The organism is Yersinia alsatica, assembly GCF_902170305.1.
Classification (GTDB): Bacteria; Pseudomonadota; Gammaproteobacteria; order Enterobacterales; family Enterobacteriaceae; genus Yersinia; species Yersinia alsatica.
On the sequence record NZ_CABHWW010000009.1, the window covers coordinates 229,114 to 333,228 of the forward strand.

Here is a 104,115-nt window from a genome sequence, read left to right on the forward strand (position 1 = left end):
TCGGCAATACCGGTAATGACACTGGCGGCGGTGTCTACATCCAGTTTACCGGTAGCAAAATAGTCCAGGAAGAACAGCGGTTCAGCACCTTGAACTACCAAGTCATTAACACACATAGCGACTAAATCGATACCGATGGTATCGTGACGTTTCAGGTCCATTGCCAGACGCAGCTTGGTGCCCACGCCATCGGTGCCTGAAACTAAAATAGGTTCACGGTATTTTTGTGGCAGAGCACACAGGGCACCGAACCCGCCCAATCCACCCATTACTTCTGGGCGACGGGTCTGTTTAACCACACCTTTTATGCGATCAACAAGGTCATTGCCGGCATCAATATCTACACCTGCGTCTTTATAGCTGAGAGAGGTTTTGTTGGTCACTGCGAGGTCCCCACGGCGGTTGGCTGTTTGAGCTTTTACCCTTCTTACTTGGAGCCGCAGGGTTGTTGCTGCACACACTCACCCTAATCACTTACTGATGTAAGCTCATTAGGATTCGCGTGCTAGCTGCCTACCTGCAACTTCAATTACTTCGGGTATAGGAAGAAAACGCGACAATTCTAACAGCGCAGGCAAACGTTTGCGAGTAGCTTGTGATATCACCCTGATTTTTAGCTTTCTTGACTTAATAATGATTTTCTATTGATCTGAATCAGGCTATTCATTGTGGCGTTCAAAAAAAAAGGCGGTATAATCTCGCGATTTTTTTGGCCGCCAGTCGCCTAACCAGGAGAAAAATAATGAAGATCGTTGAGGTGAAACACCCACTAGTAAAACATAAACTTGGTTTGATGCGTGAGAATGACATCAGTACGAAGCGTTTTCGCGAGTTGGCGTCTGAAGTAGGAAGTTTGCTGACTTACGTGGCAACCGCCGATTTGGAAACTGAAAAAGTGACCATCGAAGGTTGGAACGGTCCGGTTGAGATTGAACAGATTAAAGGTAAGAAAATTACTGTGGTGCCAATCCTGCGTGCCGGTTTGGGCATGATGGAAGGGGTGCTGGAAAATGTACCAAGTGCGCGTATCAGTGTGGTCGGTGTCTATCGTGATGAAGAGACCTTGAAGCCAGTGCCTTACTTCCAGAAACTGGTGTCAAATATCAATGAGCGGATGGCATTAGTTGTTGACCCAATGTTGGCCACCGGTGGCTCAATGATTGCCACCATCGACTTGCTGAAGAAAGCGGGCTGCCAGAGTATTAAAGTATTGGTATTGGTTGCGGCACCTGAAGGCATCAAGGCTCTCGAAGAGGCGCATCCTGATGTTGAGTTATATACCGCTTCCATCGATCAAGGTTTGAATGAACACGGCTATATCATCCCAGGGTTGGGTGATGCCGGTGATAAGATTTTCGGAACAAAATAAACGATGATAGCCGACTTGATAGTCGGCTTTTTTTTGAATGATTTTCAGCGCAAACTTTTTTAAAGCAACCAACATCATATAACCATCTAATTCTAATTGAGAGGATAGAGATAATGAGCCGTCGCACCATTGGCGTCAGCGAGCGCCCACCGCTGCTCCAGACGATCCCCCTGAGTTTTCAACATTTGTTCGCCATGTTCGGTGCCACAGTTTTAGTTCCTATTCTATTTAAAATCAATCCAGCGACGGTGCTGCTATTTAACGGTATCGGAACCTTGCTTTACCTGTTTATCTGTAAGGGAAAAATCCCTGCTTATCTCGGTTCCAGCTTTGCCTTTATCTCACCGGTATTGCTGTTACTTCCGCTGGGATACGAAGTGGCATTGGGTGGTTTTATCATGTGCGGCGTGCTGTTCTGTCTGGTGGCGCTGATTGTGAAAAAGGCCGGCACCGGTTGGTTAAATGTTCTCTTCCCGCCCGCGGCGATGGGCGCGATTGTGGCTGTTATCGGCCTTGAGCTTGCGGGTGTTGCGGCGGGTATGGCGGGATTGCTGCCTGCTGAAGGCGTGACGGTCGATTCAAATACCATCATTATTTCAATGGTGACGCTGGGCGTGACCATTCTGGGATCGGTGCTGTTCCGTGGTTTCTTTGCCATTATCCCTATTCTGATTGGTGTGCTGGTTGGTTATGCTTTGTCATTCGTGATGGGGGTGGTGGATTTAACCCCAATTCGTGATGCTCACTGGTTTGCGTTACCAACGTTCTATACACCTCGTTTTGAGTGGTTTGCTATTCTGACTATCTTGCCAGCGGCGCTGGTGGTGATTGCCGAGCATATCGGGCATTTGGTGGTAACCGCGAATATTGTCAAAAAGGATTTAATTCGTGACCCAGGCTTACATCGCTCTATGTTTGCCAATGGTATTTCGACGGTTATCTCCGGCTTCTTTGGTTCCACACCGAATACCACTTATGGTGAGAATATCGGCGTTATGGCGATTACCCGTGTTTACAGTACGTGGGTGATTGGCGGCGCGGCGATTCTGGCTATTATGCTGTCGTGTATTGGTAAGCTTGCTGCTGCGATTCAGGCGGTGCCCGTCCCGGTCATGGGCGGTGTTTCACTGCTGCTGTACGGCGTCATTGCCGCTTCAGGTATCCGCGTATTGATTGAGTCAAAAGTTGACTACAACAAAGCACAAAACCTGATCTTAACCTCCGTTATTCTGATCATCGGGGTGAGTGGCGCGAAAGTAAACATTGGCGCGACTGAACTGAAAGGTATGGCGCTGGCAACGGTTGTGGGTATTGGCTTGAGCTTATTGTTCAAAGTGATCAGCTTGATCCGCACTGAAGAAGAGATTATTGACGCACCGGATGAAGAGTCCGCGCTGAAATAAACAGCGATCTGGCCGAGCGCTTATTGTCAGTTCGGCCAGATTTTCGCCTAAGATCAGGTTTTTATGCTGTTGTAATTTTTTGTGGTAAGCTTGCCATGTTTTCCCGCCCGTTTTGTTGGTTGAGGTGCTTCTGAATACGCCGGCACAGCTTTCACTGCCACTCTATCTTCCCGATGATGAAACTTTCGCTAGTTTTTATCCGGGGGAGAACCCGTCCCTATTAGCGGCGATCCAGTCCGCTGTGCATCAGTCTCATGGCAGTTATATCTATTTCTGGTCGCGTGAAGGCGGTGGCCGCAGCCATCTGTTACATGCCGCTTGTGCTGAGTTATCGCAAAAGGGCGAGGCTGTTGGTTATGTCCCACTAGATAAACGTGCCTATTTTGTGCCGGAAGTGCTGGATGGCATGGAGCAACTCGCGCTGGTGTGTATTGATAATATTGAGTGTATTGCCGGTGATGAGCAGTGGGAAATGGCGATATTTAATCTCTATAACCGCATTGTAGAAACTGGTCGTACCCGCTTATTAATTACCGGCGATCGTCCACCACGCCAATTAAATCTCGGCTTGCCGGATCTAGCTTCCCGCCTTGATTGGGGGCAGATCTATAAATTGCAGCCGCTGTCAGATGATGAAAAACTGCAGGCTTTACAATTACGTGCCAAATTGCGTGGTTTTGAACTGCCGGAAGATGTTGGCCGTTTTCTGCTAAAACGCCTGGACCGAGAAATGCGCACCCTATTTACGACGCTCGATCAACTGGATCGCGCTTCTATCACCGCCCAACGTAAGTTGACTATTCCTTTTGTGAAAGAGATCCTGGGGCTTTAATCCCCCTGCGTCCTTGGCGCCGCAGCGGTGTTAGCTGCGCTCACTCACCCGAATCACTGACTTGAGTCAGCTCATCGGGATGAGCTCGCTGGCTGCCTTGCTGCAACCCCAATGACTTTGGGGTGTCCTGCGTTTGTGGCGCCGCAGCGGTGTTAGCTGCGCTCACACACCCGAATCACTGACTTGAGTCAGCTCATCGGGATGAGCTCGCTGACTGCCGCTGTACTCAGTTACTAACCCCGAATCACGGCAAGATCTCCAGCACCTGCTCTGGTGGGCGGCCTATGCGTGCTTTGCCTTGATAAACTACAATCGGGCGCTCGATGAGCTTAGGATTCTCACTCATCGCTTGCAGCAATTGATCCTGTGTCAGTGCCTTATCCGCCAGATTCAGTGTTTTGTAGAGATCTTCTTTGGTGCGCATCAATTGACGGGCATCACTGAAACCTAGCTGTTGCAGTAATTCTTTCAGGGTTGTCACTGAAGGTGGGGTATCTAAATACAATACCACTTGCGGCTTAATGCCATGCTGTTCGAGGAGGGCGAGGGTCTCCCGGCTCTTGGTGCAGCGTGGATTATGATAAATCGTGACCTCTTTCATCGTAACTTTCCTTAAGACTTCTGATATTTGCGGAAGCGCTCATTCAATTGGCGCAACTGGTCAATGCGAGCATCATAGCGAGCTTGTTCTAAACTCCCTAACTTCACTCGTGCGCTGGCATCGCTAAGTAAACCAATGGCTTGCGTCAATTTACCACTTAATGCCAGACTTTCTGCACGAGCTGCCAGTTCTTGGTCGCGTAACCCCATTGCAGCAGCTGCTTGCGCCAGCAGATCCCAACCATTCGGATCATTTGGGTTAGCGAAGGTATAGCGGTTCAGTAACTTAATGGCAGCAGCCGGCTGCCCGCCCTGTACATACGCATTAGCCAGATTCAGCTGTAATACCGGCTGTTCATCTTTTTGTGCTGCGATCGCTTTTTGTAACCGCTCAATAGCTTGCGCCGGTTTGTTTTGCCCCAAATCGATATCTGTCATCAAATCGAGGAACCAAATATTGCCCGGCTGTTGCGCTAACAGTGGTTGTAACTGATTGCGGGCTTCATCATATTTTTTGGCTTGATACCACAAAATAGCCTGGCCATATTTAGCAGCCAGTTGCCCACGAGTGGTGCCTTTACTCAAGGTGTCTAACAGGTCTGGCGTTAGGCTGTTTTCAGTCGAACCATACATGCCAAGAATACGAACCTTGGCGAATAGATAGTCTTGCGACGAGGCAATAGGGTGCGGCTTCATCTGATTGGCACGGTTACGCGCATCGGATAGGCGGCTGTCCGGCAAGGGGTGAGTCAGCAGCATTTCGGGTGGTTTGGAGGCATATCGCGACTGATCGGCCAGTTTTTGCAGGAAGTTTGGCATGGCCTGCGGATCAAACCCTGAACGTTGCAGCACTTGAATACCAATGCGGTCAGCTTCCTGTTCGTTGCCTTGTGTGAAGCTGATGATACCCTGCTGAGCCCCCGCCAGAGTGCCACTCAAGCCCGCCATACCCGCTTGCGGACTGGCCATGGTCAGTAGAATTGAACCTAATACGCCAACCCACGTCAGCGGTGCCATTCGTTGCTGTTCTTCCATGGCTCGCGCCAGATGGCGTTGTGTCACATGGGATATTTCATGGGCTAAGACTGATGCCAGCTCACTTTCATTGTCGGTATAACGGAACAGGGCTGAGTGCAGCACCACATTGCCACCAAAGAACGCAAAGGCGTTGATTTGATCATTATTGACCAGATAGAAGTGAAACGGTGTGCGCACGGAGTAGGCGTTGGCGACCAAACGGTTACCTAACGTATTAATATATTGCGTTAATAGCGGGTCATAAATCAGCGGGGTACTGGCGCGCATTTGGCGGACATAAAAATCCCCCATGGCCTTTTCTTGATCAATACTCAAGGTTGCACCCGCTGAGGTGCCGATATCGGGCAGCAAATCTTGTGTCTGGGTTTCAGCTTTAACAGATACAGATCCGGTGAGCAGTAAACTACTCATTAGCGTGGCGATCACTGTCTTGCTTAACCGACTTGTTTTACATAACCAATATGTCATAAACGAGGTTGCCCCTACTAATGTAATGACAATTAGACTCCGAGATGTGTAAGAGTTCTTCTTCCTTGCTCTGCTCTCCAGTACAATCATCACGAAAGCGAGTTAGATCACAAAAATAGTCATAAATAGGTTAAAGGTTAAGCTCTTCATCCGTTGCTGAAACTCGCAACTATCTTAGTCAGCCTATCGTTATAAAGGAATAGTTATATAAAGGAATGGTGTCTAAGGCAATGACGATAAGATAACGGCCGACGCGTAAAACTTACCTTCGGGTTATGCCTCTGTTTTTCGGGGCGATTAAAGGAACTCATCGATTTGTGGGTTCCTCATGGTACTTAAGGAGCAATTTCGGATGCTAGAGCTGTTGTTACAATGGTATCGTCGGCGTTTTACTGACCCGCAGGTTATCGCGTTACTGGTTATTCTGTTGGCCGGGTTCTGCATTCTCTACTTCTTTAGCGGTATTTTAGCCCCGTTGTTGGCGGCTATTGTACTGGCATATTTGCTGGAGTGGCCGACAGCTCGCTTGCAGCGTGTTGGTTGTTCACGCCCGTGGGCGGCCAGTATCGTATTGGTGGTTTTTGCCAGTATCATGCTGCTGGCAGTATTTGTTGTGGCACCAACAGTGTGGCAACAGGGCAATAATCTGATATCAGATATGCCAAAAATGCTCAATAAATTCAATGCATTTGCTCAGACATTACCTTCACGTTACCCCGCATTGGTGGATGCAGGCATCGTCGATATGATGGCAGAAAACCTGCGCAGCAAGCTGTCCGGTATGGGAGAGTCAGTGGTTAAAATCTCGCTGGCCTCATTAATCGGTTTACTGACCTTGGCAATCTATTTGATTTTGGTGCCATTGATGCTGTTTTTCCTGCTCAAAGATAAAGAGCAGATGCTGAATGCAGTGCGCCGTATTTTACCGCGTAATCGTGGTTTGGCCGGGCAAGTGTGGCTAGAAATGAACCAGCAGATTACTAATTATATTCGCGGAAAAGTGCTGGAAATGGTAGTGGTCGGCATTGCCACGTATTTAGTGTTTTTCGTGATGGGCATGAATTACGCGCTATTACTGGCGGTATTAGTCGGTTTTTCTGTCTTGATTCCTTACATTGGCGCGGTGATTGTCACTATCCCTGTGGTGCTGGTGGCGCTATTCCAATGGGGGGTAGGTGCCGATTTCTGGACTCTTTTTGTCGCCTATCTGGTCGTACAAGGGCTGGACGGCAACTTACTGGTGCCGGTGTTGTTCTCTGAAGCCGTGAACCTGCACCCACTGGTGATTATTCTGTCAGTGATCATTTTTGGCGGTATGTGGGGTTTCTGGGGAGTATTCTTTGCCATCCCATTGGCCACCTTGGTTAAAGCGGTTATTCATGCGTGGCCGGAGGAGTTTATCCCCGACGCCAATTAACTATCCCCTGCGCCCTTGCCGCTGCAGCGGTGTTAGCTGCACTCACTCACCCGAATTACTGACTGGAGTCAGCTCATCGGGATGAGTTCGCTGGCTGCCTTGCTGCAACAGCAATGGCTTTGGGGATATATTGCGCCCTTGTCGCCGTGGCGGTGTTAGTTGCACTCACTCACCCGAATAACTGACTGGAGTCAGCTCATCGGGATGAGTTCGCTGGCTGCCTTGCTGCAACAGCAATGGCTTTGGGGATATATTGCGCCCTTGTCGCCGTGGCGGTGTTAGCTGCACTCACTCACCCGAATCACTGACTGGAGTCAGCTCATCGGGATGAGTTCGCTGGCTGCCTTGCTGCAACAGCAATGGCTTTGGGGATATATTGCGCCCTTGCCACTGTGGCGGTGTTAGCTGCACTCACTCACCCGAATCACTGAATTTAGCCAATAAAAAGAGCGCCTAAGCGCTCTTTTTTGCAATGAAGGATAATGGCGAGTGCATCATAACTTAGGCACTTTGGCGCAAATAATCCATGACGATATCGTGGTGGTTAGTGGTTTTGAAGTTATCAAACACATGCTCCACCTTACCATTTGCATCAATTAAGAAGCTGATACGATGGATTCCGTCGTAGGTTTTACCCATAAAACTTTTCTCACCCCAAACACCAAATTGCTCTGAAACCTGGTGATCTTCGTCAGACAGCAGAGTGAAATTTAGCAATTCCTTTTCGGCGAAACGCGACAGTTTTTCGGGTTTATCGGTGCTAATACCCAGCACTTCGACGCCTGCTTTCTTCAGTTCGTCCATGTTGTCGCGCAGACCGCAGGCCTGAACGGTACAGCCAGGGGTCATGGCTTTAGGATAAAAATAGACTAAGACACGTTGTCCCTGGAAGTCGGCCAAACTAATTTGCTCGCCATCTTGGTCGGGCAAACTAAACTTCGGCGCAATATCACCGGCTTTCAATGGGCTCATTACTAACTCTCCATTCGTGAGTCATGCTGTGGATAGTTCACAACGCTAATACTGCCTTGCGCGTTGAGTTCTGTACATAGCTGATAAAAGGCTTGTTCGATTAATGAACTGTTTTGGCTGGCGGGGCTGTGTGCGCTGATCTGGATATGCAATCGAGGAGGAATGTCTCCTTCAGCCGGTTGTGTCTTGGAAACCAACTCCGCGATATTCATATTGTGGCAATGAAACAGATTGGTAAACCGTTCAATAATATGAGGGGAGTCATTGACTTCAACTTTTACCCATACTGTGGCAGGCATCGCTTTCTGATTTTGGGCATTGGTCCGCTTCATCACAATCAGCAAATCAAGCTCCGCGCCTTTTTGTGGCAAGGTTGATTCCAGTAGGGTAATAGCGTTCCAACTGCCGGAAAGCAGCATTATAAATGTGAACTCCTCACCAAACATGGCCAGCCGGCTATCTTCAATATTACAACCGCAGCTACTGACGTGGCGGGTGATGGTATTCACGATTCCAGGGCGGTCAGCACCGAGTGCGGTAATGACCAGATAATGTTCATCAAGCTGCGGCAAAATCGCTCTTCCTGTCATGCTCTTTGGGGTTACCATGGTAAACATAAAAAAAACCTGCTGCCAAGCGCTTACAACACAGTTGTTTGCTTGCTTTTGGATAGAGGTCAAAAGTACCATGAGGAACTTGTTTAAGTAGGGGGTGGGCAATGTTTACGGGAAGTTCGATGTTTACAGGAAGCATAGTTGCGCTGGTAACGCCGATGGACGACAAAGGTGCTGTCGATCGTGCGAGCCTTAAGAAACTTATCGATTATCATGTAGCCAGTAAAACTGCGGCGATTGTCTCCGTGGGCACGACGGGCGAATCTGCAACGCTGAATCATGACGAACACGTTGATGTGGTCATGCAGACGCTCGAACTGGCCGATGGCCGCATCCCGGTGATTGCCGGAACCGGCGCTAATGCCACCTCCGAAGCAATTTCACTGACCCAACGGTTTAATAATACCGGTGTGGTGGGTTGCCTGACGGTGACGCCATATTATAACCGTCCGATGCAGGAAGGGTTATATCAACACTTTAAAGCGATCGCTGAAAGTACCGATTTGCCACAAATTCTCTATAATGTGCCATCGCGTACCGGTTGCGATATGTTACCGCCGACTATTGCCCGCTTAGCCAAGATTAAAAATATTGTTGCTGTTAAAGAGGCAACAGGGAACTTAAGTCGTGTAAGTCAGATCCAAGTGCTGGTTGATGATGAAGATTTCATCCTGCTCAGTGGTGACGATGCGAGCGGACTGGACTTTATGCAACTGGGCGGCAAAGGTGTTATTTCGGTGACAGCGAACATTGCTGCGCGCGAAATGGCTGAACTTTGTGCATTGGCTGCACAAGGTAACTTTGCAGAAGCACGCCGTTTGAATCAGCGCTTGATGCCGTTGCATCAGCATTTATTTGTAGAAGCAAACCCAATTCCGGTGAAATGGGCCGCGAAGAAACTGGGATTAATGGCAAATGATACTTTGCGTCTGCCAATGACCCCGTTGACCTCTCCGGCTAAACGGATTGTGGAAGACGCGCTGAAAAGCGCAGGTTTGCTGTAACTCTTAGGGAAATTTGATGGCAATATCATTGCAAAAGTCGACGGTGGTAACGGTTGTGGGTGTTTCGCTGGCAATGCTGCTGGCAGGCTGCACCACCGACCAACGCTACAAACGCCAGGTTGGCGGTGACGAGTCTTATCTTGAAGCTCCAGGGCTAAGGCCGCTGAACTCACCGGCAGGGATGATCCTGCCAGTGCAAAATGGTGAGTATGATGTCCGTTCCGTCAACTCTCAAGGCGCTGTGGGTAAACAGTTGGACATCCGTCCTCCGGTACAGCCACTGGCATTGTTAAGCGGTTCTCGCGCTGAAAATGCTAACGATACCAGCAAGCTATTGTTAGAAAATAGCCCGCAAAATCGTAATCTGTGGGCGCAAGTTACCCACGTTCTGCAAGATAAAAACTGGACGATAGCCAGCCGTCAGGATGCCAGCCAAACGCTGACAACCGACTGGATCAAATGGAACCGTGCAGATGAAGACGTTCAGTTTGAAGGCCGTTATCAGATAAGTGTGCAGGAACAAGGTTATCAGTTGGCGCTAGTGGTCAAATCCCTTGCTCTACAGCAAGGTGGGAACCCAGTTACCGGCTATACCGAAATTCAGCGTTACAATGGCGCTATGTTGAATGCCATCGTAGAAGGCTTGGATAAAGTCCGTTCTGATAGCGAAAGCAGCCAGGCATCTCGTCGAGTCGGTCCTTTGGATGTTCAAAGTGGCAGCGATGATACCGGTTTACCACAATTAGTGGTCCGCGCACCTTATGCTGTGCTGTGGGAGCGCCTACCGGCCGCACTTGAAAAAGTGGGCATGAAGGTCACTGACCGTAGCCGTCCGCTGGGCACGATTAACGTTACCGTTAAATCTATGAGCAGCAGTAGCTGGGATGCGTTGGGCGCTAAAGACCCTGAATTGCCAGAAGGTGATTATAAGTTGCAAGTCGGTGACCTTGATAACCGCAGTAGCTTACAGTTCATCGGCCCTAAAGGGCAGACACTAACCCAGTCGCAGAATGATGCACTGGTCGCCGTGTTCCAGGCAGCACTTAGCCAGACAAGTGCTACAAGTACCAAATAAAACCAAAGGGGCTGCGGCCCCTTTATTTATTGAACATTGTCATATCACTGGAGTAATAAGATGCAAAAGCTAGCTGAGTTGTATCGTGGCAAGGCGAAGACCGTCTATACCACCGAAAATCCTGACCTATTGGTATTGGAGTTCCGTAACGATACGTCAGCACTGGATGGTCAGCGCATTGAGCAGTTCGATCGTAAAGGCATGGTAAACAACAAATTTAACCATTTCATTATGGCTAAATTGGAAGAAGCCGGTATTCCTACCCAAATGGAACGTTTGCTGTCAGATACCGAAGTGCTGGTGAAAAAACTGGAAATGATCCCGGTTGAGTGTGTCATCCGTAACCGTGCTGCAGGTTCGTTGGTAAAACGTCTGGGTATCGAAGAAGGTTTGCCGCTGAATCCACCGCTGTTTGATCTGTTTTTGAAAAATGACGCCATGCATGACCCGATGGTCAATGAGTCTTACTGCAAAACCTTTGGCTGGGCAACAGAAGCGCAATTAGCGCGGATGAAAGAACTGAGCTATTTGGCCAATGACGTGCTGAGCAAACTGTTTGATGATGCCGGTTTAATCCTGGTGGACTTCAAGTTGGAATTCGGCCTGTTCAACGGCGAAGTGGTCTTGGGTGATGAGTTCTCACCTGATGGCAGCCGCTTGTGGGATAAGAAAACCTTGAACAAGATGGACAAAGACCGCTACCGTCAAAGTTTGGGTGGTTTGATTGAAGCCTACGAAGAAGTTGCACACCGTATTGGCGTAAAATTAGACTAACCGCGCAATCGATTACGTTTCATTGACGGCACTGTTTTAGGGGAGGGACTCTCGGTCTCTCCTTATCCTTTAGCTCCTTTGCTCATTCCTTGCGGCCTTGGCGAATCATCTGAATCCACCCCTCGGTACCAATCATTTTCGCTTTTAATGGTATTAGCTCCGGAGATTTCCTACGATAATGTGTAAGAAATATATCTGGGAGCATAGCTATGCGTTGGCAAGGTCGTCGCGAAAGTGACAATGTAGAAGACAGACGCGGTAATTCATCTGGCGGTTTCCGGCCGCCAATTGGTGGCAAAGGTGGTTTGGTTATCTTGATTGTGGTGCTGGTGGCGGGCTACTACGGCGTCGACCTGACGCCGCTATTAAATGGCAACGATCCGATGTCACAAAGCCAAACACAGCAAAGTCCACCACGTTCTGTCAGCGCGAAAGATGACCAATATGCCAAATTTACCTCGGTGGTGCTGGCGGATACTGAAGATACCTGGAAACCTATTTTCCAAAAAATGGGCCGAACTTATCAGGAGCCTAAGCTGGTGATGTACCGAGGTGCCACCCACACCGGTTGTGGTACTGGGCAATCCGTTATGGGGCCGTTTTATTGCCCGGCAGACAGTACGGTTTATATCGATCTCTCTTTTTATGAAGATATGAAAAATAAACTGGGCGCGGGCGGTGACTTTGCTCAGGCCTATGTCATTGCTCATGAAGTTGGCCACCATGTACAGCATTTGATGGGAATTGATACCAAAGTGCGCCAACAGCAGCAGGGGGCATCTCAAGCAGAAGCCAATCGCTTATCGGTCAAAATGGAGTTACAGGCTGACTGTTTTGCCGGTGTATGGGGTAAAGCGATGGAAGCGCAGAATGTGCTGGAAGTGGGGGACTTACAACAGGCCTTGAATGCCGCACAGGCCATTGGTGATGACCGGCTACAGCAACAAAGCCAAGGGCGTGTAGTGCCGGACAGTTTTACTCACGGCACCTCGGCACAGCGCTATAGCTGGTTCAAACGTGGCTTCGACAGTGGTGACCCGAATAGCTGCAACACCTTTGCCAGCCGCTAATAGCACTAGAACCTCAAGTAAGCAGGGATTATCATAACACCACTTTTTGCCGGCACATTCGCTGCCGGCATTCTATTGCAAGGCAGGGATAACCATGGCTGCTCTCGACCCAACTTTATTAATTCTCTTGGTGCTGGCTGCACTTGGCATTATCAGCCACAACATGACTGTCACATTAGCTCTTCTGGCACTCATTGCTGTTCGTATCACGCCTCTGAATCAGTTTTTCCCGTGGATAGAAAAATATGGCTTAACCATCGGCATATTGATCCTGACTATTGGCGTAATGACGCCGATTGCCAGTGGGAAAATCAGTGCCAGCGAAGTATTGCACTCCTTTGTACAGTGGAAATCGATACTCGCCATTGTGGTCGGGGTCGCGGTTTCTTGGCTTGGTGGCCGAGGTGTTTCGTTGATGACACACCAACCGTCAGTGGTGGCGGGCTTACTCGTCGGGACGGTATTGGGGGTTGCGCTGTTCCGCGGGGTGCCGGTCGGGCCATTGATTGCCGCCGGGCTGCTCTCGCTGGTGATCGGTAAATCCTAGCGTGAATAATGCGATTATTGCTTGTCAGCCAATTGTTGCCCGCCAATCATTGATGGCGCAGCAGGGAATTCGGCGCTTATTGGTGCTCAGTGGCCGTGCCGATTGGGCACGACAGCAGGCGCTGGCGCTATGTGGGCAATTAGCCGGGGATTGGTTGTGGATTGGCGAGGATCTACCGGCAGGTATTAATGGCATTCGCCCGGCAGCAGCAAAAACCTTGCTTGGTCAAGAGTGGCTTCACGCGGTGTTTGATGCCACCGACGGTTTGAATACTGAAGCACTGGCGGTGCTGGCGGGAACATTGCGAGCGGGCAGTTGGTTGGTGCTGTTAGTGCCGGAATGGCACCGCTGGCCGCATTTGCCCGATCGCGATAGTCTGCGCTGGAGTGAACAAAGTGAGCCAATCATAACGCCCAACTTTATTCAGCATATGCAACGGCAAATTCTGGCTGATTCCGATGCTATTTTATGGCAACAAGGTCAGCCGCTCTCGCTGAGTGCCGGGGATTGCTATCCTGACTGGTTCCCGCCGGAGGGTACGCCAACCACGGAACAGCAACAGATTTTGCAGCGCCTGATGCAGGCAGAGGCGGGTGTCTGGGTGTTGACTGCGGCCCGAGGGCGGGGGAAGTCGGCACTCGCCGGGATGCTGGTGGCATCTTGGCCGGGCAACTGTTGGGTTACCGGTCCGGGGAAAGCGGCCACTCAGGTGTTGAGCCAGCGAGCAGGGGAGCGGGCGCGCTTTTGGGCACCAGATGCGCTATTGGATTACTGCCAGCAACATGATGTCAGTGAGATTGATTGGCTATTGATTGATGAGGCTGCCGCTATCCCGACTGCGCTGTTATCCGCACTCTTGGCCTATTTCCCTCGAGCATTATTAACAACCACGGTACAGGGATATGAGGGCACCGGGCGCGGCTTCTTATTGAAGTTTTGCGCCACTTTGAGTGATTGGCATCATTTAACCCTGTCCGACCCGATTCGCTGGGCCAGCCATGATCCGCTGGAGCGCATTGTGGATGACATTATGTTGTTCAATGATGAGTTGCCAGCAGCTCAATCTCTTGGCGCACAAGTTGATATCATTCCTTGTGAGCAGCGCGCCTGGCTGGATAATCCTGAATTACTGCGGCATTTCTATGGCTTACTCTCCAGCGCGCATTACCGCACCACTCCCCTTGATCTCCGGCGTTTGCTGGATGCGCCGGGAATGCACTTCTCAGTGGCGAAAGCCGCAGATTCAGTTATTGGTGCTTTGTGGCTGGTGGATGAGGGCGGCCTGGATAGCAGCTTAGCTCAGGATGTCTGGGCTGGCAGGCGGCGGCCCAAGGGCAGTTTAGTGGCGCAATCTTTGGCGGCTCACAGTGGTCAATGGCAGGCACCGACCTTGTTATCACGGCGCATTAGCCGCGTGGCAGTCACGCCATCATGGCGGCGCCAAGGTATTGCCCGCCAGATGATTTTCGCCGAGTTGGCACGAGCACAACAGGACCAGCTTGATTTTCTTTCGGTCAGTTTTGGTTATACCGCCGAGTTAGCCGCTTTTTGGCATGCCTGTGGATTTCATCTGGTGCGCATAGGCAGCCACCGAGAGGCCAGTAGCGGCTGTTATGCTGCTATGGCGATATTACCCTTGAGTTGTGCGGGGCATGCGCTCTATGACTCAGCGCGGCAGCAATTAGCGCGCGATTGGTATTGGTTGCAGCAATGGATTGATCTGGACACGCCACTATCGTTGCCACAGTCAGAACCGGTTGATATCACTTTAAATGACGACGACTGGCGCGAACTTACCGGATTTGCTTTTGCTTTCCGCCCATTAGAGGCTAGTTTGCCCGCTTTGCAGCGGCTGCTATTACAGCCTGAACTGTTGCAGACTGAGTTACCTCTTGTCGCATTGCGGCAATATTTACAGCAGGGCATTGCACCAGCAGAGATTGTTAGCCATCTGGGGATTTCAGGTCGCAAGGCATTGATGGCCCAGTGGCGGCAAGAGGCAGCACAGGGGATGGCGGCGGTTGATGTTATTAAAGTGGGGTTGGCGGGCGGATCAGGTTTCGGTTGGTATTGATTCCGGTGATCCGGTTTGGTTATTGAGTATCGGATCTAGTTTCGGTTGATATTGATTCTGGTGATCCGGTTCGGTTGACATAAGATTGGCTGCAACCTCACCTCCGATGCCTCAACCGCCAAAGAGGTCACAAGCGCGTGACCCCTTTGGAATCCCCGTGCTTGCGCACGTATCGCTAGCCCACTTCGTGGGTGGCCCTCGACTCATCGTTTCGCTGACGGACCGCCGTGATTATTGCCTCTTCGAGGCTACCCTTCGGGCCAACGCAAGCGTTGTTCAAAACTGCTCCGCAGTGTTGTCGCATCCATGCTCAAGCACGGCTCGCTCGGCATCCATGCCTCGCGTCCTATCTCCACTCTTCACTCGGCTGCTCAAATGTGCTTTAAAAGATTAAGGTCAACACCATGATTTTGACGTTGAGCGCAATCAGAGATATTGCCGACAAGGATTAAGGGTAGAGTGAGCGGGCATGGACGCCCGCGAAAAGCGCGCTTGAGCATGGATGCGAATCGCGCTGGCTCGTCAGCCCGAAAGACGCGGGAGGTTTACCCGTAGGGCAATATTTCGCGCAAGCCGCAGGTGCAGGAGGGCCGGCTTGCCCTCCTGCTCGGTTGAGGTGGTGGAGAACAGGTGATCACCGAATGAATACCAACCGAAACCAAACTCCATACCCGACAACCGAACCGGATCACCAGAATCAATACCAACCGAAACCAAACTCCATACCCGACAACCGAAACGGATCACCGAAATCAATACCAACCAAACCCAGCCCCCATACTCATGCACTCGGATCATCAATAATTCCCACCAACTCCATCAATAAAACCCAATATCCCTACCAAACCAACAGCGTATAGTCATTTTATCGTTACTTGATGATTAAAGGTCTTCCAATGAGTCAGCAGAATATCGTGGTGCAGCAACCGGCAAAACCAGAGCAATTAATTTTACTGTTTCATGGGGTTGGCGACAGTGCCGCGGGCATGGCGCCGGTCGGGAGCCATTTCGCCCAAGCATTTCCTCAGGCATTGGTGGTCAGTATTGATGCTCCTTTTGCTAGTGGCATGGGCAATGGGCGGCAGTGGTTTTCAGTTCAAGGTATTACCGAAGAGGGCCGTCAGGGGCGGATTGATGACGTGATGGCGCAATTTGTCGCCACAGTGCGTCAATGGCAACAGCAAAGTGGTCTGAATGCACAGCAGACCACACTGGTGGGCTTCTCGCAGGGCACAATTATGTCGCTGGAGAGCGTGAAAGCGCAGCCGCAATTGGCAGGGCGGGTGATCGGGTTCAGTGGGCGTTTTGCCACTTTGCCGCAACAGCCGATAGCCGATGTGGTGATTCATCTGATTCATGGTGAGCAGGATGGTGTTATCCGGGTCGAGCATGCCAAAGCCGCAGTCAGCAGCTTAACGGCATTAGGTCATCAGGTGACGCTGGATTTGGATGCTCATACCGGGCATGGCATTAATCAGCCGATGCTGGAGCGTGCTATTGCCCAACTACGTCGGGATATCGCCGCGAAATAGTTATCTCAAACGAAGGGGAAGCCCCCTTCGTTCAATAGGGTTCGTCACTTACTTACTTTTTCTGGTTTTTATCCGGCCAGTCATCGTCATCATCCCACTGCGCATTATTATCGCGATGCGGGGGTAACTCCGGCTTGTTGCTCAAAAATTTCTTATGATCAAGGCGGCGTAACTCTTTGATTCCATTTAAAATAATACCCGCCAGCAGGATAAGAACAACCCACCAGTAATCTGCTAGCCAATGCATGGTTTAATTCCTATAAATCGTGAAAAAATCATCGGTAAATGGCGGATAAGCCACTCACTGCCTGCCACATCTTGTGACTGCCAAGCTTCCAGCAAAATAGCTGGAGTCAATAAATGTTCCGCCGCTTGCGCCAGAGGCCGATAGCTCAGATGCCAAGGCTCGGCGGCAACACCGCCAGTGTCTTCACTAAAAGGCCGGTAAAAGCCAAACTCGACCATATGAGTATCAAGCCATTGCGTTAGTGGATAAAAATAGCCACCCGCTAGATATTCCCATGGCTCCAGCTGTAATTTTGCCTGTGCTGGTAACAGTGATGGATCGTAAATATCTAAATCGCTGCCCCAGTGATGGCGGCTGGCTCCCGGCAGTGCTGACCAACGTAAAATAGCTTCACAGCGCGCAGCATCATCAAGCTGAGAAACATCGATTGGATGACTGTCTTTATCTAATACTGGTCGCTCACCGCGAAATTTACCATTCCAGATAGCTAATTGGCGGTCAAAATCACGAAAAGTACTGGCTGGTTGTAAATCAAAACCTGCCACTTTAGCTGCCTGCTGCATTGCCAGAAAGGCGTCAACCGCTTGCGGCTGCATCCGGTGGTTACCTGTTAACACCACTAAATGCTCTGTTGAACGCCCGGTAAGCATCTGTGGCGTTATCATGCGATAAGTTGCTCCATGATTCTTTGATACATCCGGCTCAGCAGTTGTAAATCAGCAGCGTGGACGCATTCATTTACTTTATGGATGGTGGCATTGACGGGGCCAAGCTCCACCACCTGTGCCCCCATTAAGGCGATAAAACGGCCATCAGAGGTGCCGCCGGTGGTTAATAACTGCGGTGTTAGTTCGGTGTAATGCTCAACAGCATTAACCACGGCATCAACCAGTGCGCCACGTGCGGTCAGGAACGGTTGGCCGGACAGTACCCACTCCAGAGTGTAATTGAGTTGATGACGTTGCAATAATTCCTCAACTCGCTGCTTAATCATGCTGTCGGTCAGTTCAGTACTGAAGCGGAAATTGAACTGCACATAGAACTCGCCGGGAATCACGTTATTGCTGCCGGTACCGGCATGCAAGTTAGCTATCTGCATACTGGTGGCAGGGAAGAACTCATTGCCTTCATCCCATTGGGTGGCAACCAGTTCATTTAGGGCGGGTATTGCGCGGTGAACCGGGTTATCCGCCAGATGCGGATAAGCTACATGCCCTTGAATACCATGAATATGTAAGTTGGCGGTGATGGAGCCACGGCGGCCATTTTTCACCACATCACCAACGCGCTCGGTACTGGATGGCTCACCGACCAGACAATAATCCAGCCGTTCATTGCGTGCCATCAGGGCATTAACCACTTTTACCGTGCCATTAATCGCTCTGGCTTCTTCATCAGAGGTAATCATAAATGCCAGCCGGCCTTTATGGTCCGGGTGTGCGGCCACAAAGCGCTCAGCGGCGACCACCATTGCGGCCAGCGAACCTTTCATGTCTGCGGCACCACGGCCATACAGCATGCCATCGCGGATGGTAGGTTCAAAAGGCGGGCTGCTCCAGTGGCTTTCATCACCGGTTGGAACCACATCGGTATGACCGGCGAACGCCAGTGTTTCACCTTCACCACGCCAGGCCCAGAAATTGAGAGTGTCGCCAAAATTCATCGGCTCGACAATAAAGCCAATGGCTTCCAGACGCTGAATCATGATCTCCTGACAACCCGCATCATAAGGGCTGAGCGACGGGCGTTTAATCAGTTGTTGAGCCAGTTCGATTACCGGACAGATCATGTTATTGCACCTCAATTGCAGTTTGATTTTGTTGAATAAAATGTTGGTAACTTTCAATGTTGAAGCCCAATAACATCGCGCCATTGGCGGCTTCCAGCAGTGGGCGTTTGATTATCGCTGGCTGCTCTAACATCAGCACTTTGGCCGTTGGCGCATCAGTAATGGCATCTCGCTGAGCTTGCGGTAACTTACGCCAGGTGGTGCCGCGGGTATTGAGCAGCGGCTCCCAGCCCAGTTTATTAATAAAGCCTTGCAGGCGTTCGTCACTCAACCCATCCACACGATAATCGTGAAACTGATAGGCAATGCCTTGTTCTTCCAGCCAGCGGCGGGCCTTTTTTATGGTGTCACAATTTTTAATGCCATAAAGGCGCAATGATGGGGTTGCTGGGTTATCTGACATGGAAAAATAATACCTCGGCTAGAATGGCAAATCAGGCCAGTCACTGAGGTGGCTGGCCGAGCTATTTGTCCATAATGCGGGAAAATGAGGTTTGAATCCAGACAGCTAGCGGCAGATTAACGCGTAAATACGCAACGACTGCCGGAGCCTTTAGCCAATTCGGTCAAGGTCAGCGGCATATTGGCGGATAGCTTTTTGATAAAGGCTGATGTCCTGATGATTTGAGGTTTCAGCCAGCAGTAGCAATAATGCGGCGACCGCCTCTTTGGTTTCACCCAGATTGTACAGAGTCATGGCCCGAAACAAGGTTATCTCTTTCGCTTGCGGAAAACGGGCCAATGCGGCATCAAATGTGTCTAACGACGCCTGATATAACCCCAATGCTCGGTAAGTGCTACCTAGCCCCAGATAAGCTTCCTGTAACTCTTTACCCGCCAGATTATGCTCGATAGCCGCACGATAGAAGGGGACGGCTTGCAACTCTAACCCTTGTACATCATACAGAGAGGCGATTTTAAACAGCAGACTGGCGTTATCAGGGGAGCTGCGCAATAAATCTTGCGCCATTGCCACCGCATCATCATAACGGCCCAGCTCTTTTAGCGAATCAATAGAGTGTTTCATGGTTTTGCTCTGCATTTTACCAATAACGGGTTGTGTCAAAAACGGCATTCACCCCTAACTATCTCAGCACGCTACTCCTGAATGACAAAACAGGCAAATAAAGTCGTACCCACCCAAGTCACTCCTTTGAACCGCCAAATTCCATATCTCTGCGATAGATCTCATTTCCACGATTAGATAGCCTGCTCTCAATTTTGACTGTGCAAAAAATAAGCGTATAATTGGGGTCAATAACTAGAGAGGATGTTATGGTTGAAGTTGAGTTGAGCACATGGAAAGAGTTTATCGATGCTATGCTGCGTAAGGCATAAGCGAATAAACCAGCAGTAAGAATTTTTATCTTTTTGTTGTTTTATCGATACACACCTAGGGGCGAGTTACCGCTCGCAAAAAGGCAGAGACTGTAAAGTTTCTGCCTTTTTTTATACTCTTCGCCCTTGAAACCACAGGGGTGTTAGCTGCGTGCAGTTACTCGAATCACTGACTTGAGTCAGCTCATCGGGATGCGTTTACTTGCTGCCTACCTGCGGCTCCAATAACGTTAAGTCAGCGGCTTACTTTGACTCTTTAGCGCGTGGTGGTCTGCCGGGGAAGCGGCGGCGCACCAAGACAAAGAACAGCGGAACAAAGAAAATCGCCAGCACTGTGGCCGAAATCATTCCCCCCATGACACCGGTACCGACCGCATGTTGGCTGCCTGAACCCGCGCCCTGACTGATTGCCATTGGCAGTACACCAAAGACAAATGCCAGCGAGGTCATCAGAATTGGCCTTAGCCGCTGGCGCGATGCTTCCAGAGTCGCCTCTACCAAATCCTTGCCCTTGTTATTCAACTCACTGGCAAATTCGACAATCAAGATGGCGTTTTTCGCCGACAGCCCAATGATGGTCAGTAACCCAACCTGGAAATAAACATCATTCTCCAGACCGCGCATCCAAGTGGCGGCAACCGCGCCAATCACCCCGAGAGGCACCACCAGCATCACCGAGAATGGAATTGACCAACTCTCATATAGCGCCGCCAGACACAAGAACACTACCAGCAGCGAAATAGCATAAAGGGCAGGGGCTTGGGAGCCAGATAGCCGCTCTTGATAAGACATCCCGGTCCATTCCAGCCCAAAACCGTTAGGCAGCTGTTTGACGAGATCCTCCATCACATTCATCGCGGTACCGGTACTGACTCCCGGTGCGGCCTCGCCGACAATTTCCAGTGCTGAATAGCCGTTGTAGCGCTCTAGCCGTGGCGATCCATATTCCCAGCGTGTGGTCGAAAATGCCGAGAAGGGCACCATGCCGCCGCTACTATTACTCACATACCATTTATTGACGTCTTCCGGCAGCATGCGGGCGGTGGCTTCAGATTGCACATAAACTTTCTTCACCCGACCGCGATCAACAAAATCATTCACGTAAGTCGAGCCCCAGGCGGTTTTAAGCGTGTTGTTAATATCATCCAGTGACACCCCCAAAGCTTGTGCTTTGCGTTGATCAATATCGATCTGCAATTGCGGGCTATCATCCAAGCCATTATGTCGCACTCGCGTTAACGCTGGGTTTTGGGATGCCAGCTGTAACAACTGGTCACGGGCTGCCATTAACTTATCGTGGCCCAAGCCGCCGTGATCTTGTAACTCCATATCGAAACCGGAAGAGCCACCTAAACCTGAAATTGCCGGTGGGCTACTGACTGACACTCTGGCCTCAGCAATTTTATTAAATACTTTGGTGGCCCGTTCGATAATGGCGAAGGACGAATCATTGCTATTCTTTCGCAGATCCCAATCCGTCAGGCGGATAAACAAACGCGCCACGTTCTGGCCATTACCGCCGGGGCCAGAACCCACGGTAGCGAACACTGACAAAACATTATTTTTCTCTTCGGTCAGGAAGTAGTTTTCTACTTTCTCCACCACTTTCAGTGTCTGTTGCTGAGTTGACCCGACGGGAAGCTGCACTTGCGCCATAAAGACACCACGGTCTTCCAATGGTAAGAAAGAGGTCGGTAACTTAAGGAATAACAACGCCAAGCCACCTAATAGCAGTAAATACAGCAAAATATAACGCAAACTGCGGTGTAAAACGTGCGCGACACCCCGCTCGTAACTGCGGGCACTGCGATCAAAGGTGCGGTTAAACCAGCCAAAGAAACCGCGCTTGGCATGATGATGCCCCTGTTCGACGGGTTTGAGCATGGTGGCGCAAAGTGCTGGGGTGAGAATCAACGCCACTAATACCGAGAGCACCATGGCGGACACAATAGTAATAGAGAACTGGCGATAAATAGCCCCAGTAGTCCCTCCGAAGAAAGCCATTGGGATAAATACCGCTGATAGCACCAATGCAATACCGACCAGTGCGCCTTGAATTTGCCCCATGGATTTACGCGTGGCTTCACGTGGGTCAAGCCCCTCCTCGCTCATCACGCGCTCGACGTTTTCCACCACCACGATCGCATCATCAACTAATAGGCCGATGGCTAACACAATGGCGAACATGGTCAGAGTATTGATACTGAATCCGAAGGCCGACAGTATTGCGAAGGTCCCTAATAACACGACCGGCACGGCGATCGTTGGAATCAGTGTCGCGCGGAAGTTCTGTAAGAACAGATACATAACCAGGAAAACCAATAAAATGGCTTCCAATAATGTTTTGACCACATCCTTGATTGAGGCTTTAACAAAGGGGGTGGTTTCATAGGCAATTTTGGCTTCAAGACCGTGCGGGAAGAATGGCGTCAGTTCTGCAATGCGGGCTTTTACTAACTCATCGGTTTGCAGCTCATTGGCCCCTGATGCCAGCTTGATATTCATTCCTGATGCGGCTTGCCCATTAAAGCGGCTCAGATAATCATAATTCTCGGCCCCCATCTCAACTTTTGCCACATCTCCCAGTGTGACCAGTGACCCATCCTGATTAACCCGCAGCGTGATTTCTCGGAACTGTTCTGGTGTCTGTAATTGAGATTGGGCATTAATGGTGGCATTCAGTGCCTGATTATTAACTGAGGGGGTACCGCCCAGTTGGCCGACGGCTATCTGGCTATTTTGTGATTGGATAGCTGTGACAATATCCTGCGTGGTCAGTTGATAATTATTGAGTTTATTGGGATCAAGCCAGATACGCATTGCGTATTGCGAGCCGAAGGCGTCGATGCTGCCCACCCCTTCAATTCGGCTAAGAGGGTCTTGCAAATTACTGGCGACATAGTCGGCAATATCTTGCTTATCCATGCTGCCATCGGTAGAAACAAATGCCACCATCATCAGGGTGTTATCACCCGACTTTGATACAGAAACCCCTTGTTGCTGGACATCTTGCGGCAGTTTTTTAATCGCCGATTGCAGCTGATTTTGAACCTGCTGCATCGCTTCGTTAGGGTCAGTACCTGCCTGGAACGTCAGAGTAATGGTTGCCGTACCGGCACTGCTGCTTTGTGATGACATATACAGCAGGTTATCCAGGCCAGTCATACTTTGCTCTATGACCTGCGTGACGGTATTTTCCAGTGTTTGTGCCGAGGCTCCTGGGTATGAGGCACTGATGCGCACGTTGGGTGGCGCCAGATTAGGGTATTGCTCAACAGGCAGGGTTGAGATTGCCAATGCCCCAGTAAGACACAAAATTATCGCCAAAACCCAAGCAAAAATCGGGCGGTCGATGAAAAAATTTGCCATGCAGTGCCAGCCTCTATAGATAAAGAATTATATACAGCAGAATCTACTGTGCACTTTACGTGGTAATGCTGAAGAAAACGTGAAGAAAATAAGGAGAAGCTGTAAAAAACATCGATATAACCGAGTTAATTTAGGCTGATAGGGGGAAGAATGATAAACAAGTGTTTCTGCTAGCATCAAGTACTGCTTTGGTACTGAAATTGCTGGCAGTTTGCCTGCAACGCCAAACTTTAGGTATAGACTAAGTAAGTCACGACTTAACTGAGGAAAGTATTATGGAACTCAATCCGGTATTTGCCCGTCGTCTCTATCTTTGCTGGTTAATCAGCCGTGGTGATTCGTTGAATGTGCCGCGCATGATGGAACTGACTGGCTGGCCGCGGCGAACATTACAGGATGTTTTAAAAGCGTTGCCCGGTATGGGCATCACTCTGACATTCGTACAGCAGGGCGTGCGCAATAATGCAGGTTTTTACCAGTTAGAGAGCTGGGGGCCACTGAATAAAAAATGGATATACGATAACCACAATTCTATTTTAGCGGCCATTGAGCCATCTAATAGTTCGACTGCCATTAAATAACTGGCCGGGTATTAATATTTTTTATTTTCTAAAAACATGATGGTAGCGGCGACCCGTGACCGGACATTGAGCTTACGTAATAAATTACGGATATGCACTTTTACGGTTTCTTCTGAAATGTGTAACTCGAAAGCCACCTGTTTATTGGACATCCCGCGCGCCACTTCTTGCAAGACATCTAATTCACGCTCGGTTAATTCAGCAAATGGATTAACCTGTTCGTGGCGAGAAGATAAATACTGTGCAACCTCATTACTGAATACTTTCTCACCCTTGGCGGCATGACGGATATTTTCCAGCAATATTTCCGGTTCGCTGTCTTTGAGCAGATACCCATCGGCGCCAGCATCAATCATGGCGTAGACATCACTGCGCGCATCAGAGACGGTCAGAACAATGATTCGCGCATCAATCCCTTCATTGCGCAAGGCTTTCAATGTATCCAGTCCGGTCATTCCCTTCATATTCAAGTCGAGCAGAATGACATCCGGCTGGCATTTGGCCGCTTCGGTAATGGCATCGCTACCGCAGTTGGCTTCAGCAACCACATCAAAGTTGCTATCAAGTTCAAGTAACTGCCTAATACCGCGGCGCATTAGGGGATGATCGTCAACGATCATAATAGTGTGACTTTTGGTCATGATAAGTAATGTCCCTGTAACCGATAGCATTAAATGTCTGGCTGTTAAACGTGGATTATTTGCGGTCATTAATTTGGCTGACCATTTTATCCATCATAGTTAGTTAAACCACGATTAAAGTGTACCGTAGTCTCACTGATTTCCTGTTGTAATTCTCCGCGTAGTATAAAAGGGTTCCCGACAGATCTCTATTTTTTACCCGCGAAAAAGGGAATGATGAGTTTACATTTCCAGCTAAAGTCATTTAACAGCAAGATTTTATCTGAAGAAATAATTACCAAATCTTGGTTTTCTTTTGATAGCTATTCTCATTAAACAAATCGTTATATAAAAAAGGTAATAACGCAAATAGATTTAACAGCGAGAAACTGCGCAAATAACCACTAAATAAATTGATCTTGCTCAATATCACCCCCCGATTAACCCTAAAGAGTAATTATTTTATTACTGATTATTCTGTATTTAATACCTAAACACTGGGGAATTCTTTCTTTCATATAAATAAGAATCATTATCATTAGTTCGATATAAACATTCGGCGATGAATTAATGATCTCTACAGATACACGCGGGCGCGCCAGCAGATGTTAAGGATATCAGTATGACTGATTTATCACGGCGTAAATTGCTGACTGGCTTTTGGCAAACCGGCCAACAACAGCCCTCGGCTATCCGACCGCCCTGGTCGGTCATGGAAGCTGATTTTATTGCCGGTTGTACCCGCTGCCTTGACTGTGTTGCCGCTTGTGAAACTGGCGTATTGGTTGCCGGTAGTGGCGGATTCCCCGAAATAGATTTCCAGCGCGCTGAGTGCAGTTTTTGCCAAGCTTGCGTGCAGGCATGTGAAGCTGACGTTTTTACCTCAACGGTGCTGCCTGCCTGGTCGCTAAAGGTAGCGATATCAGACCGCTGTTTGCCTTTTCACCATATTGAATGCCGCAGTTGTCAGGACAGTTGTGAAACCCGAGCGATTCGATTTCGCCCACGTCTGAACGGCATTGCTCAACCCGAATTAGACCTTCCTGCCTGCACTGGCTGTGGTGCTTGTGTACCCAGTTGCCCGGTACAGGCAGTAACCCTCACCCGGAGTGAAGATGGACGATAAAGAATGGCATGTCTGTGGATTAGTGGTGCAAGCCAAGCCCGCGCGAATTGCGCAGCTCATCGACAGCTTGCTGGCGATTCCGGGAACAGAAATACCCACCAGTGATGCTGCTCTGGGCAAGTTGGTGGTGGTTATGCAGGCAGCGCGCTCAGACGTGCTCCTGAATCATATTGAGTCAGCACGTAATCTGGATGGTGTGCTGGCGGTATCGCTGGTTTATCACCAGCAGGATCAGCAAGGTGAGGAAATGCCATGAAACTCAGTCGCCGGGACTTTATGAAGGCCAATGCCGCAGTTGCTGCGGCAGCCGCAGCCGGATTGACCATACCCACAGTTGCCAAGGCCGTCGTGGGCGAGACAACAAATGCAATAAAATGGGATAAAGCACCTTGCCGATTCTGTGGTACCGGCTGCGGTGTGCTTGTCGGAACACAAAATGGCCGAATTGTTGCATCACAAGGTGACCCGGACTCACCGGTTAACCGTGGCTTGAACTGTGTGAAAGGCTATTTTCTCCCTAAAATCATGTATGGCAAAGACCGTCTGACACAGCCACTGCTGCGCATGAAAGACGGGCAATATGATAAAGAAGGTGATTTCACCCCGATAAGTTGGGAGAAAGCCTTTGATATCATGGAACTGAAATTCAAAAATGCGCTGAAAGAAAAAGGCCCGACCGCCGTGGGGATGTTCGGTTCTGGTCAGTGGACGGTGTGGGAGGGCTATGCGGCATCAAAACTGCTGAAAGCCGGTTTCCGCTCCAACAACCTTGATCCCAATGCTCGTCACTGTATGGCGTCTTCGGTAGTGGGCTTTATGCGAACCTTTGGTATGGATGAGCCAATGGGTTGCTACGATGATATTGAAGAAGCTGATGCTTTCGTGCTCTGGGGCTCCAATATGGCGGAGATGCACCCAATCTTATGGTCACGCATGACCAGCCGCCGCCTGACCAATGACCATGTCAGAATTGCCGTGCTATCTACTTTTGAGCACCGCAGCTTTGAACTGGCAGATAACCCGATCGTCTTTACCCCGCAGACTGATCTGGTGATTATGAATTATATCGCCAATTACATTATTCAAAATAATGCTGTTGATCAGGGTTTCCTTGATCGCCATGTGAATTTCCGCCGTGGCGCTACTGACATCGGCTATGGTTTACGGCCTACCCACCCATTAGAAAAAGCCGCTAAAAATCCGGGCAGCGATGCCTCGGAGCCAATGAGTTTTGATGATTTCAAAGCTTTTGTTGCCGAGTACACGCTAGAGAAAACCGCCCAAATGAGTGGCGTGCCGCAAGACCAACTGGAATCACTGGCCCAGCTGTATGCCGACCCGAAAGTAAAATTGGTTTCCTACTGGACCATGGGCTTTAACCAGCATACTCGTGGGGTGTGGGCCAATAACATGTGCTACAACCTGCACTTGTTAACCGGCAAAATCTCGAAACCCGGTTCCGGGCCTTTCTCGCTGACCGGCCAGCCCTCGGCCTGTGGTACCGCCCGTGAAGTGGGGACTTTCTCTCACCGCTTGCCAGCAGATATGGTGGTCACCAACGAAAAACATCGTCAGATTGCGGAAACCAAATGGCAATTGCCAGCAGGGACTATCCCGGAAAAAGTCGGTTTACATGCGGTTGCGCAAGACCGAGCGCTGAAAGATGGCACGCTCAATGCCTATTGGGTGATGTGCAATAACAATATGCAGGCCGGGCCAAATATCAATGAAGAGCGCATGCCCGGCTGGCGCGACCCACGTAATTTTATCGTAGTTTCCGACCCTTACCCGACGGTCAGCGCACTGGCTGCCGACCTTATCTTGCCGACTGCGATGTGGGTCGAGAAAGAGGGTGCTTATGGCAATGCTGAGCGCCGCACTCAATTCTGGCGTCAGCAAGTGCCTGCGCCGGGTGCCGCCAAATCTGACCTGTGGCAGATAGTGGAGTTTGCTAAACGCTTCAAAGTTGAAGAGGTATGGCCTGCCGAGTTGGTTGCGAAGAAACCGGAATATCGCGGTAAAACACTGTACGACGTGCTGTTTGCCAACAATGTGGTGAGTAAATACCCGCTGAGTGAAATCCCTGCCGACCAACTGAATGACGAAGCGCGCGATTTTGGCTTCTACATCCAGAAAGGGCTATTTGAAGAGTATGCCGACTTTGGCCGCGGTCACGGCCATGATCTGGCGCCTTTCGATGTTTATCATCAAGAGCGCGGCCTGCGCTGGCCAGTCGTCAATGGTAAAGAGACGCTCTGGCGTTACCGCGAAGGTTTTGATCCCTTCGTGCCGAAAGGCGAGGATGTGCGTTTTTATGGCAAACCCGATGGCAAAGCGGTGATATTTGCACTGCCATACGAACCTGCTGCCGAAAGCCCGGATCAAGAATATGACCTGTGGCTCTCCACTGGCCGGGTGTTGGAACATTGGCATACCGGCTCCATGACCCGCCGTGTTCCTGAGCTACATCGTGCTTTCCCTGAGGCGGTGTTATTCATTCATCCGCTGGATGCTCAAGCCCGCGATTTGCGACGCGGCGATAAAGTGAAAGTGATTTCACGCCGTGGCGAAGTGATTTCGCTGGTGGAAACCCGTGGACGTAACCGCCCACCGCAAGGGTTGGTGTATATGCCGTTCTTCGATGCAGCCCAGTTAGTCAATAACCTGACGCTGGATGCCACCGACCCACTCTCCAAAGAAACTGACTTTAAAAAATGTGCAGTGAAATTGGCTCGGGTTGTCGCGTGATGCGGTGTTTTTCAGGAGAAAATAATGAATAACCAGATAGTTAAATCATTAAATCGCCGGATTTTATCTGTGATATCGCTGCTGGCGGTATTGCTGATGGCCGGTGTCGTCAACGCGGCCAGCAATGTCGAGATGGATTTGAGCCAATCGCCTGAAGTCTCTGCTACGGCAGAAGGCAAGGTGAAAATGCCAAAACAGCAACAGCGGATGGCACTCAACTATGTGAATCAGCCGCCGCTCATTCCACACAGTGTGGATGGCTATCAAATCAGTAAAAACACCAACCGCTGCCTGCAATGCCATGGTGTTGAGCATTATCGTGCCACGGGAGCCCCGCGTGTCAGCCCAACTCACTTTATTGACCGCGACGGCAAAGTGTCGAGTGAAGTCTCTCCGCGCCGCTATTTCTGCTTGCAGTGTCATGTGCCACAAACTGATGCTGCGCCGATTGTCGGCAATAGTTTCCAACCAGCCCCTGGCTTTGGTCAATAAGCCTGAGGGTTATTGTGAGAATCAACTATGAACGAGACTAAAAAGCCCGGTGTTATCCGACGTATATGGCAGTGGTGGCGTCGGCCTAGCCGGTTGGCGCTCGGAACATTACTGCTGATTGGCTTTGTCAGTGGCATCATTTTCTGGGGCGGTTTTAATACCGGTATGGAGATGGCGAATACCGAAAAATTCTGTATCAGCTGCCATGAAATGAAAGACAATGTCTATCAGGAATATATGGGAACCATCCACTACAGCAACCGCAGTGGTGTAAAGGCGACTTGCCCCGATTGCCATGTGCCCCATGAATGGGGGCCGAAAATGGTGCGTAAAATCAAGGCCAGTAAAGAGCTGTATGCCAAGGCTTTCGGCTTGATTGACACACCGCAGAAGTTCGAAGCACACCGCCTAACAATGGCTGAAAATGAGTGGGCGCGAATGAAAGCCAATGGCTCACAAGAGTGCAAAAACTGCCATAACTTCGACAACATGGATTTCACCGCGCAAAAAACCGTCGCGGCGAAAATGCACAACACCGCCATAGCCGAAGGTAAAACCTGTATTGATTGCCATAAAGGGATTGCGCATAAGTTGCCGGATATGAAGGATGTGCCGACCGGTTTCTAAAATCCTTCGCCCTTGATGCCGCAGTGGTGTTAGCTGCGCTCACACACCCGAATCACTGACGTGAGTCAGCTCATCGGGATGAGCTCGCTGGCTGCCTTGCTACAACACCAATGGCTGTGGATTTATCCTTGGTTCTTGATGCTGCAGCGGTGTTAGCTGCGCTCACACACCCGAATCAAACGCCCTGTAGACATGATGCCGGCAGGGCGTTTTTTATTGCAATCTTGGGTTGTTCTTCTCATAATGAGACCTGTTAATAGGTCTTTTTGAGGTGATTTATGCCAAGCATAATTTTGACTGACACTAGCGCAAGTGTCAGTGAGTTGAAAAAGAATCCAATGGCAACAGTCAATGCTGGGGCCGGATTCCCTGTTGCGATTCTCAACCGCAATCAGCCCGCCTTCTATTGCGTACCCGCAGAGCTTTATGAGCAAATAATGGATGCTCTTGATGATCATGAGCTAGCCAAGCTAGTTAATAATCGCCGTAACCAAAAGTTATTTGATGCCATTCGCTAATTATTATTAGCCAGATAAAGAAGGCCCTATGTCAGTCAAAATTGAAAATATTCAGAGCCAATTGTTATCTAAAAACTGGTTTAAGTTATACAAATATACCTTTGATTTAAAAACTGATAATGGCACCTTAGTGCAGCAGATTCGTGAAGTGTATGACCGGGGTAACGGCGCAACTATTCTGCTGTATAACCGCCAAAGTGGCACGGTGGTGCTGACCAACCAATTCCGGATGCCAACTTATGTGAATGGTAATCCTGACGGTATGCTGCTGGAAGCTTGCGCTGGCTTACTGGATGACGACTCGCCGGAAGAGTGTATTCGTCGTGAAGCTATGGAAGAGACCGGCTATCAGATTGATAAAGTACAGAAGTTATTTGAAGCTTATATGTCGCCGGGTGGCGTGACCGAAATTGTTCATTTCTTTGCCGCTGAATATCATCCAGATCAGAAAGTCACCGACGATGTTGGTGTGGAGGATGAAGTCATTGAGGTAGTGGAGTTACCCTTTACTGAAGCCATTGCCATGATTGCCGATGGTCGCATTAAAGATGGCAAAACCATCATGCTGCTGCAACATGCCCAAATTCAGCATTGGTTTAACTAGTTTATTCTGATGTCTATTGCCGCCATCTGGGCGGCATTTATTCTCAAATTGTTGATAATCCCCCCTGATTGATAAGCAAATCCTCCTGTTGATACAAAAATGTTATGCAGAGTATGCCCTGCTTCATAGATTGTGATAAATCACTCACTATACTGGTTCTGTTATTGGTCATACCACCTCAAAGCATAAAAGCAAAGGGAACCTACGATGGACGAACAATTGAAACAGAGTGCACTTGATTTTCACCAATATCCAACGCCCGGGAAAATTCAGGTGTCACCAACCAAACCGCTAGCGACTCAACGGGATTTGGCGCTGGCTTATTCTCCCGGTGTTGCTGCTCCGTGTTTAGAAATTGCTGCTGATCCTTTAGCGGCCTATAAATACACGGCACGCGGTAACCTGGTTGCTGTTATTTCTAACGGTACTGCGGTGCTGGGTTTGGGAAATATTGGCGCGTTAGCGGGCAAGCCGGTAATGGAAGGAAAGGGGGTTCTGTTTAAGAAATTCTCCGGCATTGATGTGTTCGATATTGAAGTGGATGAGCACAATCCGGACAAACTGATTGATATTATCGCCTCGTTAGAACCGACTTTTGGCGGCATCAATCTGGAAGATATCAAAGCGCCAGAATGTTTCTATATTGAACAGAAATTGCGTGAGCGCATGAAAATCCCGGTGTTCCATGATGATCAGCATGGCACAGCCATAATCTGTACCGCGGCAGTCCTTAATGGCCTGCGTGTGGTGAAGAAAGAGATCAGCGATGTGAAGCTGGTGGTTTCTGGGGCAGGGGCGGCTTCTATTGCCTGTCTGAACCTGTTGGTCGCCTTGGGATTAAAACAGCACAATATTACCGTCTGTGATTCTAAGGGCGTTATCTATAAAGGCCGTGAAGCCAATATGGAGCAAACCAAAGCCGCTTACGCGATTGAGGATAACGGCCAGCGCACACTGGGCGATGCCATTCCTGACGCTGATATTTTCTTGGGTTGTTCCGGCCCCGGTGTCCTAACGCCAGACATGGTAAAAACCATGGCACCTAGCCCGCTGATTTTGGCGCTGGCAAACCCGGAACCTGAAATCCTGCCGCCATTGGCAAAAGCCGTGCGTCCAGATGCGATTATCTGTACCGGTCGCTCGGATTATCCGAACCAGGTTAACAACGTGCTGTGCTTCCCGTTTATCTTCCGCGGCGCACTGGATGTTGGCGCAACCACTATTAACGAAGAGATGAAACTGGCTTGTGTACACGCCATTGCTGACCTGGCCTTGGCTGAGCAAAGCGATGTGGTGGCATCGGCCTATGGCGAGCAAGATCTTTCCTTCGGCCCTGAATATATTATCCCTAAGCCATTTGACCCGCGCTTGATTGTGAAAATTGCCCCGGCCGTGGCTAAGGCGGCAATGGATTCTGGTGTGGCAACCCGCCCAATCACCGACTTCAGCGCTTATATCGAAAAACTGACGGAGTTCGTCTACAAAACCAATCTATTTATGAAACCGATTTTCTCTCAGGCGAAAAAAGAGATGAAACGGGTGGTATTGGCAGAAGGGGAAGAGGAGCGGGTATTACACGCCACTCAGGAGCTGGTTTCTCAGGGGCTGGCATATCCTATCCTGATTGGTCGCCCAAGTGTGATTGAGACCCGGCTGAAGAAACTGGGCCTGCATATTACTGCCGGAAAAGACTTTGAAGTGGTGAATAACGAGTCTGACCCGCGCTTTAATGAATACTGGCACGAATACTATCAAATCATGAAACGCCGCGGAGTCTCGCAAGAACAGGCGCGTCGTGCGGTGATTGGCAACCCAACCCTGATTGGTTCCATCATGGTGCATCGCGGTGAAGCTGATGCCATGATTTGCGGCACCATCGGGACTTATCATGAGCATTATGATGTGGTTGAGAAAGTGTTTGGCTTCCGTGAAGGGGCACATGTGGCCGGGGCGATGAATGCATTATTGCTGCCAACGGGTAACACCTTTATTGCCGATACCTACGTCAATGATGACCCAACGCCAGAGCAACTGGCCGAGATAACCTTAATGGCAGCCGAAACGGTGCGTCGCTTCGGTATCGAGCCAAAAGTGGCGTTATTATCTCATTCCAGCTTTGGCTCATCAGATTGCCCAGCCGCGCGTAAAATGCGCCGGACATTGGAACTGGTCAATCAGATGGCACCAGAACTGGAAATTGACGGTGAAATGCATGGCGATGCGGCACTGGTTCCAAGCATTCGCCATGATTTGATGCCGGACAGCCCACTGAAAGGGGCAGCTAACATATTGATTATGCCTAATATGGAAGCCGCGCGAATCAGCTACAACTTGTTGCGAGTGACCTCTTCCGAGGGGGTAACAGTCGGTCCGGTATTGATGGGGGTAGCAAAACCTATCCATATTCTGACGCAAATCGCTTCGGTGCGGCGCATTGTGAATATGGTGGCGTTAGCGGTGGTAGAAGCACAAACCGAGCCTCTATAAATATTCTTTACCAATGACGTTGAATATTGGTTTTAGCTGTTGTTAATCAAACCCGCCTGGCGCGGGTTTTTACTTTTCTGGGGCCAATTTAGCGGCCAGCTTTGCTAGCTTGCTGTAACCACTTATCCAGCTCATTAGCGAATTGCTGGCGATCGCGCTGATTTAAGGTGTTGGGGCCGCCGGTCTGAATACCGCTGGCGCGCATGGTATCCATAAAATCACGCATATTAAGGCGCTCGCGAATGGTGTCTGGAGTGTAGCGCTCACCACGGGGATTGAGGGCGATACCGCCTTTCTCAATCACTTCCGCCGCCAGCGGAATATCGGCGGTGATCACCAGATCGTTTTTCTCTACGCGCTGCACTATCTCGTTGTCGGCGACATCAAAGCCAGCAGCCACTTGTAAGGTCCGAATATATTTCGACGGCGGTGTTTTCAATGGCTGGTTCGCCACCAACGTCACCATCATGCCGGTACGATCTACGGCACGGAATAACACCTCTTTAATGACATTCGGACAGGCGTCCGCATCAACCCAAATCTGCATCAGTGTTGTTCTCCTACGGCTAACCAATCTTTTACCGGCAGAAAATCACGGTACAGCGCGGCTTCAGCGCTATCTGGTGCCGGTTGATAGTTATACTCCCAACGCACCAAAGGTGGCAGCGACATCAAAATAGACTCAGTGCGCCCACCGGTTTGTAAGCCAAATAAGGTGCCGCGATCCCATACCAGATTGAATTCCACATAGCGACCACGGCGATAAAGCTGGAACTGACGTTCGTGCTCGCCCCAACTTAGTGCTTTGCGCCGAGCAACTATAGGCAGATAAGCATCGAGGAAGCCATCGCCCACCGCCTGAGTAAAGTTAAAGCAGGTAGCAAAATCAGGGCTATTCAAATCATCAAAGAACAGGCCGCCAATACCTCGCGCCTCATTGCGGTGCTTGATATAAAAATAGTCATCGCACCATTTTTTATAGCGCGGATAGATATCTTCGCCGAATGGCTGACACAATTGCCATGCAGTTTGATGCCAGTGAATGGCATCTTCCTCAAACCCATAGAAAGGGGTCAAATCAAACCCGCCACCAAACCACCATACTGGATCTTCGCCGGGTTTTTCAGCAATAAAGAACCGTACATTGGCATGGCTAGTAGGCAAATAGGGGCTCAGAGGGTGAATGACCAGTGAGACGCCCAGAGCTTGAAAACTGCGCCCAGCTAATTCGGGCCGATGTGCTGTGGCGGATGCCGGTAGTGTGGCACCTGAAACATGTGAAAAGTTGACGCCAGCTTGCTCGAATACCGCCCCGTTGATCAATACCCGACTGCGGCCACCGCCCCCTTCTTCACGAGTCCAGTTTTCCTCGGTGAACTTGGCACGGCCATCAGCCTCGCTCAGCGCAGCACAGATTTTATCCTGCAAATCCAGCAGGTAGGTTTTGATTTGGGCGATATCGGGTAAATTCATGGGCGGGGTTCTGGTTACCTGGAAATTTTCAGGGGCTAAGTATACCTCGATTTGCCCTCATTGTTGTACTCTCCGTGTGGATTAGCGCTGATTGCGGCAGGAGCACGACAAGATTTATCTGGTTCTTCTTAAAGATTATTATGTTCTATCACTGCGAGAAATATCACTTTACTATGGCGTGATATAATATTGCGTAATAGTCAGAATATCCATTTTACTCAAGGGTGCGAACATCCATGGAAATCCGCGTATTTCAGCAAGACGATTTTGAAGAAGTGATTCTGCTGTGGGAGCATTGTGACTTGTTGCGGCCTTGGAATGATCCGGAAATGGATATTGAGCGTAAACTCAATCATGACCCCGAATTGTTTTTAGTCGCTGAAGTCAGCGGAGCCATTGTCGGCTCGGTGATGGGCGGTTATGACGGCCACCGAGGTTCTGCTTATTATCTGGGAGTACATCCCGATTTCCGTGGTCGTGGCTTTGCCAATGCGCTGATCAGCCGTCTGGAAAAGAAACTTATAGCCCGTGGCTGCCCGAAGCTCAATATCATGGTGCGCGAAGACAATGACGCAGTGATCGGCATGTATGAAAAGCTCGATTACGAGACGCAGGATTCAATTATGCTGGGTAAACGGCTGATTGTCGATCAGGAGTATTGAGGGTTATTTAACAATACTAACCAGCTATTAATTTAATTGGGGGGCTTTTTATCCCCCCGTATTTGGGGCAACTTTCCGCCAATTAATATAATGATAATCCTATCCTCATAAATCCAAAAAGTCAGAGGATAGGAGGTCAGCAATTAATTATTTAATCTTGGTTATTTTCTTCACATCAACTTCTACCGAGTTCCAGTCTTTATCAACTTTCCCTTCGATTTGCACTTTATCTTGCGGAGTAATGGTTTGGCCATTCCAACGTTTGTTATCAATATCTACAGTAATGGTGCCGGTGTTATCGCGGAAAGTATAAGTATCGTGGCCTAAGCGTTCAGTGATATTGCCTTGTAGGATGACGTGGGCGTCATCGCGCATGGTTTTGACTTTATCTACTGTGGTATTGCTGGCATTAGGGCCAGAAAATCCGCCTTGAGTTGCCGGCTGAGTCTGTGTCGTTGCCGGGCCATCAAAACCACCCTGCGTGGTATTTGTCGCACTTTGAGCCATAAATGCGGTACCGCATAACATAACCAAGGTGGCAGCTAAGGTGAGTTTCTTCATTTTATTGCTCCTTCAATGAATGAATAATAATATCTAAAACCAGAGGCTTTACCCGCCTCACGTTACCCAATACTAGACCAATATGGAGTTATAACACGCTTAATAGTAAGGTATTAAACCGCGAAATATCCAGATTCTATGAGTATAAATGGGGATAAACCCTATCTTATCAACCCTATTGGCATCTTTTCTGCTGCGCCACTTAAGCCGATTTGGTGCTGCGGTTGCGGGGCTAATGATGAAAGCATTGAGGGTTAGGGCACTTTTTCAGCCGTGCGGACTCCAATCTCTGGTTATCTTTTTTCAACTGTCCCTATCTTGCTTTTGTTGCTGTTATTTTGCAGCAAAGCTTATTGGATGCAGTGGTTTTCTTAAGGAGCGTTAGATGAATATTCGCCCACGGTTTTCTGGGGTGCGCTTGTTATTACTGGGGGCCCCTTTGTTGTTGGCCGGGTGTTCGAGCATGTCCGGTTTTTCTTGGTCAAGTTTATCGCCACTTAATTGGTTCAGCGGCAGCAGCAGTATGCAGGTTACCGATAATGGTGTCGGTGGGATCACCGCCAGTACACCACTGACCGAGAGTGACATTAAAGAAGGTCTGAAAGGCGATTATCGGTTGCGTAGTGGTATGGCGACCAATGATGGCAAGTTGGTATCTTTCTATCAGGCAATGAAGGAAGACCAAATCAAACTGGTTATCTCCGGTCAGCCGAAAGGCACGGTAGAACGAATCGATGTGATGGATAAAAATATTCCTAGCCAATGGGGTGTGACGATAGGCACGCCATTCAGCGAGTTATATAAAAAAGCCTTTGGCGCTTGTCAAATGGGCACTGGCGATGATGCCGCCCAAATAGAATGTGTTGCGCCAAACAGTTCGCATGTTAGCTATTTATTTGATGGCGACTGGCATGGCCCTGAAGGTTTAATGCCATCGGATGACACGCTGCAAAGCTGGAAGGTGAGTAAGATTATTTGGCGTGCTAAAAGCGAATAAATATTATTATCCTTTTGTGACTCCCAATTAAGGCGCAGGTTATTTTTAGCGCCTTAATCATATTATTCTGTTCCTCAACGTCCTATTTCCTTGCTCAATTTTATTTTGCGCTGACGCAAGGTTATTTTTTCGGCTTCAGTTATTATACCCAGCATAACCAATACCGATTTCGAGTAAGGAAGAAACATGACTCAAGTTCAGAGTGGCATTTTGCTGGAGCACTGCCGTTTTGCCATTTTTATGGAAGCAAAAGTGCAAGGCGAATTTGATGCTATTCGTCAGGGGTGCAAAAAATTCTGTCAGGCATTAGAAGAGTTACAGCAAAAATTCCCCAATGAGCATTTGGGGGCGGTTATTGCCTTCGGTTCAGATGTTTGGCATGACTTATCAAATGGTCAGGGCGCAAAAGAGTTAAAGCCTTTTGTCCCTTTGGGTAAAGCACCAATAATAGCACCGGCCACTCAACGTGATTTATTGATTCATATTCAGTCACTGCGCCAGGATATCAACTTTACCTTAGCGCAAGCTGCGGTTGCTGCTTTTGGTGATGCCATTGTGGTTGAAGAAGAGACTCATGGTTTCCGCTGGGTTGAAGAGCGTGATTTTACCGGCTTTATTGACGGCACCGAGAATCCACAAGGTGAAGATCGGCCTGAAGTGGCGGTGATTGCTGAAGGTGAAGAAGATGCCGGTGGCAGCTATATATTAGTTCAGCGCTATGAGCATGATTTGAAAAAATGGAAACGTATCCCCGAACATAAACAAGAGCAAATTGTTGGGCGTACCAAACCGGATAGCCAGGAATTGGCTTCAGATCAGCGCCCGGATACTTCCCATGTTAGCCGCGTTGATCTTAAAGAAGAGGGTAAAGGGTTAAAAATCCTGCGCCAAAGCTTGCCGTATGGGACTGCCAGTGGCAAGCACGGCTTATATTTCATTGCCTATTGCGCGCGCTTACATAATATCGAGCAGCAATTATTGAGCATGTTCGGTTCATTAGATGGCAAACATGACTTGTTGCTCGGCTTCAGTAAGCCAGTCACCGGCAGCTACTATTTTGCGCCGTCACTGACCAAATTATTATCGCTATAATATGCAGGCAGACAGACAGTAAAAAGGCCGGATATCCGGCCTTTCTGTTTTTTGTGCGTCGCCATTATCTTAGTTAAGCAGGATATATAGCATCACGCATTCTGTTTACTACAGTTTGTTTCTGTTCCTTGGTCAGCGCGCGCAGCGGCAGACGTGGATTACCGGCATCAATACCGTGTAATTGCATGGCGGCTTTACCGGCGGCAACACCACCAAATTCGACCAACACCCGAATCAGCGCGATAACTTGATCCATACTGCGTTGAACCGCAGCTTGATTACCCGCGTTGAAATCAGCAATGATCTTTTGGAATAACGGCGCGGCATAGTTATAAGTACTGCCGACGGCACCAATAGCCCCGACTGCCAACCCACCCGGTAAATGTTCATCTACCCCAAATGGAATATCAAATTTGCCGCCACTGACCCGCAGGCAGCGCTGGAACTCATATAAATCCGCATTATTGAATTTAATTCCTGACAGATTTGGGATTTTCGATTCTGCTTTAATCAGAAATTGTTCCATATCCAAATTCACACCGGACATCCCAGAGTGATAGTAATAGAAACCTTTCGATGGAGCCGCAGCGGTAATGGCCTGACAATAGGCGATTAAATCGTCAAGATTACCGGGCTTAAAGAAGCAAGGGCCGATTGCTGAAGTTGCAAAGATATCCAGTGTTTCAGCATGGCGAGACAGGTCGACGGCATCTTTGATGCTCAGTGCGCCAGTATGCAAGGTAATGCTCAGCTTACCTTGCGCCGCTTTTACCCAGCGCTCGGCAATTTTTTTGCGCTCTTCAACCGAGCAATGGATACCTTCGCCGGTTGTGCCACACACATACACCCCTGCGACACCATCATTGACCAGATGCTCAGCAATTTGGTCGATAACGGGATAATTAACTTCACCCAACTCATCAAAGGGAGTGTGCGGAGCGGCAATCAAACCTGTTAACTTTTTCATACGCGTCCTTTATAAATCAGAGAGATGACCCCGGTGGTCACAATAATGTTGAGTAGCATAGCAATCAATATTCGGTCAGTTTTGCGGTTTGGTATTTTTCTTGAGAGCGGTCAGAAATCGCCTGTTCTTGGGGCGAGCATTGCTCGATAGCATCACAGAACCAACCGCAAATATGTTCAATTCGGGTAATCGCGGAGCCGACGGTCACAGCATAAGCACCTGCCGATATTGCCGCAGCGGCGAGGGCTGGCGAATTATAACGCCCCTCGGCAATCACACGACAACCCGCTTGGGATAACTGTTTGACCAGTGCCAAATCCGGTTCGGTCGGCACTGGGGTTTGCGTATAGCCAGATAGCGTGGTGCCAATAAAGTCAATGCCTAATCGATGAGCCAATAAGCCATCTTCAATGCTAGAGGCATCAGCCATTGCCAGGCAGCCGGTTGCTCGCACTCGCTGATAGAGTTCTTCCACGGAAACCGGGCGAGGGCGGCAAGTGACATCAAACGCGATAATGTCGGCACCTGCGGCACTGAGTGCATCGACATCTTCCAGCCAAGGGGTAATTCTGACCTCGGAATCGGGTAGGTCGCGTTTAATAATGCCGATAATAGGTGCATCAGTCACCCGGCGTACCGCGGCTATATTACTAATGCCTTCAACACGTAGGCCAACTGCGCCGCCATCCAGTGCAGCCTTTGCCATTGCCGCCACAATTTCGGGGGTATCCATGGCACTGCCGGGCACCGGTTGGCAAGAAGCGATCAATCCATTTTGGAGCTTGTGGCGAAGATTACTTGTGTTACTCATAGTCAGGTCACTCGCAGTCAGGTTGCACACGGTTTTTTGCTCCGATCTTTATTTTTAAATGAAGTTTTACTCCATTATGTTAGATCTTTTACTTCTAGGGTGCAACTCCAATTGCTTTAGTTATTGCCTTCAAATGGGTTGCTTGGGAGTTTAACTCCAAATTAAAAATAATAATGGAGTTATGACGGGAAAATTGCCATAGTCATTAAATTATTGTCATTTCATTTATAACAAATGCAAGAGGGTTACACCCGATGGGAAAAGTGTTGGCACTGGATATCGGTGGAACAAAAATTGCTGCTGCGGTGGTGACAGAAAGCGGCATGTTGGTTGGCCGTCAGCAGATAGCCACGCCACGAGGTGGCGCTGCGCAGCTGGCTATAGCGCTGGAAACGTTAATCGCGCCTTATCGGCATCTGGTTGATTTTATAGCCGTTGCGTCAACCGGCATTATCAGTGGTGGGCGTCTGACAGCACTGAATCCCGCCAATCTTGGTGGGTTGGCTGATTTCCCGCTGCAAGATTGTGTTCAATCAATTGCCGATTTGCCTTGTGTGCTACTCAACGATGGGCAAGCTGCGGCTTGGGCAGAGTATCAGGCGGTGAGTGGTGATTGCGACAATATGATGTTTGTGACGGTTTCCACGGGAGTGGGCGGCGGCATCATTTTGAATAAAAAGCTGCTGGTGGGTCATCATGGATTGGCTGGGCACATTGGCCACACGTTAGCTGATCCCCATGGCTTACTGTGTGGTTGTGGCCGCCGCGGGTGTGTCGAAAGTGTGGCTTCCGGCACGGCAATTGGTACGGAAACATTGGGTTGGAAGCAACCAGTCGCTGCTGCCAAAGTGTTTGAAATGGCACAGCTTGGTCATATATCTGCTGAGAATATTATCAGCCGTTCCGCGACCGCCATTGCTCAGATGCTGGCAGACATGAAAATGGCCCTGGATCTGGAGGTGGTGATTCTGGGGGGCAGTGTCGGTCTGGCGGTGGGATATTTAGAACGAGTGATTGGTGCACAAAAAACATTACCAGAAATCTACCGAGTGCCGGTTCAGGCGGCGCATCATCGCCAGGATAGTGGCTTATTAGGGGCGGCACTGTGGGCCAGACATACCCTAGGTCATTGACGCTGTAATCAACACTGCCGCGACACCCATGATTTTGGGTCTATATCTTTATAAGTAAAATGAGAGAATCGTTATGATCAGCGGAGCATTAACACAGACAGCATTTTGGGGCGGATTACCTGAACGTCTTCAATGGGTTTTGGCCTATTTGGCCGAGCAACCTTTGGCCGAGTTAAGTTGTGGGCGTCATGAAATCGATGGCGAACTCATTTTCATGAATGTGATGGAGTTCGATACTCAGCCGGCTGAAAATAAGAAAGCGGAAATGCACCGCACCTACGCCGACGTCCAACTGTTGATCAAGGGTATTGAAGGGATTGAATATTCCACTCTGACCCCGACCGAGCATCTAGAACCTTATCATGCCGACGATGATTACCAACTGATGGCTGATATCCCGGATAAGAGTCAATTACGGATGCTGCCGGGGATGTTTGCGGTGTTTTTACCAGGCGAGCCGCATAAGCCCGGCTGCCAGATTGCTGGCTCAGGGGCCATCAAAAAGGTGGTTGTAAAAGTCCACAACAGTTTGTTGTAAAACAGACCATGACAATGATTTTTATATAATAATAACGCACGTTATCTTTGACATCTTCCCCGGTCCCCCGGGGTTTTTTTATTGATCTCACCCTGCACCATGCTGCCATTTATCTTCACGAAGTGGGCCAATTATGTAATGATGCGCCCCAGAACTGTCTCCTGTCCGTCAACTTTCTTTCCCTTGAGGTGTCCGCGTGAAAACTGGTGCTCCCCGTTTTAAGCCAGGTAAAATCCTTGATGCCTTGGGTGCCATGCAAAATAGCCTCACTCGCTCAGCACAGCGTATTGCTGCTTATATCTTGACCGAGCCCGCCAACGTTACCCAACTCTCCATTGCTGAGCTCTCCTCGCTTACGCAAGCGGGTGAGGCCACGATTATCCGTTTCTGCCGGACGCTGGGTTATAAGGGGTTTCAGGATTTCAAAATGGACTTGGCCATTGAGGTGGCGACTCGTCATAACAGTGAAAACAGTCTGTTAGATGCTGATGTGCAGGAGGGGGACGATACACTGGCGATTGGCAGTAAATTGCAGTCGGCGATTAATAACGTCCTGTCAGAGACACTCAATTTACTTTCTATCGAGAGTGTCGAGCAAGTGGTTAAGTTGCTGCGCCCAGCGGATCGCATCTGTATTTTTGGTGTCGGCTCATCGGGTATTACTGCGGAAGATGCCAAAGGTAAATTGATGCGCATCGGATTACGCGTTGATGCGGCTACCAATAACCATTTTATGTATATGCAAGCCTCTTTGATGCGCCCCGGTGATGTGGCCATTGGTATCAGTCATTCGGGAACGTCGGCGGAAACAGTGCAGGCATTGAAATTGGCAAAGCAGGCCGGTGCCACCACGGTAGCCTTGACCCACAATATGGGCTCCACCATTACTGAGCTGGCAGATTATGTGCTGATCAATGGTAACCGTCAGGGGCAGTTGCAGGGTGATTCTATTGGTACCAAAATCGCGCAATTATTTGTTTTGGACTTGATTTACGCCTTGCTGGTTAAAGCCGATCCGGCTCAGGCAGAGAGCATTAAACGCAAAACCACTCAAGCCGTCAGCCAAAATGGATGACCGGTAATACATTTCCTGCTGCAATACTTAGCCACCGTGGCGGTGATATTCTCCCCGCGGTGGTAAACACCTCCCCATCCTGTTGTTAGTCTCACTCTATTCAGCATTTCGCCATCTTTGTCACGTTTTAGACACATTGTGATTGAAATAGCGGGCTGATCTTATACACTCAAATGGAGTTTTACTCCTTTGTTGTATTTTGTTTGGAGTAAAACCACATAAATATAAATGTGGCGAGAACCGTCTGGTAGTGACAGATTAAGTGTTGTTAAACAATCAGTTGCTAAGGTTAAACCTGCCGCGAGGAAAACAGTTTCTGCCAGTGAACTTAGCTGGTGGTAGAGAGAGAGCGACGATATGAGCACTTCAGTACAACCCTGTACCGATAAAAAATCTCGTGGAGACAAACCAGTGCGCTGGTATAAGCAACTGACCCCTGCGCAATGGAAGGCATTTGTTGCCGCTTGGATCGGTTATGCCCTGGACGGTTTTGACTTTGTTCTTATTACTCTGGTTCTGACTGATATTAAGCAAGAGTTCGGTCTGACACTGATTCAAGCCACCAGTCTGATTTCAGCCGCTTTTATTTCGCGCTGGTTCGGTGGCTTGGTTCTGGGGGCCATGGGGGATCGTTATGGCCGTAAGCTGGCGATGATCACCAGTATTGTGCTGTTTTCCTTTGGTACTTTGGCCTGTGGTTTAGCACCGGGTTACACCACACTGTTTATCGCCCGACTGGTTATTGGGATTGGCATGGCGGGGGAGTATGGTTCCAGCTCCACCTACGTGATGGAAAGCTGGCCTAAGAATATGCGCAACAAAGCCAGTGGCTTCCTGATTTCTGGTTTCTCTATCGGTGCAGTATTAGCGGCTCAGGCCTATAGCTATGTGGTTCCAGCCTTTGGCTGGCGTATGCTGTTCTACATTGGATTACTACCAATTATCTTTGCATTGTGGCTGCGTAAAAATCTGCCCGAAGCTGAAGATTGGGAAAAATCTCAAAGCAAGCAGCAGCAATCTAAGCCGACGCAAGACCGCAATATGGTGGATATTCTGTATCGCAGCAATCTGAGCTACCTGAATATTGCTTTAACCATCTTTGCCGCGGCTTCGTTGTATGCTTGTTTCACCGGCATGGTATCGACCCCCGTGGTGGTGATCCTGGCTGTTCTTTGTGCCGCGATATTCATCTACTTTATGGTTCAAACCAGCGGTGAACGCTGGCCGACCGGCGTGATGCTGATGGTGGTGGTGTTCTGCGCCTTCCTCTATTCATGGCCGATTCAAGCACTGTTACCCACCTATCTGAAGATGGATTTGGGCTACGACCCGCATACCGTGGGCAATGTGTTGTTCTTCAGTGGTTTTGGTGCGGCAGTCGGCTGTTGTGTCGGGGGCTTCCTGGGCGACTGGCTGGGCACCCGTAAGGCCTATGTGACCAGCTTGCTGATATCACAATTACTGATAATTCCACTGTTCGCGATTCAGGGTAGCAGCATCTTGTTCCTCGGCGGCTTACTGTTCCTGCAGCAGATGCTAGGGCAGGGGATTGCCGGGTTGTTGCCAAAACTGCTTGGTGGCTATTTTGATACTGAACAGCGGGCGACGGGGTTGGGCTTTACTTACAACGTCGGCGCACTGGGTGGAGCATTGGCACCTATTCTGGGGGCATCAATTGCTCAGCACTTAAGTCTGGGCACCGCACTCGGCTCGCTCTCATTTAGCCTGACATTTGTGGTGATTCTACTGATTGGCTTTGATATGCCATCCCGTGTGCAGCGCTGGATTCGTCCAACTGGTTTACGGATGGTGGATGCCATCGATGGCAAACCGTTCAGTGGCGCTATTGGTTCAAGCAACGTGGCGGTGGTCACACAGAAATAAGCTTTTATCTCCTTTATTTTTGGTACTGCATGGGCCACTTGCCGCCTGCCTGCAGTGCCAATAACGTTGGATAGGTCGAAGAGTATTGCCCAGCGCAGGTCGGCTGGGTTTTTTACTGGGCGAGGAACAGCAAAATAAGGCGCTGGCGACCTGCGTTGTGACTGGCTTAGAGCATTTGATACTTGAACATCACTAAACGGTATATAAAACCGTTATAGGTATGCACCTAGTTATAAATACACTGAACATATTACAGCTCATCATTCGTAATGAATGGCAAATGCTTGGTGAATAAACTCAGTGAATAAGGTGCAGAATGAAACAGAATTCAGTGACGAAAAGTACCCGTAAAGGATTAACCCGTGCCGCCTTATTAAGCGCGTTAATTTTCAGCAGTGCAACAGTCTCTGCCACTGAGTTGCTCAATAGCTCTTATGATGTCTCCCGCGAGTTATTCACCGCATTGAATCCGGGTTTCCAGCAACAATGGGAACAACAAAACCCCGGTGACAAACTGACTATCAAGCAATCCCATGCCGGTTCCTCCAAGCAAGCGCTGGCTATCTTGCAGGGGCTAAAAGCGGATGTGGTGACCTACAACCAAGTGACGGATGTGCAAATTTTGCATGACCGCGGCAATTTGATCCCGGCTGACTGGCAAGCTCGCCTGCCAAATAACAGCTCGCCATTCTACTCCACCATGGCTTTCTTGGTGCGCAAAGACAATCCTAAGAATATTCACAGTTGGGATGATTTAGTGCGCGAGGACGTCAAACTGGTGTTCCCGAATCCCAAAACCTCAGGTAATGGCCGTTACACCTATCTGGCGGCGTGGGGTGCGACTCAGCAAGCTAATGGTCAGGATGAAGCTAAAACCCGCGACTGGATGAAGCGTTTTCTGAAAAACGTGGTGGTATTTGATACTGGCGGCCGTGGTGCAACCACCACTTTCGTTGAGCGCGGTTTGGGTGATGTGCTGATCAGTTTCGAATCTGAAGTGAACAACATCCGCAAAGAGTATGGCAGTGACAAATATGAAGTGATTGTTCCGCCGGTCGATATCTTGGCGGAATTCCCAGTGGCTTGGGTGGATAAAAATGTTGAGAAAAATGGCACTGAAAAAGCCGCCATTGCTTACCTCACCTACCTTTATAGCCCTCCGGCACAGCAGGTTATCACCAGCTTTAATTACCGCGTCTATGACAAAGCGGCAATGGAAGCGGCTAAATCTCAATTCCCAGAAACCAAATTATTCCGTGTTGAAGAGCAGTTTGGTAGCTGGCCACAAGTAATGAGTACCCATTTCGTGACCGGTGGTGAGTTGGATAAATTGTTAGCGGAAGGGCATCAGTAATGTTGTCGGCATCCAGTAAACGGGTTCTGCCCGGATTTACCCTCAGTCTTGGGAGCAGCCTGCTTTACACCTGCCTGATCTTGTTATTACCCCTCAGTGCATTAGTGATGCAGGTCGCCCAGATGAGTTGGGCACAATACTGGGAGGTGATTACTAATCCTCAGGTGGTCGCCGCTTATAAAGTGACCTTACTGGCTGCGGGCGTGGCGAGTGTATTTAATGCGGTATTTGGCATGTTGATGGCTTGGATCTTAACGCGCTATCAATTTCCCGGCCGCAGTTTACTGGATGGCTTGATGGACTTGCCATTTGCGCTGCCGACGGCGGTAGCAGGGCTGACATTGGCAACACTGTTCTCCACCACCGGCTGGTACGGTGCTTGGTTAAACGAGTTCGGCATCAAAGTTTCCTTTACCTGGCTTGGGATTGCCGTCGCTATGGCTTTCACCAGCTTGCCATTTGTGGTGCGCACGGTGCAGCCGGTATTGGAAGAGTTAGGGCCAGAATATGAAGAAGCGGCAGAAACCTTGGGGGCCAGCCGCTGGCAAAGTTTCCGTTTAGTGGTGATGCCAGAACTGGCTCCGGCATTGTTAGCGGGCACGGCATTATCCTTTACCCGCAGTCTGGGTGAGTTCGGCGCAGTTATCTTTATTGCTGGCAATATCGCGTGGAAAACTGAAGTGACCTCGCTGATGATTTTCATCCGCTTACAAGAATTTGATTACCCGGCAGCCAGTGCCATCGCCTCCGTAATTTTGGCGGTTTCACTGGTGCTGCTGTTTGGTATTAACACCTTACAAAGCCGCTTCGGTCGGCGGATAGGCGGGCACTAATGGCTGATATCTCGGAATTTAACGGTGTGGCTCGTCCGCCGATTAACTGGGGTAAATGGACGCTAATCGCCATTGGCGCGCTGTTCTCGTTTTTACTGTTGGTGATCCCGATGGTGTGGATCTTCATCACCGCCTTTTCGAAAGGGTTTGAGGTGGTGGTTCAGAATTTAGTCGACCCCGATATGCTACACGCCATCTGGCTGACGGTTTTGGTCGCGCTGATTACTGTCCCGGTCAATCTGGTGTTTGGCGTGGTGCTGGCTTGGCTAGTGACCCGATTTGTCTTCCCCGGCCGCCAGTTATTGATGACGTTAATTGATATCCCGTTTGCTGTCTCGCCAGTGGTGGCCGGTTTGATGTACCTGCTGTTTTACGGCTCAAACGGCATGGTGGGCGGCTGGCTGGACTCTCACGACATCCAATTGATGTTCTCGTGGCCCGGCATGGTGCTGGTGACCATCTTTGTCACCTGCCCGTTTGTGGTACGCGAATTGGTGCCGGTGATGATGAGTCAGGGCAGTCAGGAAGATGAGGCGGCGGTGTTACTCGGCGCTTCTGGCTGGCAGATGTTCCGTCGTGTGACGCTGCCTAATATTCGCTGGGCGCTGCTGTATGGCGTGGTGTTGACCAATGCCCGTGCCATCGGCGAGTTTGGCGCAGTATCTGTGGTATCCGGTTCTATTCGTGGCGAGACCTACACCTTACCGCTGCAAGTTGAGTTGCTGCATCAGGATTACAACACGGCCGGGGCATTTACTGCCGCCGCATTATTAACCTTGATGGCAATCGTAACCCTTTTTCTGAAAAGTGGCCTGCAATGGCGCTTAGCGCGTCAAGTCATTCGTCTCGAACAGGAGCAAAAGCATGAGCATTGAGATTGATAATATCAGCAAGTATTTTGGTCGTACCAAAGTACTGAACAACATCTCACTGGATATTCCTTCTGGTCAGATGGTGGCTCTGCTTGGCCCATCCGGTTCGGGGAAAACAACCCTGTTGCGCATCATTGCCGGGCTAGAGAACCAGAATGCCGGGCGCTTAAGTTTTCACGGTACTGATGTCAGCCGCCTGCATGCTCGGGATCGGCGCGTCGGTTTTGTGTTCCAGCATTATGCTCTGTTCCGCCATATGACTGTGTTCGATAACATTGCCTTCGGTTTGACGGTATTACCACGGCGCGAACGCCCGAATGCCGCGGCGATCAAGCAGAAAGTGGCGCAGTTGTTGGAGATGGTGCAATTAGGCCATCTGGCTAACCGTTATCCCTCTCAACTTTCTGGCGGCCAGAAACAGCGGGTTGCTTTGGCACGCGCGCTGGCGGTTGAGCCGCAAATCCTGCTGCTGGATGAGCCTTTCGGTGCGCTGGATGCACAGGTGCGTAAAGAGTTGCGCCGCTGGTTGCGCCAGCTACACGAAGAACTGAAATTCACCAGTGTTTTTGTGACTCATGATCAGGAAGAGGCCATGGAAGTGGCGGATCGCGTGGTGGTGATGAGTCAGGGCAATATTGAGCAGGTCGGGACGCCAGATGAAGTGTGGCGTGATCCTGCCACCCGTTTTGTGCTGGAATTCCTCGGTGAAGTTAACCGCCTGAGTGGTGAAATTCGTGGCTCACAACTGTTTATCGGTGCCCATCATTGGCCGCTGGATTTAGCGCCGATGCATCAGGGCAGTGTCGATTTATTCCTGCGCCCTTGGGAGATGGAAGTCAGCACACAATCCAGTGACCGCTGCCCATTGCCGGTTCAGGTACTGGAAGTCAGCCCACGCGGCCATTTCTGGCAACTGACAGTGCAACCTATTGGCTGGCATCAAGATCCGATCAGTGTTGTGCTGCCAGAGGGCAATATTGACGCCCCGGTACGCGGCAATCGCTACTATGTTGGCGGATTAAATGCCCGCTTATATTCTGGCGATCAATTATTGCAACCCATTGCTTTAGCCCAAAGCGCCTGATAAGTTTTTCTTCTTTTTGTAGACACAGAATCATACCCTCCCTCCTTGAAGTGGCTGCGAAAACCGCCGAGGAAGGGTATTTAATAGGTAATTAACGTGACGACCCTTGAACAATGCATCGGCAATACACCACTGGTAAAACTGCAGCGCTTGAGCCAAGGGCTGAATGCCCAAATTTGGGTAAAACTGGAAGGTAATAATCCGGCGGGTTCGGTAAAAGACCGCGCGGCACTCGCCATGATCCAGCAGGCCGAGCTACGTGGGGAAATTGCGCCGGGTGATGTATTGATTGAGGCAACCAGCGGGAATACCGGCATTGCATTGGCGATGATCGCCGCCATGAAAGGGTATCGGCTGAAATTACTGATGCCGGAAAACATGAGTCAGGAGCGGCAGGCCGCCATGCGCGCCTACGGAGCAGAGCTTATTTTGGTCAGCCGCGAGCAAGGTATGGAAGGCGCGCGCGATCAGGCATTAATGATGCAGGCTGATGGGCAAGGTAAGGTGCTGGATCAGTTTAATAATACCGATAATCCGTATGCGCATTTCATTGGCACCGGGCCAGAGATTTGGCAACAAACTGCCGGTGAAGTGAGCCATTTTGTCTCCAGCATGGGCACCACCGGCACCATTACCGGTGTTAGCCAGTACCTGAAAAGCCAAAACCCACAGGTTAAGGTCATTGGCCTACAACCGGCGGAAGGTAGCAGTATTCCGGGGATACGCCGTTGGTCAGCAGAATATATGCCGGGGATTTTCCGCCCCGAACTGGTGGATCACGTCCTGGATATCAGTCAACTCTCTGCTGAACAGACCATGCGCCGTCTGGCAACGGAGGAGGGGATCTTCTGTGGCGTCAGTTCCGGCGGAGCAGTCGCCGGAGCTTTACAAGTGGCGGCTGAAAACCCCGGCGCAGTGATTGTGGCGATTATATGCGACCGCGGAGATCGCTATCTATCGACTGGGGTTTTTGACTAAAATACTGGTGCTGGTATTGGGCCGCCGTCCAGTGGCCCGACTCTTTTGAAGCTGCAGCGCGGTAAAGAGAGCCAGTCGAATATCAGCCGATCGAATAACTGATTTTACTCCCGTTCCAGTGCCCTGATTGGGTCCATTTCTGCCGCCCGCTTGGCGGGGAAAAAACCAAAGATCACGCCAATCAAGCTGGAACAGATAAACGCCGTAATAATCGATGTGGCGGAGTAAACCATCGAAAAGTTACTGCTGAATTGACTGAACACCAAGCCAATCCCCAGAGATAACACCACCCCGAGGCACCCGCCCAGTAAACACACCAGCACCGCCTCAATTAAAAATTGCTGCATAATATCGCTGGCACGCGCGCCCACCGCCATGCGTACGCCAATCTCTCGGGTGCGCTCAGTGACTGAAACCAACATGATATTCATCACCCCAATCCCACCGACCACCAATGAAATAACCGCTATCATTGATACCAGCAATGTCATCGTCGAGGTGGTTTTCTCAATGGTTTGACGAATACTGTCGGTGTTCATGACGAAAAAATCCTGTGTCCCGTGGCGTTGCGTCAGCAGCTTGCTCACCCCCTGTTCGGCATTAGCCAGATCGATATCATCGTTCACGCGCACGGTGATGCTTTTCAAATAGGACTGCCCGAGCATACGTTTCATGGCGGTGGTATAAGGGATCCACACGTTGAGATTCTCGTCGCTGCCAAATCCACTCTGTTTTCTGGCCGCGACACCAATCACCCGGCAGGGCAGTGAGCCGAGTAAAATGACTTTTCCAAGCGCTGTTTCGCCATTGGGAAACAGCTTATCGCGGGTGTTTTCATCAATCACGGCTTCCTGCATCAGGTTATTGACACTGGTGCGGTTAAAGGCCATTCCTTGGTCGATGGTATAACCGCGCACCAAAAAATATTGCTCGCCAACCCCATTTACCGTGCCGCTCACTGACTTATTGCCATAGCGCAGCGTGGCACTGGTGGCGACTGTCGGGGTGACGCTATGAATATAGCCTTGCTGCGCCAGTGCATCGGCGTCGGTGGCCCGCAATGTGTGAATTGCCGCAGAGCGCATATCACCGAAATCTTTACCGGGGAAAATCTCTAATGTGCTGGTGCCCATGGCGCTGATGTTCGCCAGAACTTGCTGTTGCGACCCTTTGCCCAGCGCCACCACCGAGACCACAGAAGCAATGCCGATAATAATCCCCAGCATGGTTAATAGGGTGCGCAGACGTTGCGATGACATTGCCAGCAAGGCCATTCTGAATGCTTCTTGCAGGCGGTCACACTGTGCTCTCCAAGGGGATAGCGGAGCTTTATTGGTGATGTCTGAATCTTTTTCAAGGTCGCTCACTTGCGGCTCTATTTTTGCTGATGCAACTTGCGGCTTTTGCCTATCAGCAATGACTTCACCGTCTCGAAGTTCGATAATTCGCTGAGCATGTTCAGCAATCGACATGTCATGAGTGACAATAACGACCGTATGGCCTTGCCGATGTAAGTTCTTGAGAATATTTAATACTTCATTGCCGCTATGAGTATCGAGTGCGCCGGTAGGTTCATCGGCCAGAATCACCTCTCCGCCATTCATCAGTGCTCTGGCAATACTGACTCGCTGCTGCTGCCCACCAGAAAGCTGGCTTGGGCGATAATCCAGCCGGTCTGCCAGCCCAAGGCGTGACAATAGGTTAGTTGCCCGCTGACGCCGCTCCTCGCGCTCAATGCCCGCGTAAATCGCCGGAATCTCAACATTTTCCCGCGCATTTAAATCATTCAGTAAATGGTAGCGCTGAAAAATAAAACCAAAGTGTTCGCGGCGTAATTCAGCTAATGCATCCCTATCCAGATGCAAAGGAATACGCCCAGCCACCAGATACTCACCTGAGCTGGGTTTATCCAGGCACCCGAGAATATTCATCAGGGTTGATTTACCGGAGCCGGATGCCCCGACGATGGCCACCATTTCGCCACGGTGAATGGTTAGATTGATATTTTTTAATACTCGAACGGTTGCTTCACCCGTGGCTTTATCGCCAATACTAAACCAACGGCTAACGTTATTGAGTTGCAGTAAAATCTTATTTTGGTTGATATCTGGCATCAGTTACATCCCCATTGGTGGCCCCATGTGTTGGGCCTTACTGTTGGAGGAGGCGGCATTTGCCTGACTGACAATGACCTGCTCCCCGGCTTGCACGCCAGAGAGAATCTGAGCATCGACATTATTGTTTATCCCGACGGTAACGGCTCGACGGCTTATTTTCCCCTTTTCATCAACGACTTGTACCTGATAGTGCCCATTACTACTCTCCAGCGCGGTCGCAGGGATAACCACGGCGTCCTCGGCTTTATGCAGCACGATATACACCTGCGCAGTCATCGAAATACGCAATGCTCCATGCGGGTTGGCGACATCAAACAAGCCGTTATAGTAAATGGCGGTACTGGTAGAAGAGCTAGAGCTGCTACTTGATGTTGAGGTGGTGGTGGTTTCATCATTGATTGAGTCAGGCGCAGGTTCTATCGCCCGCAGTGTTGCGCTGAACCGCTCTGCGGGTTCGCCTAAAATAGTGAAGTAAACCGGCATCCCGGCTTTGACTTTCACCACATCAGCTTCAGAAATCTGTGCTTCTACCGTCATGGTGTCGAGTTGCGCGACTTTAATGATTGTCGGCGCACTTTGCACCGCATTGACGGTTTGCCCCTCTTCAACCGGGATGGCGACCACGGTCCCGGCAATCGGCGAGTTGATTTTGGTGTAACCAAGATTGAGTTTGGCGGTACTGACGGCAATTTCTGCCTGGGCAATTTGTGCATCCAGCGCGTTAATTTCGGCTTGTGTGCTCTCTAATATTGCTTTGGCACTATCAAAATCAGCCCGAACCCCCAGCCCTTTAGCGAGAATCTGTTGCTGGCGTTGGTAGGTTAACTGATTATTTTTTTGCGTCGCGACTTTTGCAGCCCGTTGAGCTAGCACATTTTTTAGGGCTTCTTCCGCATCTTTTAGGGCATTTTGCTGAGTAAGGTCATCAATTTCAGCTACTAACTGGCCTTTTTCAACCTGTTGTCCTAGGGTGACATGGAGGGCTTTAATTTGCCCCGAGACCTGAGCACCCACCGTGACCTGTTTTTGTGCTTTGATGGTGCCATCAGCCAGTACGGTTTGCTCCAGAGTGCGAATCTCTGCCGGGGCAGTAATAAACCCCGGTTTATCTGCTGGTGACATCAATCTAAAGAGCAGTACACCGCCGGCGACCAGCAGCACAATAGCCAGCCCGATAAGGCGTCGTTTCGACCCGGTAACCTGTTGCATAATCAATCAAAGATCCTTGAACCACAATTAAGAAAATAGTGCAGCGAAATGCAGGGGGATAATTTACCGCCAAGGCCCGATAAGTGTGAGTTAAGTGAAACTCAAGAATATGTAAGGATTGAGTAAAACCGGCTGCGCGCGAGTCAAATAGGCATGAAAATAGCCAAAATCAGGCAGGAGAGTGAATAGATGAAAATTTTGTTAGTCGATGACGATGTTGAGCTGGGCACGATGTTGAGGGAATACCTGAATGGCGAGGGGTTTAACGCCGAACTGGTATTAACCGGCAGAGCGGGCATTGAAGGTGCCTTGTCCGGGGAATATACCGCCTTGATCCTCGACATTATGTTGCCTGATATGAGTGGCATTGATGTATTGCGGCAAGTGCGTAAAAAAAGCCGTTTACCTATTATTATGCTGACAGCCAAAGGCGACAACATTGACCGGGTTATCGGCCTGGAGATGGGGGCAGATGACTACATGCCCAAACCCTGCTATCCACGCGAGTTAGTGGCACGGCTGCGCGCAGTATTACGCCGCTTCGACGAGCATCCTGATGTGTCATCCACTAATGACAGTGTCATCATTCAGGGCGACCTGACTCTTAACCCGTCGACCCGTAGCAGTGAATGGCAAGGTAAACCGTTCGATTTAACCGCTTCGGAGTTTAATTTACTGGAACTTTTGCTGCGCTCACCGGAACGCGTCGTCACCAAAGATGAATTGTCCGATAAAGGGCTAGGACGACCACGGGAAGCCTATGACCGTAGTGTCGATGTGCATATCAGTAATATCAGACAAAAACTGGCGGCCTTACCGGGCAACACACTAAATATTGAAACGGTACGTAGCATTGGCTATCGCATCAGATAATAACTATTGGTGGAGTCGATAAGATATGCGCGGACGGTTGTTTTGGAAAATCCTATTAGGATTTTGGCTGACCTTTATTTTAATGACGCAGATGCTCTGGGTGGTATTTTCCTTCTATGGCAATCGTCATGAACCACCTGAGCGTGAGATGGTGCGGCAGATCGCCAAATTGCAGGTCGCGTCAGCGGCCTCGATACTCCATACCGGCGGCTTACCTGCGCTAAATAATATGATGACCCATTGGTCAGAGGCAGATAAAAACCATTTCTCTGTCTTGCCTGCGACTGAGGTACCCGTAGCAACAGAAGAGCCGCCCAATAAGGCGCGGCCACCTAGAGGCCGTGAACCCGAGTTCTACAGTAGGGAAGTCACGACGTGGGTCACCGGTCCAGAAGGGCAAAATTATCGTATCAGTTACGATATTGATGGATTACGGGCGGTCAATCAGCAGGACGGTAGTGGCGAGAGCCGCCATGAAATACTGAACATTCCCATTCCAATGATTTGGATGGGCGTGCTGGGGGGGCTGTTCTTCAGCGCATTATTGGCGTGGAACCTGTCGCGACCTATGCGCCAGCTACGTGCCGGTTTCGAGCGGGTAGCACAGGGCGATTTGTCGGTGCGGCTGTTACCGGTGATGCGCCGACGGCATGATGAACTGACGGAAGTGGCGCGGGATTTTGACTCCATGGCCGAGCGGCTGGAGGCTCTGGTCAGCGCCCGCGAACAGTTGCTGCATGATGTCTCTCATGAGTTGCGCTCGCCATTGGCGCGTTTGCAATTGGCGATTGGTTTGGCGCGCCAGAACCCGGTGAACGTCGAGAACTCATTACAGCGCATTGAGCACGAATCGGAACGGCTGGATAAGATGATTGGTGAGTTATTAGCACTTTCTCGCGCCGAGAATCACAGTATAGCCGATGACGAAGAGTATTTTGATTTACATGAATTAGTGAAAGTGGTGGTCAATGATGCCCGTTATGAAGCACAGGTTCCGGGGGTTGAGATCCTATTGCAGGTCACACCGCAAGTTGGCTACACCGTCAAAGGCAATGCTGAGCTGATGCGGCGGGCAATTGATAATATTGTCCGCAATGCGCTGCGTTTCTCGCGTCATGGTCAGCAAGTTACCGTGACACTTTCGCCTAGTGAGCGGAGCTACCAGATTCAGGTTACAGACCAAGGGCCGGGCGTGGAGGAAAGTAAGCTATCCAGTATTTTCGACCCTTTCGTGCGCGTCAAGTCAGCCATGTCTGGCAAAGGTTACGGGTTGGGCTTAGCCATTACACGGAAAGTGGTTTTGGCGCATGGCGGCCAGGTTGAGGCCCGAAATGGTGAGCAGGGTGGGTTGGTGATTACTCTGCGGATACCGCGCTGGGCTACCACCGATTAAACGTATGCTATGTTTGACCAACAAAAACGACGCCCTTAGGCGCCGTTTTTTTCATTCGTATAAAATTACTTTTTGATACGAATAATAGGTGTCTCACCCACAGTGACACTACCAGAGAGTTTAATCAGCTCTTTAATCTCGTCCATGTTAGAGATAACAACCGGCGTCAAGGTAGACTTGGCTTTCTCTTCCAGCAGGGCCAGATTGAACTCAATAACCACATCACCTTTTTTGACGCGCTGCCCTTCTTCAGCGATGCGCTTGAAGCCTTCGCCTTTCAGTTCAACAGTATCAATACCGAAGTGGACGAACAGCTCAATGCCGCTGTCTGATTCGATAGAAAAAGCATGGTTAGTTTCGAAAATTTTACCGATGGTGCCGTCAACAGGTGCAACCATTTTATTGCCTGAAGGCTTGATAGCAATACCATCACCAACGATTTTCTCTGCGAACACAACATCAGGAACATCTTCGATGTTGACGATCTCACCAGACAACGGAGCTACGATCTCAATAGTACCACTGTCTTTTTTATCATCTGAAACCAATGATTTCAGTTTATCGAACAAACCCATGATCTTCTCCTAAGTATTTATATTGGGCAGCGTTCCAGTATCGTGGAATTAGCAGAGCGTTTTTTCTTCAATGAATGTGGTAACCAAATCCATCAATTCCTTCGCTGTTGGTTGAGCCAATGCCTGCTCTGCCAACACCTTCACATCTTCGAAATTCGTATTACGGATAATTTTCTTGATGCGTGGGATCGAAATCGCACTCATGCTGAACTCATCCAGCCCCATGCCCAATAGCAACAGTGTAGCACGTTCATCACCAGCAAGTTCACCGCACATACCGGTCCACTTACCTTCAGCGTGAGATGCATCAATAACCTGTTTGATCAGGCCCAATACCGATGGCGACATTGGATTATAGAGATGAGAAATCAGCTCATTGCCACGATCTACTGCCAGAGTATACTGAGTTAGATCGTTTGTCCCAATACTAAAGAAGTCAACTTCTTTAGCTAAATGGCGAGCGATGACCGCCGCCGCTGGTGTTTCCACCATCACACCGACCTCGATAGTTTCATCGAAGGCTTTGTTTTCTTCACGTAGTTGGCTCTTCAGCAGTTCAAGTTCTGCTTTCAGCTCGCGCACTTCTTCAACCGAAATGATCATCGGGAACATGATACGCAATTTACCAAACGCGGAGGCACGCAAGATCGCGCGCAGCTGTGCATGCAGAATCTCTTTGCGATCCATAGCAATACGGATTGCACGCCAGCCCAGGAATGGGTTTTCTTCTTTCGGCAAGTTCATGTACGGCAGGTCTTTGTCACCGCCGATGTCCATGGTACGGACAATAACTGCCTGAGAACCCATGGCTTCCGCAACAGCTTTATAAGCCTGGAACTGCTCTTCTTCAGTAGGCAGTGAGTCGCGGTCCATGAACAGGAATTCGGTACGATACAGACCGACACCTTCAGCGCCATTACGTTCAGCACCGGCGATGTCACGCACGGTACCAATGTTGGCAACCACTTCAACCTGATGGCCATCAAGGGTGATAGCAGGCAGATCTTTCAGTTTGGCCAGATCGTTTTTCTCGGTGATGTACTGAGCATTCACCGCTTTCAACTGCTCAATCACATCGGCAGTCGGATTTAAATAGACTTTGTTGTTTACCGCATCGAGGATCAAATAGTCGCCATTTTGGACTTGTTTGGTCACATCGCTGGTGCCGACGATAGCCGGTAATTCCAACGAACGAGCCATAATGGAGGTGTGAGAAGTGCGACCACCTAAATCGGTGATGAACCCTAACACTTTATCCAGATTAAGCTGCGCGGTTTCTGACGGCGTCAGATCGGTTGCAACCAGAATCACTTCATCCTGGATAGCACCTAAATCGACAATAGTCAGACCGAGAATGTTCTTCAGCAGGCGTTTACCGATATCACGTACGTCAGCCGCACGTTCTTTCAGGTATTCGTCATCCAGCTCTTCCAGGGCTTTTGCTTGCCCTTCAATCACTGAATAAGCGGCTGCATCAGCAGTTGCATGCTCATCTTTGATGAGGGCTATGATTTCCTGCTCAAGCTCTTCGTCTTCCAACAGCATGATATGCCCTTCGAAGATGGCAGCTTTCTCTTCGCCCAGGCTTATGCCAGCTTTGGTCTTAATCGCTTCCAACTGTTCGGCCGCTTTAGCCCGCCCAGTTTTGAAACGCTCGACTTCCTGCTCCACTTGGTCAGCAGAGATCTTTTTCCGGTTGATGACAATCTCATCTTCTTTCAGCAAAAGTGCTTTACCAAAAGCGATACCCGGTGATACTAAAATGCCTGAAATCATAACCCTACCTTACTCTTGACTGGTGTTAACTAAAAAAGCGCGCGTGATTACTCAAGCTCTGCCATCAGTTTTACCAGATGCTCAACAGCTTTCTTCTCATCTTCGCCTTCAGCAGAGATCGTAACAACAGTACCTTGGGTCAGGCCCAGAGTTTGCAGTTTGAACAGGCTCTTAGCGCTGGCGCTTTTACCGTTAGAGATCACAGTAATTTCAGACGCAAAGCCTTTTGCTTCTTTTACGAACTGGGCAGCAGGGCGGGTATGAAGACCGTTTGGTGCAGTAATAGTAACTTCTTGCTGGAACATTGTATTTCCCCAACTTATTGGATTTATGTTGTGGAGCTAAAGTTTAGTGTAAAATCTAAACTTTAGCCTGTATTGGTGCGCGTATAACGACATCTTTCAACTCGCGCATGACTATGCCTCAACTACAGGTAAGTCACAAAGACAGTTTCCGATGCAACCTGAGTTCAGGCCTAAAATCGAAACTGCTACTTCTAAGAATAATGCTCTCTTTGCGTTATGTCTTCAATCAGCGTTAAGTGATGACATTTTTTGTTGTGTTGCATAATTGATAAATCGATTCAGCCAGAGAGGCGCTCAATACTCGATTAATTTCGCGTATCAAAATAATTGACCGGTTAAATACTAAACCCAGAGGGTAAAATCAATCTTTATGTAGTAAAAACTTTGAAGCGCGCCACAAAAAAAGCACCCATGCGGGTGCTTTTTTAGCATTTAGTGCGACAGCATCACTACTGTTGCAGTTCTTGCTCAGTGAACAAATCTGCAAACAATGCTGTGCTTAAGTAACGCTCACCCGAGGAGGGAAGAATAACCACAATTGTTTTGTCAGTAAAGCCATCTTCTTCAGAAAGCTTAACCGCAGCAGCCACGGCTGCACCGGAGGAAATACCGGCCAAAATACCTTCTTCATCCATCAAACGACGAGCCATAGAGATAGCTTCGTCATTGGTCACTAAAGCCACACGGTCAACCAAACTCAGGTCGAGGTTGCCGGGAATGAAGCCCGCCCCAATCCCCTGAATTTTATGTGGGCCCGGTTTGATCTCTTGGCCAGCCAATGCTTGCGTGATAACTGGCGAGTCGGTTGGTTCAACAGCTACCGTGATAATTGCTTTGCCTTTGGTGTTTTTGATGTAGCGACTGACGCCAGTCAGCGTACCGCCAGTACCCACTCCGGCAATAAAGACATCCACTTCACCATCAGTATCTTCCCAAATCTCTGGACCGGTGGTTTTCTCGTGAATTTCCGGGTTGGCCGGATTACTGAACTGCTGCAAAATAATATAGCGGTCTGGATCGGTAGCTTGGATCTCTTCAGCTTTGGCGATCGCCCCTTTCATCCCTTTGGCACCTTCAGTCAGCACCAGATTGGCACCCAGCGCTTTTAATAACTTACGGCGCTCAATGCTCATGGTTTCAGGCATGGTCAGTGTTAATTTATAACCACGCGCTGCGGCAACAAAGGCCAGAGCAACGCCGGTATTACCACTGGTCGGTTCTACCAATTCTTTGCCTTCGGTCAGAATGCCTTTGTTTTCGGCATCCCAAATCATATTGGCACCGATACGGCATTTAACGCTGAAACTTGGATTGCGTGATTCAACCTTTGCCAAAATGCGTCCGTTACCGATACGGTTCAGACGAACCAACGGCGTATGGCCGATTGTTAAAGAGTTGTCTTCATATATCTTGCTCATAGCCCGTCCTTTAACTCTATGAAAATGTAGGAAACGTTCAAAGCATACGCTAACAGTATGGCTATGGAAGTAAGTAATTGGTATATCGATATGTTATTAGGAAATAAGTTTTAATCCCAATAACAAGGGCGTGACCAGCACGCCCACAGAAAATTAGCGCGGCGGTTGAATAAACTGGTCGCGGTAGCGATCAACCCACATAGCCGTGGCCCCGCAGACCGCCACTGGCATAATCACCAGATTCAGGAACGGGATCATAGTGAATAAGCTCACTAGCGCACCAAATTGCAGGTTATCAACTTTATTTTGACGTAATGCACTGCGCATGTGCTGGAAGCTCACTTTATGGTTATCAAAAGGATAATCACAATATTGAATCGACAGCATCCAAGCACTAAACAGGAACCATAGGACAGGAGCCAGTGTTTGGCCAATCCCCGGGATCAGATATAACAGCAACAGCACCAGTGCCCGTGGCAAGTAATAAGCTAATTTTCGCCATTCACGCGCCATAATGCGCGGCAAATCTTTCACGATGCCCATGATGCCGGTATCCGGTAGGGGCTTTCCGGTCAGACTGGCCTCCAATTGTTCGGCCAACAAACCGTTAAACGGGGCGGCGATGAAATTGGCAAGGGTGCTGAACAGGTAACTGAATACCAGCAGCACCGAAATGACCATTACCGGCCACAGTAAATAACTTAGCCATTGTAACCAGTCAGGAACATGGCTCATTAGTTGCGGAACCCAGTCACCTATCCGGTTGAATAACCACCAGAAAGCGCCTCCCATCAGCAGAATATTCACCAGTAAGGGTAGAATCACGAATCGCCGGATGCCCGGACGGGAAATTAACTGCCATCCTTGAGCAAAATAATGGATACCACTGACCTTTTTTACCGCTTTTTGCGTATACGCCATGCCATTGAGTTCTCTGTTAGCTTATTGACTCATGTATCATATCGGTATGATTTCCCACTGCATAGTCACGTTTTGTACAAAAAATAAGCAAAACATCTAGCATAATCATCTTTCTTCGAAGAAAATTGAGCACGGACTTGCACTTGTGTTCGTTGGGAAATAGAGTTAAAGGGTGAATGTTTGCCGCGGTGGCAATGTATTGGAACAACAGAGATAGTAATGATGCAGGATTTGCGTCTGATATTAATCGTTGTTGGCGCGATCGCCATAATAGCGTTGTTATTGCATGGTTTATGGACCAGCCGTAAAGAACGCTCATCACTTTTTCGCGATCGCCCAGTTAAACGTCTGAAACAAGAACGTGTTGAAACCCCGATTGAGAGTCTTGATGAAGGGGTAGGAGAAGTGCGCGTCCGCACTGCTCATCCACAAGAGAAGCCTTCGTTTAGTCACATTGATGATGACGATGAAGACATGCCGGTTATTCAGCATACTGAAACTAAACCGGCACAGGTTAAGGCGGAACCTCGTCAAAAACCTTTTGCTTCAGTGCAGACAGAATATGACGACCCGCTATTGGGTGGGCTATCTGCTGAGCAACCACCGCATGAATCACAGCGTGATCCTTTGCTTGGTTCGGTTGAAGAACCTTATTCACAACCGCGACACGCAGAACCGCAGCATGTGGCGGAACATGCACCTCGGGTCGGGCCACAACATGTGGAATCGCAACCAGAGCCAGCTGTTCCTGCTCCAGAGGTGAAACCGCAAAAACTGAAAGAGACTGTTTTAGTACTGCATGTAGCCGCGCATCACGGCGGTGCTCTGGGTGGCGAATTGCTACTACAGAGTGTGCTTCAGTCTGGTTTCCAATTCGGTGAAATGGGTATTTTCCACCGTCACCTTAGCCCGGCAGGCAGCGGCCCAGTATTGTTCAGTTTGGCGAATATGGTAAAACCGGGTTCTTTTGATCCCGATACCATGTCTGATTTCTCAACGCCGGGTGTATCAATGTTTATGATGGTGCCGTCTTATGGCGATGCTAATCAGAACTTCAAGCTAATGCTACAATCAGCCCAGCGTATTGCCGATGATGTTGGCGGTGTGGTGTTGGATGATGAACGCCGCATGATGACCCCGCAAAAGCTGGAAACGTATAAGGCCCGCATCCGCGAAGTGTTGGATGCAAACGCAAGCGCCTGATAACGTTGCCCCGCAATGAATCGAATTAACCCGAACCCCCGCATGCCGGGGGTTTTTTATCTTTGATGGTGAGCCATGGAATCGATAATTCAGCAAATTAATCAACTAAGAACCTCATTGCGCCATCACGAACATCAATACCATGTGTTGGATGCACCAGAGATCCCTGATGCTGAATATGACCGCCTGATGCAGCAATTGCGTGATTTGGAAGCACAACATCCTGAACTGATCACCAATGATTCACCGACGCAACGGGTTGGGGCTGCGCCACTTGATGCCTTTGACCAGGTTAAACATGAAGTCCCGATGCTGTCTCTTGATAACGTCTTCGATGAAGAGAGTTATCTGGCATTCGACAAACGGGTGCATGATCGGCTGAAAACCGCAGAACCCCTGACATTTTGTTGTGAACTGAAGCTCGATGGTTTGGCGGTCAGTTTATTGTATGAAGAGGGCGAACTGGTCAGGGCGGCGACTCGCGGTGATGGCACCACCGGGGAGAATATTACCGTCAATGTACGTACTATTCGCGCTATTCCCCTGCGTTTGCATGGAGATAACATCCCACGGCGAGTCGAAGTGCGCGGTGAAGTGTTTATGCCGCAGGCTGGGTTTGAGCAACTTAACGAAGAAGCGCGCCGCAAAGGGGGCAAAGTTTTTGCCAATCCACGTAATGCAGCTGCGGGCTCGTTGCGCCAGCTTGACCCGCGAATCACTGCTAAACGGCCATTAACTTTCTTCTGCTACGGTGTGGGTTTATTGGATGGTGGCGAGCTGCCGCGCAGCCATATTCAGCGGTTGATGCAATTCAAAGCCTGGGGCTTGCCGGTCAGCAATAGAGTCAAATTGTGCACTGGCAGTGACCAGGTTATTGCTTTTTATCGCCAAGTTGAACAAGACCGCGCCAGTTTAGGTTTTGATATTGATGGTGTGGTTATCAAGGTTGATTCTCTCGATTTGCAAGAGCAACTGGGCTTTGTGGCCCGCGCACCGCGCTGGGCAACGGCATTTAAATTCCCGGCACAAGAGCAGATAACGCAAGTGCGTGAAGTGGAGTTTCAGGTAGGGCGCACCGGTGCTATCACCCCCGTGGCTCGTCTGGAACCGGTACAGGTTGCTGGCGTGATTGTCAGTAATGCGACGCTACACAATGCCGATGAAATTGAGCGCCTTGGCTTGCGTATTGGCGATACCGTGATTGTCCGCCGGGCCGGTGATGTTATTCCACAAGTGGTGGGTGTGGTGCTGGAACAGCGCCCTCAGGATGCCAAAGAGATTACTTTCCCCGAACATTGCCCGGTATGCGGCTCTGATATCGAGCGGGTTGAGGGTGAGGCGGTTGCTCGCTGTACCGGTGGCTTATTCTGTGCAGCGCAACGTAAAGAAGCGCTGAAGCACTTTGTCTCACGTCGGGCGTTGGATGTGGACGGTATGGGCGACAAAATTATCGAGCAACTGGTGGAAAAACAGTATGTCGAGAACCCGGCGGATTTATTCACTTTGACTGCGGGCAAATTAACCGGTCTCGACCGAATGGGGCCCAAGTCTGCACAAAATCTGATTGTGGCATTGGAGAAGGCGAAGCAGACCACTTTTGCGCGCTTCCTCTATGCGTTGGGAATTCGCGAAGTCGGTGAGGCCACCGCCGCCAATTTGGCCGCTCATTTCCGTAATCTGGATAATCTTCGGGCGGCAGATATCGAAGCATTAAAAAGTGTGCCGGATGTCGGTGAGGTGGTGGCTAAACACGTGCTTAACTTCCTGAGTGAAGAACATAATCAGAAGGTGATCGACGCGCTCGAAAAAGTGATCAGTTGGCCTGAGCCGCAGCAAATCATTGCCGAAGAGATAGACAGCCCATTCGCCGGTAAAACCGTGGTGCTGACCGGCTCGCTCACTATTCTCTCACGCGACGAAGCCAAAGATCGTCTGACGGCTTTGGGCGCTAAAGTGAGTGGTAGCGTCTCGAAAAAGACCGATCTGGTGATCGCCGGTGAAGCTGCGGGATCAAAATTGGTTAAAGCGCAGGAACTTGGGATTACCGTGATTGATGAAGCTGAAATGATCCGTTTATTAGGCGAATAATTACAATCCTGAGGGCGAGTGGTATGGAAAAAGAAAATTTGCTTGAGATTGCCAATACCCGGATGCCCTTCGGTAAATATCAAGGGCGGATATTAATTGATTTGCCTGAAGAGTATCTGCTGTGGTTCGCCCGTAAAGGGGAGTTTCCGCAGGGCAAGTTGGGCATGTTAATGGAGATGACACTGGCAATTAAGATTGAAGGGTTGGATAGTTTGGTCAAACCACTCAAGCGCAGTTAATCCAGTACTCTAAAATATGGCGATGGGCGGCACTCTGTTCATCGCCATAGTCTTGCTTGTAGGGTAAAACCTCATTAAATATAAACGTCAATCTGGTTCTGGGCAGAAGGGCGGTTTACCCCATCACCGGTCGGTGCATTCGCACTCACGGTATTATTATCACCCTCTTTAGTTTTTTCGGCCTCTTTTGCTTCAATACGAGCGACTTGAGCTTGCAGTGCTGCAATTTGACTCTGAATTTGTTGCTGCTGTTTTTGTAGCTCATCAGCAGTCAAACCCGAATCTTTTAAGGTGCTTAATTTTTCAGTGAGTTTTTGGATCTCTTGATTAAGAGATTTAATCTGTGCAGTGCTACTGCTGTCCGAAGAGCTACTGCTGCTTACAGACACAGATGCGGTAGAGATAGTATTCGACATCATTATTCCTTAGAAAAACGGAGGTGGAATAATAGATATCGTCGAGGGAAAATTAAACTTTAGCTTCCGGGGGAGGGTTTGCGCAATCTTATCACTTGCTTATCGCTTTCTTATCAGTTGGTCCTTTTTTGAACGCAATAATATGATTTGGCACCGCTACACTACCAACTTTAATTGCGGCCAATGTTGCAGCCAACCTTTACTATTGACCCTTTGGTTGTAGGTATCAATTTCACCGTTTTTAGGATTTAGCGTGATGGTTTTGGCAAATAGTGCATCCAGGCCGAGTGGCGCAATTAATTCAATATCGCCATTATTATTGAGTTTAGCACCAATGGCGGTTTCGACTTCAACCCAGTAGCTGATGGCATCTTCCATGCTGGTATAGGGCCAGCGCCCGGTGTGCAGGTGCATCCTGGCTTGATTTTTCACCGACCACGGAAAGGGCATATCTTGAAAAGGTGGCGTTTGAAACAACCGCTTCTCGAGCTGCAAATCGCGCTGTTCGCTGGCATCTTCCTCATCAAAATAGACTAAATCAATATCATTGAGTGGCGTGGGTGACGTGTAGCCATGCAGTTTATCCCACACCAGATTGCGGACAAAACCTGCAGCCAGGCACCACTGATGTAAGCCGAGTTCACGAGCAATAAACAGTGCGCGCATCCGATAAGGGTCAGCATGAAGCCATTGAATGATTTGCTGCTGCGGGTCCATTAGCTATTCCCTCGGTTATCTCTTGTCTATTCACTTAATCAGTGAGCTTAGCGAGTCAACAGGATAGCAGCAGAGAAGATAAAATTGGAGCCTGATTGTGGCAAATATTGAAAAGCAAAAAACCGGCCTAAGCCGGTTTTTTAAATGGTGGTGGAGCTAGACGGGATCGAACCGTCGACCTCTTGCATGCCATGCAAGCGCTCTCCCAGCTGAGCTATAGCCCCACAAATGTGGTTGTTCGTACTGATTTATCTATGATGCCACTAATTTAACTGGCTTGACTAGATCATCAAATCAGAAAATTTGGTGGAGCTAGACGGGATCGAACCGTCGACCTCTTGCATGCCATGCAAGCGCTCTCCCAGCTGAGCTATAGCCCCAATGCGCACATAATAAATTGTGTGAACGGGGCGCATGATATGAAACCACTGAAACAGTGTCAACGGCTAATTCCATTTCTCGCGCTAAGCGCTGAAAAAGCCGCCAAATCAGTGAGCAAACAGCATAATAAACGGGATGTGATTCATAGTTTGACGGCTATCAGGCATAAAAAAGGTGGCTCGGATAAGCCACCTTGCCAGCATGAAAATAGGCAATTTTATTGCTGAGCTTCGCGCTCGCTGATGAAGGCGAGTGCTTTATCAATACGAGCCAGCGAACGCGCCTGACCAATAGCATGGACAGTGACATCCATACCCGGTGATTGGCCCGCTCCAGTGACAGCAACACGCAACGGCATGCCAACTTTACCCATACCTACACCTAACTCATCTGCAGTGCCCTGAATGGCGTTGTGGACGTTCTCAGTTGTCCATTCAGTAATTGCTGCAAGTTTAGCTCTAACTGCTTCAAGTGGTTGACGTGCAACTGGGCGTAAATGTTTTTTCGCTGCGTCAGCATCGAACTCGTCAAACTCTTCATAGAAGTAACGGCAAGACTCGGCCATCTCTTTCAGTGTCTTGCAACGTTCACCCAGCAGTTTAACAATCTCTGCTAACTCAGGGCCATTGCGGGTATCAATCCCCAGTTGCTCAACTTGCCATGACAGGTGCACAGCAACATGTTCAGGTGGCAGGCTGTTGATATAGTGATGATTCAGCCACTGTAGTTTTTCAGTATTGAAAGCACTGGCTGATTTGCTAACCGCATCCAGGGTGAATAACTCGGTCATTTCGGCTACGGAGAAAATTTCCTGATCACCATGAGACCAACCCAAACGCACCAGATAGTTCAGCAGAGCTTCCGGCAGATAGCCGTCATCGCGATATTGCATGACACCGACTGCACCGTGGCGTTTAGACAGCTTCTTGCCATCATCACCCAGAATCATTGAAACGTGGGCATATTCAGGAACTGGCGCGCCTAATGCTTTCAGAATATTGATTTGACGAGGGGTGTTGTTGATATGGTCTTCACCGCGAATGACATGGGTGATTTCCATATCCCAGTCATCAATGACCACACAGAAGTTATAGGTTGGCGAACCATCTGTACGGCGAATAATTAAATCGTCTAGCTCTTGGTTGCTGAATTCAATTGGCCCACGGATTTTATCATCGAAAATGACAGAACCTTCCTGTGGGTTACGAAAACGCACTACTGAAGGCTCATCGGCACCATGAGTACATTGGCTGTCACGGCAGCGACCATCGTAGCGAGGCTTTTCGCCATTCGCCATTTGAGTCTCACGCAGCTCATCCAGACGCTCTTTAGAGCAATAGCATCTATACGCGGTGCCATTTTCCAACATTTGGTCAATAACAGCATTATAGCGATCGAAACGTTTGGTTTGGAAATACGGGCCTTCATCCCAATCCAGATTTAGCCAGTTCATACCGTCCATAATGGCGTCGATAGCTTCCTGAGTTGAGCGCTCAAGATCAGTGTCTTCAATGCGCAAAACAAATTCACCACCCAAATGACGGGTGAATAACCAGGAATAGAGTGCGGTTCGTGCGCCACCGACGTGAAGATAGCCGGTAGGACTGGGTGCAAAACGGGTTTTGATTTTCATTGGGATCGATGCCTTATTACGCTACGCCGGCCAGCAGACGCTGACAGTTGCTCTAAATTCGAAAAAGTAGGCGACATTCTACCACCCTGAAGTAATTCCTCAACGATGTTACCGGCATGCAATTGATGATTACTGATAGATATGCCTAAAGAAACGTCCACAGCGGCGATAAATATCGCATCCTGTTTAAATTTGCGGCGAACGATTGTTTTCGTTTTAAAAACCGTTGACTCACTTCGAACTATCCCTATAATGCGACTCCAACAACACGGCGGGGCGATTAGCTCAGTTGGTAGAGCATCTCCTTTACACGGAGGGGGTCATCAGTTCGAATCTGGTATCGCCCACCACTCATCTCTCATTGGTTTTAAAGTATTAAAAGTAGTAGAAGTGGGCGATTAGCTCAGTTGGTAGAGCATCTCCTTTACACGGAGGGGGTCATCAGTTCGAATCTGGTATCGCCCACCACTCATCTCTCATTGGTTTTAAAGTATTAAAAGTAGTAGAAGTGGGCGATTAGCTCAGTTGGTAGAGCATCTCCTTTACACGGAGGGGGTCATCAGTTCGAATCTGGTATCGCCCACCACTCATCTCTCATTGGTTTTAAAGTATTAAAAGTAGTAGAAGTGGGCGATTAGCTCAGTTGGTAGAGCATCTCCTTTACACGGAGGGGGTCATCAGTTCGAATCTGGTATCGCCCACCACTTCTCTTACTCTCAGTTATATATAATGGGTCGTTAGCTCAGTTGGTAGAGCAGTTGACTTTTAATCAATTGGTCGCAGGTTCGAATCCCGCACGACCCACCATTATATCAAGTGCCTCAGTAACTCCCCCCAAATACAGAAATTGCATACCACACAAAACGTGTGGGTGAGACAAAACTGCACGTCAGTTTTGAACAACGCTTGCGTTGGCCCGAAGGGCGAGTATCAGTATGATACGAGTAACCTGCGTTCAGGTTCGAGCCGAGCGAAGCGAGACAGCAACGCGTAGCGTTGACCCGAAGGGCGAGTCCATAGGACGAGTAATCCCGCACGACCCAGCATTATATCAAGTACCTCAGTAACTCCCCCTCAAATACAGAAATCGCATACTACACAATGAAAAACCCAAGCTGACTTCAGCCCGGGCTTTTGATACTGCTAGCGTGATGCAAATATATTTGTGGTGCTATTTCGCGGATGCTTCGAGAGTGAAAGCCTCTTGAGCAAGCAGAGTTTCTGTCTCAATTAATTGTTCTTCAGCACTCACCTTGGCAATACCACGGCAACCTTCGCCATAATGTTCACCTTCCCAACGTCCAACCAGTGCCGCACCGATTGCATTACTCATTACGTTAGTTGCCGAACGGCCCATATCCAAGAAGGGATCAACGCCCATTAATAGAATTAAACCCGCTTCCGGAATATTAAATTGGCTCAAAGTTGCGGCGATAACCACTAATGATGCACGAGGAACACCAGCCATACCTTTAGATGTCAGCATTAGGATTAATAGCATAGTGATTTGTTCGCCCATACTCAGATGTATATTGCATGCTTGAGCAATAAAGATGACGGCAAATGAGCAATATGCCATGGAGCCGACCAGGTTGAACGAATAACCAATAGGCAGAACAAAACTGGAAATTTTGTTAGAAACACCAAACTCCTCCAGTTTCTCCAGTGTACCGGGGAAAGCCGCTTCGGAACTTGAAGTGGTAAAGGCTAACAGTGCTGGTTCGCTGATACCTTTTATTAATCGAAGAGTACAGCGGCCAATCAGCACAATTGAGCAGCCAATTAAAATGAGCCACAGCAATCCCAGAGTGAAATAGAATTCACCCATAAAGATACCAGCGCTGACTAATACGCCCATCCCGCGCTCAGAAATCATCGCTGAGATAGCAGCAAATACGGTCAGTGGCGCAAATAACATGACATAACCGGTCAGTTTCAACATCAGGTGCGCCAGCGAATCTAGCACAGCAACGATAGGTTGCGCTTTCTCTCCGATAGCGGAAAGGCTAATCCCCATAAAAATAGAGAAAACAACAATTTGCAGGATTTCATTGCGCGCCATTGCATCAACAATACTGGTCGGAATGGCATGCGAAATAAACACTTTAGCGGAGAAAGGAACTGGAGCAATACCGTCAACAGCACTGGCACTTGCTGCCACGAAATTGATGCCATCGCCCGGTCTGAGGAGGTTAACCACCACCAAGCCAAGCAGAATTGAAATGAATGCCGCGCAAATAAACAGGAACAGCGTTTTTGAGAAAACGCGCCCTAACGTTTTGGCGTCACCCATTTTGGCAATCCCAACCACTAAGGTTGAGATAATCAATGGCGCGATAATCATTTTAATTAAACGCAGAAAAATATCGGTAAAGATGGATATTTCAGATGAGTATGATTTGGCAAAGTCAGGACTGCTAAAGGAATTTATTAAAAAACCGACAATAATACCTATTATCAAACCCAAGATGATCATTGTGGTCAAGTTCTTTGATTTCATAATGATTCCATTTATAAGTAGGGTGGCATTGTTTTTATAAAATATTTAATAATTTCACCGATGTTGTATTTTATTTTCTATAGAAAAAACGGTGCATCAGGCAGCACAATGCACCGGGCTATTCGGATGTTTTTCTATCGTTACAGCTGATTAAAAACTAAATATTGAACTCGAGCTTTAATAATGGTGCATGTTGTTGAGCACCATAGACATCGGTATCACCTACGGCACCTGACACCAGATGGCGTGGCATCACTATTTTTACCGCATTGGCGGGATCAAACCAAATAATACGCGAGACGAATTTAGGCTCGACTTTATAAATATTGGCTATCAACTCTTTTTGGAATTGGCCGGATTCTTTAATGTTAGAATAAATGCTTTTATTCTTGAATAAAATATCCAACACTAATTCATATGGCCCCGCATTTTTTGATCTGACGACATGAGCCAATTCTATAATAGACATTTTCATGCCATCACTCCTTCTGCTGTGATATTTTCCAGCTTAAACTTAAATGCAATTTCTGGTGTATATTCCATTAAGTGATAAATAGAAAATTCATAAACCAGACCTGCCCGAATATCAGAAGGCGAGAAGGGGAATGCTAAATTACCGGCAGTAGCAATTCGCCCGGTATAACCATAATGAAGCAAGGTCGAGCGCGCGAGGGAGCAAATACTGTCTGCCATTGCTTGAGAAGGGGCGACAACATCAAGCAAAATACCCAATTCATAAGATGTGGTATCTGGCTCCGGCTCCATTTTACCCATGACGCCATTTTTGCCATACAGATGAAAATTGAGTTGCACCGAATCAGGCGCGATACTCAGATTTTTCTCTACACTTTTGCGCACTTCGAGCAAAATATTATCAATATCCGCAATCATAATGGCGTCACGGGTGCCAGCAATGCTCAGCGTGCGATAACCCACCGGGCGAGCCCCTTCTAACTTCACAGCATAGGGGGTGTTTTCATGCACTGAGCCGCTAACGCGAACTTGGCCATTACCCGCATCCTTAAACTGGCAAGCGGTCAGATTCAATACACCACCGGGGCCGGGTAAGAAGTAAGGATCTGATTTCTCATACAATGTATGTGCTGCTGCCGAGGTTTCAGTAAATTGGCGCTTTTCGTTGAAAGTCTTCAAAGTAAAGCCAGTTTCATCCAGAATACCCATGGCACAGTCGGAACCTGATCCTGGCGTTGCGGCAATGGCGGCACACTCCAGAATCTTGCCACAATGCAGGGCCAAACCCTCATCGAACCCCTTCATAATAGGTAATGCGGCAAAGCAGGCAGGATCATAAGCTCGGCCGCCTAACACCACTTGCGCCCCGGCTTGCAATGCCTCCTGGAAAGGCTCGACCCCCATCTGTGCCACGATATACGTGGTTGCATCAATAGCTTCATGGGTGAGTTCCGGCACAAAGTCCAGCGACTGAATCTTGCCAGCATCAAGAGCAGCGTGAACCACTTCTTTACTCACATCGGCTGGAATAACCGCCAGGGTAAAGCTCAGTGATTCCTCTTGGGCAATTTCCAAAATGATCTGACGACACCATTCCAGATGTGGTGCAGCGCCAGAACCTCCTGCCGTACCTATGACGACAGGAATACCTTGTTTTACACCGGCCGTTATCATGTAACGCAAATCCCGTTTAACCCCAGCCCGGTCGGTAAAAGGTTTGCCGGAACCCAGATAATGGGGGCCGGGATCGGAGGAACCAGCATCAACGGCGATTAAATCGGGTGATTCCTCCAGCGCTTTCATAAAGCTCTCTTCGGGAAATCCATATCCCAGAATGGCTGTTGGCGAGAGGATTTTAAAGGTTTTAGACATATCAATTCGCCTTTGCTTGCAGTTGTGCGATGGTCCGAGTCATCTCATTAAACACAATGTTCATGCCTTCATCGAAGCCCATACCCGGCTTGATGAGCATGCGCATTGGGCGGGAAGCAATAGCGACATGCACACAGGTACGGGCGCTGATATCCGTTTCGTTACAGGTTCCGCCTTGATAGGCCTCCATACCTTTTTTATTGCAGTAAAGCACGGCATCAACAATGTTGTGGATACTGCCCAGATCTGGGGTTTTGATCTGCACCATGTGGCAGCTGCGCGCATCAGTAAAATCGATGATATCTTGGTAGGTATTGCACCATTCGTCGGCCACGATTTTGACGGAAGAACCGAGTTTTTCCAGATTACGGGTGATTTCGGTCAACAGACGAATTTGGTCGGGTTTATTCCCCGCATCCACCGGCCCTTCGATATACAAATCAAGCTCTCCGGCCTGTTCCTGTAAGCTGGCGATATACTCGGCACACCGCATTGGGTCCATATCGAAAATCAAGCCAATAGTGCCGTAAACGTCGATATGTAAGTTAGGTTTGTAATTGGGATCAACCCGCAAGTCAGTCACACGTTTAGCCAACCAGCTCACGTAATCACGCAGTTTTTCCCCATTACGCCCCAGTTTTTCATCAACATTATTGATAAGGCCGTGTGGCAGGACATCGACACCTTTGAGGATCATTTTATCGACGGCGATGTAGCGATCGTCGCCACTTTGCCCGAACAGCGGGATAGGCAGGGCCACCAGCGGTAGATGCCACTCATCACATACCACTTCCGCTTTTAAGCGGCCAGTGGCTAATGCGGTGGCGTCCAGCAATGCTTGGGACAGGCCATAACGAATGGCGGTATGCAGCTGCTTGCCATTAATCGTCACTTCATCAAAGAAGCGCGCATTTTGGCGAAACTCACTAATGTCACGCCCTTCCAGCAGTGGTTTGATATGTTTTTCCAGGAAAGGAACGAAGTTGGCGGCAATAAACAGAGGGTCACGGCCACCAGCTCCGGAATATTGTACTGCTGCACAGTCGCCAACTGCGACGGCACCATTCTCTAAAATTAATTGGATATTTACACATTCACCAGCCTGACGAATAGAGGTGAAACCATCAGTTACAGGTTGGCCCTGATAGATAAAACCATCCAATTTAGCGCCGTTTTTTATTGCCTGCTGGTCATCGAAGTAGAAAGATGAATTACCGGCAGTGAACAGTACTTGCTTGATTTTCATTATGGTCTTCCTATTAATTTGCTGTGGGATACGGCGTTAATATCGTCAATAATCATTTGGAATGACGGGGTACGGCCTTCTTCTTTGGCTCTCTCAGCAACAAAATCATGGTGGAGCGCCAAAACATCTTTAGGCAGTGGAACGGAACCGGGATCAAACACGCGGATAGCGCCGTGGTTATCACGGATTGGCATCATCTTGCCGGAGTTACAGGTCGCGGGCGCAAAAGGCACATCAAGAACCCCGGCTTCAAAGGCTCGGACAGTGCCGATAGCAATATCGCCTTGGCCTAGCTCCAGCACTTTGTTCATCACCGCGCGGACTTCACGTTTAATCAGCTCAATTTCGCGGTCAACTTCGACACAAGGCGGGAATTTTTGGTCACGCACCATGTTCAGCATTTGGTTTGATGCTCTCAAACCTTGACCATTAGCCTCGGCTGTTGGAATGCCATAGGCTTCATGTGGGCTCTTAGTGATAACTTTGGTAGCCCCGGCCATCCCCGCGACAGCGGCTCCCCAAGAGATAACCGCAAATGCACGAGATTCGTCCTCTGGGAAGCCCCCCATCCACTGGTGGAATACCGTGCTAAGCTCATAATTTTCATAGCCATTGGCATGGAAATATTCATCAGCTAACTCGCGCAGAGAGCGGATAGCTGCAATATCTTGCACCACATTACCCACTTGGCCGTAACCGACGGTGATTGATTTCACGCCCTGTTCCAAAGCCAATAACCCCTCAATAATGGCCACAGCATGGGAAACAAAAGGCGGGATTAAGGTGCCGGTTAATGGGCCAAAGGGTTCGCGATTGATACGAATTCCGTGCTCTTCATATACGCCAATCAAACGGTCACAGTACTGCCAATCGCGAATGGATTTCTCCAGCGTCACACGTTTTGCATAGGGGATGTTGTAAGAGATACCGCCACCTTCATAGCTGGTAAATCCGCTAGCCATGGCAATTTCGGCCAATAGGCGGGCATCGGGGGTGCCGTGGCGAATTTGCAGTGGTTTAGATAAAGTTTCGGTAATACGGCGACAGGCGGTGACGCCATGATTAACCACGGGTAACCCATTGAGCTTGGATGTGCCCGCTTCGATAGATTTTTGGATACCAACCGCTGCCTCTTCATAGCGATTGAGGCGGGTATAAGCATCGATGGTGGTCGGTAACAGATCGCAGTCTTTTTGGAGTGTTTTTAATAGCTCGATATGTTCTTCGATTAAGGCCACTCCCGCACGAGGTTGGCTCAGCGTGATCCCTTGGCGGTCGGCTTCAAACAGGGCCCGGGCAAAGTTTTTTGCCTCAGGAATGCTTTGCTGGTATTTGACTCCATCCTCAAAATTCTCAACATCCTTGCCGGTGTGCCAAGTTTTTAATACTTGAAAGCGCTCAGACATAAAGTCGTCTAAAGATATTTTTTTGTTTCGAAGTTCCATCATGACTCCAATTTTCACTTGTTCAAAATTCGAACGCCAGTCTGGGCGGCAGCTTTAGGAAAGCGACGAGCGACATTAGCGAGCAGGGGAAGTAAACCTTGTGTATCTCTGTAATATTCAAACTGGTTGGGGAGCAGCACTTGCTTGCCTTTATCATCAAAATCACGATATTTCAGCCAGTTATGGATATCGAATGACTCTGCTCTGGAGAGCCATCCTCCGGTGCCAATGACTTTCTTCACGAGACTTAAATCACGGCCAAGTTGCAGGTCAACATTGCCAGTACAGGTACAGACCTGTGTTTTGGTGCCAGCATGGCGCTCAGAGGCATATCCGACACAAATCCCCGCCAGCAATTGGTCAAACACGCACTCTTCATCGGTGCGCGGTAAATAGCCGGGATGTGCAGTGATATGTTTTAAATAGGCATGAAAAGCGGCAATTTTGCTCTGTTGATGGGCGAAATAGTGCTCAATCATTGGCATGCCGGTTTCGCCTGCATTAAGGGCCGAAACCCGCATGCCCAAATCGCCTTCTACGGTGCGCTTAATCAGCGGTTCTGGGATGCCATGCATGACGGTGTCAGGCATTAAGTGATTGTTATAGGAGGAATAAATATCTGTCGTTGCCCCTCCCATATCAATCAGCATAAATGTTTCCCACTCGGGGACATGCAGGCGAATTTGCTGAACTAATTCAAAGACTGAATAAGGCGTTGGTAATGGTTCTTCACCGGTTTGATTGACGATGACGTCTAAACCTTTCCCTTTCACAATTTTGTGCAGAAAGATGTCACAAATAGCTTTACGCGCGCCATAAGGGTTAGGGCTATCAAGATTGGGCAGAACATTATCGACAATGGTTAAATCTTTATTAGCGAGGATCTCCTGTACATCATCATCCAGGTCACGATTTCCGGCATAAATAATGGCGCATTCAAGGTCCGATTGAGCCAATAATTTGGCGTTCAATAAGCCGTGATTGCAGTCGCCACCATCAGTACCGCCGGTAAATAGCAGGATATCTGGCGGTGATGTTTCCAAAGCTCGGACATCTGATTTATTCAAGTTATAGGAGAAATGTTGTGACACTTTGGCCCCGGCAGAGTGCGCCGCAACTTTGGCAGACTCGAGGGTAATATTGGGCACCAACCCAATAGCCGCAACGGAAAGCCCCCCTTTAGCCGAAGAGGAGTAATCAATTTTGACCTTCCCAGAGGCCAACAGTGGTCGGGCATCACTCACATTCAGGATCTTATTCAAGACTGAAAAGAACCCATCGGCTAAATGTTGTGGTGTCGTGGGGGATAATGCATAGTTTTTCACTTCAATCTGGTCATTATCCCCAACCTCGAACACTGCTCCTTTGGTCCAAGTGGAGCCAATATCGATAGAAACGCTGATCATTGCATGCCCTCAGCTGTTTCCTCTGTTTGTATCACATGGTCAATATCGCGCTTCATAAGGGAACAAACTAATTCCAGATCCGTGTCTGGTGCGAAGACACGGTTGAAACCCATCGCTTTAAATTTGGTTTCAATCTCTGAAAAATCATGTTTACCAATAACCAGATTCCCGCCGACGTAGAGCAATATTTCACCTATTCCGCGTTCAACGCAGTTCTCGCGCATGCCAATACAGTCGACTTCACCATGTCCATAAATAGAGGAAATGACAATGGCCTGAGCACCGGTTTCAATGGCGGCATCAATATATTCATCTTGACTCACCATCACACCGAGGTTAATTACGTTAAAATTGTGCATGGTAAATACTCGGTCTAGCACTTTATTACCAACAGCATGGCAATCAGCACCAATGACGCCAATAACAATTGTTGGGTTTTGCATGTTAAGCCCTCTATGTAGATTACGTTCCATATATTTTGTTTGGTAGGTGGGAAGTCAAATAAGCATTTAACTTCCTACGCGAAACTATTTTATTTCTGAGTGATTTTTTATTGGTTAATAACGAGCTTCATTCCCTCTAGCCAAAAAAATGATCATTTTCTGTTAGGGTTTTTATTGCTGCTTAATGTGCTTCTCAGATAAATAAAGTACAATTGATTTATTATCAGGATGTCTTGATAAAAAATTAAAAGTGACTTTTTTTATTTTTATTCTCACTAATATTGTTTTTTAATCTAATAAAATCAAGGTTATAAAATAAGCAATCTTATTTTGTTAATGATATTGTATGAATGTTATTTTTAAAATAAATAATATTTATGGAGAAACTGTGACCAATGTTTGATTATCCTTTTATTCCCATACTGTGATGAGGTTCATATTTTTATTTTGCTGCATTAAATATGAAATGGTGCTTATTCATCCTAAAGGTTACATTAGCCACTATAAGATATAGTGACTCTTTTCTTACATTGATTAACGTACTCCACCAGCAACCATCTTGACTAAATGTGTCTGCGGATAATATTTAATTAACTGTTTTTGCTGTAGCACACTGAGAAGACACTCAATATCATGTTGTCGATGGTTAAATAGCAGCCCAATAACGCTGCCACTATGGGCAACATTCAAACCATATATACCACTGTGCTCGACAAGATCTAATAATTGACGAAACTTGGGCTTCGGTAGCACCGACTGGCTGGCAATAGCACTGAGTGTGGTTGCTTCACCAAGCTTATGACAACACTGTTTTTCATGCGCTAACTGGAACTGTTGCAGCGCTTTAGCCAAATTGGGGGCTTGTTTCAGCAGAGATGAATGGCGGTTTCTCTGATGGAATTCTTCTGTCAGTAATGTCTGTGGGCTTTCTAATAGCACAATGTCGATGTCAGGTAGCCAGGGAAATGGCTGACGAGTTTGTGCCGTCTGGTGATCAAAAAGGGTGAGATCTTTAAATATGGTGCTGTCGGTGGGCTCAATTGCCACACAGAGTTTAGCCAGTGATTCATCACTCAGTGATTGTCCCAGTAACCGGGTGGTGGCAACAGCGGCGGCGGCAATATCTGCGGTACTGCTGGCGAGCCCTTTTGCCACAGGGATGGTCGATTCAAATTCGATGCAAATATTGTTGGCAAGTCGCGGTGATTGGCCAAAATGCACTAACACTTGCTTAACCATTTGGCGCATGCGTGGTCGCTCACATCGGCCGGGTTTTCCTTGGGTAACCGACACTTTGCTATACCAATTTATTGGGCAGGAGATAAGCTTTTCTCCACCCATAATCCATCCCTGGAGCAATTCACCGCAGGAAGCAGGGCAGTAGGCTTCAGCCATGAGCAGCATCCCGATAATAAAAATCCTTTTGTAGACAATACATTATATTGCCTGCAACAGTGGCCCATGATTGATATCGATTGGATGAGAGGTAAAAGCCAGTACATCACTAAGATTAACCACATTTCCAATGACCAGCAGCGCCGGAGCATGGATCTTTTTCCGCGCAATTTCATCTTTTAGCGTGCTAAGTGTTCCTTTGGCTATTTCCTGTTGTTGCTGACTGGCATACATCACCGCCGCGGCAGGTGTATCGGGTGACTTGCCCCCCTTAATCAGTCGCTGGCAAATCTCTTCTTGTCGGCTCATTCCCATCAGCACGATCAGCGTGCCATCTAACTGTGCCAGTGCATTCCAATTCTGTGGTTCATTTCCCTGACACATATGTCCGGTGACAACATGAAAACTGGAAGCAAAATGACGGTGTGTGACCGGGATCCCCGCGTAGGCTAATCCGCCGATGGAGGAGCTAATGCCCGGCACGATTTCAAACGGGATATTGTGCTGTGCCAGGCATTCAGCTTCTTCTCCCCCACGGCCAAATACATAGGGATCACCCCCTTTAAGGCGCACAACATTTTTACCGGCTAAAGCGTGATCAATGAGAATTTGATTGATATGTTCTTGCGGAACTGGATGGTGATTTGAGTTTTTTCCGACATTAATAATTTGGCAATTTGCGGGTGCTTGAGCAATGAGCTCAAGATTAACTAAACGGTCATGAACGATAACTTGGGCTTCACGGATAGCTAGTAGCCCTTTTACGGTGATTAATGATGCATCCCCTGGCCCCGCTCCTACTAATAACACTTTTCCTATACTCATTAGAGCAACCTTTATATAGCAGAGAAGGCATAAGATTTTTTAAAATTAATCATCAAAAAATATCATGTAAAAATAAAATATGATTTAAGTGCGGCCTCATTATCCATGAACAGGAAAATAAGTTACTTGACCATGCTCTCATTATTTAATCATTTTTTGGAATGAACTCTTCAGAATATATGACATTTAATTTTTATTTGAAATTTATTATTTAAATTTTTTGCATTGTCATTAATTATGTTTTTATTCATTACTTTGTTTTTTTAACTTCAATATTACATTTGTTATTGATAATTATGAGGGCTATCACAAAAACAGCCGAGGGCTGTGTTTATATAAATAAATTTGTGTATGTTAAAAACCAAATAAAATCCAGCAGTAACTTTCTATCAGCATTAAATATCTAATATAAATATCTAGGCATAGCAGGCTATCTAATCAATGGTTTTATGAAATAATGGGTGAGTTACAATGCGGTGCAAAATTCCTAAAACAGACTTATTAGTCACATTTGAAGCAGTTGCTCAATATGAAAGCTATACGCGAGCCGCAGAGAAGCTGGCGTTGACACAAAGTGCCGTTTTCCGCCAGATCACGGCACTGGAAGAGTTACTTAATGTTTCATTGTTTCATCATGTACGTAAGCGGATTTTTCTCAATGACGCCGGGCGCTATTATCTAGGTTTAGTCAGAGACACCTTGGAACAATTGGAGCGAGATACACAAAGCATTATGTCCTATCAGTCTACTCAGCAAGTGCTAGAACTGGCGGTGACACCAACATTTAGTACACATTGGCTTATTCCAAATCTCAGCGATTTTCACGAGAATCATCCAGAAATTGTCCTTAATTTAATTGCACTCACTACCCCCGCTGATTTTTTGAATCTGAAATATGATGCGGCGATTATGCGTGAAGATTTCAGCAGCCCTTGGGCTGAAAATGAGCATCTATTTGAAGAAGAACTGGTACCTGTATGCAGCCGTATGTTGTGGCGCGATGACAAAAAGGTGATGCGTGCGGAACAATTAATGGATGAGTTCACATTGCTGCATCAGACGACCCGTTTAGACTCTTGGTATGATTGGTTTGCACTTTCGGGAGTCAATAATCCACAGGTACGCATGGGGCCACGTTTTGATCTTTTATCAATGTTGATCTCAGCTGTGCGCTCTAATCTTGGGGTGGCGTTATTACCGCGTTTTGCCATTCATAAAGATTTAGAAAATGGCGATATGGTTATTCCTTGCGACTTGCCAATGAGCACGGGCAACCATTTTGTTCTGACTTATAAAGACGGTAAAAGAGGATTAAGGAGTTTGCAAAAATTTAGCCGCTGGGTCCATGGAAAATCCAAAGAAGAAGAACTAAAAAGGACATGGGTTAACTGAATTTCAAGAGAATATATATAATTTGTACCTTTATAGATACTTATTCACCAATCAGCACTATGTGTTGCAGATAGAACAATTGCTTTTTATTTTATCCTATCAATAATGGTGGTGTAATGCATATAGCATGTGGAAATATTATCCCTTAACCCATTTTTTAATATAAATGTTTAGTGAGTTCTGCCTGCTATTTACCTTTTGGCTAATAGAGTGGAAATAATGTATAAAAAAGAGTTTTTTTACCAAGAGCTATTCCCTCTTTCTGAAGATGAAACAGATTATTACTTATTAACAAATAAGTATGTTTCTACCATTGAAATTGATGGGAAAGAAATATTAAAAATTGAACCTGAAGCCCTAACATTGGTATCTCAGCAAGCTTTCCATGATGCCTCGTTTTTCCTGCGCCCAGCACATCAACAGCAAGTTGCGGCTATTTTACATGACCCGCAAGCAAGCGAAAATGACAAATATGTCGCGCTCCAACTATTACGAAACTCAGAAATTTCAGCTAAAGGTATTTTACCCAACTGCCAAGATACCGGCACATCCACTATTATTGCCAAAAAGGGCCAGCGCGTTTGGACGGATATCGATGATGCGCAAGCATTATCCCGTGGTATCTATAACACCTTCCGCGACGATAATTTGCGTCATTCGCAAAATGCTGCTCTGGACATGTATACCGAAGTGAATACGGGAACTAACCTGCCAGCGCAAATTGATATTTTCTCTACCCCTGGAGCGCAATATTCCTTCCTGTTTGTCAATAAAGGGGGCGGTTCAGCAAATAAAGCCGCGCTGTATCAAGAGACAAAAGCGCTGTTGGAACCGAAAAAGCTAAAAGCTTTTTTAATTGAGAAAATGAGAGGGTTAGGAACTGCCGCATGCCCCCCTTACCATATTGCATTTGTGATTGGCGGAACATCGGCTGAATTGACGTTAAAGACGGCGAAGCTGGCTTCGACTAAATATTATGACAATCTGCCCACCGAAGGTAACCAATACGGGCAAGCTTTCCGCGACACTGAACTGGAACACGAATTACTTCAAGCCTCGCGTGAGTTTGGCTTAGGTGCCCAGTTTGGCGGAAAGTATTTTGCTCATGATATTCGGGTTATTCGTTTACCGCGCCATGGCGGTTCCTGCCCGATAGGCATGGCAATTTCATGTTCATCTGACCGAAATATTAAAGCAAAAATAAACAAAGAAGGGATATGGCTAGAGAAATTAGAGCGGCATCCTGAGCAATATATCCCCGAAAGTATGCGAGTTAATCACGAAGGGACGGTGGTTAATATCGACCTTAACCAACCGATGGATGAAATTCGTCGACAGCTTTCTCGTTACCCTGTTTCTACCCGCGTATCACTTAATGGTTCATTGATTGTGGCTCGCGATATTGTCCACGCCAAATTAAAAGAGCGGCTGGAGCAGGGGGAGGAATTACCGCAGTACATGAAAGATCACCCGGTCTATTACGCGGGGCCAGCGAAAAAGCCAGAAGAGTTTATTTCCGGTTCAATGGGGCCAACAACTGGAGGGCGTATGGATCTATATGTTGACCTTTTCCAATCCCATGGCGGCAGTTTAGTGATGTTGGCAAAAGGTAATCGTAGCCAGCAGGTCACCGAAGCCTGTCAGAAACACGGTGGATTCTATTTAGGCAGCATCGGCGGTTCTGCGGCTATTTTGGCGCAGGAATATATCAAAAGTCTGGAATGTATCGAGTTCCCAGAACTGGGAATGGAAGCGGTATGGAAAATGGACGTTGAGAATTTCCCAGCCTTTATTTTGCTTGATGACAAAGGTAATTCATTCTTTGACCAGATTCAGATGAAGGCATGTGCTGGCTGTAATCAATAGATTTTACGCGAGGATATCCCATGAGCGAAGAACGGTATCAGCAGCGGCAACAACATCTAAAGGAACAAGTTGAGACGCGCGTTGCAGATGCCACCAAAACCGGTGGCATCATCATTGTATTTACTGGCAATGGTAAAGGAAAAAGCACGGCAGCTTTTGGTACAGCAACAAGAGCTGTCGGTCATGGTCGGCAAGTTGGGGTGGTTCAGTTTATTAAAGGGACATGGGAAAACGGCGAATATAACCTGCTCAGCCGCAATGGAGTTGAGTTTCATATTATGAAGACCGGCTTCACCTGGGATACACAAGACAAAGCCGCCGATACCCAAGCAGCAAAGAAAGTATGGCAGCAAGGCTGTCGCATGTTATCCGACCCGTCTTACCATCTCGTGATTCTGGATGAATTGACTTATATGGTCACCTACGGCTACTTGGCGTTAGATGAAATCATTACCGCGCTAAAAGATCGGCCCAAGAACCAAAGTGTCATCATCACCGGGCGGGCGTGCCATCGTGATCTCATCGCCTTGGCAGATACCGTTAGCGAGTTACGGCCAGTTAAGCATGCTTTTGATGCTGGGATTAAGGCGCAGAAAGGTATTGATTGGTAATTCCCCTTTGTCCTTGACGCTGCAGCGGTGTTAGCGGTACTCGCGCGCCCGAGTCACTGACTGGAGTCAGCTCATCGGGACTTGCTCGCTTGCTGCCTTGCTGCAACGCCAATGACTTTGGGGAATTCTGCGAGTTGAAATTGCAGACATAAAAAAAGGCGCCGTAGCGCCTTTTCGTGATTGTTTTCTAGTGATTAGAGTACCAGACCCGCGATCGAAGCGGACAGCACGCTGACCAGTGTAGAGCCGTACAGCAGTTTCAGACCAAAGCGAGAAACCACATTACCTTGATGCTCATTCAAGCCTTTAATCGCACCGGCTACGATACCGATGGAAGAGAAGTTCGCGAATGAAACCAAGAATACCGATAGAATACCCACACTGCGTGGAGACAGTTCAGATGCGACTTTCTGCAAGTCCATCATCGCCACGAATTCGTTAGAAACCAGTTTGGTTGCCATGATACTACCGACTTGCAAGGCTTCATGAGCAGGAACGCCCATAACCCAGGCAAACGGGAAGAAGACATAACCCAAGATCCCCTGGAAGCTAATACCGAACAGCAGGCTGAACAAAGCATTTACCGCAGCAATCAATGCGATGAAACCAATCAACATCGCCGCAACGATAATGGCCACTTTGAAACCGGCCAGGATGTATTCACCCAGCATTTCAAAGAAGCTTTGGCCTTCATGCAGGTTACTGAGCTGCAATTCTTCTTCATCATCGGCTTTATACGGGTTGATTAACGACAACACGATAAAGGTGCTGAACATGTTAAGCACCAGAGCCGCAACCACAAACTTCGCATCCAGCATTGACATATAAGCACCAACAATTGACATGGAAACTGTCGACATTGCTGTTGCTGCCATGGTGTACATGCGTTTTTCAGACATTTTGCCCAAAATGTCTTTATAAGCGATGAAGTTTTCAGACTGGCCCAGAATCAATGAACTGACGGCGTTGAAAGATTCCAACTTGCCCATGCCGTTCACCTTGGACAGTAAAGTACCAATGATACGGATAACCACTGGCAGCACTTTGATGTATTGCAAAATACCAATCAAGGCAGAAATAAAGACGATAGGGCACAGCACTCTTAAGAAGAAGAAGGCGAGGCCTTTATCCCCCATATTGCCGAAGACAAAATCGGTACCGGTAGCGGCAAACCCAAGTAATTTGTCGAACAGACCGGCGAATCCTTTCACAAAACCTAATCCAGCTTCTGAATGGAGGAAGAAGTACGCCAACAAAACTTCAATAACCAGCAATTGAATAACAAACCGAATGCGGATGCTTTTACGATCCTTACAGATCGCCAGAGCTAATATGGCCACCACGACTAAGGCCAACGCAAACTGCAGTATATGGGACATGTGTGCTCCAAATTTGAGGCAGGCTAGATTTTCGTGGACATTTTATGTAACGGCTACATTAAAAACGAGACGTAGGCTGCAAATATAGAAATTCACTTTCATAAATGCAAACAAATTAGTGGGGTTGATCACAAAAAATAGCATGTTAATAATATGCTACAAAGGTAGTTTAACTATGCTAGTTTGGATAATTGTAGCTGTTAGTCTGGGAAATTGTGACGCAACATTTAGCCGGATTTTTCAGAAACAAACTGCTAACGATTACTGTACGGCAATTTATACGGTATTAGCTATCAGAGAGATAAGTTTTGTCGCTCTAAATGCGCTTGATAATTATTATCATTTAACTATTATTGGTGATAAGAGAATAGACGCAAATTTCCCAAGGGTAATACTGAATGTTGAATAGTCGTGCCGTCGATACAACCCGTCGTACATCAAGGAGGATTAAGCTCTCCCTGATGGGGCCTGCTTTTATCGCAGCCATCGGCTATATCGATCCCGGCAACTTCGCGACCAATATTCAGGCGGGTGCTTCATTCGGCTACACCTTATTATGGGTGGTCGTTTGGGCCAACATCATGGCCATGCTTATCCAATTACTTTCTGCCAAGCTCGGTATTGCGACGGGTAAAAATCTGGCTGAGCACATCCGTGATCGTTTCCCCCGCCCAGCGGTATGGGCTTATTGGGTGCAAGCCGAAATCATCGCGATGGCCACTGATCTGGCTGAGTTTATTGGGGCGGCGATTGGGTTCAAATTGTTATTGGGAGTGACCCTGTTAGAAGGGGCAGTGCTGACCGGCATTGCGACTTTTCTCATTCTTATGCTGCAAAAACGCGGACAAAAGCCTCTCGAACTGGTGATTGGTGGGCTGCTGTTATTTGTGGCTGCGGCCTATATTGTTGAACTTATCTTTTCTCGCCCTGAATTTGCCGCGCTGGGGCGGGGAATGCTGGTGCCTGACCTGCCTAATCGGGATGCAGTGTTTTTAGCTGCCGGGGTGTTGGGGGCCACTATTATGCCGCATGTTATCTATCTGCATTCATCATTAACCCAAACCGCAGGCGAAAACTCTAAAGCCGATCGCTATGCTTCGACCAAGCTAGATGTGGCAATTGCGATGACGATTGCCGGGTTTGTGAATTTGGCGATGATGGCGACAGCCGCTGCGGCTTTTCATTTCAACGGCTACGGCAGTATTGCTGAAATTGAACAAGCCTATTTGACGTTGCAACCGCTGTTAGGCAATGCTGCGGCGACTATATTTGGTTTAAGTTTGGTTGCTGCGGGGCTGTCATCCACTGTGGTCGGGACATTAGCCGGGCAAGTGGTTATGCAGGGCTTTGTCCGTTTTTATATTCCAATTTGGGTACGCCGCACGGTCACCATGCTGCCTTCCTTTATCGTCATTTTGGCGGGGATGGATGCCACGCGGATACTGGTAATGAGTCAGGTATTGCTGAGTTTTGGTATCGCGCTGGCGTTGGTGCCGCTGTTAGCCTTTACCGGCAATAAAGAATTAATGGGGGATATGGTTAACTCAAAATTGATTCAGATTTTGGGGAAACTCATCGTTCTGGTTGTGGTTGGACTCAATGCTTACTTACTGATCAGTTTGCTTTAATCATAGATAATTGAATAATAAGGCGGGTGAGGGTTCGTTACCCGCCAAGACATCATTATCGCTTAGTCATGATGATGGTCATGACCTTTACCGTGGCCGCGATGGTGTTTTCTCGCGTGCTTGTCATATTTCCAGTAGCGACCCTCGTGGTAATAATAGTTCTTTCTCCACCAGTCTCTCTCTTGCCAGCGATGGCCATCCCAGTAATGACCATGACGATTACGCTCACCTAAATCTCGCCCCTGATGGTTTTGCCACCATTGCCGATCGCGCCAGTCATAACCATCCCAATAATTACCACTGCGATCTTGTTCACCAATGTGTAATGAAACACTAGGCAGTAACTCAATACTCTCAGCGTTTGCCATGGGAATGAGGGGGAACCAGGCTAATATAGTGATCAGCAACAGGGGTTTTATTCTTCTCGGTCTTACAACACTCAGCTTCAACATGGCCGCTTTTAACATTATTCATCCTTATTTGGCCTTATGGCTATGACCGTATCTTAAACAGTGTCGTCGCTGCTGGGATTCGGATAAAACTGTAAAATAAGGATTTCAGAATTATCTGTGAGAATGATAAGAGAGTGGTGAAAGGTCATCAACAGGGGACGGATCCCCTGTCTGGGGATGGAAAAGGAAACGTTTACACCAAAATATCTTCAATAATTTTTATTTCAGCTTCACTGAATTCAGTATTTGCCAGCATGCCGACTGCATCATCGATTTGGCTGACTTTACTGGCCCCAATCAGGGCGGATGTCACCCTTCCGCCACGCAACACCCAAGCTAAAGACATCTGCGACAGCTTCTGTCCACGATCTAACGCCAGTTCGTTCAATTGGCGTACTTTAGCCAGTTTCTCCGCCGTAAGTTGCTCGGGATTAAGGAATTTACTGTCACTGGCTGCTCGCGAGTCCAGCGGGATACCCGCTAAATAGCGATCGGTCAATAACCCCCCCGCGAGTGGGGAAAAGGCAATGGACCCCACACCATACTCATCCAGCGTATCCTGCAAATCGGCTTCAATCCAACGCTCAAACATTGAGTATTTGGGTTGATGAATCAGGCACGGAGTCCCCAGTTGCGCCAGAATTTCACAAGCCTGCCGCATTTGTGCTGCCGGATAGTTAGATAGGCCGATATACAGTGCTTTACCTTGGCGGACTAATAGATCCAGTGCCGCCATGGTTTCTTCCAATGGTGTATTCGGGTCAGGACGGTGATGGTAGAAGATATCGACGTAATCCAGCCCCATCCGTTGCAAGCTTTGATTGATACTGGCCACCAGATATTTTTTAGAACCCCAGTCACCATAGGGGCCGGGCCACATGGTATAGCCTGCTTTGGAAGAGATAATTAGCTCATCGCGATAAGGGCGCAAGTCTTGTTGTAGGATACGGCCAAAGTTTAGTTCGGCTGAGCCCGGCGGTGGGCCATAGTTGTTGGCTAAATCAAAATGAGTAATGCCATGATCAAAAGCTCGATGAATCAGGTTGCGGCTATTTTCATACAGAGTGCTATCACCAAAGTTATGCCATAAGCCAAGAGATATAGCTGGGAGCAATAATCCACTACGACCACAACGATGATATTCCATTTCCTGATAGCGCGAGGAGGCTGCCTGGTAGACCATGATGACCCTTATTGGTGAGAGTAAACGACACTTTAGTGTATGCGTTTTCATCACTGACGTAATGTCGTGGGATCACGTTATTTTCTGGTCTTATCAGATGATGTCAGCCGCCGAGTAGGGAATGTCAGTAAATAATTACAGTGTGCGCTAATTAATAATTTAAAAACATTAGATCTATTTATGTTTTGCTTAATACTTATTCCACTATTATAAGCATTAAGGATGGTGTGGATATGGTAAGCAGCTATAAAGTGGCAGACTATTTACTGGACCGTTTAGCAGAAGTGGGCATTCGGCACCTGTTCGGTGTACCTGGTGATTTTAACCTTCATTTTCTCGATCATGTTATTAATCATCCAGTTATAGAATGGATGGGATGTGCTAATGAGCTTAATGCTGCCTATGCCGCAGATGGGTATGCTCGGGTCATGCCTGCGGCGGCGTTATTGACTGTCACCGGGGTTGGTGAATTAAGCGCTATTAATGGAATAGCCGGGAGTTTCGCTGAATATCTTCCTGTTATTCATATTGTTGGCACTCCGGCGTTACGTGCGCAAAAAGCCGGAGAATTACTGCATCACTCATTAGGAGATGGCGATTTCGGACATTTCTCGCGCATGGCGCAAGTCGTCAGCTGTGCGCAAGCCAGTTTAACCGCCGAGAATGCGACGGCTGAAATTGATAGATTGCTGGTGGCCGCGCTATGCCAGCGGCGTCCTGTTTATCTCCAACTCCCCGCCGATGTTGCACAGGCGGATGTCGCCAGACATTCTGGAGCATTATCCCTACCGCGGCCTATCTTATCGCAGACATCATTACAGGAATTTATTGATGCTGCCCGTGAGAAATTACAATCGGCACACCGGGTGGCCCTGTTAGCTGATTTTCTGGTTGACCGTTTTGGCGCCCAGCAAGCTTTGAATCAGTGGATGGCAGAAACCAATTTGCCACACGCAACGCTACTAATGGGCAAAGGGGTGTTGGATGAAACGCATCCGATGTTCATCGGGACCTACGCGGGTGCGGCCAGTCATGCCACAGTCAAAGAATATATTGAAGAGGCGGAGGTTCTTATCACCGTCGGTGTGTGGTTTGTCGATACCATTACTGCGGGATTCAGCCAGAGAATTACTCAGGATAATTGCATTGATATCCAGCCGAATCTGGCGCGCATTGGGCTAAAAGTGTTCAGCCAGATTCCAATGGCCGCAGCGGTAGCGGCACTACATGAATTATGTAAATCCCTACAAGATGAATGGCAACATCCGGTTATAACTCCTCCAGTGTTGGCGGCACCAAAAGATAACATTTTGAATCAACAAGCATTCTGGTATCACATACAACATTTTCTACGCCCGAATGATGTTTTAGTGACTGATCAGGGCACTTCATGTTTTGGTGCGGCAACCCTGATCTTACCTACAGGATGTTCGTTTTTCGCTCAGTCATTATGGGGGTCTATCGGTTTTTGTTTACCTGCGACCTATGGTGCTCAAGTAGCACAACCACAACGACGGATGATATTGCTGTTGGGGGATGGCGCGGCGCAATTGACGATACAAGAGCTGGGGTCAATGCTGCGTGATGGGCTGAACCCTATTATTTTTCTTTTGAATAACCAAGGGTATACCGTTGAGCGGATAATCAATGGGCCTGAGCAGCGCTATAACGATATTGCCGAGTGGAATTGGGCGCAACTGCCACAAGCTTTCGGTAAGGGTAAACAATCCTTTACACGTACTGTGACGCAGGTCGATCAATTGCAACAGGTATTGGCACAAATCGAGAATATTGATCAGTTGGCTTTTATTGAGGTGATATTGCCGAAAATGGATACTCCTGAGCTCCTTAATAATGTGGCTAAATCTCTTCAGGCACGTAATACCGCAGTTTGATGATGACCGGCTCTGCGATAGGCGTGGTATTTCAGCTAACTAGATTTTGCCAGTCAATTGATCCAGTAACCAATAGCCTGCCGGGCCCGGTGGGCTTTTTTTCGACCAAACGGCATCAATCGAGATCATCTTCGGCCAGCCTACCGTCGACAGGGCCACCAGTTTCTTATGGCTGTATTGTTCAACCAACCAGCGCGGTAAAATGGCCCAGCCGAAACCTTGCTCTGCCATTTCCAGTAGCATTAAATAGCTCGGTGCTGACCACATCAGCCCTTGTGACTGATTGCGCTCGGTGCGGTTGTAGGTATTGAGCCGTAATTGGCGGGTGGTGGCCAGTTGTTCAGGGCGGACTTGGGGTAACTGCGCCAGTGGATGCTCCGATTGCACAAATATAGCCATTTCTGTCTGAGCCGCTAACCGGCTGGCAGCAATATCCGGTGGGTAGTGTTGCTGGACTTCTACCACGCCAATGTGTGCCCGCCGCAGTTGTAGCAGGTCAATGACATCGTCATCTTCGGCAATTAAACATTCAAATTCAATATCAGGATAACGCTGCTCAAAACGGCGCAGTAAGGTCTCGTGGTGTGTGGGCTGATAGGTGTCGGATAGCACAAAAGTCAGCCGAGTTTCAACCTGACCTGCCAAGCGGATTGACAGGCTGTCCAGCCGTTCGCTGGCGGCTAAAATCTCCTGCACATGAGACAGCACACGACGCCCGTGGTCAGTTAACACTGGCTGTCGCGCTTGCCGGTCAAACAGGGTTAACCCTAAATCAGCCTCCAGATTGGCGATGGCGGTGCTGATGGTTGACTGACTTTTACGTAATTTGCGGGCAGCGGCGGAGAAAGAGCCGAGCGCCGCAGCTTCAACAAACGCAATCAATGCTTCAGGGGAATAGTGCATAAACTATCTATTTTATCGATGGGTTCTAATTTTAATCTATCTTAAAAAACGATGATAATCACCACCAACGATATGTTATTGATTAATTGAGTAGGTGTTTTATGCAAGTTCATCATAGATCTTTTTCTGAGCGGATTATCCATGCTGTTGGTTTTGAAGTGATTGCGGTTGCCATTTCTGCCCCTGTCGCGGCATGGCTGCTGGATCGCCCAATCCTGCAAATGGGGACATTGGCCATTATTCTTTCTTCGGTCGCGATGCTGTGGAATATTATTTACAACAGCTTATTTGATTACTTCTGGCCTGTGAGCCGCGTGGCGAAAACCGCTTGGGTGCGGGTACTTCATGCCTTGGGTTTTGAAAGTGGCTTTATCCTGATTGGTTTGCCAATCGCTGCTTTTGTGCTGGGAGTTTCGCTGTTACAGGCCTTTGTGCTGGAGATCGGTTTCTTCCTGTTCTTCCTGCCTTATACCGTCTGCTACAACTGGGCTTATGACAGTTTGCGGATGCGAATTATTCGTTCCCGTCAGCCAAACACATTGACTCCAGCAGCAGATAAAGGGCGCAGTTCGCATTAATTTGCCTGTGCTGAAACGTTTTTTTGTGATCTTTATCGCAAAGCGAAAGGGTTTACAGCATTGAGATTGTTGTTTCCCCAACCTGATTTTACAGTGGGCATAGTTGAAGTTAAGCATCCCTGTAACGGAGAAGTTTCTGATGACAAGCTATGCCCTGGTGGGTGACGTTGGCGGCACTAATGCCCGTTTGGCGCTCTGCGCTGTGACGACGGGCGAGATATCACAAGCAAAAACATATTCAGGACTGGAATATGACAGTCTGGAAGATGTGATCAAGCAATATTTGTCGGAGCATAAGGTTACAGTCACGGATGCCTGTATCGCGATTGCCTGCCCGATTACTGGGGATTGGGTGGCGATGACCAACCACACTTGGGCATTTTCTATTGCAGCAATGCAACAGAGCCTGGGGCTGAGTCATCTGGAAATTATCAATGATTTTACGGCAGTCTCAATGGCGATCCCGATGCTCTCTGAGCAAGATGTGCTGCAATTTGGCGGCACGTCGCCCCAGCCGGGTAAACCGGTTGCGGTCTATGGTGCCGGTACTGGGTTGGGAGTGGCGCATTTAGTGAATGTTGATCGCCGTTGGATAAGCTTGCCGGGCGAAGGTGGTCATGTGGATTTCGCCCCCAATAGCGAAGAAGAGGACCGAATTCTGGCTGTATTACGGCAAGAACTGGGCCATGTCTCCGCTGAGCGAGTCCTTTCCGGGCCGGGTTTAGTCAATTTATATCGGGCGATTGTGATTTCCGATGGGCGTCTGCCAGAGAATCTGGCCCCTAAAGATGTGACTGAGCGTGCTTTGGCGGATAGCTGCACTGACTGTCGCCGGGCATTATCGCTGTTCTGTGTGATTATGGGGCGCTTTGGCGGCAACCTGGCATTGAATCTCAGTACTTTTGGTGGTGTTTATATTGCTGGTGGCATCGTGCCGCGCTTTATGGAGTTTTTTAAAGCATCTGGTTTCCGTGGTGCTTTTGAAGATAAAGGGCGTTTCAAAGATTTCTTGCAGGATATCCCAGTCTATATGATTACGCATCAGCAGCCCGGCTTGCTGGGTGCTGGTGCTTATTTGCGTCAGAAGTTAGGGCATGAACTTTAGCCCTTGGAACTTGAACCTCAAGGGGTTAGCGACTCTCACTCCTTGAGCACACTCATTGGCAATGACTTTGGGTATAAGTTCTTATATTACTTGATAAAAAAAGCAGAGCCTTGGTTCTGCTTTTTTGTGCCTCTTACCAGAACTGGGAACAAGGTCGCGCTAAACCGAATAAACAGGCTATCTTACTGATTAGAATGGTACAAAAAGACCCCCATACTTTACATACTCTGGCTGAGTTGTGTTAGTTATGGGGGCGTTTCAGCTAAGGACTATTATGCATGGCTGCTGGCCGTCACGCCTGCTGGGGCAGTTGATGTCGTTTCTGTCTCGGTAGCAGCGCCTTTTGGCGGCTTAATGATGAGAGTCAATAACAGGGAAATCACTGATAACACCGCAATAACGATAAAGGTTGCGTGATAACCGCCTAAACGCGCGGCAATAAATGAACCCGCCAGTGCACCCAAACCAAAGCCTTGATAGATAATCCCGTAGTTTTTGCTGTGATTTTTCAGACCAAAGAAGTCGCCAACGATAGCCGGGAACACCGTGATGTTGCCGCCGAAACAGAAAGCAATCGCCCCAACACACAGGAAGAATAAAGCATGTGTTAGCGGCACAAAACTCAGTACCGATACTGCCAAGGTAGTGACCAGTAAGGTAAAGCTGATGACCCGCAGGCGGCCCACTTTATCGGATAAGGCACCCAAGATAATGCGCCCGGCAGTGTTAAATATGGCGATGGCCGACACGGTATTGGCTGCGGTAGCTAAGTCCATCTCTGCCAGCTGTACCCCTAAGTCTTTCACGATACCAATCAGATATAAGCCACTCATACATGCAGTGAAGAAGATGATAAACAGGAAGTAAGACTCTTTGACTGCCAGCATCTCTTTGACACTAAAATCACGTCCAGCACTTGCCAGTTGCAGGCTGTTAGCCGTTTGCGGGGCGACAATTTTTTCTCGCAGCAGGAAAGAGCCAGCGCCGACCAGCACCATCACAATAATGCCCCAGTAGAAGAAGGCCAGTGATACACCCTGATTGGCGATCAAGCTGGCATTCACATATTTGAATAGCAGGCTACCAGTACCAAATGCCCCAACAGAGATACCTGAAATCAATCCCTTACGTTCTGGGAACCATTTAATCAGATTCGACAGGGTGGTGATGTAGGCGGTGCCGTCAGCAAAACCGACCACAATGCCCGCCAGCAGATAAATCATACCCAATGACGTGGCAAAAGAGCTGGCAATCAGGCCAAGGCCGAGAATAATGCCGGAAATCAATGTCAGTTTACGAATACCAATACGTTCTTGTAGGCGGCCAGCAAACAGAGTGGCAATCGCCAAAGAGAAACTGGTGATTGAGAAGGTGGTGGCGACGGCCCCCAATGACCAACTGAATTTCTCTCCCAGAGGCTGATTAAATAAACTCCAAGTATAAATAGTGCCTAAACCCATCTGGACAATGATGGTACCAACAACAATTAGCCAACGATTTACCGGTTTACTGCTCATGCCGGACTCCTTAAACATCAATGCATGTGGCCCGAATTGAGCTATTGCGGATCTAGCTGTGGGTTGCAATAGCGTCGGTTTGCCAAAAATTACGCGCTGATGGAGCACCGAACATCTTGTCTTGAGGTGTTATCAGCCCGCCGAATGAAGCCAGTATACGGGCGGGCTAATAGCTATAGATCGAAAGGGGAATGAGCTGCATTCCAGCTGGAATGAAATGCATTTAAAGCCGCATCAATTGCCTGAACTCTTTTATCTTGCTGCGACTGACCGGGACTTCAAAGTCCAAATCACTGAGTCGCAGGATATAAGTATTGTTAAACCAGGGGACGATTTCACGAATTTTGGCTAAATTCACACAATAGGAGCGGTGGCAGCGAAAAAAGTACTCTTCAGGCAGGCGATTACAAAATTCAGTGATATTCATCGGCATGATGAACTCTTCGCGCCGGGTATAGACCAGCGTGACCTTCTCCTGCGCCGCGGCATAATAAATGTCATTGATATCAGTGACAATAATGCGCTCATCTTTCATCAGATTGATGGTATGGGCGGCAGAACGCTGGCTAGGGCTGCTGATTTGTTCTTTATTCTGGCGGTCACGTTTATGCAGTGCTTCCAGTTTTTGCAGCATCGTGACAATGCGCGACTCATGGTAAGGCTTTAAAATATAATCAAAAGCTTCAATTTCAAAGGCTTCTACCGCGTGCTCTTTGTAGGCTGTAATAAAGATAATATAAGGTTTATGAGTAAATTTGCTGATATTTTGCGCCAGCAATACACCATCAAGCGATGGAATATTAATATCGAGAAAAATAGCATCAACCTGATGATTTTGCAGATATTTAAGCACATCCAACCCATCTTCAAAAGTGGCTTCGATGGTAATACTGCTGTGCTGGCGGATCAGGTAACTTAACTCTTCTTGAGCCAGAAACTCATCTTCAACAATGATTGCTTTCATCGGTTAAACTCCGGCTGAAATACTGGGTTCTGCATGGACCTTGCCGCCATTTTTGCTGATATAAAAAGAGATCTCGGTACCCGGTTCCATACGGCGTATCTGTAAACCCTCGCCATACAATAATTTCACCCGATGATGCACATTCAGTAAACCGATTTTATTGCCCGGCATTTCGTTATTTGCCACGCGCTCAATGGTTTCCTGATTAATGCCATTGCCGGTATCTTTCACTGAAATTTTTATCTGATCACCACAGTCTTTGACGGCAATGACCACCACACCTTTACCACGGTAGGGCTGAATACCATGCACGATGGCATTTTCCACCAATGGTTGGATCAGCAAACTGGGGATCTTTAGCGAAATATCGTCATCAATATCATAAATCACCGTTAATTTACTGCCAAAACGCGCTTGCTCAATAGCGATATAGTCTTGAATTTGATGCAGTTCCTTGCGTATATCAATTTGCTCATCATTTAACTCAAGGTTGTAGCGCAGATAACGAGATAAATTGATGATCAACTGGCGCGCGGTATCTGGATTAATGCGAATCGACGAGGAAATTGCATTCAGCGCATTAAATAAAAAGTGTGGGTTTATTTTGCTTTGCAGTGCGCGCATTTCGGCTTTATTCGCCATTTCACGCAGTTGTTCAATGCGAGAAACCTCAATCTGAGTTGAGATTATCTGTGATAAACCGACGGCCATCACTTTTAATGAATAAGTAATTTTATGGGCGTGGCAATAGTAGATTTTCAATGAGCCGGTGACTTCACCTTTTTCCCATAAAGGAATAATAATAAGTGAATGAATCTGTGGCGTGCGGTGAACTTCATCATTATTACGAATGGTAATTTTACCGCGCTGAATACTTTCTTTGGTGATATCACTGATAGTTTCATGGCCGATATTATAGGTTTCTATTCCCACCCCGACATAAGCCAAAATGGTCTGGGTATCGGTGATGGCAACAGCATCGGCCTTGATATCATTGCGTATAATTTCACATACACTGCGTAAAGATTCGCCATTGATATGACGAAAATAGGGCAAGGTTTTATTGGCAATATCCAAGGCCAATTTTGCTTGCCGTGCAGCAATCACTTCTTTTTCATCCTCAACACTCTGCACCAGCAGCACAATTAAGCCGATACAGACGGCCCCTAAAATCATGGGAATCGCAATTTTAGAGACAATATCAATCCCCAGCGCGGTCGGTTTGGCCCAAATAACCACTAAGAGCATGGTCAGTGATTCGCAAATCATACCGGCCAGAATACCGATGCTCCATTGCCGCTCTTTCTTTACCTTCAGGTTGATATAACCCGACATCAAACCGGCAATAATGCTGGTAATGAGACAGGGAACTGAGGTAATACCATCAATATCAATTAAATAGCGGTGAGAACCTGCAATCAGCCCGGTAATGATCCCAACCCAGGGGCCAAATAGAATTCCGCCCGACATGACGGCAATAACCCGCACATTAACCAGAGAACCCTCAACATTAATGCCGGAATAGGTGCCAAAAATAGCAAACAACGAGAAGATCGCGGTGACTGCCGCCAGCTCCAACGGCGTGTGTTTCTCTTTTTGCAGTAACTGACGAAATAGGTGGGTGCGGGTCAGGAAGAACAGGCAAATTAACATCAGTGCGGCGCGATCAAACACCGCCAATAGCATTTCAAATATCTGGTGCACACTATTTTCTCTTGGCAACAACCGGCGATCTTAAATTAGGCATGATCGAGTGGTAGGGCGAACAAGCGGCTAATTATAAGGAGAATGGCGGCTGACTGCCATTTTATCTCAAGGAGTGAGAAAAAAGCCTGCCGGAGGCATCAGCTCCGACAGGCTATTGGGTGGGAGAAAATTACTCTGTCATACCTAATTGCTGCTTACCGATGGCGGTTAGATTCTCGGCAGTGGCTCTACCGGTGAAATCTACCTCAAAGTCATCAGCCGCAAAGTCCGGCGGCGAGCGGCCATCAATAAAACTGGCTAATTGGCGTGGTAAATAGGCGGCATTCTTTTCACACCAAGGTGCCGCGGCGATGTACATAACATTACTGTCGAACTCACCATTATGTTCGTTTTCCACTGAATGAATCACGTCACAATGCCAGAATACCGTGTCACCGGCTTCCAGATCTGGAATAGGGGAAATGGCGTCCATTAAAAGAGGATGCCACTGCTCTGAGGCAGATAACGCGCGACCCGGTGCCGCACCGCATAAGTCATCGTCAGCCACATCATCCTGCAAGGCTCGCAGCAAGATATAGGCCATGGCATTGGCAATTGGAATCACATTTAGCGTTCCGGCGTGGGTGCGCTGCGGTGTCAGCGCTGTCCAGCCCTGGAAGGCGCGGAACATGGAACAGACTGCCGGTGAAGGGAATTCCCGGACTTCAGGGCGTCCTTCGGCAGCGAACGGATCATATTTTTGCCACTCACCGGAAAATACGTGGCGATAAACATGGCGGAAATTCTCATCCAGCCAACGCTCGATTGAGCCACCGTCTACATGAGGTGATAAACCCAATGATGATGATTTTGGTGGGCGGCGACGGGTGCGGTCAGCATAAGTCACTACGCGGTTAGCATCGAAGTGCTGCTTACCATTACTTTCGGTTTGCCACAGGTTATTTAAGAATACCTGCACCGCATTCATGCGCTGATCTTGACGGGCTTCAACCTGTGGTGTTGACCAGTAAATGCCGTAAATCTGTGGTTTGCTGGCCGCCAGCGTGCCGAAATAGTTATCTTCCGCTGCATTTTTTAGCCGCTCGACGAAATTGTTACTGTCCAGATAGTGGCCAATTTCACGGTTCCACGCTGTGGCTTTTTCTTTTGGAAATACACCGAGAATGGCACAGCATCCCCGTTGTTTAATTTGTGCTTTTTGTTCATCAGTCACTTTGCCATTGATAATATCATCAGCATGAATACGTGGGACTGGATTCTCACCTTGAGCCAGACTGCGGCGGATCTCGGTGACTTGTTGGCGAATATTCTCTTCCACGGCTTGGAATACTTGCTGATAGTCAGGCAGCGCCTGACGTAATTGTTGTTTCACCGCTTTGATTGCTGCGGGAATATCGTCTATTTGTAATGAAGCCATAAGGTTGATTCTCCGATAGCTGTAGGTTGAGGGCGCGGTAATGGTTTGCACTTTGCTGACCATTTGTTTATTTTTTGTTATCTTGAAGTAAATATTATTTAAGCAAAATGGAGAAGAATAAAGGGATGAGGTTCCGGCAAAATTTCCTCTTTAAATTCTTATCTTCTTTTCATCATTAACTTATTAAAATTAAAGGAAAAACAGTGCCTGTGATTCCCATGTTTAGTCGCACGCCAGTCTCTCTGAGAACAGCACGGTTAACAATGGACAGTCTTAGTGAGCAAGACTGGCCACTGTTTTTACGCCTATACCAAGACTCGGATGTTCAGCGTTATATTTCTGATCCGATGGATATTGCCGAGATTCATGCGCGCTTTGAATCTCGCCTGATGCCATGGGAGAAGACCGCCAACCATTGGCTATGCTTGGTTATCCGCGAAAAAGAGAGCGGCGAGGCCATAGGGCTGAGCGGATTTTTAGCGGAATGGTTACCGCTACAACAAGCTGAAGTGGGTTATGCCATATTGCCGTCTTATCACGGCAAAGGTTTTGCTAAAGAATCGCTGATGGCAGTGCTGGAGTTTGGTTTTCAGCAATGTCAGTTTCATAAAATGAAAGCCACCGTCACGGTAGGGAATCATCCTTCACGGCGCGTGCTGGAGGGCTGCGGTTTTCAACTGGAAGGAACCTTGCGTGATAACTATCAGCTTGGTGGACAATGGTGTGATGACTGGGTATTAGGACTGTTAGCTGGCGAGTTTGACCCACAGCGTTGAACTCCGATGAGTAAGATATTTACTATCAGCCACTCGACAGCTATTCAGCACTGGGATATGTTCATAAACAGACCATTTACTGGTCAGCGTCGCTCGGACGGTCCGGGCGCTAACGTATCCTCGAGGAAATTATGTCTGAACAACCTGCTAAACGTCGTTTTACCCGTATTGATCGCCTTCCCCCTTATGTCTTTAATATCACCGCTGAGCTGAAAATGGCCGCGCGCCGCCGTGGTGAAGATATTATCGATTTTAGTATGGGTAATCCGGATGGACCGACACCGCCACATATTGTTGAAAAAATGTGCAGTGTCGCGCAACGTGAAGACACCCACGGCTATTCAACTTCCCGAGGGATACCGCGTCTGCGTAGGGCGATTTCTCGCTGGTACGCGGATCGCTATCAGGTGGATATTGACCCTGAAAGTGAAGCTATTGTCACTATCGGCTCGAAAGAAGGGCTGGCGCATCTGATGTTGGCAACACTGGACCACGGTGATACCGTGCTGGTGCCAAATCCTAGTTATCCTATTCATATTTATGGTGCGGTGATTGCCGGGGCGCAAGTTCGCTCTGTGCCGCTGACCGAGGGAATTGATTTCTTCGGTGAGTTGGAGCGCGCGATTCGAGAAACCATTCCTAAACCCAAAATGATGATCCTCGGTTTTCCTTCTAACCCGACGGCACAATGTGTGGAACTGGACTTTTTCGAACGGGTAGTGGCGCTGGCGAAGCAATATGATGTGCTGGTGGTGCATGATTTGGCCTACGCCGATATTGTCTACGATGGCTGGAAAGCCCCATCAATCATGCAAGTCCCCGGCGCGAAAGATATTGCCGTCGAGTTTTTCACCCTCTCTAAAAGTTACAATATGGCTGGCTGGCGTATTGGTTTTATGGTTGGTAATCCAGAATTGGTCAATGCATTGGCGCGGATTAAGAGCTATCACGATTATGGCACTTTTACCCCATTGCAGGTTGCGGCTATTGCAGCGCTGGAAGGGGATCAGCAGTGTGTGCGTGATATCGCCGAGCAGTATCGGCAGCGCCGCAATGCCTTGGTTCGTGGGCTACATGAGGCGGGCTGGATGGTCGAAAACCCGAAAGCATCAATGTATGTCTGGGCCAAAATTCCTGAGCCTTATGCACACCTTGGTTCGCTGGAATTTGCTAAGCGATTGTTATCAGAGGCGAAAGTCTGTGTTTCCCCAGGGATTGGCTTCGGGGATTATGGCGATACCCATGTCCGTTTTGCTCTGATTGAAAATCAGGACCGGATCCGCCAGGCCGTTCGTGGGATTAAAAGTATGTTCCGTGCTGATGGTTTACTGAAACCGAAACCAGCCACGGGAGAAACAGTTTAATCAATTAGCTATGCAGCGGAGCGCGCAGCCATGAGAAATCGCTATTCATTACCCCAGATAACCCTGCATTGGTTGACGTTGTTGATGGTTATTTTGACCTATGCGGCAATGTTACTTAGCGACTCAGTGCCTGATGAAGACCGGACATTGGTGAAAAACCTGCATTTTAATTTTGGTATTTCCGTCTGGTTACTGATGCTCGCACGACTCTGGTTGCGTCATCGCTATGCCACACCGGCAATCACGCCAAAATTGCCGGATTGGCAGCTATTAGGGGCGCATATTTTGCACTGGTGTCTGTATCTGATGTTCTTGTCATTACCAATACTGGGGGTTTTGGCGCAGGCTTATGGCGGGAAAACCTGGTTCCTGTTGGGTTGGCAAGTTCCACAATGGGTGACACCGAATGATGACGCGCGGGTTTGGCTAAAACAGACTCATGAGTTAATCGCCAACTTGGGCTATTTCGTGATCGGCGCTCATGCGCTGGCGGCACTCTATCATCACTATATTCGTCGTGATGATACGTTACGCAGAATGATGCCGGGAAAATGATATATAGCGAGCAATGACAAAGGGCGCAAATGCGCCCTTTGTGCTATGTCTGATGGATATTATGTTTTGTCGTAAATGGTATGGGCGAATGTTATTCGACCATCATCATGAAGGTGCCAACCCAAACCACTAACATAATTGAGATACCCATAAAGAAATATTTCATTGAACCACTCCCCCTTGGAGCTACCTCGCCAGTCTGAGTTACTCAGTCACTGTCTGCGAGTTGATGGCGCTAATGTAATCCCAATAGAGAGCGATTTTCAATACTGTATTTTTATGCATTAGATCACAATTTTGCATCTAAACAGTCAGGGATGTTAGTTAATATCTTGAAGTGTGACGCTATTAACGTTTTTTAAAATTATCGCCTAATAACAATTTGTTACTATCTTGATTTAAATTTAAGCAATGACTTTTTTCGCAATGTTATCCGCTGATTTTTCTGACCATCACCTCGGCTTCAAATCCCAGTAAATACAGGGCTTGTTCCAGCGCTTCAACCTTGGAGGCGTAATATACATCAAGCAAACGATCCATTTGCGCGGCATTCAAACCCAGTTTGCGCGCCATATCGGCTTTACGGGTGTTGGTCGCCAACATGGCATTGTGCAGTTCTGCTTTCAAACGCACCAGAATCGGGACATGAATGGCAATATCGCCGGCTTGTAAAGCCGACGGTGCAGGAACTGGGCGGCGCTCTTCCATCTCTGCTGCGATACCATTCTTAATGCCATCTTGTGCTTCTAATTCAATATCTTCCAGAGAGTAAGTCACTGATTCCAATTCAGGAAAGTCACGATACTGAATATGGTATTCGCCGCTGGCTTCATCAAACGTATAACTGGCTGGGTAATGGAACAAAGTGGTCACTCCTGTGGGGGACAAAGTACGCAAGATACCGGCATTGTACTGGTATCAGCGAGTCGGGGTTACCTATTTAGTGTATTCATTCATCAGGAGGGGATTGCCAGAGGGATTATGAGATTAACTGCATTTCCAACGCCATTGCCGGGCATCTGGAGACACATTCGCCGCAACCGTCACACTGCGCGTCAACTAATGTGGGGGGCTGGCGGGGTTGCCAGAGCAGCGCTTGTTTTTCACAAAAGTCGGCGCAGCTATTGCAGTAGATATAGGTATTCTGACAGGGGTTTTTTAGCATGGGATGAGAGACAGTAGAGTGCGGAGCAGGCGGTGAATCACCGGTTGCTCCTTTTAATAAGCCACGAAATAGCCCGCGACGGCTGATAACCCGGCTCTCCATAAAGGCTTTGTAGTAGCGCTCGTCTCTATTCATCTATTTTTCTTGGTCACCGGTACAGCTCATAAGGTTGAGGAAATAAACCTAGCTCGGCTTGCAGTGTTTTCAGATAACACTCGGTAATTTCTGCCAATAGTGGATAAAACGGATACTCAACCTGTGCATTTTTAACCAACTCAAGGTAGCGATAGGCCCAAGGTAATAAATGCTCGGTGAGTAGCACTATTTCTGCGCCATCTTGTTGATTATTATTTGATTGCTGGCTACTAACCGGCTGCTGCTCAATCAAATAGACCCAAGCCAAGAGCATTAGGCCAAATTGGTCTTCAGGTTCGTGGATAGTGCTCTGATTTGCCAACCCCAATGTGGCGAGAAATTCACGATATTGTAGTGTGCTGGCCCCCATCAGGATATTTTCTTTATCCAGATAAACCGATCCCCAGGGTGGCGCGGGCATTTCGCCTTGCCCCTCAAACAGCACCGAAAAATCATATTCCAGTTGCTCTGGAGAGATAGCGGGCATCTGTTGGCAATAATGTGCAATTTTGGCCGGATTTGGCCAGGGGAAGATATCAGCCATCTGCGGCAGTAAAGGCCAGAGGCGCTGTACCGTAGCGGATTGTGGTGGGTAGTAAAAACAGGCGCCCAGAATTCGCGGCAAGGTCGTGTCTAGTAACGTCAAAATGTCCTCTCTTCAGGCCCGGTTAATTTAGTCTTGATGAGCCGCAAACTACGGCGGCTCATCGGTTAATCACATCAACAGGCTAAATTACATTGCCACTTGCCAGAGATTATAGAAAGCAATACGCCCGGCTAATTCACCGATGACCAGTCCTGACGCGCTAACCGCCAACGTGGCGCGAGGAATTCTGTCTTTCAGTAAGGCGGCGGCGGCGACAAAGATACCTAAGGTCAGCAGCAGAATCTGAATCCCCCAAAATAGCGTCTGCTGGCTGCTCAGTTCTATTGAGCTTTGCCCAAGGAAGCTGAGGTAGCCCGGTTTATTTACCAGCGTTATGATAGCGCCGATTAGTAGTGCCGAAGCCCCGAGTTGACGTGCGCCGGTGAGAATGGCAAAAGCACCGCCACCCACCAATACGGTCATCCACAGTTGCAAAGCGGTATAGGACGTATCCCAGTTAGGTACGGTATCCAGTTGATAGACTTGAGTAATTGACCAGGCGAAGGCCAGCCCGAAGATCACTGTTGCCACATTACACAGGGCGGCCAGCACGGTATTTTTCACCATCATTGAGAAAAAAACTGTGCCACAAGCCATGGCCACAAACAGGCTGCTGAGCAGAATTTCATTGCTCATGGGCGAGCGGCCAACACCGAGCAGCATATTCATTGCCCGCAGAGGTTGCCCAACATGCAAAGTGCCGATGATTAAGCCGACCAACATCAGAATCAAGCCGACAATATTGGCTTGTTTGAGTTGCAGTGCGGTGGTCAGGCCGAGTTTGTTACTCAACCACACTAAAGCAAACAACCCGACGGCGGTCTGCCCCAGAACGGTGAAAAACACCAAGGGTAATTCATGCATTTTATACCTCCGCCGGATTCTGAATACTGCCAGATGTATCGCCCGATGGTCTGGCATCTCGATGGCCTCGGATCACCAGATTAGGCTGTGTGAGATGCGCGAGCGGTAAGGGTGCAATCGCATTTTCTTCACCGTATTTTTCTCTTAGCAGCGTAATGTCATCGAAATCTAATGCACGTTGTGGGCAGGACTCGACGCACACTGGCTTATGGCCTTCAGCAACACGTTGATAGCAACCATCGCATTTGGTCATCAGCTTCTTTTTGGCATCAAATTGCGGCGCGCCATAGGGGCAGCGCATTTCGCAGTAGCGGCAACCAACACAGAGATCCTGATTGACCACCACCAAGCCGTCTTCTTCACGTTTGTGCATGGCGCCGGTAGGGCAGCCGGTGACACAAGTGGGAGACGAACAGTGGTTACAAGCAATGGACAGATAGTAATTAAACACATTCTGTACCCATAGATTGCCTTGCTGAGTCCAGCTGCCGCCGCCGTATTCATATACCCGGCGCAGTTTTGGCCCTAGCTCCAGGTTCTTCTCATCTTTGCAGCTGATTTGGCAGGTTTTGCATCCCGTGCACTTGGTGGAGTCGACAAAAAAACCATATTGCTTCATTTTTCAACTCCTTATGCGCGTTTAACTTCAACGAGGTTAGTATGCTGTGGGTTGCCTTTCGCCAGTGGTGATGGGCGCAGTGTCGTTAACGTATTAATGCAACCACCCACATCGATGCCCTCCCTGTTGAGATTGCGCCATGCCCCTTGCGGCACCGTAATCACCCCCGGCAATACACGTTCGGTGATTTTGACTGCAATCAGGATGCGGCCCCGGTCATTAAAAATTTCGACCATATCGCCTTGTTGCAAGCCGCGAGCTTTGGCGTCAATCGGGTTCATCCAGAACTGGTGTGGCACAGCTTCACGCAACATTGCCACGTTGTAATAAGATGAGTGGGTATGGCCTTTGATATGAAAACCAGTCATTTGCAGTGGGTAGGTTCTCAGGGTGTCAACATCACTGACCCCTTCAAATGTCGGGCAATATTCCGCGACGGCAGTAATGCGGTCTCCCGGTGCCAGTTGCCACTCTTTCTCCAATGTAGCGAGTGCTTCGGAGTAGATCTCAATTTTGCCAGAAGGTGTTTTTAGCGGGTTATTCAGCGGGTCGTCGCGAAACTCTTTTAAGGCGATATATTGACTGCTGTCGGCAAAGATTCGGTCAATAATACCTTTGTCGTTGGTTTGCTCGAAAGGCGGCAGTGCCGGGTTCTTCTCACGCATTTTGTTATAGCTGATTTCAATCCACTCTTGTTGGCTGTGGCCTTCGGTAAAGGCTTCGCCAATCCCACATTTTGCGGCAATCTCGGCTAAAACATCATAAGAAGGGCGGCATTCCCACATGGGTTCAACCGCATTTTGTAGCCGCGTGACATAGTGATAAGCCCCGCTGGCATAAGAGTTATCAATCAAGTCATTTGATTCGACCCACGTGACGTCCGGTAAGAGCAAATCAGCATATTTGGCTGAGTTAGTCATGTGGTTTTCCCACACCAAAATAAACTCGCATAGCGACTCATCCTGTAAAATCTGGTGAGTTTTATTTAGGTCGGAATGCTGATTGCCAATAACGTTGCTGGCGTAGTTCCACATAAACTTAATATTGGTATCAAGTTTATCTTTATTCTTCACGTGAGCATTTTGGGCTGTCATCTCGGTGCCACGGAAAATGGCATCTGTCCACATAAAGCAAGGGATGGCTGTTTTTACCGGATTGGCAATACTAAATCCCGGCACGGGATATTTCACGTTGCCGCCCCAAGCGCCGGTATTCGTTCCGGCTCGACCGATATTTCCAGTCATTAGGGGGAGCATCATAATAGAACGTGCAGCCTGCTCACCATTGGCACTACGCTGAATGATCCGCACCGCTAATACAGGACACGCTACTAAGCAACACTCTTTAGTTCATAGTTTTCTGGACTGATATAGCCC

General features: G+C 48.4%; 102 protein-coding genes, 7 tRNA genes, 1 other RNA gene and 2 pseudogenes (1 of these 112 only partly in view). 54 read left to right on the forward strand and 58 right to left on the reverse strand.

Annotated features, from left to right (window positions below; all coding sequences use genetic code 11):
• Positions 1 to 383, reverse strand: partial view of a phosphoribosylformylglycinamidine cyclo-ligase gene (gene purM, locus FTA96_RS05750; protein WP_050111099.1) — the beginning only. Its footprint begins 661 nt before the window's first position; the window shows 383 of its 1,044 coding nt (coding positions 1–383); its start codon is at positions 381 to 383; its stop codon lies off the left edge, out of view.
• 359 nt (positions 384 to 742) lie between these two features.
• Between purM and upp the strand changes: the two genes are divergently transcribed.
• From upp to hda, 3 genes are all read left to right on the forward strand, one after another.
• Positions 743 to 1,369: a uracil phosphoribosyltransferase gene (gene upp, locus FTA96_RS05755; protein WP_050122911.1), complete on the forward strand. Its 627-nt coding sequence runs from the start codon at positions 743 to 745 to the stop codon at positions 1,367 to 1,369.
• Positions 1,370 to 1,482: 113 nt separating this feature from the next.
• Positions 1,483 to 2,772, forward strand: a complete 1,290-nt coding sequence (gene uraA / locus FTA96_RS05760; RefSeq protein WP_050111095.1) for a uracil permease — start codon at positions 1,483 to 1,485, stop codon at positions 2,770 to 2,772.
• A 124-nt stretch (positions 2,773 to 2,896) separates the two neighbouring features.
• Complete coding sequence (gene hda / locus FTA96_RS05765; protein WP_032910750.1) at positions 2,897 to 3,604, forward strand: DnaA inactivator Hda; 708 nt, start codon at positions 2,897 to 2,899, stop codon at positions 3,602 to 3,604.
• Between the two features lie 40 nt (positions 3,605 to 3,644).
• Here hda and FTA96_RS23665 read toward each other — a convergent pair whose 3' ends face one another.
• From FTA96_RS23665 to bepA, 3 genes are all read right to left on the reverse strand, one after another.
• Entirely contained in the window at positions 3,645 to 3,770 is a 126-nt protein-coding gene (locus FTA96_RS23665; protein ID WP_261172619.1) for a hypothetical protein, read from the reverse strand.
• Positions 3,771 to 3,848: 78 nt separating this feature from the next.
• Positions 3,849 to 4,205 carry an arsenate reductase (glutaredoxin) gene (arsC, locus tag FTA96_RS05770; protein ID WP_050136549.1) on the reverse strand — a complete coding sequence of 119 codons (357 nt, stop codon included), beginning with the start codon at positions 4,203 to 4,205 and terminating at the stop codon, positions 3,849 to 3,851.
• An 11-nt stretch (positions 4,206 to 4,216) separates the two neighbouring features.
• Positions 4,217 to 5,710 carry a beta-barrel assembly-enhancing protease gene (bepA, locus tag FTA96_RS05775; RefSeq protein WP_186372854.1) on the reverse strand — a complete coding sequence of 498 codons (1,494 nt, stop codon included), beginning with the start codon at positions 5,708 to 5,710 and terminating at the stop codon, positions 4,217 to 4,219.
• A gap of 352 nt (positions 5,711 to 6,062) precedes the next feature.
• On the opposite strand from bepA, the gene FTA96_RS05780 reads away from it, so the two are divergent.
• Positions 6,063 to 7,127 (forward strand): AI-2E family transporter, encoded by a 1,065-nt coding sequence (locus tag FTA96_RS05780; RefSeq protein WP_050111092.1) that lies wholly within the window; start codon positions 6,063 to 6,065, stop codon positions 7,125 to 7,127.
• A 42-nt stretch (positions 7,128 to 7,169) separates the two neighbouring features.
• Here FTA96_RS05780 and FTA96_RS23670 read toward each other — a convergent pair whose 3' ends face one another.
• The 5 genes from FTA96_RS23670 to FTA96_RS05790 all read right to left on the reverse strand — a co-directional run bounded on the left by FTA96_RS23670 (position 7,170) and on the right by FTA96_RS05790 (position 8,671).
• A complete protein-coding gene (locus FTA96_RS23670; protein ID WP_261172620.1) occupies positions 7,170 to 7,292 on the reverse strand; it encodes a hypothetical protein in 123 nt (40 codons plus the stop codon).
• The gene (locus FTA96_RS23675; protein ID WP_261172621.1) at positions 7,293 to 7,415 is read right to left on the reverse strand and encodes a hypothetical protein; all 123 of its coding nucleotides are present in this window, start codon (positions 7,413 to 7,415) and stop codon (positions 7,293 to 7,295) included.
• Positions 7,416 to 7,538: a hypothetical protein gene (locus FTA96_RS23680; protein ID WP_261172622.1), complete on the reverse strand. Its 123-nt coding sequence runs from the start codon at positions 7,536 to 7,538 to the stop codon at positions 7,416 to 7,418.
• Between the two features lie 90 nt (positions 7,539 to 7,628).
• Positions 7,629 to 8,099 carry a thioredoxin-dependent thiol peroxidase gene (bcp, locus tag FTA96_RS05785; protein WP_050111244.1) on the reverse strand — a complete coding sequence of 157 codons (471 nt, stop codon included), beginning with the start codon at positions 8,097 to 8,099 and terminating at the stop codon, positions 7,629 to 7,631.
• A 2-nt stretch (positions 8,100 to 8,101) separates the two neighbouring features.
• Positions 8,102 to 8,671, reverse strand: a complete 570-nt coding sequence (locus FTA96_RS05790; protein ID WP_050101448.1) for a glycine cleavage system transcriptional repressor — start codon at positions 8,669 to 8,671, stop codon at positions 8,102 to 8,104.
• Positions 8,672 to 8,835: 164 nt separating this feature from the next.
• Between FTA96_RS05790 and dapA the strand changes: the two genes are divergently transcribed.
• The 6 genes from dapA to FTA96_RS05820 all read left to right on the forward strand — a co-directional run bounded on the left by dapA (position 8,836) and on the right by FTA96_RS05820 (position 15,257).
• Positions 8,836 to 9,717 carry a 4-hydroxy-tetrahydrodipicolinate synthase gene (dapA, locus tag FTA96_RS05795; protein WP_050111243.1) on the forward strand — a complete coding sequence of 294 codons (882 nt, stop codon included), beginning with the start codon at positions 8,836 to 8,838 and terminating at the stop codon, positions 9,715 to 9,717.
• 16 nt (positions 9,718 to 9,733) lie between these two features.
• Positions 9,734 to 10,792: an outer membrane protein assembly factor BamC gene (bamC, locus tag FTA96_RS05800; RefSeq protein WP_050111242.1), complete on the forward strand. Its 1,059-nt coding sequence runs from the start codon at positions 9,734 to 9,736 to the stop codon at positions 10,790 to 10,792.
• Between the two features lie 60 nt (positions 10,793 to 10,852).
• Positions 10,853 to 11,566, forward strand: coding sequence for a phosphoribosylaminoimidazolesuccinocarboxamide synthase (gene purC, locus FTA96_RS05805; protein ID WP_050111241.1), 714 nt, complete (start codon positions 10,853 to 10,855; stop codon positions 11,564 to 11,566).
• A 209-nt stretch (positions 11,567 to 11,775) separates the two neighbouring features.
• On the forward strand, positions 11,776 to 12,636 hold the full coding sequence (gene ypfJ, locus FTA96_RS05810) for a KPN_02809 family neutral zinc metallopeptidase (RefSeq protein ID WP_145573335.1): 861 nt from the start codon (positions 11,776 to 11,778) through the stop codon (positions 12,634 to 12,636).
• Between the two features lie 94 nt (positions 12,637 to 12,730).
• Positions 12,731 to 13,183, forward strand: a complete 453-nt coding sequence (locus FTA96_RS05815) for a DUF441 domain-containing protein (protein ID WP_050111239.1) — start codon at positions 12,731 to 12,733, stop codon at positions 13,181 to 13,183.
• Positions 13,184 to 13,235: 52 nt separating this feature from the next.
• Positions 13,236 to 15,257: a tRNA(Met) cytidine acetyltransferase TmcA gene (locus tag FTA96_RS05820; protein ID WP_050111245.1), complete on the forward strand. Its 2,022-nt coding sequence runs from the start codon at positions 13,236 to 13,238 to the stop codon at positions 15,255 to 15,257.
• A gap of 522 nt (positions 15,258 to 15,779) precedes the next feature.
• On the opposite strand, the gene FTA96_RS05830 is transcribed toward FTA96_RS05820, so the two are convergent.
• Positions 15,780 to 16,055, reverse strand: a complete 276-nt coding sequence (locus FTA96_RS05830) for a hypothetical protein (protein WP_145573337.1) — start codon at positions 16,053 to 16,055, stop codon at positions 15,780 to 15,782.
• A 98-nt stretch (positions 16,056 to 16,153) separates the two neighbouring features.
• Between FTA96_RS05830 and ypfH the strand changes: the two genes are divergently transcribed.
• Positions 16,154 to 16,789: an esterase gene (gene ypfH, locus FTA96_RS05835; RefSeq protein ID WP_145530664.1), complete on the forward strand. Its 636-nt coding sequence runs from the start codon at positions 16,154 to 16,156 to the stop codon at positions 16,787 to 16,789.
• A gap of 52 nt (positions 16,790 to 16,841) precedes the next feature.
• On the opposite strand, the gene FTA96_RS05840 is transcribed toward ypfH, so the two are convergent.
• The 6 genes from FTA96_RS05840 to acrD all read right to left on the reverse strand — a co-directional run bounded on the left by FTA96_RS05840 (position 16,842) and on the right by acrD (position 23,532).
• Positions 16,842 to 17,036 (reverse strand): YpfN family protein, encoded by a 195-nt coding sequence (locus FTA96_RS05840; RefSeq protein ID WP_050109330.1) that lies wholly within the window; start codon positions 17,034 to 17,036, stop codon positions 16,842 to 16,844.
• A complete protein-coding gene (locus tag FTA96_RS05845) occupies positions 17,024 to 17,686 on the reverse strand; it encodes a M15 family metallopeptidase (protein ID WP_186372857.1) in 663 nt (220 codons plus the stop codon). Before FTA96_RS05845 ends, FTA96_RS05840 begins: the two co-directional genes overlap by 13 nt.
• An 11-nt stretch (positions 17,687 to 17,697) precedes the next feature.
• Complete coding sequence (gene dapE / locus FTA96_RS05850; protein ID WP_050109332.1) at positions 17,698 to 18,825, reverse strand: succinyl-diaminopimelate desuccinylase; 1,128 nt, start codon at positions 18,823 to 18,825, stop codon at positions 17,698 to 17,700.
• A gap of 1 nt (position 18,826) precedes the next feature.
• On the reverse strand, positions 18,827 to 19,228 hold the full coding sequence (locus FTA96_RS05855; RefSeq protein ID WP_050132816.1) for an ArsC family reductase: 402 nt from the start codon (positions 19,226 to 19,228) through the stop codon (positions 18,827 to 18,829).
• A gap of 150 nt (positions 19,229 to 19,378) precedes the next feature.
• On the reverse strand, positions 19,379 to 19,852 hold the full coding sequence (locus tag FTA96_RS05860) for a tetratricopeptide repeat protein (protein ID WP_050109490.1): 474 nt from the start codon (positions 19,850 to 19,852) through the stop codon (positions 19,379 to 19,381).
• A gap of 554 nt (positions 19,853 to 20,406) precedes the next feature.
• Positions 20,407 to 23,532 (reverse strand): multidrug efflux RND transporter permease AcrD, encoded by a 3,126-nt coding sequence (gene acrD / locus FTA96_RS05865; protein ID WP_050109334.1) that lies wholly within the window; start codon positions 23,530 to 23,532, stop codon positions 20,407 to 20,409.
• A gap of 275 nt (positions 23,533 to 23,807) precedes the next feature.
• On the opposite strand from acrD, the gene FTA96_RS05870 reads away from it, so the two are divergent.
• Entirely contained in the window at positions 23,808 to 24,113 is a 306-nt protein-coding gene (locus FTA96_RS05870) for a winged helix-turn-helix domain-containing protein (RefSeq protein ID WP_050109335.1), read from the forward strand.
• Between the two features lie 11 nt (positions 24,114 to 24,124).
• Here FTA96_RS05870 and narP read toward each other — a convergent pair whose 3' ends face one another.
• A complete protein-coding gene (gene narP, locus FTA96_RS05875; RefSeq protein WP_050109336.1) occupies positions 24,125 to 24,754 on the reverse strand; it encodes a nitrate/nitrite response regulator protein NarP in 630 nt (209 codons plus the stop codon).
• 601 nt (positions 24,755 to 25,355) lie between these two features.
• Between narP and napF the strand changes: the two genes are divergently transcribed.
• From napF to maeB, 8 genes are all read left to right on the forward strand, one after another.
• Positions 25,356 to 25,859, forward strand: a complete 504-nt coding sequence (gene napF / locus FTA96_RS05880; protein ID WP_145537878.1) for a ferredoxin-type protein NapF — start codon at positions 25,356 to 25,358, stop codon at positions 25,857 to 25,859.
• Positions 25,849 to 26,115: a chaperone NapD gene (gene napD, locus FTA96_RS05885; RefSeq protein WP_050151929.1), complete on the forward strand. Its 267-nt coding sequence runs from the start codon at positions 25,849 to 25,851 to the stop codon at positions 26,113 to 26,115. The genes napF and napD overlap by 11 nt, the downstream gene beginning before the upstream one ends.
• A complete protein-coding gene (gene napA / locus FTA96_RS05890; RefSeq protein ID WP_050109339.1) occupies positions 26,112 to 28,607 on the forward strand; it encodes a nitrate reductase catalytic subunit NapA in 2,496 nt (831 codons plus the stop codon). The genes napD and napA overlap by 4 nt, the downstream gene beginning before the upstream one ends.
• Before the next feature lie 24 nt (positions 28,608 to 28,631).
• Positions 28,632 to 29,099 (forward strand): nitrate reductase cytochrome c-type subunit, encoded by a 468-nt coding sequence (gene napB, locus FTA96_RS05895; protein WP_145573341.1) that lies wholly within the window; start codon positions 28,632 to 28,634, stop codon positions 29,097 to 29,099.
• 27 nt (positions 29,100 to 29,126) lie between these two features.
• On the forward strand, positions 29,127 to 29,726 hold the full coding sequence (napC, locus tag FTA96_RS05900) for a cytochrome c-type protein NapC (RefSeq protein ID WP_050109341.1): 600 nt from the start codon (positions 29,127 to 29,129) through the stop codon (positions 29,724 to 29,726).
• 278 nt (positions 29,727 to 30,004) lie between these two features.
• The gene (locus FTA96_RS05905; protein ID WP_050109342.1) at positions 30,005 to 30,244 is read left to right on the forward strand and encodes a type II toxin-antitoxin system Phd/YefM family antitoxin; all 240 of its coding nucleotides are present in this window, start codon (positions 30,005 to 30,007) and stop codon (positions 30,242 to 30,244) included.
• A gap of 28 nt (positions 30,245 to 30,272) precedes the next feature.
• On the forward strand, positions 30,273 to 30,848 hold the full coding sequence (gene nudK / locus FTA96_RS05910) for a GDP-mannose pyrophosphatase NudK (protein ID WP_145573343.1): 576 nt from the start codon (positions 30,273 to 30,275) through the stop codon (positions 30,846 to 30,848).
• A 207-nt stretch (positions 30,849 to 31,055) separates the two neighbouring features.
• Positions 31,056 to 33,335, forward strand: a complete 2,280-nt coding sequence (maeB, locus tag FTA96_RS05915; RefSeq protein ID WP_050109344.1) for an NADP-dependent oxaloacetate-decarboxylating malate dehydrogenase — start codon at positions 31,056 to 31,058, stop codon at positions 33,333 to 33,335.
• A gap of 88 nt (positions 33,336 to 33,423) precedes the next feature.
• Here the strand turns inward: maeB and FTA96_RS05920 are convergent, their stop codons facing one another.
• Positions 33,424 to 33,882, reverse strand: coding sequence for a YaiI/YqxD family protein (locus tag FTA96_RS05920; protein WP_145573345.1), 459 nt, complete (start codon positions 33,880 to 33,882; stop codon positions 33,424 to 33,426).
• Positions 33,882 to 34,808, reverse strand: coding sequence for an oxygen-dependent coproporphyrinogen oxidase (hemF, locus tag FTA96_RS05925; RefSeq protein ID WP_050122893.1), 927 nt, complete (start codon positions 34,806 to 34,808; stop codon positions 33,882 to 33,884). The genes FTA96_RS05920 and hemF overlap by 1 nt, the downstream gene beginning before the upstream one ends.
• 236 nt (positions 34,809 to 35,044) lie before the next feature.
• On the opposite strand from hemF, the gene FTA96_RS05930 reads away from it, so the two are divergent.
• A complete protein-coding gene (locus FTA96_RS05930; protein ID WP_019212067.1) occupies positions 35,045 to 35,470 on the forward strand; it encodes a GNAT family acetyltransferase in 426 nt (141 codons plus the stop codon).
• 147 nt (positions 35,471 to 35,617) lie between these two features.
• On the opposite strand, the gene FTA96_RS05935 is transcribed toward FTA96_RS05930, so the two are convergent.
• Positions 35,618 to 36,031 carry a YgiW/YdeI family stress tolerance OB fold protein gene (locus tag FTA96_RS05935; RefSeq protein WP_145541162.1) on the reverse strand — a complete coding sequence of 138 codons (414 nt, stop codon included), beginning with the start codon at positions 36,029 to 36,031 and terminating at the stop codon, positions 35,618 to 35,620.
• A 385-nt stretch (positions 36,032 to 36,416) separates the two neighbouring features.
• Between FTA96_RS05935 and FTA96_RS05940 the strand changes: the two genes are divergently transcribed.
• Positions 36,417 to 37,028 carry an RpoE-regulated lipoprotein gene (locus tag FTA96_RS05940; RefSeq protein WP_050109349.1) on the forward strand — a complete coding sequence of 204 codons (612 nt, stop codon included), beginning with the start codon at positions 36,417 to 36,419 and terminating at the stop codon, positions 37,026 to 37,028.
• 186 nt (positions 37,029 to 37,214) lie between these two features.
• The gene (locus FTA96_RS05945) at positions 37,215 to 38,120 is read left to right on the forward strand and encodes a Dyp-type peroxidase (protein WP_050109350.1); all 906 of its coding nucleotides are present in this window, start codon (positions 37,215 to 37,217) and stop codon (positions 38,118 to 38,120) included.
• 73 nt (positions 38,121 to 38,193) lie between these two features.
• Here the strand turns inward: FTA96_RS05945 and FTA96_RS05950 are convergent, their stop codons facing one another.
• Complete coding sequence (locus FTA96_RS05950; RefSeq protein ID WP_145573347.1) at positions 38,194 to 39,087, reverse strand: dihydrodipicolinate synthase family protein; 894 nt, start codon at positions 39,085 to 39,087, stop codon at positions 38,194 to 38,196.
• Positions 39,088 to 39,151: 64 nt separating this feature from the next.
• On the reverse strand, positions 39,152 to 39,898 hold the full coding sequence (locus FTA96_RS05955; RefSeq protein WP_145573348.1) for an N-acetylmannosamine-6-phosphate 2-epimerase: 747 nt from the start codon (positions 39,896 to 39,898) through the stop codon (positions 39,152 to 39,154).
• 254 nt (positions 39,899 to 40,152) lie between these two features.
• Here FTA96_RS05955 and FTA96_RS05960 point away from each other — a divergent pair, with 254 nt between their 5' ends.
• The 9 genes from FTA96_RS05960 to cysM all read left to right on the forward strand — a co-directional run bounded on the left by FTA96_RS05960 (position 40,153) and on the right by cysM (position 49,649).
• A complete protein-coding gene (locus FTA96_RS05960; RefSeq protein ID WP_050132828.1) occupies positions 40,153 to 41,031 on the forward strand; it encodes an N-acetylmannosamine kinase in 879 nt (292 codons plus the stop codon).
• A 73-nt stretch (positions 41,032 to 41,104) separates the two neighbouring features.
• Positions 41,105 to 41,569, forward strand: coding sequence for an N-acetylneuraminate anomerase (nanQ, locus tag FTA96_RS05965; protein WP_050109354.1), 465 nt, complete (start codon positions 41,105 to 41,107; stop codon positions 41,567 to 41,569).
• Positions 41,570 to 41,765: 196 nt separating this feature from the next.
• Positions 41,766 to 42,644 (forward strand): MurR/RpiR family transcriptional regulator, encoded by an 879-nt coding sequence (locus tag FTA96_RS05970; RefSeq protein WP_050109355.1) that lies wholly within the window; start codon positions 41,766 to 41,768, stop codon positions 42,642 to 42,644.
• Positions 42,645 to 43,001: 357 nt separating this feature from the next.
• Positions 43,002 to 44,528: an MFS transporter gene (locus FTA96_RS05980; RefSeq protein WP_145573350.1), complete on the forward strand. Its 1,527-nt coding sequence runs from the start codon at positions 43,002 to 43,004 to the stop codon at positions 44,526 to 44,528.
• Positions 44,529 to 44,844: 316 nt separating this feature from the next.
• Complete coding sequence (locus FTA96_RS05985) at positions 44,845 to 45,882, forward strand: sulfate ABC transporter substrate-binding protein (protein ID WP_050132833.1); 1,038 nt, start codon at positions 44,845 to 44,847, stop codon at positions 45,880 to 45,882.
• Complete coding sequence (cysT, locus tag FTA96_RS05990) at positions 45,882 to 46,715, forward strand: sulfate/thiosulfate ABC transporter permease CysT (RefSeq protein WP_049610602.1); 834 nt, start codon at positions 45,882 to 45,884, stop codon at positions 46,713 to 46,715. The genes FTA96_RS05985 and cysT overlap by 1 nt, the downstream gene beginning before the upstream one ends.
• Positions 46,715 to 47,590 carry a sulfate/thiosulfate ABC transporter permease CysW gene (gene cysW, locus FTA96_RS05995; protein WP_050122879.1) on the forward strand — a complete coding sequence of 292 codons (876 nt, stop codon included), beginning with the start codon at positions 46,715 to 46,717 and terminating at the stop codon, positions 47,588 to 47,590. Before cysT ends, cysW begins: the two co-directional genes overlap by 1 nt.
• A complete protein-coding gene (cysA, locus tag FTA96_RS06000; protein WP_050122876.1) occupies positions 47,580 to 48,671 on the forward strand; it encodes a sulfate/thiosulfate ABC transporter ATP-binding protein CysA in 1,092 nt (363 codons plus the stop codon). The genes cysW and cysA overlap by 11 nt, the downstream gene beginning before the upstream one ends.
• Before the next feature lie 96 nt (positions 48,672 to 48,767).
• Entirely contained in the window at positions 48,768 to 49,649 is an 882-nt protein-coding gene (cysM, locus tag FTA96_RS06005) for a cysteine synthase CysM (RefSeq protein ID WP_050109360.1), read from the forward strand.
• A 104-nt stretch (positions 49,650 to 49,753) separates the two neighbouring features.
• Here cysM and FTA96_RS06010 read toward each other — a convergent pair whose 3' ends face one another.
• Both FTA96_RS06010 and FTA96_RS06015 read right to left on the reverse strand, forming a co-directional pair.
• Positions 49,754 to 51,763, reverse strand: coding sequence for a MacB family efflux pump subunit (locus FTA96_RS06010; RefSeq protein WP_145573352.1), 2,010 nt, complete (start codon positions 51,761 to 51,763; stop codon positions 49,754 to 49,756).
• 3 nt (positions 51,764 to 51,766) lie between these two features.
• The gene (locus FTA96_RS06015; RefSeq protein ID WP_050151939.1) at positions 51,767 to 52,975 is read right to left on the reverse strand and encodes an efflux RND transporter periplasmic adaptor subunit; all 1,209 of its coding nucleotides are present in this window, start codon (positions 52,973 to 52,975) and stop codon (positions 51,767 to 51,769) included.
• 189 nt (positions 52,976 to 53,164) lie between these two features.
• On the opposite strand from FTA96_RS06015, the gene FTA96_RS06020 reads away from it, so the two are divergent.
• Together FTA96_RS06020 and FTA96_RS06025 are read left to right on the forward strand one after the other, a co-directional pair.
• On the forward strand, positions 53,165 to 53,848 hold the full coding sequence (locus tag FTA96_RS06020) for a response regulator transcription factor (RefSeq protein WP_050109363.1): 684 nt from the start codon (positions 53,165 to 53,167) through the stop codon (positions 53,846 to 53,848).
• A gap of 25 nt (positions 53,849 to 53,873) precedes the next feature.
• Positions 53,874 to 55,241: a sensor histidine kinase gene (locus FTA96_RS06025; RefSeq protein ID WP_050109364.1), complete on the forward strand. Its 1,368-nt coding sequence runs from the start codon at positions 53,874 to 53,876 to the stop codon at positions 55,239 to 55,241.
• Between the two features lie 65 nt (positions 55,242 to 55,306).
• On the opposite strand, the gene crr is transcribed toward FTA96_RS06025, so the two are convergent.
• The 5 genes from crr to cysZ form a co-directional block, all read right to left on the reverse strand.
• Positions 55,307 to 55,816 (reverse strand): PTS glucose transporter subunit IIA, encoded by a 510-nt coding sequence (crr, locus tag FTA96_RS06030; RefSeq protein ID WP_004392561.1) that lies wholly within the window; start codon positions 55,814 to 55,816, stop codon positions 55,307 to 55,309.
• A gap of 48 nt (positions 55,817 to 55,864) precedes the next feature.
• A complete protein-coding gene (ptsI, locus tag FTA96_RS06035) occupies positions 55,865 to 57,592 on the reverse strand; it encodes a phosphoenolpyruvate-protein phosphotransferase PtsI (protein WP_004712629.1) in 1,728 nt (575 codons plus the stop codon).
• A gap of 47 nt (positions 57,593 to 57,639) precedes the next feature.
• A complete protein-coding gene (gene ptsH, locus FTA96_RS06040) occupies positions 57,640 to 57,897 on the reverse strand; it encodes a phosphocarrier protein Hpr (protein ID WP_004393588.1) in 258 nt (85 codons plus the stop codon).
• Between the two features lie 449 nt (positions 57,898 to 58,346).
• The gene (gene cysK, locus FTA96_RS06045; RefSeq protein WP_145573354.1) at positions 58,347 to 59,315 is read right to left on the reverse strand and encodes a cysteine synthase A; all 969 of its coding nucleotides are present in this window, start codon (positions 59,313 to 59,315) and stop codon (positions 58,347 to 58,349) included.
• 153 nt (positions 59,316 to 59,468) lie between these two features.
• Positions 59,469 to 60,236, reverse strand: a complete 768-nt coding sequence (gene cysZ, locus FTA96_RS06050) for a sulfate transporter CysZ (protein ID WP_050109366.1) — start codon at positions 60,234 to 60,236, stop codon at positions 59,469 to 59,471.
• 219 nt (positions 60,237 to 60,455) lie between these two features.
• On the opposite strand from cysZ, the gene zipA reads away from it, so the two are divergent.
• The 3 genes from zipA to FTA96_RS06065 all read left to right on the forward strand — a co-directional run bounded on the left by zipA (position 60,456) and on the right by FTA96_RS06065 (position 63,766).
• The gene (gene zipA / locus FTA96_RS06055) at positions 60,456 to 61,439 is read left to right on the forward strand and encodes a cell division protein ZipA (RefSeq protein WP_145573356.1); all 984 of its coding nucleotides are present in this window, start codon (positions 60,456 to 60,458) and stop codon (positions 61,437 to 61,439) included.
• Positions 61,440 to 61,514: 75 nt separating this feature from the next.
• Positions 61,515 to 63,527 carry an NAD-dependent DNA ligase LigA gene (gene ligA, locus FTA96_RS06060; protein ID WP_050109368.1) on the forward strand — a complete coding sequence of 671 codons (2,013 nt, stop codon included), beginning with the start codon at positions 61,515 to 61,517 and terminating at the stop codon, positions 63,525 to 63,527.
• 23 nt (positions 63,528 to 63,550) lie between these two features.
• Positions 63,551 to 63,766: a DUF3820 family protein gene (locus tag FTA96_RS06065; protein ID WP_145573358.1), complete on the forward strand. Its 216-nt coding sequence runs from the start codon at positions 63,551 to 63,553 to the stop codon at positions 63,764 to 63,766.
• Positions 63,767 to 63,840: 74 nt separating this feature from the next.
• On the opposite strand, the gene FTA96_RS06070 is transcribed toward FTA96_RS06065, so the two are convergent.
• From FTA96_RS06070 to gltX, 5 genes are all read right to left on the reverse strand, one after another.
• A complete protein-coding gene (locus FTA96_RS06070; protein ID WP_145529798.1) occupies positions 63,841 to 64,182 on the reverse strand; it encodes a FlxA-like family protein in 342 nt (113 codons plus the stop codon).
• A gap of 156 nt (positions 64,183 to 64,338) precedes the next feature.
• Complete coding sequence (locus tag FTA96_RS06075) at positions 64,339 to 64,899, reverse strand: nucleotidyltransferase family protein (RefSeq protein WP_050109370.1); 561 nt, start codon at positions 64,897 to 64,899, stop codon at positions 64,339 to 64,341.
• Positions 64,900 to 65,047: 148 nt separating this feature from the next.
• Positions 65,048 to 65,123: transfer RNA gene (locus FTA96_RS06080), tRNA-Ala, on the reverse strand.
• Between the two features lie 80 nt (positions 65,124 to 65,203).
• Positions 65,204 to 65,279: transfer RNA gene (locus FTA96_RS06085), tRNA-Ala, on the reverse strand.
• Positions 65,280 to 65,497: 218 nt separating this feature from the next.
• A complete protein-coding gene (gltX, locus tag FTA96_RS06095; protein ID WP_050122864.1) occupies positions 65,498 to 66,913 on the reverse strand; it encodes a glutamate--tRNA ligase in 1,416 nt (471 codons plus the stop codon).
• 274 nt (positions 66,914 to 67,187) lie between these two features.
• On the opposite strand from gltX, the gene FTA96_RS06100 reads away from it, so the two are divergent.
• From FTA96_RS06100 to FTA96_RS06125, 6 genes are all read left to right on the forward strand, one after another.
• Positions 67,188 to 67,263 (forward strand) — tRNA-Val (locus FTA96_RS06100).
• A gap of 42 nt (positions 67,264 to 67,305) precedes the next feature.
• Positions 67,306 to 67,381, forward strand: a tRNA-Val gene (locus tag FTA96_RS06105).
• 42 nt (positions 67,382 to 67,423) lie between these two features.
• Positions 67,424 to 67,499 (forward strand) — tRNA-Val (locus FTA96_RS06110).
• Between the two features lie 42 nt (positions 67,500 to 67,541).
• Positions 67,542 to 67,617: transfer RNA gene (locus FTA96_RS06115), tRNA-Val, on the forward strand.
• Positions 67,618 to 67,644: 27 nt separating this feature from the next.
• Positions 67,645 to 67,720 (forward strand) — tRNA-Lys (locus FTA96_RS06120).
• A 117-nt stretch (positions 67,721 to 67,837) separates the two neighbouring features.
• Positions 67,838 to 67,959, forward strand: a non-coding RNA gene (locus FTA96_RS06125) — RtT sRNA.
• Positions 67,960 to 68,084: 125 nt separating this feature from the next.
• On the opposite strand, the gene FTA96_RS06130 is transcribed toward FTA96_RS06125, so the two are convergent.
• The 9 genes from FTA96_RS06130 to cobA form a co-directional block, all read right to left on the reverse strand.
• A complete protein-coding gene (locus FTA96_RS06130; protein WP_145573360.1) occupies positions 68,085 to 69,413 on the reverse strand; it encodes a dicarboxylate/amino acid:cation symporter in 1,329 nt (442 codons plus the stop codon).
• Between the two features lie 157 nt (positions 69,414 to 69,570).
• Positions 69,571 to 69,888: a DUF4387 domain-containing protein gene (locus FTA96_RS06135; RefSeq protein ID WP_050109373.1), complete on the reverse strand. Its 318-nt coding sequence runs from the start codon at positions 69,886 to 69,888 to the stop codon at positions 69,571 to 69,573.
• Positions 69,885 to 71,258 (reverse strand): acyclic terpene utilization AtuA family protein, encoded by a 1,374-nt coding sequence (locus FTA96_RS06140; RefSeq protein ID WP_050109374.1) that lies wholly within the window; start codon positions 71,256 to 71,258, stop codon positions 69,885 to 69,887. Before FTA96_RS06140 ends, FTA96_RS06135 begins: the two co-directional genes overlap by 4 nt.
• Before the next feature lies 1 nt (position 71,259).
• Positions 71,260 to 72,504, reverse strand: coding sequence for a methylaspartate ammonia-lyase (locus FTA96_RS06145; protein ID WP_050109375.1), 1,245 nt, complete (start codon positions 72,502 to 72,504; stop codon positions 71,260 to 71,262).
• The gene (locus FTA96_RS06150; RefSeq protein WP_050109376.1) at positions 72,504 to 73,949 is read right to left on the reverse strand and encodes a methylaspartate mutase subunit E; all 1,446 of its coding nucleotides are present in this window, start codon (positions 73,947 to 73,949) and stop codon (positions 72,504 to 72,506) included. The genes FTA96_RS06145 and FTA96_RS06150 overlap by 1 nt, the downstream gene beginning before the upstream one ends.
• 14 nt (positions 73,950 to 73,963) lie before the next feature.
• Positions 73,964 to 75,355: a methylaspartate mutase accessory protein GlmL gene (gene glmL, locus FTA96_RS06155; RefSeq protein WP_050109377.1), complete on the reverse strand. Its 1,392-nt coding sequence runs from the start codon at positions 75,353 to 75,355 to the stop codon at positions 73,964 to 73,966.
• Complete coding sequence (gene glmS, locus FTA96_RS06160) at positions 75,352 to 75,798, reverse strand: methylaspartate mutase subunit S (RefSeq protein ID WP_050109378.1); 447 nt, start codon at positions 75,796 to 75,798, stop codon at positions 75,352 to 75,354. Before glmS ends, glmL begins: the two co-directional genes overlap by 4 nt.
• Positions 75,799 to 76,332: 534 nt before the next feature.
• A complete protein-coding gene (locus FTA96_RS06165) occupies positions 76,333 to 77,193 on the reverse strand; it encodes a GHMP family kinase ATP-binding protein (RefSeq protein ID WP_145573362.1) in 861 nt (286 codons plus the stop codon).
• Positions 77,194 to 77,235: 42 nt separating this feature from the next.
• On the reverse strand, positions 77,236 to 78,018 hold the full coding sequence (gene cobA / locus FTA96_RS06170; RefSeq protein ID WP_145573364.1) for a uroporphyrinogen-III C-methyltransferase: 783 nt from the start codon (positions 78,016 to 78,018) through the stop codon (positions 77,236 to 77,238).
• A 471-nt stretch (positions 78,019 to 78,489) separates the two neighbouring features.
• On the opposite strand from cobA, the gene FTA96_RS06175 reads away from it, so the two are divergent.
• The 3 genes from FTA96_RS06175 (at position 78,490) to cobO (ending at position 81,887) form a co-directional block, all read left to right on the forward strand.
• Positions 78,490 to 79,410: a LysR substrate-binding domain-containing protein gene (locus FTA96_RS06175; RefSeq protein WP_050120730.1), complete on the forward strand. Its 921-nt coding sequence runs from the start codon at positions 78,490 to 78,492 to the stop codon at positions 79,408 to 79,410.
• Positions 79,411 to 79,629: 219 nt separating this feature from the next.
• Positions 79,630 to 81,276, forward strand: coding sequence for a fumarate hydratase (locus FTA96_RS06180; protein WP_050109381.1), 1,647 nt, complete (start codon positions 79,630 to 79,632; stop codon positions 81,274 to 81,276).
• Positions 81,277 to 81,296: 20 nt separating this feature from the next.
• Positions 81,297 to 81,887, forward strand: a complete 591-nt coding sequence (gene cobO / locus FTA96_RS06185; protein ID WP_134957430.1) for a cob(I)yrinic acid a,c-diamide adenosyltransferase — start codon at positions 81,297 to 81,299, stop codon at positions 81,885 to 81,887.
• Between the two features lie 194 nt (positions 81,888 to 82,081).
• On the opposite strand, the gene FTA96_RS06190 is transcribed toward cobO, so the two are convergent.
• Entirely contained in the window at positions 82,082 to 83,266 is a 1,185-nt protein-coding gene (locus FTA96_RS06190; protein WP_032911652.1) for a NupC/NupG family nucleoside CNT transporter, read from the reverse strand.
• Positions 83,267 to 83,664: 398 nt separating this feature from the next.
• Between FTA96_RS06190 and FTA96_RS06195 the strand changes: the two genes are divergently transcribed.
• On the forward strand, positions 83,665 to 84,894 hold the full coding sequence (locus FTA96_RS06195; protein ID WP_050109392.1) for an Nramp family divalent metal transporter: 1,230 nt from the start codon (positions 83,665 to 83,667) through the stop codon (positions 84,892 to 84,894).
• Positions 84,895 to 84,956: 62 nt separating this feature from the next.
• Here the strand turns inward: FTA96_RS06195 and FTA96_RS06200 are convergent, their stop codons facing one another.
• Both FTA96_RS06200 and FTA96_RS06205 read right to left on the reverse strand, forming a co-directional pair.
• A complete protein-coding gene (locus FTA96_RS06200) occupies positions 84,957 to 85,361 on the reverse strand; it encodes a DUF2502 domain-containing protein (RefSeq protein ID WP_050109397.1) in 405 nt (134 codons plus the stop codon).
• A 178-nt stretch (positions 85,362 to 85,539) separates the two neighbouring features.
• Positions 85,540 to 86,529, reverse strand: coding sequence for an aldo/keto reductase (locus tag FTA96_RS06205; RefSeq protein WP_050109400.1), 990 nt, complete (start codon positions 86,527 to 86,529; stop codon positions 85,540 to 85,542).
• Positions 86,530 to 86,762: 233 nt separating this feature from the next.
• Between FTA96_RS06205 and FTA96_RS06210 the strand changes: the two genes are divergently transcribed.
• A complete protein-coding gene (locus tag FTA96_RS06210) occupies positions 86,763 to 88,424 on the forward strand; it encodes an alpha-keto acid decarboxylase family protein (protein WP_145573366.1) in 1,662 nt (553 codons plus the stop codon).
• 39 nt (positions 88,425 to 88,463) lie between these two features.
• Here the strand turns inward: FTA96_RS06210 and FTA96_RS06215 are convergent, their stop codons facing one another.
• Complete coding sequence (locus FTA96_RS06215) at positions 88,464 to 89,327, reverse strand: LysR family transcriptional regulator (RefSeq protein ID WP_050109403.1); 864 nt, start codon at positions 89,325 to 89,327, stop codon at positions 88,464 to 88,466.
• Between the two features lie 101 nt (positions 89,328 to 89,428).
• On the opposite strand from FTA96_RS06215, the gene FTA96_RS06220 reads away from it, so the two are divergent.
• The 3 genes and pseudogenes from FTA96_RS06220 to FTA96_RS23450 form a co-directional block, all read left to right on the forward strand.
• Positions 89,429 to 89,905 (forward strand): multidrug/biocide efflux PACE transporter, encoded by a 477-nt coding sequence (locus FTA96_RS06220; RefSeq protein ID WP_050120740.1) that lies wholly within the window; start codon positions 89,429 to 89,431, stop codon positions 89,903 to 89,905.
• A gap of 139 nt (positions 89,906 to 90,044) precedes the next feature.
• Complete coding sequence (gene glk / locus FTA96_RS06225) at positions 90,045 to 91,010, forward strand: glucokinase (RefSeq protein ID WP_050109408.1); 966 nt, start codon at positions 90,045 to 90,047, stop codon at positions 91,008 to 91,010.
• 131 nt (positions 91,011 to 91,141) lie between these two features.
• Positions 91,142 to 91,255, forward strand: a pseudogene (locus FTA96_RS23450) (helix-turn-helix domain-containing protein); the annotation flags it as partial.
• 27 nt (positions 91,256 to 91,282) lie between these two features.
• Here the strand turns inward: FTA96_RS23450 and FTA96_RS06235 are convergent.
• The 4 genes from FTA96_RS06235 to FTA96_RS06250 form a co-directional block, all read right to left on the reverse strand.
• Positions 91,283 to 92,527 carry an L-lactate MFS transporter gene (locus tag FTA96_RS06235; RefSeq protein ID WP_050120743.1) on the reverse strand — a complete coding sequence of 415 codons (1,245 nt, stop codon included), beginning with the start codon at positions 92,525 to 92,527 and terminating at the stop codon, positions 91,283 to 91,285.
• A 223-nt stretch (positions 92,528 to 92,750) separates the two neighbouring features.
• Positions 92,751 to 93,491 carry a LytR/AlgR family response regulator transcription factor gene (locus FTA96_RS06240; RefSeq protein ID WP_050109411.1) on the reverse strand — a complete coding sequence of 247 codons (741 nt, stop codon included), beginning with the start codon at positions 93,489 to 93,491 and terminating at the stop codon, positions 92,751 to 92,753.
• A gap of 3 nt (positions 93,492 to 93,494) precedes the next feature.
• Positions 93,495 to 95,195, reverse strand: a complete 1,701-nt coding sequence (locus FTA96_RS06245; RefSeq protein ID WP_050145497.1) for a sensor histidine kinase — start codon at positions 95,193 to 95,195, stop codon at positions 93,495 to 93,497.
• 172 nt (positions 95,196 to 95,367) lie between these two features.
• Positions 95,368 to 96,615 carry a DUF1479 domain-containing protein gene (locus tag FTA96_RS06250; protein WP_145573368.1) on the reverse strand — a complete coding sequence of 416 codons (1,248 nt, stop codon included), beginning with the start codon at positions 96,613 to 96,615 and terminating at the stop codon, positions 95,368 to 95,370.
• 263 nt (positions 96,616 to 96,878) lie between these two features.
• Here FTA96_RS06250 and FTA96_RS06255 point away from each other — a divergent pair, with 263 nt between their 5' ends.
• From FTA96_RS06255 to FTA96_RS06265, 3 genes are all read left to right on the forward strand, one after another.
• Positions 96,879 to 97,391, forward strand: a complete 513-nt coding sequence (locus tag FTA96_RS06255; RefSeq protein ID WP_050109415.1) for a GNAT family N-acetyltransferase — start codon at positions 96,879 to 96,881, stop codon at positions 97,389 to 97,391.
• Between the two features lie 131 nt (positions 97,392 to 97,522).
• Positions 97,523 to 98,755, forward strand: a complete 1,233-nt coding sequence (gene alaC / locus FTA96_RS06260) for an alanine transaminase (RefSeq protein WP_050120747.1) — start codon at positions 97,523 to 97,525, stop codon at positions 98,753 to 98,755.
• A 30-nt stretch (positions 98,756 to 98,785) separates the two neighbouring features.
• Positions 98,786 to 99,310: a cytochrome b gene (locus FTA96_RS06265; RefSeq protein ID WP_050120748.1), complete on the forward strand. Its 525-nt coding sequence runs from the start codon at positions 98,786 to 98,788 to the stop codon at positions 99,308 to 99,310.
• A gap of 91 nt (positions 99,311 to 99,401) precedes the next feature.
• Here the strand turns inward: FTA96_RS06265 and ypdK are convergent, their stop codons facing one another.
• The 7 genes and pseudogenes from ypdK to FTA96_RS06300 all read right to left on the reverse strand — a co-directional run.
• Positions 99,402 to 99,476, reverse strand: coding sequence for a membrane protein YpdK (gene ypdK, locus FTA96_RS06270; protein ID WP_098057507.1), 75 nt, complete (start codon positions 99,474 to 99,476; stop codon positions 99,402 to 99,404).
• A 263-nt stretch (positions 99,477 to 99,739) separates the two neighbouring features.
• Positions 99,740 to 100,174 (reverse strand): type II toxin-antitoxin system HicB family antitoxin, encoded by a 435-nt coding sequence (locus FTA96_RS06275; RefSeq protein WP_050145495.1) that lies wholly within the window; start codon positions 100,172 to 100,174, stop codon positions 99,740 to 99,742.
• 115 nt (positions 100,175 to 100,289) lie between these two features.
• Positions 100,290 to 100,610 carry a 4Fe-4S binding protein gene (locus tag FTA96_RS06280; RefSeq protein ID WP_050109421.1) on the reverse strand — a complete coding sequence of 107 codons (321 nt, stop codon included), beginning with the start codon at positions 100,608 to 100,610 and terminating at the stop codon, positions 100,290 to 100,292.
• A 13-nt stretch (positions 100,611 to 100,623) separates the two neighbouring features.
• Positions 100,624 to 101,256, reverse strand: coding sequence for a TorD/DmsD family molecular chaperone (locus FTA96_RS06285; protein ID WP_134957435.1), 633 nt, complete (start codon positions 101,254 to 101,256; stop codon positions 100,624 to 100,626).
• An 87-nt stretch (positions 101,257 to 101,343) separates the two neighbouring features.
• Positions 101,344 to 102,120 (reverse strand): dimethyl sulfoxide reductase anchor subunit family protein, encoded by a 777-nt coding sequence (locus tag FTA96_RS06290; RefSeq protein WP_050109424.1) that lies wholly within the window; start codon positions 102,118 to 102,120, stop codon positions 101,344 to 101,346.
• Between the two features lies 1 nt (position 102,121).
• The gene (locus tag FTA96_RS06295; RefSeq protein ID WP_050120751.1) at positions 102,122 to 102,739 is read right to left on the reverse strand and encodes a DMSO/selenate family reductase complex B subunit; all 618 of its coding nucleotides are present in this window, start codon (positions 102,737 to 102,739) and stop codon (positions 102,122 to 102,124) included.
• A gap of 11 nt (positions 102,740 to 102,750) precedes the next feature.
• Positions 102,751 to 104,040: pseudogene (locus FTA96_RS06300) on the reverse strand (molybdopterin dinucleotide binding domain-containing protein); the annotation flags it as partial.
• Positions 104,041 to 104,115: the final 75 nt, after the last annotated feature.

What these genes read in the sequence shown, in the direction of transcription:
- upp (WP_050122911.1), top strand. Translation starts at nt 743, where the DNA reads ATGAAGATCGTTGAGGTGAAACACCCACTAGTAAAACATAAACTTGGT.
- uraA (WP_050111095.1), top strand. Translation starts at nt 1,483, where the DNA reads ATGAGCCGTCGCACCATTGGCGTCAGCGAGCGCCCACCGCTGCTCCAG.
- arsC (WP_050136549.1), bottom strand. Translation starts at nt 4,205, where the DNA reads ATGAAAGAGGTCACGATTTATCATAATCCACGCTGCACCAAGAGCCGG.
- bepA (WP_186372854.1), bottom strand. Translation starts at nt 5,710, where the DNA reads ATGACATATTGGTTATGTAAAACAAGTCGGTTAAGCAAGACAGTGATC.
- FTA96_RS05780 (WP_050111092.1), top strand. Translation starts at nt 6,063, where the DNA reads ATGCTAGAGCTGTTGTTACAATGGTATCGTCGGCGTTTTACTGACCCG.
- bcp (WP_050111244.1), bottom strand. Translation starts at nt 8,099, where the DNA reads ATGAGCCCATTGAAAGCCGGTGATATTGCGCCGAAGTTTAGTTTGCCC.
- dapA (WP_050111243.1), top strand. Translation starts at nt 8,836, where the DNA reads ATGTTTACAGGAAGCATAGTTGCGCTGGTAACGCCGATGGACGACAAA.
- bamC (WP_050111242.1), top strand. Translation starts at nt 9,734, where the DNA reads ATGGCAATATCATTGCAAAAGTCGACGGTGGTAACGGTTGTGGGTGTT.
- purC (WP_050111241.1), top strand. Translation starts at nt 10,853, where the DNA reads ATGCAAAAGCTAGCTGAGTTGTATCGTGGCAAGGCGAAGACCGTCTAT.
- ypfJ (WP_145573335.1), top strand. Translation starts at nt 11,776, where the DNA reads ATGCGTTGGCAAGGTCGTCGCGAAAGTGACAATGTAGAAGACAGACGC.
- FTA96_RS05815 (WP_050111239.1), top strand. Translation starts at nt 12,731, where the DNA reads ATGGCTGCTCTCGACCCAACTTTATTAATTCTCTTGGTGCTGGCTGCA.
- FTA96_RS05820 (WP_050111245.1), top strand. Translation starts at nt 13,236, where the DNA reads ATGGCGCAGCAGGGAATTCGGCGCTTATTGGTGCTCAGTGGCCGTGCC.
- FTA96_RS05830 (WP_145573337.1), bottom strand. Translation starts at nt 16,055, where the DNA reads ATGATCCGAGTGCATGAGTATGGGGGCTGGGTTTGGTTGGTATTGATT.
- ypfH (WP_145530664.1), top strand. Translation starts at nt 16,154, where the DNA reads ATGAGTCAGCAGAATATCGTGGTGCAGCAACCGGCAAAACCAGAGCAA.
- FTA96_RS05840 (WP_050109330.1), bottom strand. Translation starts at nt 17,036, where the DNA reads ATGCATTGGCTAGCAGATTACTGGTGGGTTGTTCTTATCCTGCTGGCG.
- FTA96_RS05845 (WP_186372857.1), bottom strand. Translation starts at nt 17,686, where the DNA reads ATGCTTACCGGGCGTTCAACAGAGCATTTAGTGGTGTTAACAGGTAAC.
- dapE (WP_050109332.1), bottom strand. Translation starts at nt 18,825, where the DNA reads ATGATCTGTCCGGTAATCGAACTGGCTCAACAACTGATTAAACGCCCG.
- FTA96_RS05855 (WP_050132816.1), bottom strand. Translation starts at nt 19,228, where the DNA reads ATGTCAGATAACCCAGCAACCCCATCATTGCGCCTTTATGGCATTAAA.
- FTA96_RS05860 (WP_050109490.1), bottom strand. Translation starts at nt 19,852, where the DNA reads ATGAAACACTCTATTGATTCGCTAAAAGAGCTGGGCCGTTATGATGAT.
- acrD (WP_050109334.1), bottom strand. Translation starts at nt 23,532, where the DNA reads ATGGCAAATTTTTTCATCGACCGCCCGATTTTTGCTTGGGTTTTGGCG.
- FTA96_RS05870 (WP_050109335.1), top strand. Translation starts at nt 23,808, where the DNA reads ATGGAACTCAATCCGGTATTTGCCCGTCGTCTCTATCTTTGCTGGTTA.
- narP (WP_050109336.1), bottom strand. Translation starts at nt 24,754, where the DNA reads ATGACCAAAAGTCACACTATTATGATCGTTGACGATCATCCCCTAATG.
- napF (WP_145537878.1), top strand. Translation starts at nt 25,356, where the DNA reads ATGACTGATTTATCACGGCGTAAATTGCTGACTGGCTTTTGGCAAACC.
- napD (WP_050151929.1), top strand. Translation starts at nt 25,849, where the DNA reads ATGGACGATAAAGAATGGCATGTCTGTGGATTAGTGGTGCAAGCCAAG.
- napA (WP_050109339.1), top strand. Translation starts at nt 26,112, where the DNA reads ATGAAACTCAGTCGCCGGGACTTTATGAAGGCCAATGCCGCAGTTGCT.
- napB (WP_145573341.1), top strand. Translation starts at nt 28,632, where the DNA reads ATGAATAACCAGATAGTTAAATCATTAAATCGCCGGATTTTATCTGTG.
- napC (WP_050109341.1), top strand. Translation starts at nt 29,127, where the DNA reads ATGAACGAGACTAAAAAGCCCGGTGTTATCCGACGTATATGGCAGTGG.
- FTA96_RS05905 (WP_050109342.1), top strand. Translation starts at nt 30,005, where the DNA reads ATGCCAAGCATAATTTTGACTGACACTAGCGCAAGTGTCAGTGAGTTG.
- nudK (WP_145573343.1), top strand. Translation starts at nt 30,273, where the DNA reads ATGTCAGTCAAAATTGAAAATATTCAGAGCCAATTGTTATCTAAAAAC.
- maeB (WP_050109344.1), top strand. Translation starts at nt 31,056, where the DNA reads ATGGACGAACAATTGAAACAGAGTGCACTTGATTTTCACCAATATCCA.
- FTA96_RS05920 (WP_145573345.1), bottom strand. Translation starts at nt 33,882, where the DNA reads ATGCAGATTTGGGTTGATGCGGACGCCTGTCCGAATGTCATTAAAGAG.
- hemF (WP_050122893.1), bottom strand. Translation starts at nt 34,808, where the DNA reads ATGAATTTACCCGATATCGCCCAAATCAAAACCTACCTGCTGGATTTG.
- FTA96_RS05930 (WP_019212067.1), top strand. Translation starts at nt 35,045, where the DNA reads ATGGAAATCCGCGTATTTCAGCAAGACGATTTTGAAGAAGTGATTCTG.
- FTA96_RS05935 (WP_145541162.1), bottom strand. Translation starts at nt 36,031, where the DNA reads ATGAAGAAACTCACCTTAGCTGCCACCTTGGTTATGTTATGCGGTACC.
- FTA96_RS05940 (WP_050109349.1), top strand. Translation starts at nt 36,417, where the DNA reads ATGAATATTCGCCCACGGTTTTCTGGGGTGCGCTTGTTATTACTGGGG.
- FTA96_RS05945 (WP_050109350.1), top strand. Translation starts at nt 37,215, where the DNA reads ATGACTCAAGTTCAGAGTGGCATTTTGCTGGAGCACTGCCGTTTTGCC.
- FTA96_RS05950 (WP_145573347.1), bottom strand. Translation starts at nt 39,087, where the DNA reads ATGAAAAAGTTAACAGGTTTGATTGCCGCTCCGCACACTCCCTTTGAT.
- FTA96_RS05955 (WP_145573348.1), bottom strand. Translation starts at nt 39,898, where the DNA reads ATGAGTAACACAAGTAATCTTCGCCACAAGCTCCAAAATGGATTGATC.
- FTA96_RS05960 (WP_050132828.1), top strand. Translation starts at nt 40,153, where the DNA reads ATGGGAAAAGTGTTGGCACTGGATATCGGTGGAACAAAAATTGCTGCT.
- nanQ (WP_050109354.1), top strand. Translation starts at nt 41,105, where the DNA reads ATGATCAGCGGAGCATTAACACAGACAGCATTTTGGGGCGGATTACCT.
- FTA96_RS05980 (WP_145573350.1), top strand. Translation starts at nt 43,002, where the DNA reads ATGAGCACTTCAGTACAACCCTGTACCGATAAAAAATCTCGTGGAGAC.
- FTA96_RS05985 (WP_050132833.1), top strand. Translation starts at nt 44,845, where the DNA reads ATGAAACAGAATTCAGTGACGAAAAGTACCCGTAAAGGATTAACCCGT.
- cysT (WP_049610602.1), top strand. Translation starts at nt 45,882, where the DNA reads ATGTTGTCGGCATCCAGTAAACGGGTTCTGCCCGGATTTACCCTCAGT.
- cysW (WP_050122879.1), top strand. Translation starts at nt 46,715, where the DNA reads ATGGCTGATATCTCGGAATTTAACGGTGTGGCTCGTCCGCCGATTAAC.
- cysA (WP_050122876.1), top strand. Translation starts at nt 47,580, where the DNA reads ATGAGCATTGAGATTGATAATATCAGCAAGTATTTTGGTCGTACCAAA.
- FTA96_RS06010 (WP_145573352.1), bottom strand. Translation starts at nt 51,763, where the DNA reads ATGCCAGATATCAACCAAAATAAGATTTTACTGCAACTCAATAACGTT.
- FTA96_RS06015 (WP_050151939.1), bottom strand. Translation starts at nt 52,975, where the DNA reads ATGCAACAGGTTACCGGGTCGAAACGACGCCTTATCGGGCTGGCTATT.
- FTA96_RS06020 (WP_050109363.1), top strand. Translation starts at nt 53,165, where the DNA reads ATGAAAATTTTGTTAGTCGATGACGATGTTGAGCTGGGCACGATGTTG.
- FTA96_RS06025 (WP_050109364.1), top strand. Translation starts at nt 53,874, where the DNA reads ATGCGCGGACGGTTGTTTTGGAAAATCCTATTAGGATTTTGGCTGACC.
- crr (WP_004392561.1), bottom strand. Translation starts at nt 55,816, where the DNA reads ATGGGTTTGTTCGATAAACTGAAATCATTGGTTTCAGATGATAAAAAA.
- ptsI (WP_004712629.1), bottom strand. Translation starts at nt 57,592, where the DNA reads ATGATTTCAGGCATTTTAGTATCACCGGGTATCGCTTTTGGTAAAGCA.
- ptsH (WP_004393588.1), bottom strand. Translation starts at nt 57,897, where the DNA reads ATGTTCCAGCAAGAAGTTACTATTACTGCACCAAACGGTCTTCATACC.
- cysK (WP_145573354.1), bottom strand. Translation starts at nt 59,315, where the DNA reads ATGAGCAAGATATATGAAGACAACTCTTTAACAATCGGCCATACGCCG.
- cysZ (WP_050109366.1), bottom strand. Translation starts at nt 60,236, where the DNA reads ATGGCGTATACGCAAAAAGCGGTAAAAAAGGTCAGTGGTATCCATTAT.
- zipA (WP_145573356.1), top strand. Translation starts at nt 60,456, where the DNA reads ATGATGCAGGATTTGCGTCTGATATTAATCGTTGTTGGCGCGATCGCC.
- ligA (WP_050109368.1), top strand. Translation starts at nt 61,515, where the DNA reads ATGGAATCGATAATTCAGCAAATTAATCAACTAAGAACCTCATTGCGC.
- FTA96_RS06065 (WP_145573358.1), top strand. Translation starts at nt 63,551, where the DNA reads ATGGAAAAAGAAAATTTGCTTGAGATTGCCAATACCCGGATGCCCTTC.
- FTA96_RS06070 (WP_145529798.1), bottom strand. Translation starts at nt 64,182, where the DNA reads ATGTCGAATACTATCTCTACCGCATCTGTGTCTGTAAGCAGCAGTAGC.
- FTA96_RS06075 (WP_050109370.1), bottom strand. Translation starts at nt 64,899, where the DNA reads ATGGACCCGCAGCAGCAAATCATTCAATGGCTTCATGCTGACCCTTAT.
- gltX (WP_050122864.1), bottom strand. Translation starts at nt 66,913, where the DNA reads ATGAAAATCAAAACCCGTTTTGCACCCAGTCCTACCGGCTATCTTCAC.
- FTA96_RS06130 (WP_145573360.1), bottom strand. Translation starts at nt 69,413, where the DNA reads ATGAAATCAAAGAACTTGACCACAATGATCATCTTGGGTTTGATAATA.
- FTA96_RS06135 (WP_050109373.1), bottom strand. Translation starts at nt 69,888, where the DNA reads ATGAAAATGTCTATTATAGAATTGGCTCATGTCGTCAGATCAAAAAAT.
- FTA96_RS06140 (WP_050109374.1), bottom strand. Translation starts at nt 71,258, where the DNA reads ATGTCTAAAACCTTTAAAATCCTCTCGCCAACAGCCATTCTGGGATAT.
- FTA96_RS06145 (WP_050109375.1), bottom strand. Translation starts at nt 72,504, where the DNA reads ATGAAAATCAAGCAAGTACTGTTCACTGCCGGTAATTCATCTTTCTAC.
- FTA96_RS06150 (WP_050109376.1), bottom strand. Translation starts at nt 73,949, where the DNA reads ATGGAACTTCGAAACAAAAAAATATCTTTAGACGACTTTATGTCTGAG.
- glmL (WP_050109377.1), bottom strand. Translation starts at nt 75,355, where the DNA reads ATGATCAGCGTTTCTATCGATATTGGCTCCACTTGGACCAAAGGAGCA.
- glmS (WP_050109378.1), bottom strand. Translation starts at nt 75,798, where the DNA reads ATGCAAAACCCAACAATTGTTATTGGCGTCATTGGTGCTGATTGCCAT.
- FTA96_RS06165 (WP_145573362.1), bottom strand. Translation starts at nt 77,193, where the DNA reads ATGGCTGAAGCCTACTGCCCTGCTTCCTGCGGTGAATTGCTCCAGGGA.
- cobA (WP_145573364.1), bottom strand. Translation starts at nt 78,018, where the DNA reads ATGAGTATAGGAAAAGTGTTATTAGTAGGAGCGGGGCCAGGGGATGCA.
- FTA96_RS06175 (WP_050120730.1), top strand. Translation starts at nt 78,490, where the DNA reads ATGCGGTGCAAAATTCCTAAAACAGACTTATTAGTCACATTTGAAGCA.
- FTA96_RS06180 (WP_050109381.1), top strand. Translation starts at nt 79,630, where the DNA reads ATGTATAAAAAAGAGTTTTTTTACCAAGAGCTATTCCCTCTTTCTGAA.
- cobO (WP_134957430.1), top strand. Translation starts at nt 81,297, where the DNA reads ATGAGCGAAGAACGGTATCAGCAGCGGCAACAACATCTAAAGGAACAA.
- FTA96_RS06190 (WP_032911652.1), bottom strand. Translation starts at nt 83,266, where the DNA reads ATGTCCCATATACTGCAGTTTGCGTTGGCCTTAGTCGTGGTGGCCATA.
- FTA96_RS06195 (WP_050109392.1), top strand. Translation starts at nt 83,665, where the DNA reads ATGTTGAATAGTCGTGCCGTCGATACAACCCGTCGTACATCAAGGAGG.
- FTA96_RS06200 (WP_050109397.1), bottom strand. Translation starts at nt 85,361, where the DNA reads ATGTTAAAAGCGGCCATGTTGAAGCTGAGTGTTGTAAGACCGAGAAGA.
- FTA96_RS06205 (WP_050109400.1), bottom strand. Translation starts at nt 86,529, where the DNA reads ATGGTCTACCAGGCAGCCTCCTCGCGCTATCAGGAAATGGAATATCAT.
- FTA96_RS06210 (WP_145573366.1), top strand. Translation starts at nt 86,763, where the DNA reads ATGGTAAGCAGCTATAAAGTGGCAGACTATTTACTGGACCGTTTAGCA.
- FTA96_RS06215 (WP_050109403.1), bottom strand. Translation starts at nt 89,327, where the DNA reads ATGCACTATTCCCCTGAAGCATTGATTGCGTTTGTTGAAGCTGCGGCG.
- FTA96_RS06220 (WP_050120740.1), top strand. Translation starts at nt 89,429, where the DNA reads ATGCAAGTTCATCATAGATCTTTTTCTGAGCGGATTATCCATGCTGTT.
- glk (WP_050109408.1), top strand. Translation starts at nt 90,045, where the DNA reads ATGACAAGCTATGCCCTGGTGGGTGACGTTGGCGGCACTAATGCCCGT.
- FTA96_RS06235 (WP_050120743.1), bottom strand. Translation starts at nt 92,527, where the DNA reads ATGAGCAGTAAACCGGTAAATCGTTGGCTAATTGTTGTTGGTACCATC.
- FTA96_RS06240 (WP_050109411.1), bottom strand. Translation starts at nt 93,491, where the DNA reads ATGAAAGCAATCATTGTTGAAGATGAGTTTCTGGCTCAAGAAGAGTTA.
- FTA96_RS06250 (WP_145573368.1), bottom strand. Translation starts at nt 96,615, where the DNA reads ATGGCTTCATTACAAATAGACGATATTCCCGCAGCAATCAAAGCGGTG.
- FTA96_RS06255 (WP_050109415.1), top strand. Translation starts at nt 96,879, where the DNA reads ATGGACAGTCTTAGTGAGCAAGACTGGCCACTGTTTTTACGCCTATAC.
- alaC (WP_050120747.1), top strand. Translation starts at nt 97,523, where the DNA reads ATGTCTGAACAACCTGCTAAACGTCGTTTTACCCGTATTGATCGCCTT.
- FTA96_RS06265 (WP_050120748.1), top strand. Translation starts at nt 98,786, where the DNA reads ATGAGAAATCGCTATTCATTACCCCAGATAACCCTGCATTGGTTGACG.
- FTA96_RS06280 (WP_050109421.1), bottom strand. Translation starts at nt 100,610, where the DNA reads ATGAATAGAGACGAGCGCTACTACAAAGCCTTTATGGAGAGCCGGGTT.
- FTA96_RS06290 (WP_050109424.1), bottom strand. Translation starts at nt 102,120, where the DNA reads ATGCATGAATTACCCTTGGTGTTTTTCACCGTTCTGGGGCAGACCGCC.
- FTA96_RS06295 (WP_050120751.1), bottom strand. Translation starts at nt 102,739, where the DNA reads ATGAAGCAATATGGTTTTTTTGTCGACTCCACCAAGTGCACGGGATGC.